The sequence below is a fragment of the Streptomyces sp. NPDC090127 genome (assembly GCF_044746945.1).
Taxonomy (GTDB): Bacteria; Actinomycetota; Actinomycetes; order Streptomycetales; family Streptomycetaceae; genus Streptomyces.
The window spans coordinates 73443-186509 of record NZ_JBIVDE010000004.1 but is presented as its reverse complement, the minus strand read 5'-3'; the positions used below and the strand labels follow the sequence as shown (position 1 = coordinate 186509).

103 protein-coding genes and 2 pseudogenes are annotated in these 113067 nt (G+C 72.4%); 63 read left to right on the top strand and 42 right to left on the bottom strand.

The genetic code is table 11. The features are described from left to right. The first annotated feature begins 210 nt into the window (after positions 1–210). The gene (locus ACIPPS_RS16440; protein WP_401431880.1) at positions 211–1149 is read left to right on the top strand and encodes a PAC2 family protein; all 939 of its coding nucleotides are present in this window, start codon (positions 211–213) and stop codon (positions 1147–1149) included. Between the two features lie 31 nt (positions 1150–1180). After that, a complete protein-coding gene (coaE, locus tag ACIPPS_RS16435; protein ID WP_401431878.1) occupies positions 1181–1789 on the top strand; it encodes a dephospho-CoA kinase in 609 nt (202 codons plus the stop codon). Between the two features lie 88 nt (positions 1790–1877). Here the strand turns inward: coaE and ACIPPS_RS16430 are convergent, their stop codons facing one another. Beyond that, positions 1878–2093: a hypothetical protein gene (locus tag ACIPPS_RS16430; RefSeq protein WP_401431876.1), complete on the bottom strand. Its 216-nt coding sequence runs from the start codon at positions 2091–2093 to the stop codon at positions 1878–1880. A 15-nt stretch (positions 2094–2108) separates the two neighbouring features. Here ACIPPS_RS16430 and ACIPPS_RS16425 point away from each other — a divergent pair, with 15 nt between their 5' ends. Beyond that, entirely contained in the window at positions 2109–2477 is a 369-nt protein-coding gene (locus tag ACIPPS_RS16425) for a tetratricopeptide repeat protein (RefSeq protein WP_391797958.1), read from the top strand. 46 nt (positions 2478–2523) lie between these two features. Here ACIPPS_RS16425 and ACIPPS_RS16420 read toward each other — a convergent pair whose 3' ends face one another. Beyond that, the gene (locus ACIPPS_RS16420; RefSeq protein WP_401431873.1) at positions 2524–2826 is read right to left on the bottom strand and encodes a DUF6343 family protein; all 303 of its coding nucleotides are present in this window, start codon (positions 2824–2826) and stop codon (positions 2524–2526) included. Positions 2827–2966: 140 nt separating this feature from the next. On the opposite strand from ACIPPS_RS16420, the gene ACIPPS_RS16415 reads away from it, so the two are divergent. Then, on the top strand, positions 2967–3662 hold the full coding sequence (locus ACIPPS_RS16415) for a class I SAM-dependent methyltransferase (RefSeq protein WP_401431870.1): 696 nt from the start codon (positions 2967–2969) through the stop codon (positions 3660–3662). Positions 3663–3732: 70 nt separating this feature from the next. Here the strand turns inward: ACIPPS_RS16415 and ACIPPS_RS16410 are convergent, their stop codons facing one another. Then, entirely contained in the window at positions 3733–4068 is a 336-nt protein-coding gene (locus ACIPPS_RS16410; protein WP_401431867.1) for a hypothetical protein, read from the bottom strand. Positions 4069–4256: 188 nt separating this feature from the next. Between ACIPPS_RS16410 and ACIPPS_RS16405 the strand changes: the two genes are divergently transcribed. The 3 genes from ACIPPS_RS16405 to ACIPPS_RS16395 all read left to right on the top strand — a co-directional run bounded on the left by ACIPPS_RS16405 (position 4257) and on the right by ACIPPS_RS16395 (position 9601). Further along, complete coding sequence (locus tag ACIPPS_RS16405) at positions 4257–7106, top strand: DEAD/DEAH box helicase (protein ID WP_401431865.1); 2850 nt, start codon at positions 4257–4259, stop codon at positions 7104–7106. Further along, the gene (locus ACIPPS_RS16400; RefSeq protein ID WP_401431862.1) at positions 7103–8485 is read left to right on the top strand and encodes an SWIM zinc finger family protein; all 1383 of its coding nucleotides are present in this window, start codon (positions 7103–7105) and stop codon (positions 8483–8485) included. The genes ACIPPS_RS16405 and ACIPPS_RS16400 overlap by 4 nt, the downstream gene beginning before the upstream one ends. A gap of 333 nt (positions 8486–8818) precedes the next feature. Continuing rightward, the gene (locus ACIPPS_RS16395; protein WP_401431859.1) at positions 8819–9601 is read left to right on the top strand and encodes a chaplin; all 783 of its coding nucleotides are present in this window, start codon (positions 8819–8821) and stop codon (positions 9599–9601) included. A gap of 45 nt (positions 9602–9646) precedes the next feature. On the opposite strand, the gene ACIPPS_RS16390 is transcribed toward ACIPPS_RS16395, so the two are convergent. Continuing rightward, positions 9647–10306: a DUF2293 domain-containing protein gene (locus ACIPPS_RS16390; RefSeq protein ID WP_401431857.1), complete on the bottom strand. Its 660-nt coding sequence runs from the start codon at positions 10304–10306 to the stop codon at positions 9647–9649. 158 nt (positions 10307–10464) lie between these two features. Between ACIPPS_RS16390 and ACIPPS_RS16385 the strand changes: the two genes are divergently transcribed. Then, entirely contained in the window at positions 10465–11199 is a 735-nt protein-coding gene (locus ACIPPS_RS16385; protein ID WP_401431855.1) for a hypothetical protein, read from the top strand. A gap of 385 nt (positions 11200–11584) precedes the next feature. Here ACIPPS_RS16385 and ACIPPS_RS16380 read toward each other — a convergent pair whose 3' ends face one another. Next, the gene (locus ACIPPS_RS16380) at positions 11585–12796 is read right to left on the bottom strand and encodes a pyridoxal phosphate-dependent aminotransferase (protein ID WP_401431853.1); all 1212 of its coding nucleotides are present in this window, start codon (positions 12794–12796) and stop codon (positions 11585–11587) included. 84 nt (positions 12797–12880) lie between these two features. On the opposite strand from ACIPPS_RS16380, the pseudogene ACIPPS_RS16375 reads away from it, so the two are divergent. Continuing rightward, positions 12881–13495: pseudogene (locus tag ACIPPS_RS16375) on the top strand (winged helix-turn-helix transcriptional regulator); the annotation flags it as partial. A 238-nt stretch (positions 13496–13733) separates the two neighbouring features. After that, positions 13734–14369 (top strand): uridine kinase, encoded by a 636-nt coding sequence (locus ACIPPS_RS16370; protein ID WP_401431851.1) that lies wholly within the window; start codon positions 13734–13736, stop codon positions 14367–14369. A 196-nt stretch (positions 14370–14565) separates the two neighbouring features. On the opposite strand, the gene ACIPPS_RS16365 is transcribed toward ACIPPS_RS16370, so the two are convergent. From ACIPPS_RS16365 to ACIPPS_RS16350, 4 genes are read right to left on the bottom strand one after another with little or no spacing between them, the layout of a single operon-like run. Further along, on the bottom strand, positions 14566–15480 hold the full coding sequence (locus tag ACIPPS_RS16365) for a carbohydrate kinase family protein (RefSeq protein ID WP_401431848.1): 915 nt from the start codon (positions 15478–15480) through the stop codon (positions 14566–14568). Then, the gene (locus ACIPPS_RS16360; RefSeq protein ID WP_401431845.1) at positions 15477–16442 is read right to left on the bottom strand and encodes a pseudouridine-5'-phosphate glycosidase; all 966 of its coding nucleotides are present in this window, start codon (positions 16440–16442) and stop codon (positions 15477–15479) included. Before ACIPPS_RS16360 ends, ACIPPS_RS16365 begins: the two co-directional genes overlap by 4 nt. Positions 16443–16491: 49 nt before the next feature. Continuing rightward, a complete protein-coding gene (locus ACIPPS_RS16355) occupies positions 16492–17673 on the bottom strand; it encodes a hypothetical protein (RefSeq protein ID WP_401431842.1) in 1182 nt (393 codons plus the stop codon). Beyond that, positions 17657–18562 (bottom strand): hypothetical protein, encoded by a 906-nt coding sequence (locus tag ACIPPS_RS16350; RefSeq protein ID WP_401431839.1) that lies wholly within the window; start codon positions 18560–18562, stop codon positions 17657–17659. The genes ACIPPS_RS16355 and ACIPPS_RS16350 overlap by 17 nt, the downstream gene beginning before the upstream one ends. A gap of 569 nt (positions 18563–19131) precedes the next feature. Between ACIPPS_RS16350 and ACIPPS_RS16345 the strand changes: the two genes are divergently transcribed. Then, positions 19132–19488 (top strand): cupin domain-containing protein, encoded by a 357-nt coding sequence (locus ACIPPS_RS16345; protein ID WP_401431836.1) that lies wholly within the window; start codon positions 19132–19134, stop codon positions 19486–19488. Positions 19489–19618: 130 nt separating this feature from the next. On the opposite strand, the gene ACIPPS_RS16340 is transcribed toward ACIPPS_RS16345, so the two are convergent. After that, positions 19619–20857, bottom strand: a complete 1239-nt coding sequence (locus ACIPPS_RS16340) for an MFS transporter (RefSeq protein WP_401433084.1) — start codon at positions 20855–20857, stop codon at positions 19619–19621. Between the two features lie 298 nt (positions 20858–21155). After that, positions 21156–21689, bottom strand: coding sequence for a methylated-DNA--[protein]-cysteine S-methyltransferase (locus tag ACIPPS_RS16335; RefSeq protein ID WP_401431833.1), 534 nt, complete (start codon positions 21687–21689; stop codon positions 21156–21158). 368 nt (positions 21690–22057) lie between these two features. Between ACIPPS_RS16335 and ACIPPS_RS16330 the strand changes: the two genes are divergently transcribed. The 5 genes from ACIPPS_RS16330 (at position 22058) to ACIPPS_RS16310 (ending at position 29305) form a co-directional block, all read left to right on the top strand. Next, on the top strand, positions 22058–22969 hold the full coding sequence (locus ACIPPS_RS16330; RefSeq protein WP_401431831.1) for an MHYT domain-containing protein: 912 nt from the start codon (positions 22058–22060) through the stop codon (positions 22967–22969). A gap of 72 nt (positions 22970–23041) precedes the next feature. Then, positions 23042–25180 carry an excinuclease ABC subunit UvrB gene (gene uvrB, locus ACIPPS_RS16325; RefSeq protein WP_401431828.1) on the top strand — a complete coding sequence of 713 codons (2139 nt, stop codon included), beginning with the start codon at positions 23042–23044 and terminating at the stop codon, positions 25178–25180. Between the two features lie 150 nt (positions 25181–25330). Continuing rightward, the gene (locus ACIPPS_RS16320; RefSeq protein WP_401431825.1) at positions 25331–25909 is read left to right on the top strand and encodes a TerD family protein; all 579 of its coding nucleotides are present in this window, start codon (positions 25331–25333) and stop codon (positions 25907–25909) included. 100 nt (positions 25910–26009) lie between these two features. Beyond that, positions 26010–28046, top strand: a complete 2037-nt coding sequence (locus tag ACIPPS_RS16315) for a TerD family protein (RefSeq protein ID WP_401431822.1) — start codon at positions 26010–26012, stop codon at positions 28044–28046. 233 nt (positions 28047–28279) lie between these two features. Beyond that, a complete protein-coding gene (locus ACIPPS_RS16310) occupies positions 28280–29305 on the top strand; it encodes a TerC family protein (RefSeq protein WP_401431819.1) in 1026 nt (341 codons plus the stop codon). 129 nt (positions 29306–29434) lie between these two features. On the opposite strand, the gene ACIPPS_RS16305 is transcribed toward ACIPPS_RS16310, so the two are convergent. The 3 genes from ACIPPS_RS16305 to ACIPPS_RS16295 form a co-directional block, all read right to left on the bottom strand. Further along, entirely contained in the window at positions 29435–30712 is a 1278-nt protein-coding gene (locus tag ACIPPS_RS16305) for an MFS transporter (RefSeq protein ID WP_401433081.1), read from the bottom strand. Between the two features lie 425 nt (positions 30713–31137). Continuing rightward, the gene (locus tag ACIPPS_RS16300; protein ID WP_401431816.1) at positions 31138–31794 is read right to left on the bottom strand and encodes an MBL fold metallo-hydrolase; all 657 of its coding nucleotides are present in this window, start codon (positions 31792–31794) and stop codon (positions 31138–31140) included. A gap of 9 nt (positions 31795–31803) precedes the next feature. Beyond that, positions 31804–32505 carry a maleylpyruvate isomerase family mycothiol-dependent enzyme gene (locus ACIPPS_RS16295; protein WP_401431813.1) on the bottom strand — a complete coding sequence of 234 codons (702 nt, stop codon included), beginning with the start codon at positions 32503–32505 and terminating at the stop codon, positions 31804–31806. 208 nt (positions 32506–32713) lie between these two features. Here ACIPPS_RS16295 and uvrA point away from each other — a divergent pair, with 208 nt between their 5' ends. Continuing rightward, a complete protein-coding gene (uvrA, locus tag ACIPPS_RS16290) occupies positions 32714–35722 on the top strand; it encodes an excinuclease ABC subunit UvrA (protein WP_401431810.1) in 3009 nt (1002 codons plus the stop codon). A gap of 125 nt (positions 35723–35847) precedes the next feature. Here the strand turns inward: uvrA and ACIPPS_RS16285 are convergent, their stop codons facing one another. Continuing rightward, a complete protein-coding gene (locus tag ACIPPS_RS16285) occupies positions 35848–36750 on the bottom strand; it encodes a carbohydrate kinase (protein ID WP_401431807.1) in 903 nt (300 codons plus the stop codon). A gap of 115 nt (positions 36751–36865) precedes the next feature. Here ACIPPS_RS16285 and ACIPPS_RS16280 point away from each other — a divergent pair, with 115 nt between their 5' ends. Further along, a complete protein-coding gene (locus ACIPPS_RS16280) occupies positions 36866–37291 on the top strand; it encodes a Rieske (2Fe-2S) protein (protein WP_401431804.1) in 426 nt (141 codons plus the stop codon). A 163-nt stretch (positions 37292–37454) separates the two neighbouring features. On the opposite strand, the gene ACIPPS_RS16275 is transcribed toward ACIPPS_RS16280, so the two are convergent. Beyond that, positions 37455–38384 (bottom strand): hypothetical protein, encoded by a 930-nt coding sequence (locus tag ACIPPS_RS16275; protein ID WP_401431801.1) that lies wholly within the window; start codon positions 38382–38384, stop codon positions 37455–37457. A 276-nt stretch (positions 38385–38660) separates the two neighbouring features. On the opposite strand from ACIPPS_RS16275, the gene ACIPPS_RS16270 reads away from it, so the two are divergent. The 12 genes from ACIPPS_RS16270 (at position 38661) to ACIPPS_RS16215 (ending at position 53147) form a co-directional block, all read left to right on the top strand. Then, positions 38661–39248 (top strand): papain-like cysteine protease family protein, encoded by a 588-nt coding sequence (locus tag ACIPPS_RS16270; RefSeq protein ID WP_401431798.1) that lies wholly within the window; start codon positions 38661–38663, stop codon positions 39246–39248. Positions 39249–39253: 5 nt separating this feature from the next. Beyond that, positions 39254–40054: a hypothetical protein gene (locus ACIPPS_RS16265; protein ID WP_401431795.1), complete on the top strand. Its 801-nt coding sequence runs from the start codon at positions 39254–39256 to the stop codon at positions 40052–40054. Between the two features lie 789 nt (positions 40055–40843). Next, the gene (gene uvrC, locus ACIPPS_RS16260; RefSeq protein WP_401431792.1) at positions 40844–42949 is read left to right on the top strand and encodes an excinuclease ABC subunit UvrC; all 2106 of its coding nucleotides are present in this window, start codon (positions 40844–40846) and stop codon (positions 42947–42949) included. Further along, entirely contained in the window at positions 42946–43929 is a 984-nt protein-coding gene (gene rapZ, locus ACIPPS_RS16255; RefSeq protein WP_401431789.1) for an RNase adapter RapZ, read from the top strand. The genes uvrC and rapZ overlap by 4 nt, the downstream gene beginning before the upstream one ends. Beyond that, on the top strand, positions 43926–44948 hold the full coding sequence (gene yvcK / locus ACIPPS_RS16250) for a uridine diphosphate-N-acetylglucosamine-binding protein YvcK (protein WP_401431786.1): 1023 nt from the start codon (positions 43926–43928) through the stop codon (positions 44946–44948). Before rapZ ends, yvcK begins: the two co-directional genes overlap by 4 nt. Beyond that, positions 44939–45928 carry a DNA-binding protein WhiA gene (gene whiA / locus ACIPPS_RS16245; protein WP_401431783.1) on the top strand — a complete coding sequence of 330 codons (990 nt, stop codon included), beginning with the start codon at positions 44939–44941 and terminating at the stop codon, positions 45926–45928. The genes yvcK and whiA overlap by 10 nt, the downstream gene beginning before the upstream one ends. Positions 45929–46081: 153 nt before the next feature. Next, the gene (locus ACIPPS_RS16240; RefSeq protein WP_401431780.1) at positions 46082–49036 is read left to right on the top strand and encodes a M14 family zinc carboxypeptidase; all 2955 of its coding nucleotides are present in this window, start codon (positions 46082–46084) and stop codon (positions 49034–49036) included. A gap of 224 nt (positions 49037–49260) precedes the next feature. Further along, entirely contained in the window at positions 49261–50271 is a 1011-nt protein-coding gene (gap, locus tag ACIPPS_RS16235; protein WP_401431777.1) for a type I glyceraldehyde-3-phosphate dehydrogenase, read from the top strand. A 111-nt stretch (positions 50272–50382) separates the two neighbouring features. After that, on the top strand, positions 50383–51594 hold the full coding sequence (locus ACIPPS_RS16230; RefSeq protein WP_401431774.1) for a phosphoglycerate kinase: 1212 nt from the start codon (positions 50383–50385) through the stop codon (positions 51592–51594). 41 nt (positions 51595–51635) lie between these two features. Further along, complete coding sequence (gene tpiA / locus ACIPPS_RS16225) at positions 51636–52391, top strand: triose-phosphate isomerase (protein ID WP_401433079.1); 756 nt, start codon at positions 51636–51638, stop codon at positions 52389–52391. Positions 52392–52503: 112 nt separating this feature from the next. After that, positions 52504–52734 (top strand): preprotein translocase subunit SecG, encoded by a 231-nt coding sequence (gene secG, locus ACIPPS_RS16220; protein ID WP_361958470.1) that lies wholly within the window; start codon positions 52504–52506, stop codon positions 52732–52734. 77 nt (positions 52735–52811) lie between these two features. Next, complete coding sequence (locus tag ACIPPS_RS16215) at positions 52812–53147, top strand: RNA polymerase-binding protein RbpA (protein ID WP_003976875.1); 336 nt, start codon at positions 52812–52814, stop codon at positions 53145–53147. Between the two features lie 158 nt (positions 53148–53305). Here ACIPPS_RS16215 and ACIPPS_RS16210 read toward each other — a convergent pair whose 3' ends face one another. After that, positions 53306–54154 (bottom strand): MurR/RpiR family transcriptional regulator, encoded by an 849-nt coding sequence (locus tag ACIPPS_RS16210; protein WP_401431772.1) that lies wholly within the window; start codon positions 54152–54154, stop codon positions 53306–53308. A gap of 103 nt (positions 54155–54257) precedes the next feature. On the opposite strand from ACIPPS_RS16210, the gene ACIPPS_RS16205 reads away from it, so the two are divergent. From ACIPPS_RS16205 to ACIPPS_RS16185, 5 genes are all read left to right on the top strand, one after another. Continuing rightward, positions 54258–55163, top strand: coding sequence for an N-acetylglucosamine kinase (locus ACIPPS_RS16205; RefSeq protein WP_401431770.1), 906 nt, complete (start codon positions 54258–54260; stop codon positions 55161–55163). A gap of 76 nt (positions 55164–55239) precedes the next feature. Then, the gene (locus tag ACIPPS_RS16200) at positions 55240–56004 is read left to right on the top strand and encodes a sugar isomerase domain-containing protein (protein ID WP_401431767.1); all 765 of its coding nucleotides are present in this window, start codon (positions 55240–55242) and stop codon (positions 56002–56004) included. Positions 56005–56122: 118 nt separating this feature from the next. Next, positions 56123–57775: a glucose-6-phosphate isomerase gene (gene pgi / locus ACIPPS_RS16195; RefSeq protein ID WP_401433077.1), complete on the top strand. Its 1653-nt coding sequence runs from the start codon at positions 56123–56125 to the stop codon at positions 57773–57775. A gap of 5 nt (positions 57776–57780) precedes the next feature. Next, positions 57781–58293, top strand: a complete 513-nt coding sequence (locus ACIPPS_RS16190) for a PH domain-containing protein (protein WP_401431765.1) — start codon at positions 57781–57783, stop codon at positions 58291–58293. Then, positions 58290–59888: a PH domain-containing protein gene (locus ACIPPS_RS16185; RefSeq protein ID WP_401431763.1), complete on the top strand. Its 1599-nt coding sequence runs from the start codon at positions 58290–58292 to the stop codon at positions 59886–59888. Before ACIPPS_RS16190 ends, ACIPPS_RS16185 begins: the two co-directional genes overlap by 4 nt. 58 nt (positions 59889–59946) lie before the next feature. Here ACIPPS_RS16185 and pgl read toward each other — a convergent pair whose 3' ends face one another. From pgl to tkt, 5 genes are read right to left on the bottom strand one after another with little or no spacing between them, the layout of a single operon-like run. Then, entirely contained in the window at positions 59947–60729 is a 783-nt protein-coding gene (gene pgl / locus ACIPPS_RS16180; protein WP_401431761.1) for a 6-phosphogluconolactonase, read from the bottom strand. After that, positions 60726–61769, bottom strand: a complete 1044-nt coding sequence (opcA, locus tag ACIPPS_RS16175; protein ID WP_401431759.1) for a glucose-6-phosphate dehydrogenase assembly protein OpcA — start codon at positions 61767–61769, stop codon at positions 60726–60728. The genes pgl and opcA overlap by 4 nt, the downstream gene beginning before the upstream one ends. After that, positions 61766–63298: a glucose-6-phosphate dehydrogenase gene (gene zwf / locus ACIPPS_RS16170; protein ID WP_401431757.1), complete on the bottom strand. Its 1533-nt coding sequence runs from the start codon at positions 63296–63298 to the stop codon at positions 61766–61768. Before zwf ends, opcA begins: the two co-directional genes overlap by 4 nt. A 5-nt stretch (positions 63299–63303) precedes the next feature. Continuing rightward, entirely contained in the window at positions 63304–64422 is a 1119-nt protein-coding gene (gene tal / locus ACIPPS_RS16165; protein WP_401431755.1) for a transaldolase, read from the bottom strand. Between the two features lie 32 nt (positions 64423–64454). Then, complete coding sequence (gene tkt / locus ACIPPS_RS16160) at positions 64455–66542, bottom strand: transketolase (RefSeq protein WP_401431752.1); 2088 nt, start codon at positions 66540–66542, stop codon at positions 64455–64457. 328 nt (positions 66543–66870) lie between these two features. Between tkt and ACIPPS_RS16155 the strand changes: the two genes are divergently transcribed. The 3 genes from ACIPPS_RS16155 (at position 66871) to ACIPPS_RS16145 (ending at position 69416) form a co-directional block, all read left to right on the top strand. Beyond that, a complete protein-coding gene (locus ACIPPS_RS16155) occupies positions 66871–67818 on the top strand; it encodes a heme o synthase (RefSeq protein WP_401431750.1) in 948 nt (315 codons plus the stop codon). A 95-nt stretch (positions 67819–67913) separates the two neighbouring features. Next, on the top strand, positions 67914–68234 hold the full coding sequence (locus ACIPPS_RS16150) for a hypothetical protein (protein WP_401431748.1): 321 nt from the start codon (positions 67914–67916) through the stop codon (positions 68232–68234). Between the two features lie 102 nt (positions 68235–68336). Then, on the top strand, positions 68337–69416 hold the full coding sequence (locus ACIPPS_RS16145) for an amidohydrolase family protein (protein ID WP_401431746.1): 1080 nt from the start codon (positions 68337–68339) through the stop codon (positions 69414–69416). Between the two features lie 16 nt (positions 69417–69432). Here the strand turns inward: ACIPPS_RS16145 and ACIPPS_RS16140 are convergent, their stop codons facing one another. The 3 genes from ACIPPS_RS16140 to ACIPPS_RS16130 are packed head-to-tail and all read right to left on the bottom strand — an operon-like array spanning position 69433 to position 72194. After that, positions 69433–70425, bottom strand: a complete 993-nt coding sequence (locus ACIPPS_RS16140) for a heme A synthase (protein WP_401431743.1) — start codon at positions 70423–70425, stop codon at positions 69433–69435. Between the two features lie 54 nt (positions 70426–70479). After that, positions 70480–71259 (bottom strand): ABC transporter permease, encoded by a 780-nt coding sequence (locus tag ACIPPS_RS16135; RefSeq protein WP_401431740.1) that lies wholly within the window; start codon positions 71257–71259, stop codon positions 70480–70482. Continuing rightward, positions 71256–72194 (bottom strand): ABC transporter ATP-binding protein, encoded by a 939-nt coding sequence (locus tag ACIPPS_RS16130; protein ID WP_401431738.1) that lies wholly within the window; start codon positions 72192–72194, stop codon positions 71256–71258. The genes ACIPPS_RS16135 and ACIPPS_RS16130 overlap by 4 nt, the downstream gene beginning before the upstream one ends. A gap of 181 nt (positions 72195–72375) precedes the next feature. On the opposite strand from ACIPPS_RS16130, the gene ACIPPS_RS16125 reads away from it, so the two are divergent. The 9 genes from ACIPPS_RS16125 (at position 72376) to ACIPPS_RS16085 (ending at position 79344) form a co-directional block, all read left to right on the top strand. Further along, complete coding sequence (locus tag ACIPPS_RS16125; protein ID WP_401431735.1) at positions 72376–73104, top strand: helix-turn-helix transcriptional regulator; 729 nt, start codon at positions 72376–72378, stop codon at positions 73102–73104. Then, positions 73101–74516 (top strand): Fe-S cluster assembly protein SufB, encoded by a 1416-nt coding sequence (sufB, locus tag ACIPPS_RS16120; protein ID WP_401431733.1) that lies wholly within the window; start codon positions 73101–73103, stop codon positions 74514–74516. The genes ACIPPS_RS16125 and sufB overlap by 4 nt, the downstream gene beginning before the upstream one ends. A 63-nt stretch (positions 74517–74579) precedes the next feature. Then, positions 74580–75761 carry a Fe-S cluster assembly protein SufD gene (gene sufD / locus ACIPPS_RS16115; protein ID WP_401431730.1) on the top strand — a complete coding sequence of 394 codons (1182 nt, stop codon included), beginning with the start codon at positions 74580–74582 and terminating at the stop codon, positions 75759–75761. Beyond that, the gene (locus tag ACIPPS_RS16110) at positions 75761–76081 is read left to right on the top strand and encodes a bifunctional 3-phenylpropionate/cinnamic acid dioxygenase ferredoxin subunit (protein ID WP_401431727.1); all 321 of its coding nucleotides are present in this window, start codon (positions 75761–75763) and stop codon (positions 76079–76081) included. Before sufD ends, ACIPPS_RS16110 begins: the two co-directional genes overlap by 1 nt. A gap of 7 nt (positions 76082–76088) precedes the next feature. Then, positions 76089–76853: a Fe-S cluster assembly ATPase SufC gene (gene sufC / locus ACIPPS_RS16105; RefSeq protein WP_260228614.1), complete on the top strand. Its 765-nt coding sequence runs from the start codon at positions 76089–76091 to the stop codon at positions 76851–76853. Next, the gene (locus ACIPPS_RS16100) at positions 76850–78118 is read left to right on the top strand and encodes a cysteine desulfurase (protein ID WP_401431724.1); all 1269 of its coding nucleotides are present in this window, start codon (positions 76850–76852) and stop codon (positions 78116–78118) included. The genes sufC and ACIPPS_RS16100 overlap by 4 nt, the downstream gene beginning before the upstream one ends. 9 nt (positions 78119–78127) lie before the next feature. After that, entirely contained in the window at positions 78128–78589 is a 462-nt protein-coding gene (sufU, locus tag ACIPPS_RS16095) for a Fe-S cluster assembly sulfur transfer protein SufU (protein WP_401431722.1), read from the top strand. After that, positions 78586–78924 (top strand): metal-sulfur cluster assembly factor, encoded by a 339-nt coding sequence (locus tag ACIPPS_RS16090; protein ID WP_401431720.1) that lies wholly within the window; start codon positions 78586–78588, stop codon positions 78922–78924. Before sufU ends, ACIPPS_RS16090 begins: the two co-directional genes overlap by 4 nt. Before the next feature lie 54 nt (positions 78925–78978). Continuing rightward, positions 78979–79344, top strand: coding sequence for a VOC family protein (locus ACIPPS_RS16085; RefSeq protein WP_401431718.1), 366 nt, complete (start codon positions 78979–78981; stop codon positions 79342–79344). Here the strand turns inward: ACIPPS_RS16085 and ACIPPS_RS16080 are convergent. Then, positions 79334–80416 carry an oxidoreductase gene (locus ACIPPS_RS16080; RefSeq protein WP_401431715.1) on the bottom strand — a complete coding sequence of 361 codons (1083 nt, stop codon included), beginning with the start codon at positions 80414–80416 and terminating at the stop codon, positions 79334–79336. The two genes, ACIPPS_RS16085 and ACIPPS_RS16080, sit on opposite strands and share 11 nt — an antisense overlap. Before the next feature lie 63 nt (positions 80417–80479). On the opposite strand from ACIPPS_RS16080, the gene ACIPPS_RS16075 reads away from it, so the two are divergent. From ACIPPS_RS16075 to ACIPPS_RS16060, 4 genes are all read left to right on the top strand, one after another. Then, positions 80480–80800, top strand: coding sequence for a DMT family transporter (locus ACIPPS_RS16075; protein WP_401431712.1), 321 nt, complete (start codon positions 80480–80482; stop codon positions 80798–80800). After that, the gene (locus ACIPPS_RS16070) at positions 80800–81438 is read left to right on the top strand and encodes a TetR/AcrR family transcriptional regulator (protein WP_401431709.1); all 639 of its coding nucleotides are present in this window, start codon (positions 80800–80802) and stop codon (positions 81436–81438) included. Before ACIPPS_RS16075 ends, ACIPPS_RS16070 begins: the two co-directional genes overlap by 1 nt. Positions 81439–81481: 43 nt before the next feature. Further along, positions 81482–82465, top strand: a complete 984-nt coding sequence (gene dapD, locus ACIPPS_RS16065; protein WP_401431706.1) for a 2,3,4,5-tetrahydropyridine-2,6-dicarboxylate N-succinyltransferase — start codon at positions 81482–81484, stop codon at positions 82463–82465. 86 nt (positions 82466–82551) lie between these two features. Continuing rightward, a complete protein-coding gene (locus tag ACIPPS_RS16060) occupies positions 82552–82773 on the top strand; it encodes a hypothetical protein (RefSeq protein WP_401431704.1) in 222 nt (73 codons plus the stop codon). Here ACIPPS_RS16060 and dapA read toward each other — a convergent pair. Next, positions 82758–83636 carry a 4-hydroxy-tetrahydrodipicolinate synthase gene (gene dapA, locus ACIPPS_RS16055; RefSeq protein WP_401431702.1) on the bottom strand — a complete coding sequence of 293 codons (879 nt, stop codon included), beginning with the start codon at positions 83634–83636 and terminating at the stop codon, positions 82758–82760. The two genes, ACIPPS_RS16060 and dapA, sit on opposite strands and share 16 nt — an antisense overlap. 142 nt (positions 83637–83778) lie before the next feature. On the opposite strand from dapA, the gene ACIPPS_RS16050 reads away from it, so the two are divergent. Then, positions 83779–84525 carry an SDR family NAD(P)-dependent oxidoreductase gene (locus tag ACIPPS_RS16050; RefSeq protein ID WP_401431700.1) on the top strand — a complete coding sequence of 249 codons (747 nt, stop codon included), beginning with the start codon at positions 83779–83781 and terminating at the stop codon, positions 84523–84525. A gap of 143 nt (positions 84526–84668) precedes the next feature. Then, entirely contained in the window at positions 84669–85379 is a 711-nt protein-coding gene (locus tag ACIPPS_RS16045; protein WP_401431698.1) for an antibiotic biosynthesis monooxygenase, read from the top strand. 123 nt (positions 85380–85502) lie between these two features. Here the strand turns inward: ACIPPS_RS16045 and ACIPPS_RS16040 are convergent, their stop codons facing one another. After that, complete coding sequence (locus ACIPPS_RS16040; RefSeq protein ID WP_401431695.1) at positions 85503–87350, bottom strand: endonuclease/exonuclease/phosphatase family protein; 1848 nt, start codon at positions 87348–87350, stop codon at positions 85503–85505. Positions 87351–87699: 349 nt separating this feature from the next. Between ACIPPS_RS16040 and ACIPPS_RS16035 the strand changes: the two genes are divergently transcribed. After that, the gene (locus ACIPPS_RS16035) at positions 87700–89163 is read left to right on the top strand and encodes a hypothetical protein (RefSeq protein WP_401431693.1); all 1464 of its coding nucleotides are present in this window, start codon (positions 87700–87702) and stop codon (positions 89161–89163) included. Positions 89164–89338: 175 nt separating this feature from the next. On the opposite strand, the gene ACIPPS_RS16030 is transcribed toward ACIPPS_RS16035, so the two are convergent. After that, positions 89339–90106, bottom strand: coding sequence for an SDR family NAD(P)-dependent oxidoreductase (locus ACIPPS_RS16030; protein ID WP_401431691.1), 768 nt, complete (start codon positions 90104–90106; stop codon positions 89339–89341). 89 nt (positions 90107–90195) lie between these two features. Here ACIPPS_RS16030 and ACIPPS_RS16025 point away from each other — a divergent pair, with 89 nt between their 5' ends. Next, the gene (locus tag ACIPPS_RS16025; protein ID WP_401431689.1) at positions 90196–91623 is read left to right on the top strand and encodes an alkaline phosphatase PhoX; all 1428 of its coding nucleotides are present in this window, start codon (positions 90196–90198) and stop codon (positions 91621–91623) included. 93 nt (positions 91624–91716) lie between these two features. On the opposite strand, the gene ACIPPS_RS16020 is transcribed toward ACIPPS_RS16025, so the two are convergent. Together ACIPPS_RS16020 and ACIPPS_RS16015 are read right to left on the bottom strand one after the other, a co-directional pair. Further along, positions 91717–92964, bottom strand: coding sequence for a TerD family protein (locus tag ACIPPS_RS16020; RefSeq protein WP_401431686.1), 1248 nt, complete (start codon positions 92962–92964; stop codon positions 91717–91719). A gap of 36 nt (positions 92965–93000) precedes the next feature. Continuing rightward, positions 93001–93240, bottom strand: coding sequence for a hypothetical protein (locus ACIPPS_RS16015; protein WP_401431684.1), 240 nt, complete (start codon positions 93238–93240; stop codon positions 93001–93003). A 70-nt stretch (positions 93241–93310) separates the two neighbouring features. On the opposite strand from ACIPPS_RS16015, the gene ACIPPS_RS16010 reads away from it, so the two are divergent. Then, on the top strand, positions 93311–94279 hold the full coding sequence (locus tag ACIPPS_RS16010) for an AraC family transcriptional regulator (protein WP_401431681.1): 969 nt from the start codon (positions 93311–93313) through the stop codon (positions 94277–94279). Positions 94280–94492: 213 nt separating this feature from the next. On the opposite strand, the gene ACIPPS_RS16005 is transcribed toward ACIPPS_RS16010, so the two are convergent. Beyond that, positions 94493–95302: an NAD-dependent epimerase/dehydratase family protein gene (locus tag ACIPPS_RS16005; RefSeq protein WP_401431679.1), complete on the bottom strand. Its 810-nt coding sequence runs from the start codon at positions 95300–95302 to the stop codon at positions 94493–94495. A 222-nt stretch (positions 95303–95524) separates the two neighbouring features. On the opposite strand from ACIPPS_RS16005, the gene ACIPPS_RS16000 reads away from it, so the two are divergent. Next, positions 95525–96463: a 5-dehydro-4-deoxyglucarate dehydratase gene (locus tag ACIPPS_RS16000; protein WP_401431676.1), complete on the top strand. Its 939-nt coding sequence runs from the start codon at positions 95525–95527 to the stop codon at positions 96461–96463. Next, a complete protein-coding gene (locus ACIPPS_RS15995) occupies positions 96460–97641 on the top strand; it encodes a hypothetical protein (RefSeq protein WP_401431674.1) in 1182 nt (393 codons plus the stop codon). The genes ACIPPS_RS16000 and ACIPPS_RS15995 overlap by 4 nt, the downstream gene beginning before the upstream one ends. A 32-nt stretch (positions 97642–97673) precedes the next feature. Here the strand turns inward: ACIPPS_RS15995 and ACIPPS_RS15990 are convergent, their stop codons facing one another. The 6 genes from ACIPPS_RS15990 to ACIPPS_RS15965 all read right to left on the bottom strand — a co-directional run bounded on the left by ACIPPS_RS15990 (position 97674) and on the right by ACIPPS_RS15965 (position 104020). Further along, complete coding sequence (locus tag ACIPPS_RS15990; RefSeq protein WP_401431671.1) at positions 97674–98873, bottom strand: MFS transporter; 1200 nt, start codon at positions 98871–98873, stop codon at positions 97674–97676. 188 nt (positions 98874–99061) lie between these two features. Next, a complete protein-coding gene (locus tag ACIPPS_RS15985) occupies positions 99062–99460 on the bottom strand; it encodes a hypothetical protein (RefSeq protein WP_401433074.1) in 399 nt (132 codons plus the stop codon). Between the two features lie 135 nt (positions 99461–99595). After that, positions 99596–101044: a peptidoglycan D,D-transpeptidase FtsI family protein gene (locus ACIPPS_RS15980; protein ID WP_401431668.1), complete on the bottom strand. Its 1449-nt coding sequence runs from the start codon at positions 101042–101044 to the stop codon at positions 99596–99598. A 109-nt stretch (positions 101045–101153) separates the two neighbouring features. Beyond that, positions 101154–101801, bottom strand: coding sequence for a response regulator (locus ACIPPS_RS15975; protein WP_401433072.1), 648 nt, complete (start codon positions 101799–101801; stop codon positions 101154–101156). Next, positions 101801–103054, bottom strand: a complete 1254-nt coding sequence (locus tag ACIPPS_RS15970; RefSeq protein ID WP_401431666.1) for a sensor histidine kinase — start codon at positions 103052–103054, stop codon at positions 101801–101803. The genes ACIPPS_RS15975 and ACIPPS_RS15970 overlap by 1 nt, the downstream gene beginning before the upstream one ends. A gap of 195 nt (positions 103055–103249) precedes the next feature. Further along, positions 103250–104020 carry an IclR family transcriptional regulator gene (locus tag ACIPPS_RS15965; protein WP_401431664.1) on the bottom strand — a complete coding sequence of 257 codons (771 nt, stop codon included), beginning with the start codon at positions 104018–104020 and terminating at the stop codon, positions 103250–103252. A 121-nt stretch (positions 104021–104141) separates the two neighbouring features. Between ACIPPS_RS15965 and ACIPPS_RS15960 the strand changes: the two genes are divergently transcribed. The 5 genes and pseudogenes from ACIPPS_RS15960 (at position 104142) to ACIPPS_RS15940 (ending at position 109384) form a co-directional block, all read left to right on the top strand. Next, positions 104142–105641 (top strand): aldehyde dehydrogenase family protein, encoded by a 1500-nt coding sequence (locus tag ACIPPS_RS15960; protein ID WP_401431662.1) that lies wholly within the window; start codon positions 104142–104144, stop codon positions 105639–105641. A 61-nt stretch (positions 105642–105702) separates the two neighbouring features. After that, the gene (locus ACIPPS_RS15955) at positions 105703–106854 is read left to right on the top strand and encodes a cupin domain-containing protein (protein ID WP_401431659.1); all 1152 of its coding nucleotides are present in this window, start codon (positions 105703–105705) and stop codon (positions 106852–106854) included. A gap of 79 nt (positions 106855–106933) precedes the next feature. Continuing rightward, a pseudogene (locus ACIPPS_RS15950) lies at positions 106934–107434 on the top strand (GNAT family N-acetyltransferase); the annotation flags it as partial. 58 nt (positions 107435–107492) lie between these two features. Then, the gene (locus tag ACIPPS_RS15945; RefSeq protein WP_401431657.1) at positions 107493–108203 is read left to right on the top strand and encodes a DsbA family oxidoreductase; all 711 of its coding nucleotides are present in this window, start codon (positions 107493–107495) and stop codon (positions 108201–108203) included. 116 nt (positions 108204–108319) lie between these two features. Beyond that, the gene (locus ACIPPS_RS15940; protein WP_401431655.1) at positions 108320–109384 is read left to right on the top strand and encodes an aminotransferase class V-fold PLP-dependent enzyme; all 1065 of its coding nucleotides are present in this window, start codon (positions 108320–108322) and stop codon (positions 109382–109384) included. A gap of 150 nt (positions 109385–109534) precedes the next feature. Here ACIPPS_RS15940 and thpD read toward each other — a convergent pair whose 3' ends face one another. From thpD to ectA, 4 genes are read right to left on the bottom strand one after another with little or no spacing between them, the layout of a single operon-like run. Then, on the bottom strand, positions 109535–110404 hold the full coding sequence (thpD, locus tag ACIPPS_RS15935) for an ectoine hydroxylase (RefSeq protein ID WP_401431653.1): 870 nt from the start codon (positions 110402–110404) through the stop codon (positions 109535–109537). 3 nt (positions 110405–110407) lie between these two features. After that, the gene (locus ACIPPS_RS15930; protein WP_401431651.1) at positions 110408–110806 is read right to left on the bottom strand and encodes an ectoine synthase; all 399 of its coding nucleotides are present in this window, start codon (positions 110804–110806) and stop codon (positions 110408–110410) included. A 32-nt stretch (positions 110807–110838) separates the two neighbouring features. Further along, entirely contained in the window at positions 110839–112107 is a 1269-nt protein-coding gene (ectB, locus tag ACIPPS_RS15925; RefSeq protein ID WP_401431649.1) for a diaminobutyrate--2-oxoglutarate transaminase, read from the bottom strand. After that, positions 112104–112628, bottom strand: coding sequence for a diaminobutyrate acetyltransferase (gene ectA / locus ACIPPS_RS15920; protein WP_401431646.1), 525 nt, complete (start codon positions 112626–112628; stop codon positions 112104–112106). The genes ectB and ectA overlap by 4 nt, the downstream gene beginning before the upstream one ends. Between the last annotated feature and the right edge of the window lie 439 nt (positions 112629–113067).

Sequence of the window (113067 nt, the reverse complement as noted above, 5' to 3'; positions counted from 1 at the left end):
CTCCGCTAGGCAGTAGCTAGCCAACGATCGAGGCCCGCTCCCCTTCGGGGGAGCGGGCCTCAGTCGTTCCCGAACCGTCCGAGCGGGCCCCTCCGTTCCCTTGTCGGTGTGCTCGCGCGCTGACACTCCGCTCATGAAAACCGGGAGCGAGGGGAATGCTCCTGCCCTGGGGAGCGTTCTTTCCTAGGAACGCGAGGAGGAGCGGTAATCGTGCTTGATCCCCAGGATTTGTACGAATGGGACCAGAAGGGCCTGGCCGTGGTGGACGTGGCCCTGGCGCAGGAGTCGGCCGGGTTGGTCATGCTCTACCACTTCGAGGGCTACATCGACGCCGGTGAGACCGGCGAGCAGATCGTGGACGGCCTGCTGGAGACGCTGCCTCACCAGGTGGTGGCCCGCTTCGACCACGACCGGCTCGTGGACTACCGCGCCCGTCGGCCGCTGCTCACGTTCCGGCGCGACCGCTGGACCGCGTACGAAACACCGACCATCGAGGTCCGCCTCGTCCAGGACGCCACCGGCGCACCCTTCCTGCTGCTCTCGGGCCCGGAGCCGGACGTGGAGTGGGAGCGTTTCGCCGCCGCCGTCGGCCAGGTCGTCGAGCGTCTCGGTGTCCGCCTCTCGGTGAACTTCCACGGCATCCCGATGGGCGTTCCGCACACCAGGCCCGTCGGCCTCACCCCGCACGGCAGTCGCACGGACCTCATGCCCGGCCACAAGAGCCCCTTCGACGAGGCCCAGGTCCCCGGCAGCGCCGAGTCGCTCGTCGAGTTCCGGCTCACGGAGTCGGGACACGACACCCTCGGCGTCGCCGCGCACGTCCCGCACTACGTCGCCCGGTCCTCGTACCCCGACGCGGCGCTGACCGCCCTGGAGGCCATCACGGCCGCCACCGGTCTCGTCCTGCCCGGTGTCGCGCACACGCTGCGCAGCGAGGCACGGCGGACCCAGACCGAGATCGAGCGCCAGATCGGCGAGGGCGACGACGAGCTGACCGCCCTGGTCCAGGGCCTTGAGCACCAGTACGACGCAGTGGCCGGCGCCGAGAGCCGGGGCAGCCTCGTCGCGGAGCCCGTCGACCTGCCGTCGGCGGACGAACTGGGCCGCGAGTTCGAGCGCTTCCTCGCCGAGCGGGAGGGCGACGCGTAGCGGCCGGACCCGGGGTCCTAAGCTGCCGCTCATGCTGAAGGTGGGCCTGACCGGCGGTATCGGCGCCGGCAAGAGTGAAGTGTCGCGGCTCCTCGTCTCGTACGGAGCTGTGCTGATCGACGCCGACAAGATCGCACGCGAGGTCGTCGAGCCCGGGACGCCCGGGCTCGCGGCCGTCGTGGAGGCGTTCGGGCCGGAGATCCTGACCGAGCAGGGCACCTTGGACCGGCCGAAGCTCGGCTCCATCGTGTTCGCCGACGCCGACCGCCTGGCCACCCTGAACGGGATCGTCCACCCTCTCGTCGGCAGCCGCTCCGCCGAGCTGGAGAGCGCGGCGGGAGACGGCGACGTCGTCGTCCACGACGTGCCGCTCCTCACCGAGAACGCCCTCGCTCCCCTCTACGACCTGGTCGTCGTCGTGGACGCGTCCCCGGAGACCCAGCTCGACCGGCTGGTACGGCTGCGGGGCATGGCGGAGCCCGAGGCGCGGGCCCGGATGGCGGCCCAGGCCACGCGGGAGCAGCGCCGCGCGATCGCGGACGTCGTCATCGACAACGACGGGCCGCTGGAGGCGCTGGAGCCCCAGGTACGCGCGGTCTGGGACGAGCTGACCCGGCGGGCCGCCGAACCGAACCGGTAGAAAACCGGGGCATCCGCGCCGATCCGCCATGCCTCCGGCTGGGTAGGGATCGCGCAGGGGCGGCGGTCGGACCCGCCGGGCCACGCGTTCACCGGGGCTCGCCCGCCGTGCCGAGGGCAGCGACCGCGCCGAGCGCGCCGACCGCGCCGAGCGCGCCGACCGCGCCGACCGCGCCGATCGCGCCGACCGCGCCGATCGCGCCGATCGCGCCGATCGCGCCGATCGCGCCGATCGCGCCGAGCGCGGCGGTCGTCCGCCGGCGCGGAATAGCGCTGCCGCGCCCGATGTTGAACCGCCGGAGCAAGGGAAGGATGCCACCGTGGCTGAGAGGAACCCCGAGACCCACGTCATCGACTTCCGCGCCGCCGAGCAGTTGCTCGCCGCGCGGGACCCCCGCGGTGCCGTGAAGCTGCTCGACTCGGTGATCGCCGCACACCCCGAGAACACCGCGGCTCGGCTGCTGCGCGCGCGTGCCTTCTTCGCCGCCGCCCAACTGCGCCCTGCCGAGTTGGAGTTCGAGCTGGTCCTGGAGCGCGAGCCGGACAACGCGTTCGCCCACTTCGCCCTCGCCCGCACGTTCCAGCGCTCCGGACGGCCCGATCAGGCCACCCGGCACTTCCGCCTCGCGGCCGCGCTCGACCCCAAGCCCGAGTACCTCCAGGCGGCCCGTTTCGGCGCGGAGGACTGAGCGCGCGGTCGGAGCAGCCTGGGCCTGGTCGCCCGGCGGGAGGGGCTTAGCCGCGGCGCGGGTGCCCGTGGCGCGTGCGGCCCCGGCCCGTACCGCCGTGGTCGGGTTCGTACGGAGGGATGTCCCGTCCCGGCTGCCAGTGCGGCCCCTGCCGGAGGTGGCGCAGCACCATCGTCAGGTCGACGGCCGCCACGACGAACAGCACCCCGCAGGCGACCGCCCACCCCGGCCTGCCGACCAGGGCGAACACCGTCATGCCGAAGGCGGCCCAGAGCAGCCCCCACAGGCTCAGCCAGAACCGCATCCGCAGGGGACTGCGCGCGGTCGCCGGCTCACTGCCCGTACGCATGACGCTCACCTCTCCTACTGAGGGTCTACCCCCGGCGGGCGTGATCGAACGTCACTCGAACGAGGGGCCCACGGCTCTCCGAGGGCGTCGGAGGGAACGGCCGTCCGGGCCTCTTCGTTCTCCCGGGCATGAGCGTACGGATGCGTGAGGGACACCAAGGGACAGGGCCCGGAGCCATCACCCCGGACGGCTGCGCCGTCGACGTGTATCGGCGCCTGGGGGTCGGGAACGAGCCCGATGTGATCGAGGCCGCCGTGCCCCAGGGGGCCTCGCTGCTCGAACTGGGCTGCGGGGCAGGGCGGGTGACGGGACCTCTGGTCGAGCGGGGCTTCGCCGTGACGGCGGTGGACGAGTCGGCGGACATGCTCGAAGCGGTACGGGAGCGGGTGCCGGGCGCGCGGAGGGTGCGCGGCCCGATCGAATCGCTGGATCTGGCACGGCGGTTCGACGTGGTGATGCTTGCCTCGTACCTGGTGCACACGGCCGAACACAGTGCCCGGCAGGCGCTTCTGGAGACCTGTCGACGGCATGTGCGGGAGGACGGCTGCGTCCTCATCCAGCGCGAGGGCGAAGACTGGCACCGGGAGGTGCCGCGCGAACGTCAGGACCCGAGTGGCTGCACGGTACGGATCGTGTCGGCGGACCCGCTCGGTGACGGCGTCAACTCGGTCCTCGCCGAGTACGTCTTCCCGGACCTGCGCTGGACCCAGACGTTCCGCTCGCGGCCGCTGAGCAGGGAGGACTTCGAACGGTACCTCGGTGAGGCGGGGCTCGCGGTGGACACCTACCTGACCGACGACGGCACGTGGGTGAGGGCCCGCCCCCTCCCTGCCTGAGGCAGCCGAAGACCGGAACGGGCGCCGGAGTGGGCGACGGGCTCCGGCGCCCGGGTCTTCTCGCACACGATCAGTGCACGATGCTGTAGCTGCGCCAGGGGAGGCTGTCCGGCGCGATCGTGTCGCCCGACTGGGTGGCGACGTAGGTGTACTCCTTGCCCCGGCAGTCCCGGGTCCTGAACAGCCGCAGGTCGACCAGGCTCCGGTTCTCGATCTTCGTCACACCGGAGGGCGCCAGCCGGTGGCAGCCCCTGACCAGGGGGCTCGTCACGGTGATCACGACCTCGCGCTCGGTCTCGTACGAGATCGTGCCCACCGCGGTGCGGCCGAGGCCGGAGCAGCCCGCGACGGCGACGGTCAGGAGCGCGGCCCCGGCGGCGGTGCCGAGACGCCGGTGAACGGACATGGCGGATCCTCGTCTGTCGGGCGAAGGCGGCAGAAGCCCTGTTCCCGTCACCCTGCCGCCTGCCGGCCGGGCTGTCATCCGCTGCTGGGCCGCCCGGGCGAAGCGGTGCGAGGGCCCGTTGTCAGACCCCACCCGTAAGGTCGGAGATCCAGTCGGAATCCGTCGCGGAACGGGAGGTGAGCAGGACCGTGACCCCACACAGCCCGCAGACCTGCGCCGCCGTCTTCCTCCCGGCCGCGCTGCCCCGCGAGGGGCGGGTCGCCTTCTGGGCCCCGGACGGCGGCGCTCTGCCCGCCGGCCCGGGCACGGAGCCGGCCGAGATCACGGTCGTACGACGACACGGCGCCGGCGTCCGCAGCCGCACGGTCCCCGCCGTGACCCTCGGCGTCGCCGACGCGCTGCCGCATCTGGTCGCCGCCCGCCATCAGCCGGGCGCCCACCCGGCGGCCGCCTGCTGGGGCGCCGCAGCCCTGCACGCCCTGCACCTCGCGGCAAGGGGCAGGCTGCTGCCCGGCCTCACCGCCGACGACCTCGACGCCTGGCGGGCGGGCCCGCTGGACGCCGACGACATCGCGCATCTGCGGGCGGTGGCCGCCGCCATGCCCCCCGAGGCCCACGCGGTGCCCGTGCCCGGCCGCAGTCCGCTTCAGCTGCCCGAGCCGGAGGCGCTGGTGCGGGCCTTCCTGGACGCGGTCGCCGACACCCTGCCCCGTACGCCTGCCGCCGCCCACGCGGCCGGTGCGCCGTTCGCCGCGCGCGACGCCCAGCACCTGCCCCGCGCGCGTGCCTGGGCGGCCGAGGCGGCGGCCGGCATGGATGCCGGGGTCCGGGTCTCGCTCCGCCTCGACCTCGCCGGGTACGAACTCTTCGACATCGCCGAGGAGGGCGGCGACGAGCGCCAGGCCGCCGCGGCCCTCCTCCAGATCCACAGCCTCGCCGACCCCACCCTCGTCATCGACGCCGCCGCCCTCTGGGCCGGCGACGGCGAAGAGCTCTTCGGGCCGCGGGCCCGCATCGACGCCGTCCTCGCGCTGCGCCGCGCGGCCCGCGTCTGGTCACCGCTCGGCAGGCTCCTGGAGCGCGACGTCCCCGACGTCCTCGCCCTCACCGAGGACGAGCTGTACGAACTCCTCGGCCCCGCCGCCGCCCGCCTCGCCGACGCCGGGGTGGCCGTCCACTGGCCCCGCGAGCTGGCCCGCTCGCTCAGTGCCTCCGCCGTCGTCCGGCCGTCCCTCGCCGCCCCGGGCTCCGCCACCGACGGCACGTCGTTCTTCGACAGCGAGGAACTGCTCCGGTTCAACTGGCAGTTGGCCCTCGACGGCGACCCGCTCACCGAGCGGGAGATGGACGCGCTCGCCGAGTCCCACCGGCCCATCGTGCGACTGCGCGACCAGTGGGTGGTCGTCGACCCGGACCTGGTCCGAAAGGCCCGCAAGCGCGAACTCGGCCTGCTGGAGCCCGTCGACGCCCTCGCGGTCGCCCTCAGCGGCACCGCCGAGGTCGACGGCGAGACCGTCTCCGCCGTGCCCGTCGGCGCTCTCGCGGCGCTCCGCGACCGGCTCGTCGCCGGTCCCGAGGAGGCCGAGCCGCCCGCCGGTCTCGACGCCACCCTGCGCGACTATCAGCTGCGTGGACTGGCCTGGCTCGACCTGATGACCTCACTCGGACTGGGCGGCTGCCTCGCCGACGACATGGGGCTCGGCAAGACCGTCACCCTCATCGCCCTCCATCTGCGCCGCGCCCGCCGCGCCCCCACCCTCGTCGTCTGTCCCGCCTCCCTGCTGGGCAACTGGCAGCGGGAGATCCAGCGCTTCGCCCCCGGCGTTCCCGTGCGCCGCTTCCACGGCGCCGACCGCTCCCTCGACGGACTCGCCCCGGACTCCGGCACCGCCGGCTTCGTCCTCACCACCTACGGCACGCTCCGCACCAGCGCCCCGCAACTGGCCGAGCAGGAGTGGGGGATGGTCGTCGCCGACGAGGCCCAGCACGTCAAGAACCCCTTCTCCGCGACCGCCAAGGCGCTGCGCACGATCCCCACGGCGGCGCGCGTCGCCCTCACCGGCACGCCCGTGGAGAACAACCTCTCCGAGCTGTGGGCCCTGCTCGACTGGACCACCCCCGGCCTCCTCGGCCCCCTCAAGGCCTTCCGCTCCCGCCACGCGCGCGCCGTCGAGAACAGCGAGGAGATCGAGAACGAGGAAGCCGTCGAGCGCCTCGCCCGACTGGTCAGGCCCTTCCTGCTGCGCCGCCGCAAGTCCGACCCCGGCATCGTTCCCGAGCTGCCACCGAAGACCGAGTCCGACCACCCGGTGGCCCTCACCCGTGAGCAGGCCTCGCTCTACGAGGCGGTGGTCCGGGAGACCATGGCGCAGATCGAGGGTGCCCAGGGAATCGCCCGTCGCGGACTCGTGATGAAGCTCCTCACCTCGCTCAAGCAGATCTGCAACCACCCCGCGCAGTACCTCAAGGAACAGACGGCCAAAGGCGGGGGCACGGCCAGGCTCGCTGGCCGCTCCGGCAAACTCGCCCTGCTCGACGAACTCCTGGACACGATCCTGGCCGAGGGCGGCTCCGTCCTCGTCTTCACCCAGTACGTCTCCATGGCACGGCTGCTCGCCGATCATCTGGCCGCTCGCGCGATCCCGGCCCAACTGCTCCACGGCGGAACGCCCGTGGCCGAGCGCGAGCGCATGGTCGACCGCTTCCAGTCCGGTGACGTGCCCGTCTTCCTGCTGTCGCTGAAAGCGGCGGGCACCGGCCTCAACCTCACCCGCGCCGGTCACGTCGTCCACTTCGACCGCTGGTGGAACCCGGCCGTCGAGGAGCAGGCCACCGACCGGGCCTACCGCATCGGCCAGACCCAGCCCGTCCAGGTCCACCGGCTGATCGCGGAAGGCACCGTGGAGGACTCCATCGCCGAGATGCTGCGGGCCAAGCGCGCCCTGGCCGACGCCGTCCTCGGCTCCGGGGAGGCCGCCCTGACCGAACTGACCGACCGCGAGCTGGCCGACCTGGTGTCCCTGAGGAGGCCGTCATGATCCGCGACCCCGGCTCCTCGCCCCGCCCCGGCTCCTCGCCCGGCTCCGACTCCTCCCCGAGCAGGGGCTCCTCGCCCCGACCCGGCCCCGCGCCCCGCCCGGGCGCCGCCCGGCGTCCCGGGAGCGGCAGGTTCGCGGGCCCGCGCCACGACGACCTGCGCCGTACGTTCCCCGCCCTCGCCCCACGCGAGGCGCCGGACGGCCGATTCGCCGCCACCTGGTGGGGCAACGCCTGGGTGGAGGCCCTGGAGGACACCGCCCTCGACCCGGCCCGGCTGGCCCGGGGGAAGGCGTACGCGGGGCGCGGCCACGTCGACGCGATCACGGTCACCCCCGGCCGCGTGACCGCTTACGTCCACGGCACCCGCCCCCGCCCGTACCGCACCGAGATCCGCCTGCGCACGCTCGACGACGACGGCTGGGAGCGGTTCCTGGACGAGGTGGCGGCCCGCCCCGACCACATCGCCGCGCTCCTCGACAAGGACGTCCCGCACGCTCTGGAGGCCGTCACCGGGCTGCTGCCCGCGCCCGGTGACCTCGTCCCCGACTGCTCCTGCCCGGACGACGGTTTCCCCTGCAAGCACGCCGCGGCCCTCTGCTACCAGGCGGCCCGGCTCCTCGACGAGGACCCGTTCGTCCTGTTCCTGATGCGCGGACGTGGCGAGCAGGAGATCCTGGCCGCCCTCACCCACCGCAACGCGGCCCGCTCCGCGGCCGAGACGAGCGCGACCGCACCGCCCATGGCGACCCTCCCAGCCCGCGCCGCCCTCGCCCCGCGGACGGGCCACGCCCTGCCCTCGTTGCCGCCGCCGCTCCCCGTGTCCGCTCAGCCCGGCCGCCCACCCGCCTACCCGCCGGACCCGTACGCCCCCGACCCCCTCGCCCTTGACCTGCTCGCGACGGAGGCCGCCGCCCGCGCCCACGCCTTCCTGACCACCGGTCACGACCCCGTCGCCGCGCTCACCCCCTGGCAGGACGCCGTCCGGCTGGCCGCCGCCCATCCCGGCTCGGGACTCACCGCCTCCACCCGGGCGCTCTACCGCGACCTGGCGCAGGCCCTCGACCGCACCCCCACCGACCTCGCGCGCGCCGTCGCCGCCTGGCGACAGGGCGGCATCGCCGGACTCACCGTCCTCGAAGAGCCCTGGGACCCACCCGCGGGCCCCTTCGACCGGGCCCGCCCCGCGCTGCTCGCGTCCGACTTCCCCGCCTTCCGCCCCTGGCGCAACCGCCTGTCGACCCGCTCCCTCCAACTCCGCTTCGGGCGCGACGGCCTCTGGTACGGCTACGAGTCGGACGCCGACCGCGAGGACTGGTGGCCCCGAGGCACCCCCGACGCCGACCCCGTCGGAGCGCTCACGGACCTCCTGGGCCACTGAACCTGGCCGTTGACCACCGAGCCCCGGCCGTTGACCACCGAGCACCGGCCGTTGACCACCGAGCCCCGGCCGTTGGCCACCGAGCACCGGCCACCACCGACCACTGGCGGCTGGGCACGGGCCACAGCCGACTGGCCACGGGCCGCAGACGACTGCCCACGGGCCGTCGGAGCCGACCGCTCCTCGTTCGAACGACAGCGTCTGCCCGGTCCGTTCGAGCTCAATCCCACTCGATGGAGTGAAACCCGCCAACGGCCTGATCCGGCCTCGCCAGGATCGCGTTAATTGCGTTGCGGGCGAATGCCCGTGAACACCTCCGGAAGGCAGGAAGCCATGAGGCAGATTCGCCGAAGTGGTCTGGCCACACTGATGGTCACGGGTGGCGCGCTCGCGCTCTCGGCGGGCGCCGCGCACGCCGACTCCGGTGCACAGGGCGCCGCCGTCGGTTCGCCGGGCGTCGGCTCCGGCAACACGGTTCAGCTGCCGGTGCACGTCCCGGTCAACGTCTGCGGGAACACCGTCAACGTCGTCGGGTTGCTCAACCCCGCGGCCGGCAACCGCTGCGCGAACACGAGCTCGTCCGACGGGTACGGCTCGGAAGCCGACGGCGGCGGCCGAGCCCACAAGGACCAGCCCGGCACCCCGCGCAGCGGTGGGCACACCGGCGGGGGCTCCCACGGAGGCTCCCAGCACAGCGGCTCCACCAACGGCGGCGGCGCCACCGCCGAAGGACAGGCGCAGGGCTCGCCCGGTGTGCTCTCCGGCAACGGCCTCCAGCTGCCGATCGACCTCCCCGTCAACGTGAGCGGCAACTCGGTCAACGTCGTCGGCATCGGCAACCCCGCCTTCGGCAACACCTCCGTCAACGGCCCCGGCCAGCCCGAGGCGCCCGGCGAGGAGCCGAAGCCGCCCGTGCCGCCGCAGCCGCTGCCCACCCCCGTCGACGAGGAGGCGGAGATTCCGGTCGCCCCGGCGCCCGCACCGCAGGGCGAGTCGGTCGAACTCGCCAGCACCGGCTCGGACGTGGTCGGCTACGCCACCCCGGCCGCCGCGGCGCTGCTGCTCGGCGGCGCGCTGGTCTACCGCCGGGCGCGTCGCTCGGGCGCGCAGGTCTGAGGCCCCGACGCGGGTGAGGCTCTCGGCGCGGGCCCTCCCCGTCCCTCACACGGGGCGCCAGGCCCGGAGCACGGCGTCGATCGCGTGTGCGACGTTCGTTCGGGCCTGGTGCCGGGGAACCCCGCGCATGAGCAGCGTGTCGTACTCGGTGTCGACATGCCGTACGGCGGCCCGTACCGCGGCGGTGACCGCACCTCGGTCGAGCGCTCGCCCCGCCGCCGTACGCCCGACTCGGCCGCTCCCCTTCCGGGAGGCGTGGGCGGCGATCTCCGCGGCCCGGTCGACCGGACATCGGGGGAACAGCCGCAGGATCTCCGCCTCCAGCGCCGCGGTGACCTCCGCGTCCCGCTCCGCACGCCGCGCCGCGTCCCGGGCCCGCCGCCGCGCCCGCGCCTCCGCGTCCGCGAGGCAGGCCGCCTCCGCCCGGGCGAGCGAGGCCTCCTCGACGAGCAGGCCCTGACGTTCGTACCGGGTACGGCGCCGGTTGTGGCGTACGACCACCGCCCACAGCGTGCTTCCCTCCCGCGCCCGGCGGGTGAGGGCGGTGTTCCCGCGGCGTAGGAACACCAGGTGACCGAGGTCCGCGCAGTCCAGGCAGACCGGCGCGTTGAACTCGACGATCATCCGCTCCAGAGGCCCCTGGAGACACTCCGCACAGCGGCGGCGCTTGAGCGGTTCGACGACGACCGGCGCGACCAGGTCCACGGACCGCCTCCTCAGCGCACGCCGGACGCGGCAGCGACCAGGGTCGTGTCCACGACCGGTCCCTCCTCGGTGCTCCACGGGGGACCGGCGGGTGGAACGGCCTGCTGGGGGCCGATATTCGTTCGATTCATCGCCAGATCCCCTCTAGGGTCCGTCGTGTGGCAACGAAACTCAATCAGATCATCGCAGTGGAGAAGGGCGTCAAGTCCCGAGCGCAACAGGACCTGACGGCGGCACACCACGGGCTGCAGAAGCCCGCGTTGCTCGCCGGGATCTCCCGTACCTACCAGCCGAAGGACGAGGAGGGCGAGCAGCTTCCGCCCGAGTCCACGCTGGTGCAGGTGAAGGCCGAGGACGTACTGCGCGACACCGCGCGGGCGTTGACGCGGCTCTTCGATGTGACCGCCACCAAGGACTGGGCCAACTGCGAGGCGCGCGCCGACGTCACCGTCGACGGGCGCGTGCTGGTGAGCCAGGTGCCCGTCGCGTATCTCCTCTTCCTGGAGAAGCAGCTGACGGACATCCACACCTTCGTCCGCAAGCTGCCCGTCCTCGACGCGGCCGAGTCGTGGACCCAGGACCCGTCGACCGACGCGTGGAAGACCGAGATCGTCCGTACGGTCCGCACGAAGAAGGTGCCGCGCAACCACGTCAAGGCGGAGGCGACGGACAAGCACCCGGCGCAGGTCGAGGTGTACTACGAGGACGTGCCGGTCGGTTACTGGACCACCGTGAAGTTCTCCGGCGCCCTGCCGGCCCGGCGGGTGAACGAGCTGCTGGAGCGGGTGGAGAGGCTCCAGCAGGCGGTGAAGTTCGCCCGTGAGGAGGCGAACAGCGCCGAGGTCACCGACCAGCGCGTCGGCGACGCGGTCTTCGGTTACCTCTTCGGGTAGCGGGAGGACCCATGAACTCCCCGGCCACAGCACACGGTCGGGGTGCGCGAGGAGCGCAAAGCTGAAGCTGAGCCTTGTCGTGAATGCGCGGCCCTTCTGCGAAGGGTCGCGTTCAAACTCAGACTATTGCTCCAGATTCAGTATGCGCCGCTCATCGCCGGATCGACCGGGCCCGGGCCCTGGTGCGTCGAAATGCCAGTTCGAATCTGGTCCGCCGAGCTCGATCGGCGGTGGTCCAACGGCAGGACGCGACGCAATGACGACTGACCCGGGCTCTCAAGTGCGCCGGCGTGTGATGTGAGCGGCATCGACAGGGTCCGGGGGCAGGCTACGCCCTCGGACCCGCTCCCCTTTCCGGTCCCAGGGAGCGACGCCGCGCGCCCGTCTACTGCCGGTAGCCGCTCAGGAAGCGGCCGATCCGGCTGATCGCGGCGTCGAGGTCGTCGGCGTACGGCAGGGTCAGGATCCGGAAGTGGTCCGGGCGGGGCCAGTTGAAGCCGGTGCCCTGCACCACCTGGATCTTCTCGCGCAGCAGCAGGTCGAGGACGAACTTCTCGTCGTCGTGGATCCTGTGCACCTTCGGGTCGAGGCGCGGGAAGGCGTAGAGCGCGCCCTTCGGCTTCACGCAGGAGACGCCGGGGATCTCGTTGAGCTTCTCCCACGCCTTGTCGCGCTGTTCGTGGAGCCTGCCTCCCGGGGCGGTGAGCTCGTGGATCGACTGCCGGCCGCCGAGGGCGGCCTGAATGGCGTACTGGGCGGGCGCGTTCGGGCACAGCCGCATGGAGGCCAGCATGGTCAGGCCCTCCAGATAGTTCCTCGCGTGCTGCTGCGGGCCGCTGACGACGAGCCAGCCGGAGCGGAAGCCCGCCACCCGGTACGTCTTGGAGAGCCCGCCGAAGGTGAGGACGACGAGATCCGGGGCGAGGGAGGCGGCCGGGTAGTGCACGGCCTCGTCGTAGACGATCTGGTCGTAGATCTCGTCGGCGAAGACCATCAGTCCGTGGCGGCGGGCGAGGTCGAGGATGCCCGCGACGATCTCGCGCGGATACACCGCGCCCGTGGGGTTGTTGGGGTTGATGATCACGACGGCTCGGGTGCGGTCGGTGATCTTCGCGGCCATGTCGTCCAGGTCGGGGTACCAGTCCGCGGACTCGTCGCAGAGGTAGTGCACGGCCTTGCCGCCCGCGAGGGTGGTCACCGCCGTCCACAGAGGGAAGTCGGGGGCGGGGATCAGGACCTCGTCGCCGTCCTCCAGGAGCGCCTGGACGGCCATGGAGACCAGCTCGGAGACGCCGTTGCCGAGAAAGACGTCGTCGACGTCGACCTCCGGCAGGCCCATCGCCTGGTAGCGCTGGGCGACCGCGCGGCGGGCGGAGAGGATGCCGCGGGAGTCCGTGTAGCCATGGGCCTTCGGGAGCATCCGGATCATGTCCTGGACGATCTCCTCGGGCGCCTCGAACCCGAAGAGCGCGGGGTTGCCGGTGTTCAGGCGCAGCACGCTGTGGCCCGCCTCCTCCAGGGCGTTGGCGTGCTCGATGACCGGGCCCCGGATCTCGTAGCAGACCTCGCTCAGCTTGCTCGACTGCCGGAACTCCATGCGACGACCTCCCCAGAAGTACTGATGCTTGGTTTTACCAAGTAGGAGCTTGGAAAGTCCAACAACTTGTCTAGACTGAGTCGTATGCCTCGCCGCCGGAGCTATGACCAGTACTGCGCCGCCGCCCGCGCCCTCGATGCCGTGGGTGACCGCTGGACCCTGCTGATCGTCCGCGAACTCCTCGCCGGACCCCGCCGTTACACGGATCTGCACGCCGATCTCCCCGGCGTCAGCACGGACATGCTGGCCGGCCGCCTCAAGGACATGGAGGGCGCCGCGCTCGTCACGCGCCGCCGCCTGCCCCCGCCCGTCTCGGCGTACGTGTACGAGCTCACCCCCCGCGGCTCGGAACTGCTTCCCGTGCTGCGGGCCTTGGCCGCCTGGGGCGCGCCCGCGCTGGAGGAGCCCCGACCGACCGACGCGGTGCGCGCCCACTGGTTCGCGATCCCGCTGATCGGCGCCCTGGAGGGCGTGGTGGAGGGCGTGGTGCAAGTGACGCTGGACGAGGGCGCGTTCCATGTACGGGTCGGGGGCGAGGGGGCCGCCTCGTACGCGGACGGACCGGCCGACGCCCCCGACGCGCACCTGAGGTCGGACTCCGCGACCTGCCGCGCCCTCGCGAGCGGGGAGCTCACGCTCGCGGGGGCGCTGGCGGCGGGCCGGGCGCGCCTCGACACGACGGGGGGCGCGCCACTCTCCCCGGACGCGCCGGCTGCCGTGGACGCGGAGCTTTCCGGGGAGGCGCTGCCTGCCGTGAACGCGACGCTCTCGGTGGACGGGCCGCCTGCCGTGAACGCTCAGCTCTCCGCGGACGCGCCGCCTGCCGTGAACGCGACGCTCTCCGTGGACGCGCCGCTCGCGGGCGCGCCCGGAGCCGAGGGGCGCGACTTCGTAGACTCGCTGCTCGAACCCCGACGCCCATGACAAGGTCGAGCCCGTGCGATTCGAAGCGATCACCTGGGGGCGCCTCTCCGAGGCCCTGGCCGTGCACATCGACGGTGCGACCCCCGGCGACGGGAGTGCCTGGCTGAAGGTCGGCATCGACGGGGCGCCCGCGGCGCCGGCCGGGGAGACCGCGGAGCGGATCGCCGAGGCGCTGCGGCTGCGCGGCCGGTCCGTGCTCGTGGTCGGCACCGGAGGGTTCCTGAGGCCCGCCTCCCTCCGCTACGAGTACGGGAAGCAGGACCCCGACTCGTACTACAGCGGCTGGTTCGACACCGGAGCGCTCTGGCGCGAGGTGTTCGGTCCGCTGGAGCCCGACGGCAGCGGACGCGTACTGCCCGACCTCTGGGACCCCGTCACCGACCGCGCCACGCGCAGCCCCTACGCTGATCTACCGCCGGGTGGAGTCCTGGTGGTGCACGGGCCGTTCCTCCTCGGGCACTGGTTCCCCTTCGACACGACCGTGCATCTGCGGCTCTCGCCCGGCGCCCTCGCGCGCCGCACGGAGGAGCCCTGGACGCTGCCCGCCTTCGCGCGGTACGAGAACGAGGTCGGCCCCTCCGACGCCGCCGACGTGATCGTCCGCGCCGACGACCCGCGCCACCCGGCCTGGACGGGCCTCCCACGCTAGGGCGTGTTTCGAAAGTCCCGTCTGGCCGGGGGCGTCTGGCACGCACGCTCGCCGCGTTGTCAGTCGTCGGCGCAGCCCGCTGCGCTCTCCTCCCTCCGCCGTGCGATCGCACGCACCAGACGCCCCCGGCCCCGCCCTCCGGGCGGACGACGCTACTTTCGAAACACGCCCCAGCCCGCCCCGTGCACCTCCCCAGTCAGCCCCGTTCGCGCGCGCCTCCCCGCGCCGAGGGTGGTCGCCCGCCCACCACCGTCACCGCCTCCGCGCCGGCCCGGCAGCCCGCCTCGGCCGCCTCCAGGGCGTCCGCGCCCGCGAGCCGGGCGGCGAGGAACGCCCCGGTGAAGGCGTCGCCCGCGCCCGTCGAGTCCACCGGCCGCACGTCCGGGGCTGGAACGCGGCCGGTGAGCGCGCCCGCCTCGGCGACCAGCGCGCCCTCGGCGCCCAGGGTGACCGCGACGAGCGGGAACGTACGGCTCAGGGTCTCCGCCGCCTCGGCCGGATCGGCCCGGCCCGTCAGCGCACGGGCCTCGTCGGCGTTCGGGAACAGCATGGCGACATGCCGCGCGGCCGCCAGGAACCGGTCCACCCCGAGCCGGACCAGGAATCCCACGGACGCCGGGTCGACACTCACCGGAACCCCCGCCTCCTGCGCGCCGCGCACTGCCCGCAGGGCGGCGGCGCGGCTGGCATCCGCGAAGAAGAGGTACCCGGACAGGTGGAGATGGGCCGTCCCCGCGAGGAACGTGTCGGCCCAGTCGTCGGGGGTCAGGCGCAGCGCCGCACCGCTGTCGGTCAGGAACGTGCGCTCGGCGCTCGCGTCGACCAGGGATATCACCGTCGCCGTGCCGACCTCCGCGTCCGGGACAAGCGTCGGCCGCACGCCCGCCCGACGCAGCGCGTCGTCGTGCCAGTCGGCCTCGTCCGTGCCGACGCGACCCAGCAACCGCACCGGTCGACCTCCGGAACGCGCCGCCCAGCACGCGACGTTGGCTCCCGCTCCGCCCGGCAGGCGCCGGATCTCGGCGGGCGTGTCGGTCGCGGGCGTCAGCGGGGTCCGGTACCGGGCGACGATGTCGGTGACCACGTCACCGACGACCAGGAGACCGCTCATGCGCCGTCGCCGATGTCGTACGTGCCCGGGGCGGGGTGGGGGACGTCGTGCGTGTCCGGGGCGGCGTGGGCGGACGCGATCCGTGCCGCGAGCCGCACATTGCCGCGTACCGCCGCCAGGTTCGCCTCCAGGGACGCCCCGTCGGTGTGCACCATCAGGTACTCCAGCAGGAACGGCGTGACCGCCTGCCCGCCGATCCCCTTCTCCTTCGCCGCCGCGAGGCCCTGCGCGAGCACCCGGTCGTGCAGGACCGGATCCAGCTGCTCGGCCACCGGCACGGGGTTGGCGACGATCAGCGCCGCCTGCGGCTCGCCGAGCCCGTCCTTCGCCCGCATCACCCGCGCCACCTCCTCGGGCGTCCGCAGGGTCCAGTCGACCGGCTCCCCGGAGGAGGACAGATAGAAGCCGGGGAAGTGCTCCGTCCCGTACCCGACCACCGTCACGCCCAGGGTTTCGAGGCGTTGCAGCGTCGCCGGCACGTCGAGGATCGACTTCACGCCCGCGCAGACCACCAGGATCCCGACGCGGGAGAGCAGCCGGAGATCGGCCGACTCGTCCTGCGTCTCGGTCCACTCCCGGTGCACTCCGCCGAGGCCGCCGGTCGCGAAGACCCGGATGCCGGCCGCGTCCGCCAGCCACGCCGTCGCGGAGACCGTCGTCGCTCCGGTGGCCCCGGTCGCGAGCGCGGGGGCGAGATCCCGGTGGCCCAGCTTCCGGACCGCCGGGTCCTCGGCGATCCGTATCAACCCGCCCTCGTCGAGCCCGACATGCGGCACCCCGTCGATCACCGCGATCGTGGCGGGCACGGCGCCCCCGCTCCGTACCAGCGCCTCCAGCTCCCGGGCCACGGCGAGATTGCGCGGGCGCGGCAGTCCATGGGCGATGATCGTGGACTCCAGCGCGACGACGGGCCGGCCCTCGTGGAGCGCCTGCCGTACCTCTTCGGACACCTGTGTGGACATGTCCCATTTCTGGCGCGCCCGCACACCACCCAAACCTCGGTGGCGAGCTTCAGCCACAGCGCGGCAGCCCGGGCAGCCGCCCCGCGTCGACCACCTGGATCACCGGACGGGAGTCGGACGTCTTGGCGTTGCCCAGGCTGTACGCGACCGCCAACGCGCCGTCCCTGGCCTGCGCGTAGCCGTACGCCGGGGTGATCCGCGCGTACGAGCCCGACCCCAGGTCCAGGGCGTAGGAGGTCTCCGGGGTGCGCCAGGTGACCAGACGACCGCTGATCCGCAACTGGTCCATGCCGTCGACTGCCGGGGAGCCCGTCACGACCGCCGTCGGCCGCGTGTCCCCCGTCCGCCACACCATCAGCCGAGGCGCGGACTCGCCCTCCACCCAGGCCCAGGTCCCGGCGGCGCCGCGACCGGACCCGCCGTCGGAGACGACGGAACGGATGTCCCGGAGCGCGGCCAGGGGGCCGGGCAGCGTGGCGGGCCGGCCGTCGGCGAGAGAGGCGGCGACGAGCCGGGTGCCGGAGCCCACGGACTCGCGCCACACGAGCAGCCCGCCCGACGCGAACGGCGTGTCCATCACGCCCGTACGCAGGGCACGTGGGGAGCCGCCCGCCGCCGGGGCCGCGTACACCGTCGCCCTGCCGTCGCCTACGCCCTGTGCCCAGTGGACCGTGCCGTCGCGGACGACCGGCTGGGGGAGTGGGCCCGGCTGCTCGGCCCTGGCGAGCCGTCGTGAGGAGCCCGTCTCGGCGTCCCAGACGTACAGGCTCCAGGGGCTGTCCAGGGTCCGTCCTTCCAGGACGGCGAAGGCGGCCCAGCGGCGGCCGTCGAAGTCGGCCGCGAGGAGTTGGTGTTCGACGGGGTCGGCGAGGTCGAGCAGCGTGCGGGGCGCGCCCTCGCCTCGGACGAGGGCGGCCCGGCGGTGGTCGCCGCCGGTGAGCTGGACGACCGTCCAGCCGGGGCCGGTGTCGGTCAGCACCGCCCGCTGCCCGGTGGGGGTCCGTAGCTCGCCCGCGTCGAGCGCGGAGCGCCAGGCGGTCGGGAGATCGACCTCGCACGCGGCCGACAGCGCGGTCGGCCGGGGTGCCGGGCCGGTGGACCGGTCCGGGTGCGGCTCGGGGGCGGGCCGCGCCGACGAGCATCCCGCGAACAGGAGGCCCGTCAGCAGCAGGGCGAGGGCCTGGGCCCAGGCTCGCCGGGACGGCCGAGGTGGCCTACCAGACGTAGCCACGGCCGCCCATGATGGTGGTGAGGGTGTCGGACGAGATGTGCGCCGACTTGGGGACGGAGCCCGCCCAGGAGATGACGCTGGTGCTCACCCCGCCCACCGGGTCGATGTAGTTGACCTGGGCGGCGGCGGTGTCCGTGTTGTAGCCGTCGATCGAGACCCAGTGGAATATCTCGATGTTCGGGTGGCCGACGAGGTGGGGGCCGCCCGGCACCTCCCAGGCGTTGCCCGCGATCGCGTAGTCGTTGTCGGTGTTGTGGGTGATGTGCTGCTTGAAGTTCGCCTTGTCGGTGGCGGTCGGGGTGTACGGGAGCGCCCGGGGGACGTAACCGGCGCCGGGCAGGCGGTTGTTCAGAGCGTCGGCCATCGGATACCCGGTCGGGTTGGCCACGTTGATGTTGACGCCGTACCAGGCGGTGCCGCTGGTGTTGGTCCTGAGGAGGTTCGCGGCGTCCTGCTGGGAACGGCCCGCGACCCCGTCGCGCGCGGACTGGGTGATCACGAGGGTGGCGGGGCCGCACCAGTACGAGGTCTTCTGCGGCTGGTGGAGTGCGCCGGAGACCTTGTAGCCGGCGAGCGCGGCCCGGGTGCGTACACCGTCGAAGCCTCTGTTCGCCTCGGCTTCCTTGGCGGCGCTCAGTCTCTGCTGGGCCGGGGTGAGGCGCTGCGGGCCCAGGGTGTCGTGCGCGGCCTTGTAGGAGGCGCCGGGGGCCGACGGCTCGGGGGCGTCCGGGCCGGCGGCGGCCAGGGCGGAGGGGGCGGTGGTGACGGCCGCGAGGAGTACGGCGGCGGTCAGGACGGCGGTGCGGCGTGCGGTGTGGCGTGCGGTACGGGAAGCGGGTCGGGAAGGGGCGCCGAGGGTGGTGCGGGGGGCGGGGGATATCGCGGGCATCGCACTCTCCTGCGGGAGGTGAGGGGAGGGGGTCATGGGGGAGTTTGACGCGCTCACGCCAAGCAGGACAGAGGGTCCGGCGGATTCCGACCGACCAACATTGGGCGCACCAAAGGCGCCGCGTGTGACCAGCGGGGACATCGGTCCGTAACCTGCCCCGCCGCCCTCGGTTTTCGGCCGTGCGGCGCCGTGACGCCGCCCTCGGCGGTGTGCGCGTATGAGCGTTTCCGCCCCCGAGGGGGCCGAGGTGTTCATCTGTCACCTATACGACGGCGCACCGGCCGCCAACGACCGGAAGTACGCCAAGTGGAGGTGTGCGGCACCCTGTACGAAATCGGTGGCCGCGCCCCCGGCCGGGGCCGGCCCGGGAGGGGGCAGGCGTCCCCGGCCGCGCGAGGGGCGCAGCTCCGGCCCCTGGCGGGCTCCGCCGGGGCCCCCTCGGGCGCCCTTCGGATTCCGTCGCCGACCGGCTGTCCGGTGAAGTCGCCTGGTCAGAAGGGAAGGGGAGTCGACTCCTCCAGGCCGTCCCGGCCGTGTGGGGGCCCGCAGCCCCCGCTACAGTCCCGCCCATGACGACACATGACCAGGCCTCCTTCGCCGTCCACATCCCCGACGCGGAGCTGGAGCCCGATCCGCTCGACCCCGCCCAGATCGTCTCCGGCACGCCCGAGGTGAGCGGCAAGGTCCTCTGGCAGTCCGCCGACGGCACGCAGGTGCGCGGCATCTGGCAGATCACCCCCGGCGTGGTGACCGACACGGAGGCCAACGAGCTCTTCGTCGTCGTCAGCGGCCGCGCCACCGTCGCCGTCGAGGGCGGCGAGACGCTGGAGGTCGGCCCGGGTGACGCGTGCGTGCTGCGCGAGGGTGACAGGACCACGTGGACGGTCCACGAGACGCTGCGCAAGGCGTACCACATCAGCCTCTGAGCGCCCGGCGGATATCGGATCCAAGATCCAAGATCCAAGATCCAAGATCCAAGATCCAAGATCCAAGATCCTGGATCCTGGATCCGGTATCCAAGATCCGGTATCCAATATCCGTTGTGTGCCGCCGGGGTCAGGCGCGACACAGGACCCCGCGTACCGCCAGCACCGCCATCGGAAGCAGCAGGCACGCGCCCACCAGGTTCAGCCAGCCGTAGCCGGCCTGGGCCACGATCAGCCCGGCCGTCAGGCCGCCGACCCCGGCGGCCGTGTTCATGGTGAAGTCAGACAGGCCCTGCACCGCGGCCCGGGCGGCCTGCGGCACCGAGTCCGTGAGCAGGGCCGAGCCCGACACCAGTCCCGCCGACCAGCCCAGGCCGAGGACGAAGAGGCCCGCGGCGGTCTGCCCGTGGCTCGCGCCGGCCGTGCCGGCGAGCAACGCGGCCAGGGAGAGGAGCCCGACCGCGAGCCCGATGACGGAGAGCCGGCCGAGGCGGTCCGACAGCCAGCCCATGACGGGCGAAAAGGCGTACATACCGGCGATGTGGCCGCTGATCACGAGCCCGATCAGCTGGATCCCGGCGCCGTGGTGGCTCAGCGCGACCGGGGTCATCGACATGATCGAGACCATCGCGGTGTGCGAGGCGGCCACGGTGACCAGAGCGAGGCGGGCGCCGGAGGACTCCCGTACGGCCCTCAGCCCCGCCCGCAGCGAACGGGCGTCGCCCTCCTGGCCCGCCGCGGGGGCCGCCAGGTCGCGGGCGGTCAGGAGCGGATCGGGGCGCAGCAGCAGCGCCACCACGAGCGCGGCGACGAGGAAGACGCCGGCCGCCCAGACGAAGGGCCCGGCAGTCGCCGGGATGCCGAGACCTGCCACGCTCTCGCCTGCGGGAGCGGCGATGTTGGGTCCGAGGACCGCGCCGATGGTCGTGGCCCAGACGACGGTGGAGATGGCCCGGCCCCGGTGGTCCGGCTCGGCGAGGTCGGCGGCGGCGAACCGGGCCGCGAGGTTCGCCGAGGACGCGGCTCCGAACCCGACCAGTCCTGCGAGGAGCAGGGGGAAGCTGTCGACGACCGCCCCGAGGACGACGACCCCGGCGCCCACGGCCCCGATCAGATAGGCCAGGACGAGTCCGGGCCGGCGCCCCCGCGCGCCCATCAGGGCGGCCAGCGGCATGGCGAGCAGTGCGGGACCGGCCACCGAGGCCGTCGAGGCGAGGCCTGACAGGGCCTCCGACCCGCTGACGTCCTTGGCCAGGACGGCCGCGAGGGCGATACCGGTGGTTATGCCGAGTCCGCCGAGTATCTGCGCGGCGATCAGCACGGCCTGGACCCGCCGCTGGATCGTCGGCAGACGCACGGTGGTGGCCATGGCGGCGGCCGGGTCCGTCAGATCCGCCGGAAGGCGGGCGGGGGCCATGGCCGTGGTCGGGTCGGTCACATCCGACGGAAGGGCGGCAGGGGCCCCGGGAGCGGCAGGGGCCCCGGGAACGGCAGGGGCTCCGGGGGTGTCAGGGGCGTCGGGGCTCTTGGTCACCGACGTGAGTGTGCCAGCCGCCCCCGCGCCTGAGAACGCCACTCCCGAACCTCCCGAACCGCCGCCGCCCGAACCCGCCGCCTCCCCGGCACCGCCCTCCGCGCCGACCGCCCCGCCGGTCCGCACCGGCGCCTCAGAAGAGAGGCTGCGGCAGGACGCCCTCCAGGGCCAGCAGCGTCCGCTTGGTCTCCAGGCCCCCTCCGAACCCGCCGATCCCGCCGTCACTCTCCACCACCCGGTGGCACGGCACGACGACCGGCAGCGGATTGGATCCCATCGCCGCACCGACGGCCTGGGCGGCGCCCGGCTGACCCACCCGCTTCGCCAGATCGCCGTACCCCACGACCGCGCCGAAGGGCACCCCCTCCGCCAGCTCGCGCAGCACCTGCCGGTTGAAGCCGGCCGTCAGCGTCCAGTCGAGGGGCAGGTCGAACGCGCGCCGCTCGCCCGAGAAGTACTCCGTGAACTGCCGTATCGGCTCGGCCAGCCGACCCGCGGCGCTCTGCACCGGCTCCGCGCCGAGCTGCCCCGCCAGCCGGTCGACCGCCGTCTTCCGCACCGCCTCGTCGGCGTGGAAGACCACGCTCACCAGCCCGCGATCGGTCGCCGCGAGCAGCAGCGGGCCGATGTCACTCGGCACGACCGCCCATTCCACCGTGGTGTCCATGAAGCTCACGGTACGACCGACCACTGACATCGCCCGGTACACCCGGTACGACCGACCACTGACATCGCCCGGCACACCCGGTACGACCGACCACTGACATCGCCCGGTACACCCGCTGGACCCGGTAGGCCACGTGCACCCGACAACTGGCATCGCGGCCGATATCGCCCCCCGTAGAAGGCCCGCTCCACCGCCCTCGCACCCCGCTCGCGTCACGGGCTGGTCTCGTATCGGTCTCGCCGTCGCCAATTCCCGGACCTCGTGGTCGCGCGGCCGCCGGCGCGCCATAATCTCGCCCCGGTAGGACTACTCAGCGGTACCGACTGATTTCGGACGACGTGACACCACGGGCTGGAGGACAGACGCTCATGCAGGGCACGGTCGACGGATTCAGCTACGGCCTCGTCACACCGGTCGCCGCCTTTCTCATGGCCTGCCTCGGCAGCGCCCTGGGCCTGCGCTGCACCACGAGATCCGTGCGTCACCGCAACACCTTCAAGACCGGCTGGCTCGCGCTCGGCGCCACGTCGATAGGCACCGGCATCTGGACGATGCACTTCATCGCGATGATCGGGTTCTCCGTAGACGAGGCGCCCATCAGCTACGACCGCCCCCTCACCTTCGCCAGCCTGGGCGTCGCCATCCTGATGGTGGGCATCGGCATCTTCATCGTCGGCTACCGCGGCGCCACCGCGCTCACCCTGGTCACCGGCGGCACCATCACCGGCCTGGGCGTCGCCACCATGCACTACCTCGGCATGGCCGGCATGCGGCTTCAGGGGACGATCGACTACGACAGCCTCACCGTGGCCCTCTCCGTCCTGATCGCCGTCGTCGCGGCCACCACCGCCCTCTGGGCGGCCGTCTCGGTCCACGGGTTCCTGGCCAGCCTCGGCGCGAGCCTGGTCATGGCCCTCGCCGTCAGCGGTATGCACTACACAGGTATGGCGGCCGTCAACGTCCACGTGCACGGGAGCGGCGCCGCCACCGGCGGCGGCGACTCCGCCGGCACGCTCCTCCTGCCGATGCTGATCGGCCCGGCGGTCTTCCTGCTCCTCGCCGCCGTGGTCGTCATGTTCGACCCGCTGCTGGTGATGGGCGACCCGGACTGGCAGCGCCCGCCCGCCCGCGGCCCCCACCGCCCCGGCGTGCCCACCCCGCGCCGCGCACCCGCCTACGGCGAGCCCGCGAACTGGTCCTCCCGGCAGCCCCCCGGCCGTGCGGCGCGCGGCGCCCGCAAGAGCGTCGGCCGGGGCGCCCACCGCTCCCAGGAGTGGTGAGGAAGCCGGTCCCGAGCCGCCCCGTGAGCCAGGTACGGCCCGAGTGTCAGTGGGGGGTCGTACGGTGGTTGCATGCGGCCCGTTTCCCAGATCGAACGTACGGTGGCGCCCTTCGAGGTCGTCAGCCCCTACCAGCCCAGCGGCGACCAGCCCGCGGCGATCGCCGAGCTCGACCGGCGTGTCCGCGCGGGCGAGAAGGACGTCGTCCTCCTCGGCGCGACCGGCACCGGAAAGTCCGCGACCACCGCGTGGATGATCGAGAAGTTGCAGCGCCCCACGCTCGTGATGGCGCCGAACAAGACGCTGGCCGCCCAGCTGGCCAACGAGTTCCGTGAGCTGCTGCCGAACAACGCGGTGGAGTACTTCGTCTCGTACTACGACTACTACCAGCCCGAGGCGTACGTCCCGCAGTCGGACACCTACATCGAGAAGGACTCCTCGATCAACGAGGAGGTGGAGCGGCTCCGCCACTCCGCGACGAACTCGCTGCTGACCAGGCGTGACGTGGTCGTGGTCGCCTCCGTGTCCTGTATCTACGGCCTCGGCACGCCCCAGGAGTACGTGGACCGGATGGTCTCGCTCAAGGTCGGCGAGGAGATCGACCGGGACCAGCTGCTGCGCCGCTTCGTGGACATCCAGTACACGCGCAACGACCTGGCGTTCACCCGGGGCACCTTCCGGGTCCGCGGCGACACCATCGAGATCTTCCCGGTCTACGAGGAGCTCGCCGTCCGCATCGAGATGTTCGGCGACGAGATCGAGGCGCTCTCCACCCTCCACCCGCTCACCGGCGAGGTCATCAGCGACGACAACGAGCTGTACGTCTTCCCCGCCAGCCACTACGTCGCGGGCCCCGAGCGCATGGAGAAGGCGGTCAACGGCATCGAGCGCGAGCTGGAGAGCCGGCTCGCCGAGCTGGAGAAGCAGGGCAAGATGCTGGAGGCCCAGCGGCTGCGCATGCGCACGACGTACGACATCGAGATGATGCGCCAGATCGGCTCCTGCTCCGGCATCGAGAACTACTCGATGCACTTCGACGACCGCGAGCCCGGCTCCGCCCCCAACACGCTCCTCGACTACTTCCCCGAGGACTTCCTGCTCGTCATCGACGAGTCGCACGTCACGGTCCCGCAGATCGGCGCGATGTACGAGGGCGACGCCTCCCGCAAGCGGACCCTCGTCGACCACGGCTTCCGGCTGCCCTCCGCGCTCGACAACCGCCCGCTGAAGTGGGAGGAGTTCCAGGGGCGGATCGGCCAGACCGTCTACCTCTCGGCCACCCCCGGCACGTACGAGCTCTCGCGCTCCGACGGTTTCGTGGAGCAGATCATCCGGCCCACCGGCCTCATCGACCCCGAGGTCGTCGTCAAGCCCACCGAGGGCCAGATCGACGACCTGGTGCACGAGATCCGGCTGCGCACCGAGAAGGACGAGCGGGTCCTCGTCACCACGCTCACCAAGAAGATGGCCGAGGACCTCACCGACTACTTCCTGGAGCTCGGCATCCAGGTCCGCTATCTGCACAGCGACGTCGACACCCTGCGCCGCATCGAGCTGCTGCGCGAGCTGCGGGCCGGCGAGTACGACGTCCTGGTCGGGATCAACCTGCTCCGTGAGGGCCTCGACCTGCCCGAGGTCTCCCTCGTCGCCATCCTCGACGCCGACAAGCAGGGCTTCCTGCGCTCCGGCACCTCGCTGATCCAGACCATCGGTCGCGCGGCGCGCAACGTCTCGGGACAGGTCCACATGTACGCGGACACCGTCACGCCCGCGATGGAGAAGGCCATCGACGAGACCAACCGCCGCCGCGAGAAGCAGGTCGCGTACAACACCGCCAACGGCATCGACCCGCAGCCGCTGCGCAAGAAGATCAACGACATCGTCGCCACCATCGCCCGTGAGGAGGTCGACACCGAGCAGCTCCTCGGCACCGGCTACCGCCAGGGGAAGGACGGCAAGGGAGCCAAGGCCCCGGTCCCCTCCCTCGCCACGCACACGCCCCAGAGCAAGGCCAAGGGCGGCAAGGCGGGCTCGACGGTCGAGCTCGGCGACCGCCCGGCGACCGAACTCGCCGCGATCATCGAGGAGATGACCGACCGGATGCGCGCCGCCGCGGCGGAGCTCCAGTTCGAGGTCGCCGCCCGGCTGCGGGACGAAGTGGGCGAGCTGAAAAAGGAGCTGCGCCAGATGAAGGAGGCGGGTCTCGCGTGACGCCCGGGGCGCCTCCGGGCGCCCGATGTGTTGCAAGACCGACACAAAACCGCTCCCCATCTGCTGCGCTGTCAGTGCCTCTGCGTAGGGTGCTCGCAACCGCACGCACAGCGGAGGCGGCGGCGGGGATCGCTAGAGAGGGGACAGCGCGTGACGGTCAACATGACCAAGGGTCAGGCCATCAGCCTGGAGAAGCAGGGCGGCGGCAGCCTGACGTCCGTACGGATGGGGCTCGGCTGGCAGGCGGCGCCCCGCCGCGGCCTGTTCGGTTCGCGTACGCGCGAGATCGACCTGGACGCCTCCGCGGTGCTCTTCGCCGACAAGCAGCCGGTGGACGTGGTCTTCTTCCGGCACCTGGTCAGCGACGACGGCTCGGTCCGGCACACCGGTGACAACCTGGTCGGCGGCGCGGGCTCGGGCGGTGACGACGAGTCGATCCTGGTCGACCTGCAGCGCGTCCCGGTCCACATCGACCAGATCGTCTTCACGGTGAACTCCTTCACCGGACAGACGTTCCAGGAGGTGCAGAACGCCTTCTGCCGGATCGTCGACGAGACCAACGGCCAGGAGCTCGCGCGCTACACCCTGGACGGCGGCGGCCAGTACACCGCGCAGATCATGGCGAAGGTGCACCGGGCGGGCTCGGGCTGGCAGATGACGGCCCTGGGCAACCCGGCCAACGGCCGGACCTTCCAGGACCTCATGCCCGCGATCCTGCCGCACCTCTAGGCCCGGCACCGCACACCCACCACCCACAGCTCCCGGAGGCAGCAGGCCGCCGGGAGCTGTCCCGCATCACATCACCAGTGGATCCGAGGGGACAGAGTCGATGACGGCCGAGCTGGTCCGGGGACAGAACCACCCCCTGCCCGACACCCGACTGGAGATCCGGGTCTCGGCCGGTCACCCGGTCGTCGCCGGCGCCACCCTCGCCGACGAAGGAGGCCGGGTCGCCGGCGTGGAGTGGATCGCCCACCCCGGGTCGCCCGCGCTGCCCGGTGTGGAGGTCTCCCAGCAGGCCGCCGCCGACCACCGCCTCGCCGTCGACCTGGACGCGGTCCCCGCCGCCGCACACCGCCTGTCGGTCCTCCTCGCGCTGCCCGTCGGGGTCGGCGGGCCGACCCGTTTCGGTGCCCTCGCGGCCCCCTTCGTCGCCGTCACCGGCCTCGACGGCAGCGAGATCGCCACGTACACGATCACCGGCCTGGACCGTGAATCCGCCGTCGTCGCGCTGGAGCTGTACCGGCGCCAGGGCGCGTGGAAGGTGCGCGCCATGGGGCAGGGGTACGAGGGCGGTCTCGCCGCCATGCTCGGCGACCAGGGGCTCCAGCGTCCCGCCGACCTCGCCGCCTCGATCCTGGAGGCCGTGTCCAGAGGCCTGGCCCGCTCGGTCTCCGCCCCGCCGCCCCGCGTCCCCGAGGCCGAACGCGTACGCCACTCGACGTCGGCGGCGACACAGGCGCCGACGCAGACTTCAATGCCGACGACGGCGTCGCAGGCATCAACGCCGACACCGGCTACGGCCGCCGAACCGACGACCGCCGACCCGATGACCGTCGCGCCGATGGCCGTCGGTGAGCCGAGGTCCGCGACCGACCCCGCGCCGACGCTCCCGGTGACCACACCGGCAGGGCCCTCGGAGCCGCCGCCCGCGAGCACGGGCGGCGGGCCCATCAACTACGCCCACCCCCGCCGCCGCGCGGCCGCTCCCGAGCCGCCCCGGCAGGCCCCGCCCGTGCCCGTGGCGGGGGACGCGGGCGGCTGGTCGATGGACGAGCGGCTCTACAACCAGGTGTGGGGCATGTTCGAGGACCTCGCCCGCACCACCGCCGCGTACCGCAGCGCCTGCGACTTCGCCGAGTCCCGCCTGGACAAGGAGCTCGACGGCGTCCTCTCCGATCCGCGCAGCCGCATCGGCGGCGCCGGGGACGCCGCCCGCCAGGCGGCCCGTGCCCGGCACGACGAACTCACCGCACGCGCCCAGGAGGTCCTCGACCGGGACCTCGACCAGCTCGCCGCCGAGTCCGACGTCGTCGAACCGGCGCTGCCCGCCGCCTACGCCCGCTGGGACAACCCGGTCTGGCAGGCCTACCGGGTCCCCATGGAGGCCCCGATGGCCGTCCGCCTGGGCGACCTCCACCTCCCCGAGCGCACCGACCTGCGCGTCCCGATGCTGGTCCGCCTCCCGCTGGAGCGCGGGCTGTGGGTCGACGCGGGACGCGGCCACTCCGAGGAGGCCGGGCTGCTCGACGAGACCGAGCTGCGCCGACTCGCGATGGACACCGCGGTCGCGCACGCGGCGCGGCTGCTCGCGGTGTACCCGCCCGGCGAGTTCACGGTCCATGTCATCGACCCGGCGGGCTCGGGGGCGGCGGCGCTCGCCCCGCTCGTCGAGGCGGGCGTGCTGGCCGGACCGCCGGCGGCCGGAGCGGCCGGGGTCTCGGCCGTCCTCGCCCGGCTCACCGAGCGGGTGGACCTGGTGCAGATGGCCCTCCGCGCGGGTGCGCCCGACGCGCTGCCGCCCTCCCTGGACACCGCCGAGCAGTTGTTGATCGTCCATGACTTCCCGCACGGCTTCGACGACCGGGCGGTCACCCGCCTGCGGTACCTGGCGGACGAGGGCCCGGCCGTGGGCGTCCACCTCCTGATGGTCGCGGACCGCGAGGACGCCTCCGCGTACGGCCCGGTGCTCGACCCGCTGTGGCGTTCGCTGCTGCGGCTCACCCCGGTGTCGGAGGACCACCTCGCCGATCCCTGGGTCGGCCACGCCTGGACGTACGAGCCACCGCGCCTGCCCCCGGGCAGCCGCGTGCTGCCCCAGGTGCTCGCGCAGGTCGCCGAAGCCCGTCACCAATGGGGCCGCTGACCAGGCCCTTTGGCTCCTCTTTATCCATACCTTTACCTTCTCTTGGTTTTTCGGGTAGGCTGCTTTGCGCGGAGGGGAGTACTCCCCATGCGCGGCGTTCCCGTCAATACGGACGTACCCCGAGCGGGGGCGATCCCGGGGCGTCGGCCCGGCCCGTCACGTACGGCCCCGGGTGGAAGAGACCTCCGGCAGCGACGACGCTGATCAAGTAGCCGTACGACGCCGGAGGCGCAGTGGACGTTTCAATGACCCTGTGGGTGCTGACCATTCTCGGTCTGGTCGCCCTGATCGGAGCCGACTTCTTCATCGGGCGCAAGCCTCATGACGTGTCGGTCAAGGAAGCCGGAATCTGGACGATCGTCTGGATCGTCCTGGCCGCCCTCTTCGGCGTCGGCCTGCTGATCTGGGGCAGCAGCCAGGCGGCCGGTGAGTTCTTCGCGGGCTACATCACCGAGAAGTCACTCAGTGTCGACAACCTCTTCGTCTTCGTCCTGATCATGGCGAAGTTCTCGGTGCCTTCGCACCTCCAGCAGCGCGTGCTGCTCGTCGGCGTGCTGATCGCCCTGGTGCTCCGAGCGATCTTCATCGCCGCGGGCGCCGCGGTCATCGCGAACTTCTCCTGGATCTTCTACATCTTCGGCGCGTTCCTGATCTACACCGCCTGGAAGCTCATCCAGGAGGCGCGTGCCGACGAGGACGAGGACGACTGGGAGGAGAACCGTCTCCTCAAGAGCGCCGAGAAGAGGTTCGGCGTCGCCGACCGGTACCACGGCACCAAGCTGTTCATCCGGAACAACGGCAAGCGGATCATGACCCCGCTGATGGTCGTCATGCTCGCCATCGGCACCACCGACATCCTCTTCGCCCTCGACTCCATCCCGGCGATCTTCGGCCTGACCCAGGACCCGTACATCGTCTTCACGGCCAACGCCTTCGCCCTGATGGGTCTGCGTCAGCTGTACTTCCTGATCGGCGGCCTGCTCAAGAAGCTGGTCCACCTCAGCTACGGCCTGTCGGTGATCCTCGGCTTCATCGGCGTCAAGCTCGTGCTGCACGCCCTGCACGAGTCCGGGGTGCACGTCCCGGAGATCTCCATCCCGTTCTCGCTGGCGGTCATCGGCGGCGTCCTGGTCATCACCACGATCACCAGCCTGATCGCCTCCAAGAGGCAGGCGGCGCGCGAGGAGGCCGAGGCAGCCAAGGGCGAGCGTCCGGCCGCGGAGTCGGGCGACGCCGAGAAGGACAGCGTCGACGCCTGACGGCGGGCGGCGCCGTAGGAACCACGGCACGCTACGGCACCACAGGAACCACGGCACCGTAGGAACGCACCGCGGCCGGTGCGGGCGGCCCACCACCGCCCGCACCGGCCGCATCGCGTTCCAGCCGCCCTACGCGAGCACCCGCACCGGTTCCTCCGCGCGGGCCGGCAGGGTCTCCGGCAGCAGCGCGAAGCAGCCCAGACTGACCAGCGCCATCACCGTCAGATAGGCCGCCACGCCCCAGGGCGGGCCCGCCCCCTCGGACAGCGTCGTCGCCACGATCGGCGTGAGCGCCCCGCCCAGGACGCCCGCGAGGTTGTAGCCGACCGCCGCGCCCGTGCAGCGCACCCTCGGCTCGTAGAGCTCCGGGAGGTACGCGGCGATGACCGCGAACATGGTGATGAAGGAGAGCAGGGCGCCCGCGAACCCGAGGAACATCAGCAGCGGCTGTCCGGTGTGCAACAGCGCGACCATGGGGAACATCCACAGGGCCGAGGCCGTGCAGCCGACCAGGCAGAGCGGGCGGCGGCCGTAGCGGTCGCCCAGCATCGCGGCCGGAGGAGTGGCGACCCCCGAGATCGCCACCGCCGCCATGATGCAGACCAGCATCGTCGTACGGCCGACCCCCAGGCGCTCGGTGCCGTAGGCGAGAGCCCAGGTGGAGACCGTGTAGAACACCGCGTACCCGACGGCGAGCGCCCCGGCGGTGAGCAGGACGAGGCGCCAGTGGCCGCGCGCCACCTCGGCGAGCGGAGCCTTCGCCCGCTGCCCGGCCGCGCTCAGCTCCTCGAACTGCGGGGTCTCCGCCAGTGAGGAGCGGAGCAGCAGCCCGCCCGCGGCGAGCAGCCCTGCCGCCCAGAACGGCACGCGCCAGCCCCAGTCCCGGAACTGGGCGTCCGTGAGCGTGGCCGACAGCGTCAGCATCACGCCGTTCGCCAGGAGGAAGCCGACCGGGGGGCCGATCTGCGGGAAGCTCGCCCACAGCCCCCGCCGCCGCTCCGGCGCGTGCTCCGCGGTGAGCAGGACGGCCCCGCCCCACTCGCCGCCCAGGCCGAGCCCTTGCAGGAAGCGCAGCGCGAGCAGCAGGAGGGGCGCGGTGATGCCGAGGGTCGCGTACGTCGGGACGAGGCCGATCGCCACCGTGGCACAGCCGGTGAGCACCAGCGAGGCGAACATGACCGGGCGCCGGCCGTAGCGGTCGCCGATGTGGCCGAAGAGCAGGGAGCCGAGGGGGCGGGCCAGGAAGCCGACGGCGAAGGTGCCGAACGCGGCCAGGGTCCCCGCCAGGGGGGAGAAGGTCGGGAAGAACAGGGGGCCGAGGACGAGCGCGGCGGCGGTCCCGTAGACGAAGAAGTCGAAGAACTCGATGGCCGTCCCGACGAGCGAGGCGGCGGCGAGCCGCACCATGGAGGGGGCGGAGCCCTTGCCGCCCGGAGTGCCGGGATGTGGGGGCGTGCCCGGGTCGAGCGGAGTGCCGGGATGGTGCGGCGTGCCCGGATCGAGCGGCGTGCCCGGATCCGGCACCGTGCCCGGATCCGGCACCGTGCCCGGATCCGGCACCGTGCCCTGACCGGCCGACAGGGCCGGATCGAACCCCAGGGCCGGATCGAACCCCAGGGCCGGATCGGTCGGCGGTGGCGAGTCCGGGGCGGCCAGGGTGGCCTGGGGTGCGGCCGGTGGAGTGGGGGAGGCCGGGTCCGGCGACGGACGCGGAGAGTGACTGGGGCGCATGTCGCGCCAACTACCCTGCGTGCGCCCCGGTTACGGGGGCGCGCGGAAGCACACGGTCACCGACCCGTGCGCCTCCGCCGGTCAGGCCCGCCGGGAGGGGGTCACCAGCCGCGCGCGTGCCACGTGGGAAGGTTCGGCCGCTCGTCACCGAGCGTGGTGTCCCTGCCGTGGCCCGGATACACCCAGCTCTCGTCCGGAAGGACGGCGAAAAGCTTGGTCTCCACGTCCTGGATCAGGCTCGCGAAGGCCTTCGGGTCCTTCCGGGTGTTGCCCACCCCGCCGGGGAACAGGCAGTCGCCGGTGAAGACGTGCGGGTGGCCGTGCGGGTCGTCGTAGATCAGCGCGATCGAGCCGGGCGTGTGCCCGACCAGCCGGCGGGCGGTCAGCGTGACCCGGCCGACCGTGACCGTGTCGCCGTCCTCGACCAGGACGTCGGTCGGGACGGGGATGCCCTCGGCGTCGTACGCCCCCGCGTGGGTCCGCGCCCCCGTCGCCGCGACGACCTCGGCGAGCGCCTGCCAGTGGTCGCCGTGCTGGTGGGTGGTGACGACGGCCGCGATGCCGTCGTCACCGATCAGCGTCAGGAGCGTGTCGGCGTCGTTGGCCGCGTCGATCAGGAGCTGCTCGCCGGTCGCCCGGCAGCGCAGCAGATACGCGTTGTTGTCCATCGGGCCGACGGCGACCTTGGAGATCATCAGGTCCGTCAACTCGTGCACATCGGCGGGCCCGCCGACCTTCACAACTCCGCTGTACGTCATGGGATCAGCCTATAGCGGGGGGAGGGCCGGGAGGCCGTCTCCGGCGAGTACCCGGAGGTGGGCGCCCTGGTCGCCGCGACCGGCGAGCCAGCCGAGCAGCTCGGCGCCGGTGCCCGCCAGGACGACGGGGGTGCCCTCGTCGCCGCCCGTCTTCCAGGTCGGGGCGTTCTCCTCGTGTCCGAGGTACAGGGTCACCGGAGGGACCTCGGTCCGTCCCGACCAGCGGTCGGCCAGGAAGTCGATCTCCCGCAGGACGAACTCCTCCGGCAGATCCTCCAGCTCGTAGCCGATCCCCAGGTCCACGTGGTGCAGGGCCACCTCCACCCAGCGGCGGAAGGGGACGCGGGCGGCCCGGTCCGTGACGCCGTTGCGGAGTTCGACGGTCCGCTCCCAGTCGGCGGGCTCGGTGCCCACGACCTGGAAGCGCTCGTCGGTCGCGCGGATGTCGGCGAGCTGCTCGGCGAGGGGGCGGGGGGCGTCCCGCTCGATGTCGGAGTCGCGGGTGGTGGCGTCGGGGTACATGGGGCGGCCCTGGAGAACGTTCACCAGAGCGTCGGCGTTGCGGGCGATGTGGGCCAGGACGTGGCCACGGGTCCAGCCCGGAAGCCGTGACGGCTCGGCGACCGCCGCGTTGTCCAGGGAAGCGGCCGCGGCGAGGAGTCGTTCGGTCGCTTCACGTACAGAGGCCAGGTCACGCACAGGGTCGATCATGGGGCCGACCCTAGCGCCGCCACTCGTTCGGGTGAAGCGGTCGACGCGAGGCCGGAAATCGAATGTGCGTGCTATAGGCTCGATGGAAGCATCCGGCATCCTTGGTTGTTGGGTACTCAGGCACCTCCCTGCATCACCAGGTACCTCCAGGCATATCTGCGACCCGCACTTCTGTGCCTCCGCTCTCTCAAGAAAGGTGCGGACCGGCGTGGCCGACCGTCTCATCGTTCGTGGCGCTCGCGAGCACAACCTCAAGAACGTCTCGCTCGACCTCCCCCGCGACTCCCTCATCGTCTTCACCGGGCTGTCGGGGTCGGGCAAGTCCTCCCTCGCGTTCGACACGATCTTCGCCGAGGGACAGCGTCGGTACGTCGAGTCGCTCTCGTCGTACGCCCGGCAGTTCCTCGGCCAGATGGACAAGCCGGACGTCGACTTCATCGAGGGCCTCTCGCCCGCCGTCTCCATCGACCAGAAGTCGACCTCGCGCAACCCGCGCTCGACGGTCGGCACCATCACCGAGGTCTACGACTACCTCCGCCTGCTCTTCGCGCGCATCGGCAAGCCGCACTGTCCCGAGTGCCACCGTCCGATCTCCCGCCAGTCGCCGCAGGCCATCGTCGACAAGGTCCTGGAGCTGCCCGAGGGCAGCCGCTTCCAGGTCCTCTCGCCGCTGGTGCGCGAGCGCAAGGGCGAGTTCGTCGACCTCTTCGCCGACCTCCAGACCAAGGGCTACAGCCGGGCCCGGGTGGACGGGCAGACCATCCAGCTCAGCGAACCGCCGACGCTGAAGAAGCAGGAGAAGCACACGATCGAGGTGGTCGTCGACCGCCTCACCGTGAAGGACAGCGCCAAGCGCCGGCTCACCGACTCCGTCGAGACGGCCCTCGGGCTCTCCGGCGGCATGGTCGTCCTTGACTTCGTCGACCTCGCCGAGGACGACCCCGAGCGCGAGCGGATGTACTCGGAGCACCTGTACTGCCCGTACGACGACCTCTCCTTCGAGGAGCTGGAGCCGCGCTCCTTCTCCTTCAACTCGCCCTTCGGCGCCTGCCCGGACTGCACCGGCATCGGCACCCGCATGGAGGTCGACCCCGAGCTGATCGTCCCGGACGAGGACCGCTCGCTCGACGACGGCGCCATCCACCCCTGGTCCCACGGCCACACCAGGGAGTACTTCGGCCGGCTCATCGGCGGCCTCTCCCAGGCCCTCGGCTTCCGCACGGACCTGCCGTACGCCGCCCTCCCGGCCCGGGCCAAGAAGGCCCTGATGTACGGGCACAAGACCCAGGTCGAGGTCCGCTACCGCAACCGGTACGGACGCGAGCGGGCGTACACCACCCCCGCCTTCGAGGGCGCGGTCTCCTTCGTCAAGCGGCGGCACAGCGAGGCCGAGAGCGACTCCAGCCGCGAGCGCTTCGAGGGGTACATGCGCGAGGTGCCGTGCCCCACGTGCGAGGGCACCCGCCTGAAGCCGATCGTCCTCGCCGTCACGGTCATGGAGAAGTCCATCGCCGAGGTCGCCGCGATGTCGATCAGCGAGTGCGCCGACTTCCTCGGCCGCCTGAAGCTCAACGCCCGCGACAAGAAGATCGCCGAGCGGGTCCTGAAGGAGGTCAACGAGCGGCTGCGGTTCCTCGTCGACGTCGGTCTGGACTACCTCTCCCTCAACCGCGCGGCCGGCACCCTCTCCGGCGGCGAGGCCCAGCGCATCCGGCTCGCCACCCAGATCGGTTCCGGTCTGGTCGGCGTGCTCTACGTCCTGGACGAGCCGTCCATCGGCCTCCACCAGCGCGACAACCACCGGCTCATCGAGACCCTGGTCCGGCTGCGGGACATGGGCAACACGCTCATCGTGGTCGAGCACGACGAGGACACCATCAAGGTCGCCGACTGGGTCGTGGACATCGGCCCCGGCGCCGGTGAGCACGGCGGCAAGGTCGTCCACAGCGGACCCTTGAAGGAGCTCCTCGCCAACAAGGAGTCGATGACCGGGCAGTACCTCTCCGGTCGCAGGGCCATCGGGACGCCGGACATCCGCCGCCCCGTGGACCCCTCGCGCCGGCTCACCGTGCACGGCGCCCGGGAGAACAACCTCCAGGACATCGACGTCTCGTTCCCGCTCGGCGTCCTCACGGCCGTCACCGGCGTCTCCGGTTCCGGAAAGTCGACGCTGGTCAACGACATCCTCTACACCCACCTGGCGCGCGAGCTGAACGGCGCGAAGTCGGTGCCCGGGCGCCACACGCGCGTGGACGGCGACGACCTCGTGGACAAGGTCGTGCACGTCGACCAGTCGCCGATCGGCCGCACCCCGCGGTCGAACCCGGCGACGTACACCGGCGTCTTCGACCACGTCCGCAGGCTCTTCGCCGAGACGATGGAGGCGAAGGTCCGCGGCTATCTGCCGGGCCGGTTCTCCTTCAACGTCAAGGGCGGACGCTGCGAGAACTGCTCCGGCGACGGCACGATCAAGATCGAGATGAACTTCCTGCCGGACGTCTACGTCCCGTGCGAGGTCTGCCACGGCGCCCGGTACAACCGGGAGACCCTGGAGGTCCACTACAAGGGCAAGTCCATCGCCGAGGTCCTGGACATGCCGATCGAGGAGGCACTGGACTTCTTCGAGGCGGTCCCGACGATCGCGCGCCACCTGCGCACGCTCAACGAGGTCGGCCTCGGGTACGTCCGGCTCGGCCAGTCCGCGCCGACGCTCTCCGGCGGCGAGGCGCAGCGCGTGAAGCTCGCCTCCGAGCTTCAGAAGCGGTCGACCGGCCGCACGGTCTACGTCCTGGACGAGCCGACGACGGGCCTGCACTTCGAGGACATCTCGAAGCTGATCAAGGTCCTGTCGGGCCTGGTCGACAAGGGGAACTCGGTGATCGTCATCGAGCACAACCTCGATGTCATCAAGACCGCGGACTGGGTCGTCGACATGGGCCCGGAGGGCGGCAGCGGCGGCGGTCTGGTGATCGCCGAGGGCACGCCGGAGGAGGTCGCGTCGGTCCCGACGAGCCACACCGGCAAGTTCCTCCGCGAGATCCTCGGCGCCGACCGCATCAGCGACGCCGGCGTGCCGGCGGCGCGGAGCGCGAAGAGGGCCCCCGCGAAGCAGACAGCGGTCAAGAAGACGGCCGCGAAGAAGGTGGTCGCGAAGAAGGTGGCCGCGAAGACGGCCGCGCCCGCCAAGAAGACGACGGCGCGGGCGCGCAAGGCCTGAGGGAGGGGGGCCGGGGCCGCTGAGGCGGCCTCGGCCCCCGAGCACGCGAACCGTGGCTGCCCCCGGCCGTCCCGGTGCCGTTTCGCCCTGCCATCCGGGTGTGCTGTTCCGCCCGGCCGTCCGGGTCAGCCCGGCGGGTCCGGGAGTTCGTTCGCGTACGGGGGCTCCGCGCCCGGGCGGGTGCAGGTGAGGGCGGCCGCGCCGGCCGCGTACGTCAGGAGGGCGGACCAGGCCTCGGCGTCCAGGGCGGGCACCGGGCGGTCGCCCAGGCCGTGCAGCAGCGCCGCGTTCACGGTGTCGCCCGCGCCGATCGTGTCCGCGACCTCGACACGTACCGCCGGTACCGACACCTCGGACGTCGGCGTGTGCACCGTCAGGCCCGCCCCGCCGCGCGTCACCACCACCGCCGACGGGCCCCGCTCCAGCCACTGCGCCGGGGTCCCGCCCAGCCAGGCCGCGTCCTCCTCCGAGAGTTTCAGGAGCGAGACGTACGGCAGCCAGGACGCGAAGCGCGCGCGGTAGGCGGCCGCGTCCGGGATCAGGCCCCGCCGGATGTTCGGGTCGAGCAGGGTCAGCACACCCCGCCCGGACTCCCGCCTCAGCAGCGCCTCGTACGCGCTCGCCCCCGGCTCCAGCGCCAGCGAGCACGTACCGAACGCCACCGCCCGTACCCCCTCCGGCAGCCGCTCCGGCAGGGCGAAGAGCCGGTCGGCCGTGCCCTCGACGTAGAAGCCGTACTCGGCCGAGCCGTCCGCGCCCACCGAGGCGACGGCGAGGGTCGTCGGCTCCGGGCCGCGCTGGACGAGGCCGGTCCCGACCCCCGCCTCCCGCAGCCCGTCCATGAGGGCCTCGCCGAACCCGTCCGTCGAGACCCGGGAACAGAAGCCGACCTCGGCGCCGAGCCGGCCGAGGGCCACGGCCGTGTTGTACGGCCCCCCGCCCCTGCGCGGCACCAGCGCGGGCAGCGGCCCGGGGGCGGCCCCGTCCGCGACGAGATCGATCAGGGACTCACCGGCGACGACGATCACGCCCGTGAACGTAACCCATGCCCCGCAGGCCGCGACAGCCCCCGCGCAGCCCCGCGGGGGCCCGCCGGTATCGTCGGTTCGGTCACCCTTGCCCCGATCCCACCGTGGAGCGCTCATGTCCGGCCAGTCCACCCGCCGCACCGTACTGAAGGGCGCCGCGCTCGCCGGTGCCGCCGGGCTGGGTGTCGCCGCCTGCTCCACGGAGTCCAAGCTCGGGCACGCCGAGGTCCCCACCCCGACCGCCCCGGTGACCCTCGGCGCCCCCGAGGACGTGCCCGTCGGCGGCGCCCGGCTCTACCGCGAGCAGCGGGTCCTGGTGAGCTGCCCGGCCAAGGGCCAGTACAAGGCGTTCAGCGCCCAGTGCACGCACGCCGGCTGCGTCCTCGACAAGATCGAGAACAACGAGGGCAACTGCCCCTGCCACGGCAGCCGCTTCGACGTCACCACCGGCAAGGCCCTCCAGGGCCCGGCGACCGTCCCGCTCCCGGAGGTGCCGGTCCGGGTCGAGGGCGGAAAGCTGGTGGCGGGCCCGGAGGCCTGACCCGGCGCCATTCCCCTCAGCCCCAGGACGCCTGCTCTCAGCCCTACGTCCGGGCGTGAGTCGGGGCGTGCCTGCTCTCAGCCCTACGTCCGGGCGTGAGTCGGGGCGTGCCTGCTCTCAGCCCTACGTCCGGGCGTGAGTCAGGGCACACCGGCCCTCAGCCCTACGTCCAGGCCCAGTCGATCCCCAGGATCCCCGGCCGTACCCCCTGCTCCACCAGGTGCACCGTGCGGTGCCGACCGGTCAGCGTCAGCTCCGCGCGCCCGCCGCGCGGCGCGCCCGCCGACGCCTGTGCGAAGCGCCGGCACCGCACCGGCAGCGCCGCCTCGTCGAACCGCACCTGAAGCACGTACTGCCCACCCGCGAAGCTGAACCCCCGGACGTACTCGCCGCTCGGCCCGCCGGTCCCGTCCTCGAAGCCGTAGCCGAAGAGGTACGTCTCCCCGGCCCGTAGTCGCGCGTCGAACAGCAGCTCCGCGACGAGGACACCCGTCTCCGCGTGCCACCGCACCCGGCCCGTACGGCAGTTCTCCGTCGCCCGCACCTCCACCCGCGACGGGTCGCAGCCCGGGTCGCCGTGGTGGATGGCCAGATAGCGGTCGATCCCGTCCCGGTGCGCCCGCACCACGTGCTGCGACTCGCGCCCGACCATCTCCCGCGCCGCCCCTATCCGTACCCGCTCGTGGTGGCCGACCGTGTGCAGCCCGCCGTCCACCGGCGACTCCAGCTCGGCGAGCAGCGCCTCCACCGCGCCCGAGGCCTCCACCAGCGAGCGGTACGAACGGGCCGCCGGACGCTCCACGTCCCCGCGCACCGACGCGTCATCGGTCAGCAGCCGGATCAACGAGTTGTCCGGCAGCTGGAGGACCTCCTCCAGAGCGCGGACCGCCTTCAGCGACTCCGGTCGCTGCGGGCGGCGGGCGCCCTGCTGCCAGTAACTGAGACTGGTCACCCCGACCTTGACGCCCCGGTGGGCGAGATGGTGCTGCACCCGCTGGAGCGGAAGGCCGCGCACCGCGAGGGCCGTGCGCAGCGCCAGATGGAACGGTCCGGTGTGCAGCAACTGCACCAGATCGGCCTCGGTGTGCCCCACGGGACTCCTCAGTGAACGTTCACGACGGCGCCGGCGGACCGTTGCGCCTCCGGGGGCGGGCCCGCAGATGGCGTGGGGGTACGCGTTCACACCCGGGTCACACCGTTCACAGCCCGCCGTCCTTGCGCATTGAAGCGTGTTGACCGGATCAGGACAACGTTCGATGCTCCACACCAGCGTCCGGACGCGCTCCCCCCATAAAAACCCCACCCCCCACATCCCCACCCCCCACCCCCACATCCCCACTCCCACACCCCCCGCCTCGGGAGGAACGCGATGCGCAGTAGAAAGCTGTCCCTGGCGGCACTCGCCGCTGCCGCCCTCTTCCTGCTCCCCATGTCGTCGGCGACCGCCGCGCCGACCGCCGACGACGCCTCCGCGCTCGGGTACAAGCGGCTGGACATCACCATGCAGGCGCAGCAGAAGACCAACTGGTGCTGGGCCGCCGGCGGCAACACGATCGCCACCTGGTTCGGCCGGAACTACAGCCAGAACCAGTTCTGCAACGCCGCCTTCAACCGCCAGCAGGGCTATGACTGCCCGAACAACCAGGCCACGCTGGGCAATGTGCAGACCGGCCTGCGCTGGGCGGGCGTCAACCCCGGCTCGTACGTGACGGGCTGGCTGCGCTACCCGACGGTGCAGACGGAGATCAACGCCGACCGCCCGATCGAGACACGGATCCAGTGGTCCAGCGGCGGCGGCCACATGCACGTGATCTACGGGTACGACGACACCAACAGCTGGGTCTACTGGGGCGACCCCTGGCCCTCCAGCGACCGCTACAACTGGGCCTCGCACGCCTGGTACGTCGACAACGGCTCCTTCTCCTGGACGCACTCGCTCTACCGGATAGGGGCGTGACGACGATGAACGTACGTGCCATCAGCGCCGGGTTCCTGTCGGCCGCGGCCCTCGTGGCCCTGGGTGCGGTGCCGGCGGTCGCGGCCGACGCGGCCGGCGCGGCCGGCGCGCCGCCGACGGCGGCCACCCCCGAGGCGGCGGCGTCGGCCCCCGCGACCCTGGACACGCTCTCCCGGTTCTTCGCCCGCGACGGAGCCGTCGCCCGTGCGGCGGCCAGTCCCCAGGTCCAGGGCGCGTCCGTGCCCGTGCGGATCCTGTCCCCGGACTTCGTGGCGGGGAAGGCGGGCGCGCCCGTCGCCCGTGTCGAGTTCCACGCCAGCAAGGCGGTCTCCTCGGACGGCCGGACGGCCTCCCTGTGGACGGCGCGGCGGGCGGGCGGGGGCTGGCAGGTGGTGAACATCGCCACCGGCGACGACGAGGTCCGGTACGCGGACCTGGGTGCGCGGACGCTCCCGGGCGGGATCGTGTTCCGCGAGCCGCAGATCGACGCGTGGTACGTCCACAAGGGCGTGAAGGTGCTCCCGCTGGACGAGGACGCGGTGCGGGCGGTCGGGAAGAACGGGACGAGCCTGGCCGCGTACCGGGACCGGGTCGCCCGGGCCTACGGGGACAAGCTGCCCGGCTCCGCATACGCCCGTAAGGGCACGGCCGGCGGCTACGACACTCCGGCTGCCGCTGCAGCCCACGACGAGCCCCTGGTCACGGCAGCGGCGGCGACGGCGGGGGCGGGCGCGGCGGTGGCCCTGGGCCTCCTCGCCACGCGCGCGTGGCGCCGCCGCGCGACGGACTCGCGTCCGGCGGCCTGAGGGGCGGCTTTCCCCCACCCCGCCCCTTCCCGAAACTCTGACGAGACGGGGGCTCCGCCCCGTGGTGGGGCCGGGGCGGCGCCCAGCCCCCGGCCCCGCACCGGGGCTGGGCGCCGCGCCGGGGCTGGGCGCCGGGGCTGGGCGCCGCGCCGGGGGCGGTGCTGCGCCCCTGCCCCGAGGCCTGGCGGCTTCGCACCGGGGCGGGGCCGCCCCGGGGGCGGACGGCTCCGCGCCGGGCCTCCGGCCCGCAGCGCCGCAGGGCGGAGCTGCGCCCCGGCCAGCAGCGGGGCGGCTTCGCACCGAGGTGGGGCCGACCCGAGGGCCGGCGGCTCCGCGCCGGGGGCTCCTGCCCGCAGCGAGTCCCCTACCGGCCCGCCGGGCGCCCGCAGGTAGCCCTCCGGGCCGGCCCGCCTGCCGCCCTGCCGGTGGCTCTGCCGGCCGTCGTGCCGGTCGCTCGGGCGGTCGTCCCCTGGGCCGCCCTGCCGGTCGCCCCACCAGCCCCCCGCCGGTCGCCCCACCAGCCCCCGCCGGTCGCCCCACCAGCCCCCCGCCGGTCGCCCCACCAGCCCCCGCCGGTCGCCCTCCGGGCGGCCCGCCGCCCGCCCTCGCACCCGTCCCGCCGACCGTCCTCCCACCCGTCCCGTGGGCCGTCCCGCCAGCCGCCCTGCCGGTCGCTCAGGCGGTCGTCGTGTGGGCCGCCCTCCCGGCCGTCCCCGCGCAGCCGTCGTCACGTCCCGCCAACGCGCGCACGCGGTCGGAGTGTCGGCGCCCGCCAGTAGGGTGGGGAGCATGGCCGACCCCTCCAGCTACCGCCCCACGCAGGGGCAGATCCCCGACTCGCCGGGGGTCTACAAGTTCCGCGACGAGCACCGCCGGGTGATCTACGTCGGCAAGGCGAAGTCCCTGCGCCAGCGACTGGCGAACTACTTCCAGCCGCTCGCGAGCCTGCACCCGCGTACGGCCACGATGGTCACGACGGCCGCGTCCGTCGAGTGGACCGTGGTCTCGACCGAGGTCGAGGCGCTCCAGCTGGAGTACTCCTGGATCAAGGAGTACGACCCCCGGTTCAACGTGAAGTACCGGGACGACAAGAGCTACCCCTACCTCGCGGTCACGCTGAACGAGGAGTTCCCGCGCGTCCAGGTCATGCGCGGCCACAAGAAGAAGGGCGTGCGCTATTTCGGCCCGTACGCCCACGCGTGGGCCATCCGCGAGACCGTCGACCTGATGCTCCGCGTCTTTCCCGTACGGACCTGTTCCGCCGGGGTGTTCCGTAACGCCGCCTCCGCCGGCCGCCCCTGCCTCCTCGGCTACATCGGCAAGTGCTCCGCCCCCTGCGTCGGCCGGGTCACCCCCGAGGAGCACCGTGAACTGGCCGAGGAGTTCTGCGACTTCATGGCCGGCCGCACCGGCACGTACATCCGCCGCCTGGAGCAGCAGATGACGGACGCGGCCGAGGAGATGGAGTACGAGAAGGCGGCCCGGCTCCGCGACGACATAGGGGCGCTGCGGCGCGCCATGGAGAAGAACGCCGTCGTCCTCGCCGACGCCACCGACGCCGACCTCATCGCGCTCGCCGAGGACGAGCTGGAGGCCGCTGTCCAGATCTTCCACGTCCGGGGCGGCCGGGTGCGCGGCCAGCGCGGCTGGGTCACCGACAAGGTCGAGGCGGTCTCCACGGCCGGTCTGGTCGAGCACGCGCTCCAGCAGCTGTACGGCGAGGAGAGCGGCGACGCGGTCCCCAAGGAGGTCCTCGTCCCGGCCGTGCCCGAGGACGCCGAGGCCGTCACGCAGTGGCTGAGCGGTCGCCGCGGCTCCCAGGTCTCCCTCCGCGTCCCGCAGCGCGGTGACAAGAAGGACCTGATGGTGACGGTGGCGCGCAACGCCCAGCAGGCGCTCGTGCTGCACAAGACCAAGCGGGCCAGCGACCTGACCACCCGCTCCCGGGCCCTGGAGGAGATCGCCGAGGCCCTGGACCTGGACTCGGCGCCGCTGCGGATCGAGTGCTTCGACATCTCCCACCTCCAGGGGCAGGACGTCGTGGCGTCCATGGTCGTCTTCGAGGACGGGCTGCCGCGCAAGAGCGAGTACCGACGGTTCCAGATCAAGGGCTTCGAGGGCCAGGACGACGTCCGCTCGATGCACGAGGTGATCAGTCGCCGCTTCCGGCGCTACCTCGCGGAGAAGGAGAAGACGGGGGAGTGGGGTCCGGAGGCCGTCGCCGTCGACGCCGACGGTGACGCGGTGGACACCCATGGCGACGGCCTGGTCGTCACCGAAGCCGTCACCGGCGTCACCGGCGTGGACGGCGTCACAGGCGTCACAGGCGTCGACGGCGTCAACGGCTCCGGAGAGGTGCCGCTCGACGACGGGCGACCGAAGCGGTTCGCGTATCCGCCCCAGCTCGTCGTCGTCGACGGCGGGCAGCCCCAGGTCGCCGCGGCCCGGCGGGCCCTGGACGAGCTGGGCATCGACGACATCGCCGTCTGTGGCCTCGCCAAGCGGCTGGAAGAGGTCTGGCTGCCCGGCGACGACGACCCGGTCGTGCTGCCCCGCTCCAGCGAGGGTCTCTACCTCCTTCAGCGGGTACGTGACACGGCTCACGACTTCGCCATCCGCTACCAGCGCTCGAAGCGGAACAAGCGCATCAGGACCAGCCCCCTGGACGCGATCCCCGGCCTCGGCGATACCCGCAAACAGGCGTTGATCAAGCATTTCGGCTCGGTGAAGCGGCTCCGGCAGGCGACAATCGAGCAGATCTGCGAGGTGCCCGGCATGGGCAGGAAGACGGCCGAGGCCGTCGCCGTGGCTCTCGCCCAGGCGGCCCCGGCCGCACCCGCCGTGAATACGGCAACAGGAGAGATCATGGAAGACGACGGGGGCACCACGGCATGACCGAGCACGACCGTCAGTCAGAGCAAGAAGCGCAAGAAGTGCAAGAAGTGCAGCGAGAAGACGGAGCAGGACACGTGAGTACGGGCACGAAGGAGGCCGGTGAGGCCGCCGACGCGGCGGCCATCCCCGAGCTGGTGATCATCTCCGGCATGTCCGGCGCCGGCCGGTCCACCGCGGCGAAGTGCCTGGAGGACCTCGGCTGGTTCGTCGTCGACAACCTGCCGCCCGCGCTGATCCCCACCATGGTGGAGCTCGGCGCCCGTTCCCAGGGCAACGTGGCCCGGATCGCCGTCGTCGTCGACGTCCGCGGCCGGCAGTTCTTCGACGCCCTGCGGGAGTCCCTCGCCGCCCTCGACGCCCAGCAGGTCACCCGCCGGATCGTCTTCCTGGAGTCCTCCGACGAGGCCCTGGTCAGGCGGTTCGAGTCGGTCCGCAGGCCGCACCCGCTCCAGGGCGACGGCCGCATCACCGACGGCATCGCCGCCGAGCGGGACCTGCTGCGCGAGCTGCGCGGCGACGCCGACCTGGTGATCGACACCTCCAGCCTCAACGTCCACGAGCTGCGCGCCAAGATGGACGCCCAGTTCGCCGGGGACGAGGAGCCGGAGCTGCGGGCCACGGTCATGTCCTTCGGATTCAAGTACGGGCTGCCCGTCGACGCCGACCTCGTCGTCGACATGCGCTTCCTGCCCAACCCGCACTGGGTCCCCGAGCTGCGCCCCTTCACCGGGCTCAACGAGGAGGTCTCGGCGTACGTCTTCAACCAGCCCGGGGCCAAGGAGTTCCTCGACCGCTACACCGAGCTGCTCCAGCTGATCGCCGCGGGCTACCGCCGCGAGGGCAAGCGGTACGTGACCATCGCCGTCGGCTGCACGGGCGGCAAGCACCGCTCCGTCGCCACGTCCGAGAAGCTCGCCGCCCGCCTCGCCGCGGAAGGGGTCGAGACCGTCGTCGTCCACCGGGACATGGGGCGCGAGTGAAGCCTTACCGCCGGCGTACGTCCACCCTTCCGGTGCGTACGCTCCGCAGACGCGGCGCCCAGCCCAAGGTCGTCGCGCTGGGCGGGGGCATGGGCCTGTCGGCCTCACTCGCCGCCCTGCGCCGGATCACCGGCGACCTGACCGCCGTGGTCACCGTCGCCGACGACGGCGGCTCCAGCGGCCGGCTCCGGGAGGAGCTGGGCGTGCTGCCCCCCGGTGACCTGCGCAAGGCGCTCGCCGCGCTCTGCGGGGACGACGACTGGGGCCAGACCTGGTCCCGGGTGATCCAGCACCGCTTCCAGTCCAAGGGCGACCTGCACGAGCACGCGGTCGGCAATCTGCTGATCGTCGCGCTCTGGGAGCAGCTCGGCGACCATGTGCTCGCTCTGGACCTGGTCGGCAAGCTGCTCGGGGCGCAGGGCCGGGTGCTGCCGATGTCCGCCGTGCCGCTGGAGCTCCAGGCCCTGGTCAGGGGGCACGACCCGGAGCGCCCGGACGACGTGGACACCGTGCGCGGCCAGGCCACGGTGGCGCTGACGCCCGGGGACGTGCAGTCCGTGCACCTCGTCCCGAACGACCCGCCCGCCGTGCCGGAGGCGGTCGCCGCCGTCCGGGACGCGGACTGGGTGGTGCTCGGCCCGGGCTCCTGGTTCTCGTCGGTGATCCCGCACCTGCTCGTCCCCGAGCTGCTCGACGCGCTCACCGAGACCAAGGCCCGCAAGGTCCTCTCCCTGAACCTCGCGCCGCAGCCGGGAGAAACCGAGGGGTTCTCTCCGCAGCGTCATTTGGAGGTTTTGGGACGACACGCCCCTAAACTCGCCCTGGACGTGGTGCTGGCCGACGAGGCCGCCGTGCCCGATCGCGAGTCCCTCGCCGATGCCGCCAAGCGGCTCGGTGCCGCGGTCGAGCTGGCGCCGGTGGCCCGTGCCGACGGGCTCCCGAAGCATGATCCGGAGCTGTTGGCCGCCGCGTACGACCGTATTTTTCGGATGCATGGAAGGATCGGCCCATGGCGATGACGGCAGCGGTGAAGGACGAGATCTCCCGGCTTCCCGTCACCCGGACCTGCTGCAGGAAGGCAGAGGTCTCGTCGATCCTGCGGTTCGCCGGCGGTCTGCACCTGGTGAGCGGGCGGATCGTGATCGAGGCGGAGCTGGACACCGCGATGGCGGCGCGACGGCTCAAGCGGGACATCCTGGAGATCTTCGGGCACAGCTCGGAGCTGATCGTGATGGCCCCCGGTGGCCTGCGACGCGGCTCGCGCTTCGTGGTCCGAGTGGTGGCGGGCGGCGACCAGCTGGCCCGGCAGACCGGGCTGGTCGACGGCCGGGGCCGACCGATCCGCGGGCTGCCCCCGCAGGTCGTCTCGGGCGCCACCTGCGACGCCGAGGCGGCCTGGCGCGGCGCCTTCCTCGCGCACGGTTCGCTCACCGAGCCCGGCCGGTCCTCCTCCCTGGAGGTGACCTGCCCCGGCCCGGAGGCCGCGCTCGCCCTGGTGGGCGCGGCGCGCCGGCTGAGCATCGCCGCGAAGGCCCGTGAGGTACGGGGCGTGGACCGGGTGGTCGTCCGTGACGGCGACGCGATCGGGGCCCTGCTGACCCGGCTCGGTGCCCACGAGTCGGTGCTCGCCTGGGAGGAGCGGCGGATGCGCCGCGAGGTCCGGGCCACGGCGAACCGGCTGGCCAACTTCGACGACGCCAACCTGCGCCGCTCGGCGCGCGCGGCCGTCGCCGCCGGCGCCCGGGTGCAGCGCGCCCTGGAGATCCTCGGCGAGGAGGTGCCCGAGCACCTCGCGGCCGCCGGCCGGCTGCGCATGGAGCACAAGCAGGCCTCACTGGAGGAGCTCGGCGCGCTCGCCGAGCCGCCGCTGACCAAGGACGCGGTGGCGGGCCGGATCCGCCGTCTGCTGGCCATGGCGGACAAGCGGGCGCAGGACCTCGGCATCCCCGGCACGGAGTCGACCCTGTCGGAGGAGCTGGACGACAGCCTCGTCGGCTGATCCTCCGCCCCGTCGTTCAACTCACCGCTGCCGGTGCCTTTCTGAGGCACCGGCAGCACCCGTTCGGCCTGCATGGCACCCTTGACATGATCATGAATGGTGATCAGCCTGGCGTCTGTTCACTTTCGTGACAGACAACAGCAAGGGGGGCTGATGAGACGCAGAGCGAGAACGATCCTCGCGGTGGGTTCACTCCTGGTCGCGGGGCTCGTGGCGGCGCCCGTGGCCGGAGCGGAGTCTCAGGACGCGGGCGCCGGTGACGCCCTCTCCGTGTGGCGCGCGACGGTCGCCGAGGAGCAGGTGCCGCTTCTCCTCGAAGCGGGCGCCGACGGCCACGAGCTGACCGAGCAGGTGCCGGAGAAGGGCTCCGCCACCCTGGAGCTGTACCTCACCGACGCGCAGGCGGGGCAGCTTCGCGGCAAGGGCGTCCGGCTCACCGAGCACACCCTCTCCGCGCGGGCCGAACAGCGGGTCGCCGGCGCCGGGGACGGAGTCTTCCGTCCGTACGGCGGTCAGGGCGGGCTCAAGCAGGAGATCCTCGCCACCGCCCAGGCCCACCCGGACCTCACCAAGGTCGTCTCCCTCGGCAGGACGGTCGAGGGGCAGGACATCCTCGCCCTCAAGCTCACCAAGGGCGCCAAGAAGGCCAAGGACGGCACCAGGCCCGCGACGCTGTACATGTCCAACCAGCACGCCCGTGAGTGGATCACCCCCGAGATGACCCGGCGGCTGATGCACCACTACCTCGACGGCTACGGAACAGACGCCCGGATCACGAAGATCGTCGACTCCACCGAGCTGTGGTTCGTGCTCTCCGCCAACCCGGACGGCTACGACTTCACGCACGCCGACCCCGAGAACCGCCAGTGGCGCAAGAACCTCCGCGACAACGACGGCGACGGCCGCATCCGCTCCGGCGACGGCGTCGACCTCAACCGTAACTTCGCCTACAAGTGGGGCTACGACAACGAGGGCTCGTCCCCCGACCCGGCCGACGAGACCTACCGCGGCCCGCGCGCGATGTCCGAGCCCGAGACCAGGGCGCTGGACGCCTTCCAGAAGCGCATCGGCTTCCAGTACGGCATCAACTACCACTCCGCCGCCCAGCTGCTGCTCTACGGGGTCGGCTGGCAGGTCGCCACCGACACGCCCGACGACGTGGCGCTCAAGGCGCTCGCCGGCACCCCGGAGAAGTCCGCCGTGCCCGGCTACCGGCCGCAGGTCTCCTCCGAGCTGTACACGACCAACGGCGAGGCCGACGGACACGCGGCCAACGTCAACGGGATGCAGATGTTCACCCCGGAGATGTCGACCTGCGCCACCGCCTCCCGCGTCGACCCGAACGACGCCTGGGAGCCCGCCGACTGCGCCTCCGTCTTCACCTTCCCCGACGACGAGAAGCTGATCCAGGCGGAGTTCGCCAAGAACGTGCCCTTCGCGCTCGCCGTCGCCGAGACCGCCGCCCACCCGGACCGGCCCGTCTCCGTCACCGGCGTCGACGCCCCCGACTTCACCCCGGCCGCCTTCACCACCTCCTACGCACGCGGCGGCGACCAGGAAATCGCCGTGACCGCCCGGAAGTCGCTGCGCGGCAAGGAGCTCGCGTACCGGATCAACGGTGGCCGTACGCACACCGAACGACTGGAGGCCTGGCGCGGCGGCGAGACCTACGGCGGCGAGGACAACCTCTACTTCGACCAGTACCGCGCCGAGGTCGAGGACGCCGAACCGGGCGACACCGTCCAGGTCTGGTTCACCGCCCGCACCCGCGAGGGCCGGGCGACCACCTCCACCCCGTTCACGTACACGGTGGCCGACCGGCCCCGCGCCGACGTGCTCGTCCTCGCCGAGGAGGGCGGCACGACCGCGGCCCGGCACACCGCCGCCTATGTGAAGGCCCTCGCCGACACCGGCCGCAGGGCCGCCGTCTGGGACGTCGCCACCCAGGGCGTCCCGGACCCGCTCGGCGTGCTCGGCCACTTCCGTACGGTCGTCTGGTACACCGGCGCCGAAGAGCCCTCCGGTCCTGTCACGCTGGCCGTGCGGGAGTACCTCAACGAGGGCGGCAAGCTGGTCAACGCCGGTGAGAAGTCCGGCGGGCTCGTCGACATCGGGCGGGCCACGTCCAACGACTTCGCCCAGTACTACCTCGGCGCCTACCACCGGGCCGGGCTGAACGGCCCGCCCTCCTTCGCCGGATCCGGCGGCTTCGCCGGCACCACCGGCGCCCTCGGCGGGGCGGCCGGCAACCCGCTGGACGACGCCGGCGCCTACACCGTCACCTCGGACACCCTGGCGCCCCGCCAGTTCCCGCAGTTCGGCAGCAGCCGCTCCGCCGGCGACTACCCGGGCGTGCGCACCCCCTTCGAGCCGTACGAGGGCGCGTCGTTCGCCGCCGTCCGGCACACCGACGACACCTGGGCCCGGCTCAGCCGGACCGTCGACCTCACCGGGGTCTCCGCCGCGGACAGGCCCAGCCTCCGCTTCCAGGTCAGTTACGACACCGAGCCCGGCTACGACAACCTCGTCGTCGAGGCCCACACCGTCGGCCAGGAGGACTGGACGACGCTGCCCGACGCCAACGGCGGCACCTCCACCGCGGCCCCGGCCGACTGCGGCGAGGGCTACTACGTCCAGGGCCATCCCTTCCTCGCCCACTACCTGACCGTCGGCGACGACGGCTGCGCCACCACCGGCACCACCGGCTCCTGGAACGCCTTCACCGGCCCCTCCAACGGCTGGCGGCAGGCCTCCATCGACCTGAGCGCCTACGCGGGCAAGCGGGTCGAGCTCTCGCTCGCGTACATCGCCGACCCCGGCACCGGCGAGATGGGCGCCTTCGTCGACGACACCGGGCTCGTGGTCGGCGGGACACCGGGCCAGGGCGAGGGCTTCGAGACCTCGCTCGGCGCGTGGTCCGTACCGGGACCGCCGGCCGGCAGCCCCGGGAACGGCAGCGACTGGACCCGCTCCGCCGGGCTCTTCCACTCCCAGGCCGCCGTCACCACCCGTGACACCGTGCTCCTTGGCTTCGGGCTGGAACACATGCCGAGCGCGGTCGAACGCGGCAGGCTGATCCGCAAGGCGCTCGGCGCGCTGCACGGCTGAGCGGCCACCCGCACTATTGATCACAGTCCGTGATCGGGACGAAATGCGTACCGTGGCCCGAACCCGTCGGTAATAACGGGCCACGGTGCAATCCCGGGGTCTTCCGACCGCGCACGATGTCACTCTCAGCCGATGGGAGAGGTAGGGTCGTAAGCGGTCGGGGACATCCCTAAAAGAATCTCGCCGGCGTCGAAACCCGGCGTACCTAACGAGGAGATCGGTTCGTGACGATCCGCGTAGGCATCAACGGCTTTGGCCGCATCGGTCGCAACTACTTCCGCGCGCTCCTTGAGCAGGGTGCCGACATCGAGATCGTGGCTGTCAACGACCTGGGTGACACCGCGACCACTGCTCACCTGTTGAAGTACGACACGATCCTGGGGCGCCTCAAGGCCGAGGTCACCCACACGGCAGACACCATCACCGTCGATGGCCACACCATCAAGGTGCTCTCCGAGCGCAACCCGGCCGACATCCCCTGGGGCGACCTGGGCGTCGACATCGTCATCGAGTCGACCGGCATCTTCACCAAGAAGGCGGACGCCGAGAAGCACATCGCCGGTGGCGCGAAGAAGGTCCTCATCTCGGCTCCGGCCAAGGACGAGGACATCACCATCGTGATGGGCGTCAACCAGGAGAAGTACGACCCGGCGCAGCACCACGTCATCTCCAACGCCTCCTGCACCACCAACTGTGTGGCGCCGATGGCGAAGGTCCTCGACGAGAACTTCGGCATCGTCAAGGGTCTGATGACGACGGTCCACGCCTACACCAACGACCAGCGCATCCTGGACTTCCCGCACTCCGACCTGCGTCGCGCCCGCGCCGCCGCGGAGAACATCATCCCGACCACGACCGGTGCCGCCAAGGCCACCGCTCTGGTCCTGCCGCAGCTCAAGGGCAAGCTGGACGGCATCGCCATGCGCGTCCCGGTCCCCACCGGCTCGGCCACCGACCTGGTCGTGGAGCTGCAGCGCGAGGTCACCAAGGACGAGGTCAACGCCGCGTTCAAGAAGGCCGCCGACGACGGCGCCCTGAAGGGCTTCCTCACCTACACCGAGGACCCGATCGTCTCCTCCGACATCGTCGGCGACCCGTCGTCGTGCACCTTCGACTCCTCCCTGACCATGGTCCAGGAGGGCAAGTCGGTCAAGATCCTCGGCTGGTACGACAACGAGTGGGGTTACTCCAACCGTCTCGTCGACCTCACCGTCTTCGTCGGAAACCAGCTCTGATATTCCAGACGTAGGCACCTCGATGTGAGCACAGGGCTCGGACAGCGCAAGGATGCGCTGTCCGAGCCCTGTGCCGTGTGCTTCACCGCGTTCCAAGGAGTCCAGTAGAAGATGAAGACGATCGACGAGCTTCTCGCCGAAGGCGTCGCCGGCAAGCGGGTATTCGTCCGCGCCGACCTCAACGTGCCGCTGTCGGGCACGGCCATCACCGACGACGGGCGGATCCGCGCCGTCCTCCCCACCGTCAAGGCGCTCGCCGAGGCCGGCGCCCGGGTCGTGGTCGCCTCGCACCTGGGCCGCCCCAAGGGAGCCCCGGACCCGGCGTTCTCCCTGGCCCCGGCCGCCGCGCGCCTCGGTGAACTCCTCGGCGCCGAGGTGGCCTTCGCGACCGACACCGTCGGCGAGTCCGCCAAGGCGACCGTCGTGGGCCTCGCCGACGGCCAGGTGGCCGTGATCGAGAACCTGCGCTTCAACGCGGGCGAGACGTCCAAGGACGACGGCGAGCGCACCGCGTTCGCCCGGCAGCTCGCCGAGCTCGCCGACCTCTACGTCGGCGACGGCTTCGGCGCCGTGCACCGCAAGCACGCCTCGGTCTTCGACCTTCCGGCCCTGCTGCCGCACGCCGCCGGCTACCTCATCGCCACCGAGGTCGGCGTCCTGAAGAAGCTGACCGCGGACGTCAAGCGCCCCTACGTGGTCGTGCTCGGCGGCGCCAAGGTCTCCGACAAGCTCGCCGTCATCGACGAGCTGCTCGGCAAGGCCGACCGCATCCTCATCGGCGGCGGCATGGCCTACACCTTCCTCAAGGCCCAGGGCCACGAGGTCGGCATCTCCCTCCTCCAGGAGGACCAGATCCCGCAGGTGACCGAGTACATGGAGCGTGCCGAGAAGAACGGCGTCGAGCTGGTGCTCCCCGTCGACGTGCTCGTCTCCACGGACTTCCCGGACCTGAAGACGAAGGCCCCCGCCGACTTCGACACCGTCGACGCCGACGCGATCCCCTCGAACAAGGAGGGCCTCGACATCGGGCCGAAGACCCGTGAGCTCTACGCCTCGAAGATCGCCGACGCCGAGACCGTCTTCTGGAACGGTCCGGTCGGTGTCTTCGAGCACCCCGACTACGCCGAGGGCACCCGCGCCATCGCGCAGGCTCTCGTCGACAGCAGCGCCTTCACCGTCGTCGGTGGTGGAGACTCGGCCGCGGCCGTGCGCACGCTGGGCTTCGACGAGAATGCCTTCGGCCACATCTCGACCGGTGGTGGCGCCTCCCTCGAATACCTCGAGGGCAAGACGCTCCCCGGCCTCGCCGCACTGGAGGGCTGAACACCTTGTCTGCACCTGTTTCCTCGGGCCGTATCCCGCTCATGGCGGGCAACTGGAAGATGAACCTCAACCACCTGGAGGCCATCGCCCACGTCCAGAAGCTCGCCTTCGCGCTGGCCGACAAGGACTACGACGCCGTCGAGGTGGCGGTCCTGCCGCCCTTCACCGACCTGCGGTCCGTCCAGACCCTGGTCGACGGCGACAAGCTGAAGATCAAGTACGGCGCCCAGGACGTCTCGGCGCACGACTCCGGTGCGTACACCGGTGAGATCTCCGGCGCGATGCTGTCCAAGCTGAAGTGCACCTACGTCGCCGTGGGTCACTCCGAGCGCCGGCAGTACCACGCCGAGACCGACGAGATCTGCAACGCCAAGGTGAAGGCCGCGTACAAGCACGGTCTGACCCCGATCCTCTGCGTCGGCGAGGGCCTGGACGTCCGCAAGGCCGGCCGGCAGGTCCCGTACACCCTGGAGCAGCTCGACGGCGGCCTCAAGGACCTGCCGGCCGAGCAGGCCGAGTCCATCGTGATCGCGTACGAGCCGGTGTGGGCCATCGGCACCGGCGAGGTCGCCACCCCCGAGGACGCGCAGGAGGTCTGCGGGGCGATCCGCGGGCGTCTCGCGGAGCTGTACTCGCAGGAGCTGGCCGACAAGGTCCGCATCCAGTACGGCGGCTCGGTCAAGGCCGGCAACGTGGCCGCGATCATGGCCCAGCCGGATGTCGACGGTGCCCTGGTGGGCGGCGCGGCGCTGGACGCCGAGGAGTTCGTCAAGATCGTCCGCTTCCGCGATCAGTGACGCGATCGGTGAGTAGGCGGTAGCGACGATCCGTCGTACCCTTGCGGGGGTCGGGCAGGACCTGCCCGACCCCCGTCCGTATAAGTCCGAGGAAGTTGGTCCAGCCGTGGTTATGGGGTTCTCGATCGCCCTGATCGTCTTCAGCGCGCTGCTGATGCTGCTCGTGCTGATGCACAAGGGGAAGGGCGGCGGCCTCTCCGACATGTTCGGCGGTGGCATGCAGTCGTCCGTCGGTGGCTCCTCGGTTGCCGAGCGCAACCTGGACCGCATCACCGTCGTGGTCGGTCTGATGTGGTTCGCCTGCATTGTCGTGCTTGCGCTTCTGATGAAGTTGGACGTGTAACTCCAACCACTGGACGCGCGTTGGGCCTTACGTAGACTGGGGCATCTTCGAGCACCATCACGCAGGGAGTTACGACCGTGGCAAGTGGCAACGCGATCCGGGGAAGCCGGGTCGGAGCGGGGCCGATGGGGGAGGCCGAGCGGGGCGAGTCGGCGCCGCGCCTCCGCATCTCCTTCTGGTGCTCGAACGGGCACGAGACGCAGCCGAGCTTCGCCAGTGACGCACAGGTTCCGGAGACGTGGGACTGCCCGCGTTGCGGCTTCCCGGCCGGTCAGGACCGGGACAACCCCCCGGACCCGCCGCGCACCGAGCCGTACAAGACGCATCTCGCGTACGTACGCGAGCGGCGCAGCGACGCGGACGGCGAGGCGATCCTCGCGGAGGCGCTCGCCAAACTGCGCGGCGAGATCTGAGCGTGGTTTGACAGTGTGACGAACGGGCCCTGCCCGCGAACTCGATTCGCGAGCAGGGCCCGTTCGCGTGGAACCGGCGGGTCCGTTCGGCCGGTCCGGCGGTCCCGCTCGCGTGGGTCGGCGGGGCGCGGCGGGCCCGTTCGCGTGGAACCGGACGCCTAGCGGTGGTTGCCGGGGATGTGGGCGGTGAGCGCCATCGCGGCCGTCGCCCGCGCGTACGTCAGCTGCGCCACGCGCGCGTAGAGGCAGTCCAGGATCAGCAGCACCGAATGGCGCGTGCCGAACCCGCCGCGCCGGAAGCTGGTCTCGGCCGAGGTCGACGTCAGGTGGAGGGACGCGGCCCGGGCGACGGGGGAGCGCGGGTCCCCGGTCACCGCGACCGTCCGCGCGCCGCGTTCGGCGGCCAGCCGCAGCGGCGAGAGGACCTCACGGGTGGCCCCGGAGTGGGAGAGGGCCACCACCGCGTCCGCGGGGGTGAGCAGCGCCGCCGAGGTCTCCGCCGCGTGCACCTCCGTCCAGCCGCGGGCGTCGCAGCCGATGCTGAAGAGCCGCGCCTGGGTCTCCAGGGCCACCATGCCGGAGGCGCCGACGCCGTAGACGTCGATCCGGCGGGCCTTGGCGAGCGTCCGCGCGGCCCGCTCCAGGGCGTCGAGGTCCAGATGCTCGGCGGTGCGGCGCAGGGCGAGCAGATCGGCCTGGGCCACAGCGGCGACGACCTGGTCGAGCGGATCGTCGGGGCCGATGTCGGGACCGAGCGGGCGGTCCTCCCCGGTGCGTTCGGTCTCGCCCCGCTCCTGGGCGAGGGCGAGCAGCAGTTCCTGGTACGAGCCGAGGCCGAGGGCCCGGCAGAAGCGGGTCACGGTGGCCTGGGACGTACCGGTGCGGCGGCCCAGCTCGGCGGCCGAGACGCCGGGCACGCGGCCCGGGTCGTCGAGCACCCAGGAGCCGACCTTCCGCAAGGAACCGGACATGCGCGGCAGTTCGGTGCGGATCAGAGCGGTGATCACGGCGGCTTCCTCCTGACCGGCCTCCCGGTGCGGGGGTCTTGTCGAGGCGTGAATCTATCAACCACCATGCGGGCTGATGAACGATTCAGGGATTCATAAGTGCGTGCTCGGGATCGATGCCGGGGGCACGCGGACCAGGGCGCGGCTCGCCGACGCGGCCACGGGCGAGGTGCTGGCGGAGGGGGCGGGTGGACCGGGCAACGCGCTCAGCGTGGCCCGCGACGCCCTCGTGCGGAATCTGGCGCGGGCGCTGCGGGACGCCGTCCCGGACGGCCGGGTGGGCGCGGTCGGCTCCGTGGTGGCCGGCTTCGCCGGGGGCGGGCCGGGCGGCGGCGTGACCAACGCCCGCGGCGCCCTGCTGGAGGCGCTCGCCCGGGTGGGCGCGGCCCCGGCCCTGGTCGAGGTCCTCGGAGACGCGGACATCGCCTTCGCCGCCGGGCCGGGCGCCCCGGCGGACGGGCTCGTGCTGATCGCGGGCACCGGCGCCACCGCCGCACGCGTGGAGCGGCGCCGCGCGGTGCGGGCCGTGGACGGCGACGGCTGGCTCCTCGGCGACGCGGGCAGCGGCTTCTGGCTCGGGCGCGAGGCGCTGCGGGCGGTGCTGCGCGCCCTGGACGGCCGCGGCCCGGCGACGGCCCTCGCGGGACCGGTGGGGGAGTGGTGCGGAGGGCTGACCAAGGAGGCCGTCGTCGGGTACGGCTTCGGCGGCCACCCGGTCCGGCTCGCGGCGCTGAGCCCGCTGGTCGTCGACGCGGAACGGGCCGGGGACGAGGTGGCGCACACCCTCCTCGACCGGGCGGCGGACGAACTGGCGGCGACCGTACGGGCGTTGGCACCGCGCCCCGGTGAGCCGCTGGTCGTCACGGGCGGCCTGACCGGCCCCGAAGGCCCCTTGCTGGCCCGGCTCGCGGACCGGGTGGCGGAGTGGGGGCTCACGCCGGCGCCCGTGCCGGACGGGGTCGGCGGCGCGGTGGCGCTGGCGCGGCTGGCCGTCGGTCCGCACCCTTGACGGGGGTCGGCCGGGCTGGTTCATTGAATCGGATCGCGCATCAGAATCCGGTTCAACGAACCAATGGAGAGCTGTCATGCCCCAACCCGCCCTCGGCGCCACCCTGTTCGCCGACCACGCCCGGCAGAGCGTCGAGCGGGTGATCGCGGCCAACAAGGAGTCGGTCGGCGCGAGCGCCCGGCTCTTCGCCGACTGCGTCGCCGCCGACGGGGTGATCCACGCCTTCGGCACCGGACACTCCCAGGCCGCCGCCCTGGAGATCGCCGGGCGGGCCGGCGGGCTCGTGCCCACCAGCCGGATCGCGCTCGCCGACCTCGTCCTGCGCGGCGGCGAGGACCCCTCGGTCCTCGCCGACCCCCTCCTGGAGCGTTCGCCCGGCCTCGCCGACCGGCTCTACGCCCTCGCGACGCCCCGCCCGCAGGACCTCTTCGTCATCATCTCCAACTCGGGCGTCAACAACGCGATCGTCGACCTGGCGCTGAAGGTCACCGGCGCCGGGCACCCGCTCGTCGCGCTCACCTCGCTGGAACACACCCATGCCGTACCGGCGCTCCACAAGAGCGGCAGGCGGCTCGCCGACCTCGCGGACGCCGTCCTCGACAACGGCGCCCCCACCGGCGACGCCGTGCTCCCCCTCCCGCACGGCGGGGCGCTCTGCGGGGTCTCGACGCTCACCTCCTCCCTCCTCGTGCAGATGGTCGTCGCCGACGCCGTGGCCCTGCTCCTCGCCGAGGGCCACGAACCACCGGTCTACGTCTCCGCCAACATCCCCGGCGGCCACGAGCGCAACGCGGTCCTGGAGGCCCGCTACACGGGGCGGCTGCACCGGGGCGGCCACTGACCGCCCGTGGCCGCCGCGTTGTTCGCGCTCGCCGTTGCGGCCTCGGCCCCCTGATCAATTAGGTTGGAGTGGCAGCGGGGCAAGCAGGCAGGAAGAGAAGAAGTAGGCGATGTCCGAGATGAACGCAGAAGGACGCACGAGGCTCAACCGCACGCCGGAGTGGGCCGCCCTCGGCAAGCACCGCGAGCAGCTGGGAGACACCCATCTGCGCGAGCTGTTCGCCGCCGACCCGGACCGCGGTGCCCGGTACGCGCTGCGCGTCGGCGATCTGTACCTGGACTACTCCAAGAACCTCGTCACCGACGAGACGCTGGCGCTGCTGCGCGAGCTGGCCGTCGCGACCGGAGTGGCCGAGCTGCGCGACGCCATGTTCCGCGGCGAGAAGATCAACACCACCGAGGACCGCGCGGTCCTGCACACCGCGCTGCGCGCGCCGCGCGACGCCGTGATCGAGGTCGACGGCGAGAACGTGGTTCCGGCGGTGCACGCCGTCCTCGACAAGATGGCGGCCTTCGCGGACAAGGTCCGCTCGGGCGAGTGGACCGGCCACACCGGCAAGCCGATCAAGAACATCGTGAACATCGGCATCGGCGGCTCCGACCTCGGACCCGCCATGGCCTACGAGGCCCTGCGCTCCTACACCCAGCGGGACCTGACGTTCCGATTCGTCTCCAACGTGGACGGCGCCGACCTCCACGAGGCCGTCCGCGACCTCGACCCGGCCGAGACGCTCTTCGTCGTCGCCTCCAAGACCTTCACCACCATCGAGACGGTCACCAACGCCACCTCCGCCCGCGACTGGCTGCTCACCGGCCTCAGGGCCGACCAGGCGGCGGTGGCCAAGCACTTCGTGGCCCTGTCGACCAACGCCGAGAAGGTCAAGGACTTCGGCATCGACACGGCCAACATGTTCGAGTTCTGGGACTGGGTCGGCGGACGCTACTCCTTCGACTCCGCCATCGGCCTCTCCCTGATGATCGCCATCGGGCCCGACCGGTTCCGCGAGATGCTCGACGGCTTCCACCTCGTCGACGAGCACTTCCGTACCGCCCCGCCCGAGGAGAACGCACCGCTGCTCCTCGGCCTCCTCGGGGTCTGGTACGGCGGCTTCTTCGACGCCCAGTCGCACGCCGTCCTGCCCTACTCCCACTACCTGTCGAAGTTCACGGCCTACCTCCAGCAGCTCGACATGGAGTCCAACGGCAAGTCCGTCGACCGCGACGGCAACCCCGTCGACTGGCAGACCGGACCGGTCCTCTGGGGGACCCCCGGCACCAACGGGCAGCACGCGTACTACCAGTTGATCCACCAGGGCACGAAGCTCATCCCGGCCGACTTCATCGGCTTCGCCGAGCCCGTCGCCGACCTGCTCCCCGGCCTCGTCGCCCAGCACGACCTGCTGATGGCCAACTTCTTCGCCCAGACCCAGGCACTCGCCTTCGGCAAGACCGCCGACGAGGTACGGGCCGAGGGCGTCCCCGAGGAACTCGTCCCGCACAAGACGTTCCAGGGCAACCACCCCACGACGACGATCCTCTCCCAGGAACTCACCCCCTTCGTCCTCGGCCAGCTCATCGCGCTGTACGAGCACAAGGTCTTCGTCCAGGGCGCGATCTGGAACATCGACTCCTTCGACCAGTGGGGCGTCGAGCTGGGCAAGGTCCTCGCCAAGAAGATCGAGCCCGTGCTCACCACCGGCCAGGGCGGGGAGGAGCTCGACGGCTCGACCGCCGCGCTCGTCGCCGCCTACCGGTCACTGCGCGGGAGGTAGAACCGATGCGGGGGGAGAACGTGGCGCCGACCGGGGTGCGGCTGCGGCCGCCGGGCAACACGCTGAACGAACGGGCCGTCGGCTGGTGGCGCGCCCAGTGGCTGGTGACCGCCGCCGTGCCGGCGGTGGTCCTCGCCGTCCTCGGGACGGTCATCGAGCCGGCCCGGTTCTGGCTGTGGCTGCCCGCCGCGGTCCTGGCGGTCGCCGGGCTCGGCTGCGCCGCGTTCTTCCCCTCCTGGTGGTTCCGGGTCCACCGCTGGGAGGTCACCGAGAACGCCGTCTACGTCCGCACCGGTCTCTTCTGGCAGGAGTGGCGGATCGCGCCGATGTCCCGGATCCAGACCGTCGACACCGTCAGGGGGCCGCTGGAGCAGTTCTTCCGGCTCTCCACGGTCACCGTCACCACGGCCTCGTCCAAGGGCGCGATCCGCATCGCGGGCCTCGACCACGAACTCGCCGCGGACCTCGCCGAGAAGCTCACCCGCATCACCCAGGCCACGCCGGGAGACGCCACATGAGCGAGGGCGAGGGCGGGGCGGGGCGGCAGGGCCCCGAGGAGTGGCGACGCCTGGACCGCCGTACGGTCCTGGTCACGGCGCTCGTCCTCGCGGGGGTCGCCTGCGGCGCCGCCCTGCCCACGTTCTTCGCCCTGACCGACACCCTGTCCGCCGGGCAGGCCATCGGCTGGATCCTCGCCGGGGCGGCCCTCCTCGTCGGCGCCGGGTCGGCGGCCGACCACGTCCGCTGGCGGCGCACCCGCTACCGCGTCGGCGCCGAACGGAGCGAGAGGGGGGCGCCCCCGGCCGAAGGCTCGGGGAGGGTCGAACTCCACACCGGGCTGCTGCTGGTCAAGCGCCGCTCGCTGGCCCGCGAACGGATCCGCAGCGTCGACCTGACCGCCAACCCGCTCCAGCGCCTCCTCGGCCTGGTCAAGGTCCGCATCGGCACCGGCGAGCACCACGGCGCAGGCGAGTCCACCCTCGAACTCGACCCCGTCGCCCGGGCCGAGGGCGAGCGGCTCCGCCGCGCGCTGCTCGACCGCGCCCCGGCCGCCACCGAGGACACCCACCACGACGGCACCCTCGCGGAACTCGACCCACGCTGGATCCGCTACGCCCCGGTCTCCTTCGTCGCCGTGGTCTTCGGCGGCGCGGCGGCCGGCGCCGTGATGCAGGTCAGCGAGTGGTTCGGCGCCCAGAGGGAGGTCATCGACTGGATAGGGGACCGCTTCCAGGACTCCTCCGTCCTCTCGATGATCCTCGTCCTGACCGCCCTCGCGCTCGTCGTCGGCACCGTCGGCGCCCTCGGCCTCTGGGTCGAGATGTGGTGGAACTACCGCCTGGAGCGCGAGCCCGGCGGCACCCTCAGGGTCCGCCGCGGACTGTTCACGGCCCGCTCGATCTCCATCGAGGAACGCCGTCTGCGCGGTGTCGAACTGGTCGAGCCGCTGGGCGTACGGATGTGCCGCGCAGCCCGTGTCGACGCCGTCGCCACCGGAATCGCCGAGGGCGAGGAGGACGAGCACGCCGACCACAAGACCCTGCTGCCCGCCGCGCCCCGCGCGGTCGCCGACCGGGTCGCCGCGCAGGTGCTGCGCCAGGCCGAACCCCCGACGGGCGCCCCGCTCACCGCCCACCCCCGGGCCGCCCGCGCCCGTCGGCTGCGCTGGGCGCTGGGGAGCGTCCTCGCCCCGGTCGCGGTCCTCGTCCTGCTCGGGCTGCTCCTGACGCCCGTCCTGCTGTACGTCGCCGCGGGGTGCGCCGCGATCCTCGGTCCGCTCGCCGTGGTGGCCGCGCGCGACGCGTACCGCAATCTCGGACACGGTGTCAGCGGCGGCTACCTGGTGGCCCGTTCGGGCACGGTCCGGCGGACCACGGTCGCCCTGGAGCGCGGCGGCGTCATCGGCTGGACGGTCAAGCAGTCGTACTTCCAGCGCCGCGCCGGCCTGCTGACCCTGACCGCGACGACGGCGGCGGGAGCGGGCGCGTACGACGTCCACGACGCCGGGCAGAGCGAGGGCCTGACCTTCGCCGCCGACGCCGTGCCGGACCTGCTGGCGCCTTTCCTGGAGCCCGTACGGGAAGCGCGGGAGGCCCGGTCCACCGTGCGGTGAACCGGGCCTCCGTGAGCGTTCGTCAGGCCGAGTCCGGCGGTCGGGCCGAAGCCGGGCGTCAGGCCGAGGCCGGCGGGTACAGCGCGCGCGGCAGCTCCGATGCGGCCGCCGCGTCGAGCAGCCAGAGCGTCCGCGAGCGGCCGTAGGCGCCCGCCGCGGGGGCCTGGATCTCGCCCGCTCCGGACAGCGCGATCGCCGCCGCCTTCGCCTTGTCCTCGCCGGCCGCGAGCAGCCAGACCTCCTGCGCGGCCCGGATCGCCGGCAGCGTCAGGGAGATCCTCACCGGCGGCGGCTTCGGTGCGCCGTGCACGCCCACCACCGTGCGCTCCGTCTCGTGGACCGCCGGAGACTCCGGGAAGAGCGACGCCACGTGCGTGTCGGGCCCGACGCCCAGCATCAGCACGTCGAAGCTCGGCACCGACGCGTGGTCCTCGGGACCGGAGGCCGCGGCCAGTTCGGCCGCGTACGCTGCGGCGGCCGCCTCGACGTCGTCGCCGTACGGCCCGTCCGAGGCGGGCATCGCGTGCACACGCGCCGGATCCAGCGGGACGCTGTCGAGCAGCGCCTCGCGGGCCTGGGTGACATTGCGCTCCGGGTCGCCCTCGGGCAGGAACCGCTCGTCGCCCCACCACAGATCGAGCCGCGACCAGTCGATCGCGTCCCGCGCGGGGGCCGAACCGAGCGCCGCCAGGAGCCCGTTGCCGTTACGGCCGCCCGTGAGGACCACGGACGCCGAGCCGCGGGCGGCCTGGGCGTCCACGATCCGGGTGATCAGTCGGGCCGCCGCGGCCTGCGCCATCAGCTCCTTGTCGCGGTGGACGACGAGCTGCGGGGTGTTCACCTGGCCGCCGCCTTCTTGGCCGGGGCCTTCTTCGCGGGCGCCTTGGCTGCCTCCGGAGCCGGAGCCGGATCCGCGGCGGCCGGGACCGGAGTCTCGGGCGCGGTCGTCTTCGCTTCCTCGTCCAGGCGGTGGAGCCCGTACCGCAGCGCCGAGGCGTAGGTGTCGTCCGGGTCGAGCCGGCGCAGCTCCTCGGCGATCAGCTCCGCCGTCTCGCGGCGCTTGAGCGCCACGGCACGGTCCGGCTGCCCCTCGATGGAGAGGGTCGCCAGCGAGCCGTCCGGCCGGTCGAGGACGATCGGCCCGCAGGAGGACTCCATCCGTACGGAGGTGAGCCCGGGGCCCTGCGACGTGGACCGGCGCACCGGCACCTTCAGCCGGTCCGCCAGCCACATGGCGAGCAGTTCGACGCTCGGGTTGAACTCCTCGCCCTCCACCTCGGCCGAGGTGACCTCGCACACGACCTGGTCGAGCGCGGCGGCCAGCATCGAGCGCCACGGGGTGATCCGGGTCCAGGCCAGGTCCGTGTCGCCGGGGGTGTAGGCGTCCGCGCGGCCGCTCAGCTCGTGGATCGGCTGCTCGGCGGCGTAGGTGTCGGTCACCCGGCGCTGGGCGAGCGCGCCCAGCGGGTCGTTCGCCGGGTCGGCCGGGGCGTTGACCGGCCACCAGACGACGGTGGGTGCGTCGGGCAGGAGCAGCGGCAGGACCACCGACTGGGCGTGGTCGACGACCTCGCCGTACAGCCGGAGGACAACCGTTTCGCCCGTGCTGGCGTCGGCGCCGAGGCGGACCTCGGCGTCGAGCCGTGCCTTCGCGCGGTCGCGCGGCGAACGCGAGACCCGCTTGATGACGACCAGCGTCCGCGAGGGGTGCTCGCGGGACGCGTCGTTGGCCGCCTTCAGCGCGTCGTAGGCGTTCTCCTCGTCGGTGACGATGACGAGGGTGAGCACCATGCCGACGGCGGGCGTGCCGATGGCACGCCGCCCGAGCACCAGCGCCTTGTTGATCTTGCTGGACGTGGTGTCCGTGAGGTCGGTCTTCATGGCCTGCGCCAGCTCCGTCCGTCTCGTGCGAGCATGTCGTCCGCCTCGACGGGACCCCAGGTCCCGGCCTGGTACTGCGCGGGCTTGCCGTGCTTGTCCCAGTACTGCTCGATCGGGTCGAGGATCTTCCAGGAGAGCTCGACCTCCTCGACACGCGGGAAGAGGTTCGAGTCGCCGAGCAGCACATCGAGGATGAGCCGCTCGTACGCCTCGGGGCTGGACTCCGTGAAGGACTCGCCGTAGGCGAAGTCCATCGACACGTCCCGGACCTCCATCGAGGTGCCCGGCACCTTGGAGCCGAACCGCATGGTCACGCCCTCGTCCGGCTGGACGCGGATGACCAGGGCGTTCTGGCCCAGCTCCTCCGTCGCCGTCTGGTCGAACGGGGAGTGCGGAGCGCGCTGGAAGACCACCGCGATCTCGGTGACACGGCGGCCGAGCCGCTTGCCGGTACGGAGGTAGAACGGGACGCCCGCCCAGCGGCGGTTGTCGATCTCCAGCTTGATGGCCGCGTAGGTGTCGGTCTTCGACTTGGGGTCGATCCCGTCCTCCTGGAGATAGCCGACGGCCTTCGCGCCGCCCTGCCATCCCGGCGCGTACTGGCCGCGCACGGTCGAGGCGCCCAGGTCCTTCGGCAGCTTCACCGCGCCGAGCACCTTGGTCTTCTCGGCCGCGAGCGCGTCCGCGTCGAAGGAGGCGGGCTCCTCCATCGCGGTGAGCGCGAGCAGCTGGAGGAGGTGGTTCTGGATGACGTCACGGGCGGCGCCGATGCCGTCGTAGTAGCCGGCGCGGCCGCCGATCCCGATGTCCTCGGCCATGGTGATCTGCACGTGGTCGACGTACGACCGGTTCCAGATCGGCTCGAAGAGGGTGTTGGCGAAGCGGAGCGCCAGGATGTTCTGGACGGTCTCCTTGCCCAGGTAGTGGTCGATCCGGAAGACCTCGTTGGGCGGGAAGACCTCGTGGACGACCTCGTTGAGCTCCTCGGCGGAGACCAGGTCGTGCCCGAAGGGCTTCTCGATGACCGCCCGGCGCCAGGAGCCCTCCTTCTGGTCGGCCAGGCCGTGCTTCTTCAGCTGCTGGACGACCTTGGGGAAGAACTTCGGCGGCACGGACAGGTAGAAGGCGAAGTTGCCGCCGGTGCCCTGCGCCTTGTCCAGCTCCTCGATGGTGGACTTCAGCTGCTCGAAGGCCTCGTCGTCGTCGAAGTCGCCCTGGACGAACCGCATCCCCTGGATCAGCTGCTGCCACACCTCCTCGCGGAACGGCGTGCGCGCGTGCTGCTCCACGGCGTCGTGGACCTCCTGCGCGAAGTCCTCGTCCTGCCACTCGCGACGGGCGAAGCCGATGAGCGAGAAGCCCGGCGGCAACAGGCCGCGGTTGGCCAGGTCGTAGACGGCAGGCATCAGCTTCTTACGGGACAAATCGCCCGTGACGCCGAAGATCACCAGACCCGACGGCCCCGCGATACGCGGGAGCCGTCGGTCTGCGGCGTCACGGAGCGGGTTGGCTCCGTGGACTGCGCTCAAAGTGCTTACGCCTCCGAAGGTGCGAGGCGCTGAAGCTCCGCCTCGGTGGACTTGAGCAGGTCGTTCCAGGACGTGGCGAACTTCTCGACGCCCTCGTCCTCCAGCAGCTGTACCACGTCGTCGTAGCTGATGCCGAGCTTCTCGACGGCCTCCAGCTCCGCGCGGGACTCGTCGTAGGTGCCGCGCACGGTGTCGCCGGTGACCTCGCCGTGGTCGGCGGTGGCCTCCATGGTCGCCTCGGGCATGGTGTTGACCGTGCCGGGGGCGACCAGGTCGACGACGTACAGGGTGTCCTTGTACGACGGGTCCTTGACGCCGGTCGAGGCCCACAGCGGACGCTGCTTGTTGGCCTGCGCCTTGTCCAGGGCGGCCCAGCGCTCGGAGGAGAACACCTCTTCGTACGCCTCGTAGGCCAGACGGGCGTTGGCGAGCGCCGCCTTGCCCTTGAGGGCCTTGGCCTCGTCCGTGCCGAGGGCGTCCAGGCGCTTGTCGATCTCCGTGTCCACCCGGGAGACGAAGAAGGAGGCCACCGAGTGGATCTTGGAGAGGTCCAGGCCGCGCTCCTTGGCCTTCTCCAGCCCGGCGAGGTAGGCGTCCATGACCGCGCGGTAGCGCTCCAGCGAGAAGATCAGCGTGACGTTGACGCTGATGCCGAGGCCGATGACCTCGGTGATCGCCGGCAGACCCGCCTCGGTGGCCGGGATCTTGATGAGCGTGTTGGGGCGGTCGACCAGCCAGGCCAGCTGCTTGGCCTCGGCGACGGTGGCCCGGGTGTGGTGCGCGAGGCGGGGGTCGACCTCGATCGAGACCCGGCCGTCCTGGCCGTCCGTGGCGTCGAAGACCGGGCGCAGGATGTCGGCGGCGTCCCTCACGTCAGCCGTCGTGATCATGCGGATGGCTTCTTCCACGGTCACCTTGCGCGCGGCGAGGTCGGCGACCTGCTGGTCGTAACCGTGGCCCTCCGAGATCGCCTTCTGGAAGATGGACGGGTTGGTGGTCACACCCACCACGTGCTGCTGGTCGATGAGCTCGGCCAGGTTTCCGGACGTGATCCGCTGACGCGAGAGGTCGTCCAGCCAGATCGCGACGCCTTCGTCGGAGAGGCGCTTGAGAGCGTCTGTCATGAGAGGTTCTCCAAAATTCGTGTCTAGGGACGTCAGCGCGCGGCGGCGGTCAGGGATTCCCGCGCGGCGGCCGCGACGGCCTCCGGCGTGAAGCCGAACTCGCGGAAGAGGACCTTCGCGTCGGCCGAGGCACCGAAGTGCTCCAGCGAGACGATCCGGCCGGCGTCTCCGACGTACTTGTGCCAGGTCAGACCGATGCCGGCCTCGACGGCCACGCGCGCCTTCACCGACGGCGGCAGGACGGAGTCCTTGTACGCCTGGTTCTGCTCCTCGAACCACTCGACGGACGGCATCGAGACCACGCGGGTCGGGACGCCGGCGGCCTGGAGCTGCTCACGGGCCTCGACGGCCACGTGCACCTCGGAGCCGGTGCCGATCAGCACGACCTGGGCGTCTCCGCCGTCGGCCTCGAACAGGACGTAACCGCCCTTGGCCGCGTCGTCGTTCCAGTCGTAGGTCGGGACACCCTGGCGGGTCAGCGCGAGGCCGTGCGGGGCGCCCTTGCCGAACACGCGGGTGTGCCGCCGGACGATCTCGCGCCAGGCGACGGCGGTCTCGTTGGCGTCCGCCGGGCGGACGACGTTCAGACCGGGGATCGCGCGGAGCGAGGCCAGGTGCTCCACCGGCTGGTGGGTCGGGCCGTCCTCGCCCAGACCGATCGAGTCGTGGGTCCAGACGTACGTCACCGGCAGGTGCATCAGCGCGGAGAGTCGCACGGCGTTGCGCATGTAGTCGGAGAACACCAGGAAGGTGCCGCCGTAGACGCGGGTGTTGCCGTGCAGCGCGATGCCGTTCATCTCCGCGGCCATGGAGTGCTCGCGGATGCCGAAGTGGATCGTGCGGCCGTACGGGTCCGCCTCGGGCAGCGGGTTGCCCTCGGGCAGAAACGACGAGGTCTTGTCGATCGTCGTGTTGTTCGAGCCGGCCAGGTCGGCCGAGCCGCCCCACAGCTCCGGGATGACCGCGCCGAGCGACTGCAGCACCTTGCCGGACGCGGCACGGGTGGCGACACCCTTGCCGGCCTCGAACACGGGGAGCTGCTTCTCCCAGCCCTCGGGCAGCTCGTTCGCCTGCATGCGGTCGAACGTGGCCGCCCGCTCCGGGTTGGCCGTACGCCACTCCGCGAGGGACTTCTCCCACGCGGCGCGCGCCTCACGGCCGCGGTCGCCGAGCGAGCGGGTGTGCGCGATGACCTCGTCGGAGACCTCGAAGGTCTGCTCCGGGTCGAAGCCGAGGATCCGCTTGGTGGCCGCGATCTCCTCGTCACCGAGCGCCGAGCCGTGCGCGGCCTCGGTGTTCTGGGCGTTCGGGGCGGGCCAGGCGATGATCGAGCGCATCGCGATGAACGACGGACGCCCGGTCTCGGCCTCGGCGGCCTTGATCGCCGCGAAGAGACCCGCCGGGTCCAGGTCGCCGTTGGCCTGCGGCTCGACGCGCTGGACGTGCCAGCCGTACGCCTCGTACCGCTTCATCGTGTCCTCGGACACGGCCGTCTCGGTGTCGCCCTCGATCGAGATGTGGTTGTCGTCCCACAGCAGGATCAGGTTGCCGAGCTTCTGGTGGCCGGCCATCGAGGACGCCTCGGCGGAGATGCCCTCCTGGAGGCAGCCGTCGCCGGCGATCGCGTAGATCCGGTGGTCGAACGGCGAGGTGCCGGGGGCCGCCTCGGGGTCGAACAGACCGCGCTCGTAGCGGGCGGCCATCGCCATGCCCACGGCGTTGGCGACGCCCTGGCCCAGCGGGCCCGTCGTCGTCTCGACGCCCGCGGTGTGGCCGTACTCCGGGTGACCCGGGGTCTTCGAGCCCCAGGTGCGGAACGCCTTCAGGTCGTCCAGCTCGAGCCCGAAGCCCCCCAGGTACAACTGGGTGTAGAGGGTCAGGGACGAGTGACCGGCCGAGAGCACGAACCGGTCGCGCCCGACCCACTGCGGGTCGGCGGGATCGTGCCGCATCACCTTCTGGAAGAGGGTGTACGCGGCGGGCGCCAGGCTCATGGCCGTACCGGGATGGCCGTTGCCGACCTTCTGTACGGCGTCCGCGGCCAGGACGCGGGCGGTGTCAACGGCCCGCTGGTCCAATTCGGTCCACTCGAGGTCTGTGGTGGTCGGCTTAGTGCTCACCCTGAGTCAGGGCTCCTCTCCACATGTACTGGATGCCGGTGACTGAGGGTGTACCGGCGGTGTCGAGCCTACCCCCGTCGTCACGTCCATCTTTTCGAGTGCGCGCGCCGGAAAACAGAAGACATGGCAAGAGTGCCGGTCACTCTGTCACTTCGCCTCCCGAGCGCCGTGCGGAGCGCTGTCCATCCCTTGGGACGAGCCCCCTCAACACGACCCCACCCCCGCGAAGATCGGCGTATGGGCAACGTCTACAGTGGCGTGGTACGCGCAAGTCTTCACCCCGTCTTCATCCGGGGAGCTTGCTGGGAATTCTCTGTCAGGGGTGTGCGTGACGGCCGTCGAGTCCCGACCCGCAGGGGTCGTCTTGACTCCCAGCCCGGGGGGCCATCGGCCGTTCGGGGCCCGCGTCAAGGCATTCGTGGCGCTGACCAAGCCGCGGATCATCGAGCTGCTGCTCATCACGACTGTTCCGGTGATGTTCCTCGCCGAGCAGGGTGTGCCGAACCTGTGGCTGGTGCTCGCCACCTGCTTCGGCGGCTACCTGTCGGCGGGCGGCGCCAACGCGCTCAACATGTACATCGACCGCGACATCGACGCGCTGATGGACCGCACCTCCCAGCGGCCGCTGGTCACCGGTGTCCTCACCCCGCGTGAGGGCCTGGTCTTCGGTCTGACCCTCGCCGTCGTCTCCACGGTCTGGTTCGGCCTGCTGGTCAACTGGCTCTCCGCCGCCCTCTCGCTGGGCGCGCTCCTCTTCTACGTCGTGATCTACACGATGATCCTCAAGAGGCGCACCTCCCAGAACATCGTCTGGGGCGGCATCGCCGGCTGCCTGCCGGTGCTGATCGGCTGGTCGGCCGTCACCAACTCGATGTCGTGGGCCGCGATCATCCTCTTCCTCGTCATCTTCTTCTGGACGCCGCCGCACTACTGGCCGCTGTCGATGAAGGTGAAGGACGACTACGCCCGCGCGGGCGTGCCGATGCTCCCGGTCCTCGCCTCCAACAAGGTCGTGGCCCGGCAGATCGTCGCGTACAGCTGGGTCATGGTGTTCGTCTCGCTGCTGCTGACCCCGCTGGGCTACACCGGCTGGTTCTACATGACGGTGGCGCTGCTGACCGGCGGCTGGTGGCTCTGGGAGGCGCACGCGCTGCTGAGCCGCGCGAAGAACGGCGCGACCGGCGCGAAGCTCAAGGAGATGCGCCTCTTCCACTGGTCGATCACCTATGTGTCGCTGCTCTTCGTGGCGGTCGCGGTCGACCCCTTCCTGAGGTAGACGCCCCGGGTCCTGGACGAACGGCCGGCGCACGTGGGCAAGACCACGTGCACCGGCCGTCGCCAATTGATCTACCCGTCGGTAGCATCCTGTCCATGGCAGACACGAAGCAGGCGGAGCGCAGGGCGGCCAGGCTCGCCAAGCGGATCCAGGCCTTCTCCAAGGAGCACGGCGGCGCCGAGGGGCAGCTCGCCCACATCGGCCAGTCCGGTACCCGGATCGTCCTCGTCGGCGAGGACGGCGGCTGGGGCGACCTGGTGGCCCCCACCTACGCGATCGCGGAGCAGGCGGCCGAGAAGGCCGGACTGACCCTCCACGAGGAGTTCGACGGCGAGTTCGCCGCCAAGGTCGTCACCGGCCCGTACGAGTGGTCCCGGATGGCCGGGATCCAGCTGGGCGGCCCGTCGAACGGGTAGGCCGCCTCTCCCGCGTGTCCGTTCGACGCGGGAGGCAACAACCTCGGGTGGGGCTCACCCGTTAGGACGGGTGGAAGAACGTCCACGCAGGGAGCCCCCCGAATGATCGCGACCCCGAGCCTGGTGGACCAGTACTGCCACGGGGTGCTCCGCACGGAGCTCGGCCTCGGCACCTTCGAGGCCCACCTCGGCAGGACCGGCGGTCATGCCGCGCCCGGCACCACCTTCTTCGACACCCAGACCGGCTTCGCGGTACGCCGGTGGTGCCCGCCGCTGCTCGGCCTGGAGCCGCACTGCCCGCCGGCCCGCTACCTCGCCCGCCGACGCGAACTGGGCGTCCTGGAGTCCGGGCGCAGGCTGCTGCGCGCCTCCGGGATCTCCACCTACCTCGTCGACACCGGCGTCCCCGGCGATCTGACCGGCCCCGCCGAGATCGCCTCCGCCGGCGCCGCCGCCGCGCACGAGATCGTCCGGCTCGAACTCCTCGCCGAACAGGTCGCCGACACCTCCGGCTCCGTCGAGGCGCTGCTCGCCAACCTCGCCGAGGCCGTCCACGGCGCCGCCGCGACCGCCGTCGCCTTCACCTCCGTGGCGGGCGTGAGCCGCGGGCTCGCCCAGGCCGCCGAGCCGCCGGGGCCTGGGGAGGTGCGCGGGGCGGCCGGGCGCTGGCTGGCCGGGCGGACGGTCGGGGGCCGGCTGACCGACCCGGTGCTGCTGCGCCACCTGCTGTGGGTCGCGGTCGCCTCGGGGCGGCCGCTCCAGCTGCACGTGGGAGCCGATGAACCGGCCGGGCTCGCCGACTTCGCCGCGGCCACGGGCGGCCTGGGCACGGACGTGGTCCTGCTGCACGGATACCCGTACCACCGGCAGACGGCCCAGCTGACCGGCCTCTTCCCGCACGTCTACGCGGACCTGGGCTCCGTCCTCGCGCGGACCGGGGCCCGGGCGGCGGCCGTCCTCGCCGAACTCCTGGAGCTGGCGCCCTTCGGCAAGCTGCTCTTCTCCAGCGGCGCGCAGGCCCTGCCGGAGCTGCACGTCGTCGCGGCGAGCGTCTTCCGGGGCGCGCTGAACCGGGTGCTCGGCGAATGGGTCGTCGACGGCTCCTGGTCCCTGGGCGACGCCCAACGGGTGGCCACGATGATCGCCGCGGGCAACGCCCGCAGGGTCTACCGGCTGGACTGACGGCCCCGAGCGGGGGTCAGGCCTTCGCCGCCAGGGCCACGTCGGCCTGGGTCGGGATCTCCGGGGCGGCCGACGGGCGCTCGCGCAGGCTCAGGGCCAGACGCAGGACCGCGACCCACATCAGCGCGGAGCCGAGCATGTGGGCGCCGACGAGGAGCTCGGGGACACCCGTGAAGTACTGGACGTAGCCGATCCCGCCCTGGGCGAGGAGCACGATCAGCAGGTCACGGGCGCGCGCCCGGGTGTCGTCCGGGGCGTCGACGACCCGCAGCACCAGCCACATCGCGAGCGCGAGGGCGCAGACCACCCAGGCGGCGATGGCGTGCAGGTGGGCGGCGGCGGTCCAGTCCCACGGCATGCGCGGGACGTCGCTGGAGTCGCCGGCGTGCTTGCCCGAGCCGGTGACGCCGGTGCCGAGGACGATCAGCCCCGCGGCGGTGGCGATGATCGCCCAGGAGAGCTTGCGGACCGGGCCGGGGACCCGGCGCCGGGGGGCCGTGTCGCCCTCGCCGGCGCGGTGCCAGGTGATCACGGCGACGGTCAGGAGGGAGTTGGCCGCGAGGAAGTGGCCGGCCACCGTCCACGGGTTGAGGCCCATCCACACGGTGATGCCGCCCAGGACCGCGTTGCTCATGACGATCCAGAACTGCGCCCAGCCGAGCCGGGTCAGACCGCGCCGCCACGGCTTGGTGGAGCGTGCGGCGATGATCGCCCAGCCGACGGCGGCCGACAGGACGTACGTCAGCATCCGGTTGCCGAACTCGATCACGCCGCGATAGCCCTGCTCGGGAGTGACGATGAGGCTGTCGTCCGTGCACTTGGGCCAGGTGTCGCAGCCGAGACCGGAGCCGGTGAGCCGGACCGCGCCTCCCGTGACGATGATGAGGACGCTCATCACGACGGCGGAGAGCGCGGCGCGCCGGAGCGTCTCGGGGGACGGGGTCCAGCGCTTGGCGATGTAGGCGAGGGGGGTCAGCACGCGCCCTATCGTAGGACGGGGCTTGTGCATGCGTTCACGAGGGGTGCGTTACGGGTGGAGTCGCCCCGGAACGTCACCCCTCCGCTACTCCCAGCGGAAGAACTTCGCCGCCGCGCCGAGCCCGAGGACCGCCCAGGCGGCCAGGATCAGCGCCTGCTCCCAGGGCAGCGCGGCGCCGCCCTGGAGCACGTCCCGCAGCCCCTCGGAGAGCGCCGAGATCGGCAGCAGCTCCAGGACGGAGCGGGCCGCATCGGGGAACCTGTCCAGCGGCACGATCACCCCGCCACCGACCAGGAGCAGCAGGAAGACCAGGTTGGCGGCGGCCAGCGTCGCCTCGGCGCGCAGGGTGCCGGCCATCAGCAGGCCGAGGCCCGAGAAGGCGGCCGTGCCGAGGACGAGCAGCACCAGGACCGAGAGCGGGTCCCCCTGCGGCGACCAGCCGAGCCCGAGCGCGATCGCGGTGAGCAGGGCGACCTGGAGCACCTCGGTGACCAGGACGGCGAGCGTCTTGGCGGCCATCAGCGCCCAGCGGGGGAGCGGCGAGGCGCCGAGCCGCTTGAGGACGCCGTACCGGCGCTCGAAGCCGGTGGCGATGGCCTGGCCGGTGAAGGCGGTGGACATCACGGCGAGCGCGAGGACGCCCGGCGCGAGGAAGTCGACGGCCTTCTCGGACCCCGTGTCCACGATGTCGACGGTCGAGAACAGCACCAGCAGCAGGGACGGGATGATCACCGTGAGCAGCAGCTGCTCGCCGTTGCGCAGCAGCATCCTGGTCTCCAGGGCCGTCTGCGCCGCGATCATGCGTCCGACGGGCGCGGCGCCCGGCTTCGGCGCGTACGTACCCGTGTGCGTACCGCTGCTCATGAGCGCAGCTCCTTGCCGGTCAGTTCCAGGAAGACGTCTTCGAGGGTGTGGCGTTCGACCGAGATGCGGTCCGGCATCACGCCGTGCTGCGCGCACCAGGTGGTGACGGTGGCGAGCAGCTGGGGGCCCACGTCGCCGCTGATGCGGTACGTCCCCGGTGTCGGCTCCGCGGCCTGGGTGCCGTCGGGCAGCGCCTTGAGCAGCGAGCCGAGGTCGAGCCCGGGGCGGCCCGAGAAGCGGAGGGTGTTCTCGGCGCCGCCGCGGCAGAGCTCCTCGGGGCTGCCCTGGGCGGCGACACGCCCGGCGTCGACGATGGCGACGTCGTCCGCGAGCTCCTCGGCCTCGTGCATGAAGTGCGTGGTGAGGACGACGGTGGCGCCGTCGGTCCGCAGCTCGCGGACGAGGTCCCAGGTGGCGTGGCGGGCCTGCGGGTCGAGTCCGGCGGTGGGCTCGTCGAGGAAGACCAGCTCGGGGCGGCCGACGACGGCCATGGCGAGCGCGAGGCGCTGCTGCTGGCCGCCGGAGAGCCGGCGGTAGGTGGTCCGGCCGCAGGAGCCGAGGCCGAGTCGCTCGATGAGGGCGTCCACGTCCAGCGGGTGGGCGTGCAGCTTGGCCATGTGGCGGAGCATCTCGTCGGCGCGGGCGCCCGAGTAGACGCCGCCGGACTGGAGCATCACGCCGATCCGGGGGCGCAGCCGGGCCGCGTCGGCGACCGGGTCGAGGCCGAGGACACGGACGGTGCCGGCGTCGGCCCTGCGGTAGCCCTCGCAGGTCTCGATGGTGGTGGTCTTCCCGGCCCCGTTCGGGCCGAGCACGGCGGTCACGGTGCCGGCCCGGACGTCGAGGTCGAGACCGTCGACGGCGGTCTTGCTCCCGTACCGCTTGACCAGGCCGCGTACCCGAACGGCGGCACCGTCGACGGACTCTTTTCGCATGCCCGGAAGTCTAGAGAGCGTTCCGGGCCGCATCCGGCGCGGGGGGCCGAACCCGCAGGTATTCGTCCTACGAATGATCATTTCCGCAGGTCAGGTAAGCCTTACCTGAGTGATGCACGGCACCGTGGCCCCGTCCCGGTGTCGCTTGTCACTGCCGGAGGAATTACGCAACAATGGCGTTGTGAAAAACGTCGACGAGGCTCCCGTGGAGGAACTCGCGACCGGTGAGCGCTCCACGCGCAACCGTGTCGCGCGGTCCGTCCTGGATCACGGCCCGTCGACGGTCGCCGATCTGGCGAAGCGGCTGGGCCTGACCCAGGCGGCCGTCCGTCGGCACCTGGACTCGCTCGTCGCCGACAATGTCGTCGAAGCCCGCGAGAAGCGCGTGTACGGCGCCCGTACGCGGGGCCGCCCCGCCAAGGTCTTCGCGCTGACCGACTGCGGTCGGGACGCCTTCGACCAGTCGTACGACTCGCTCGCCGTGGACGCCCTGCGCTGGATCGAGCAGAACGCGGGAGGGGAGGCCGCTGTCGCGGCGTTCGCCCGCGACCGTCTCGAGCACCAGGCCGAGGCCTACCGCGAGGCCGTCGAGGCCGCGGAGCCCGAGCGCCGTACGGAGGCGCTCGCCAAGGCGCTCAGCAAGGACGGGTACGCTGCCACTGCGCGGAACGCGCCGGTCGGCGAGCAGCTCTGCCAGCACCACTGCCCGGTCGCCCATGTCGCCGAGCAGTACCCCCAGCTGTGCGAGGCGGAGACGGAGATCTTCTCCCGCCTCTTGGGAACGCATGTCCAGCGTCTCGCCACCATCGCGCATGGTGACGGCGTCTGCACGACGTTCATCCCGCACAGCGCCCCACAGACCACCGAATCAGAAGCATCCGCAAGCACGGCCGGGAGGAACCCCGCATGACCACCGAGATCAGCCACCCCGAGCTCGAGGGCCTGGGTCGGTACGAGTACGGCTGGGCCGACTCCGACGCCGCCGGTGCCACTGCCAAGCGCGGTCTCAACGAGGCTGTCGTCCGCGACATCTCCGACAAGAAGAACGAGCCCGAGTGGATGCTGAAGCTGCGGCTGAAGGGTCTGCGCCTCTTCGACAAGAAGCCCATGCCGAGCTGGGGCTCGGACCTGTCGGGCATCGACTTCGACAACATCAAGTACTTCGTGCGCTCCACCGAGAAGCAGGCCGCTTCCTGGGAGGAACTGCCCGAGGACATCAAGAACACGTACGACAAGCTCGGCATCCCGGAGGCGGAGAAGCAGCGCCTCGTCGCCGGTGTCGCGGCCCAGTACGAGTCCGAGGTCGTCTACCACCAGATCCGTGAGGACCTGGAGGAGCAGGGCGTCATCTTCGTCGACACCGACACCGCGCTGAAGGAGCACGAGGAGCTCTTCCGCGAGTACTTCGGCACGGTCATCCCGGTCGGCGACAACAAGTTCGCCTCGCTGAACACGGCCGTGTGGTCCGGCGGATCGTTCATCTACGTGCCGAAGGGCGTGCACGTCGAGATCCCGCTGCAGGCCTACTTCCGTATCAACACGGAGAACATGGGCCAGTTCGAGCGGACGCTGATCATCGTCGACGAGGACGCCTACGTCCACTACGTCGAGGGCTGCACCGCCCCGATCTACTCCTCCGACTCGCTGCACTCCGCGGTCGTCGAGATCATCGTGAAGAAGGGCGGCCGCTGCCGCTACACGACGATCCAGAACTGGTCGAACAACGTCTACAACCTGGTCACCAAGCGCGCCGTGGCCTACGAGGGCGCGACCATGGAGTGGGTCGACGGCAACATCGGCTCCAAGGTCACCATGAAGTACCCGGCCGTCTACCTGATGGGCGAGCACGCCAAGGGCGAGACCCTGTCCATCGCCTTCGCGGGCGAGGGCCAGCACCAGGACGCCGGCGCCAAGATGGTCCACATGGCCCCGAACACCTCCTCCAACATCGTCTCCAAGTCGGTGGCGCGAGGCGGCGGCCGCACCTCCTACCGCGGTCTCATCGAGATCGGCGAGGGTGCCCCGGGTGCCAAGTCGAACGTGCTCTGCGACGCGCTGCTCGTCGACACGATCTCCCGCTCGGACACCTACCCGTACGTCGACGTCCGCGAGGACGACGTCTCGATGGGTCACGAGGCCACGGTCTCCAAGGTCTCCGAGGACCAGCTCTTCTACCTGATGAGCCGCGGCATGACCGAGTTCGAGGCGATGGCGATGATCGTGCGCGGCTTCGTCGAGCCGATCGCCAAGGAGCTCCCGATGGAGTACGCGCTCGAACTGAACCGGCTGATCGAGCTGCAGATGGAGGGGTCGGTCGGCTGACGCCCCCGTACCCGTAGCAGCGACCGACCTTTACGTACGCAGGAAGAGAGCAACACGACAGCCATGGCTGAGGCTCAGAACATCCCGGCGGGCTCCACCACCGCCGGCTCGATCGCGGTGGCCGCAGAGTCCACCGTCGCCACGCGCATGAGCGCGCCCCCGTCCTTCGACGTCGCGGACTTCCCCGTGCCGCACGGCCGCGAGGAGGAGTGGCGGTTCACCCCGCTGGAGCGCCTGCGCGGGCTGCACGACGGCACCGCCGTCGCGGCCGGCGAGGGCGTCAAGGTCGTGATCGAGGCCCCCGAGGGCGTCACCGTGGAGACCGTCGGCCGGGACGACGAGCGGGTCGGCAAGGCGGGCACGCCCGTCGACCGCGTCGCCGCCCAGGCGTACTCCTCCTTCGAGAAGGCCTCGGTCGTCACCGTCGCCAAGGAGACCGTCCTCGGCGAGCCGATCCGCATCGCCGTGCACGGCGAGGGCGGCGTCGCCTTCGCCCACCAGGTCATCGAGCTCGGCGCCTTCGCCGAGGCCGTCGTGGTCATCGACCACACCGGTGACGCGGTGCTCGCCTCCAACGTCGACTACCTGCTCGGCGACGGCGCCAAGCTGACCGTCGTCTCCGTCCAGGACTGGGACGAGAAGGCCGTCCACGTCGCCCAGCACAACGCGCTGGTCGGCCGCGACGCCTCCTTCAAGTCGGTCGTGGTCACCTTCGGCGGCGACGTCGTCCGTCTCCACCCCCGGGTCAGCTACGCGGCCACCGGCGGCGAGGCCGAGCTCTTCGGCCTCTACTTCACCGACGGCGGCCAGCACCAGGAGCACCGCCTCCTGGTCGACCACAACATGCCGCACTGCAAGTCCAACGTGGCCTACAAGGGCGCGCTGCAGGGGCAGAACGCGCACGCCGTCTGGATCGGCGACGTCCTCATCCAGGCCGCCGCCGAGGGCACCGACACGTACGAGCTCAACCGGAACCTGGTCCTCACGGACGGCGCCCGGGTCGACTCCGTGCCGAACCTGGAGATCGAGACCGGCGAGATCGCCGGCGCCGGTCACGCCTCGGCCACCGGCCGCTTCGACGACGAGCAGCTCTTCTACCTGATGTCCCGCGGCATCAGCGAGGGCGATGCCCGGCGACTCGTCGTCCGCGGCTTCTTCGCCGAGCTGGTCCAGCAGATCGGGCTGCCGGACGTCGAGGAACGCCTCATCACCAAGATCGAGGCGGAGCTGGAGGCGTCCGTCTGATGGCCGACTTCGTCCGCGTCTGCGCGCTGAGCGAGTTGGAGGCCGACACCCCGAAGCGGGTCGAGGTCGCCGGCACCCCGGTGTCGGTCGTGCACACCGAGGGCGAGGTGTTCGCGATCAACGACATCTGCTCGCACGCCAACGTCTCCCTCTCGGAGGGCGAGGTCGAGGACTGCTCCATCGAGTGCTGGCTGCACGGCTCCAGCTTCGACCTCCGCACCGGCAAGCCGTCCGGCCTTCCCGCGACGCGCCCCGTCCCCGTATACCCCGTAAAGATCGAAGGGGACGATGTGCTCGTCTCCGTCACCCAGGAGTCCTGAGTCACCCATGGCAACGCTTGAAATCCGCGACCTGCACGTCTCCGTCGAGGCCGAGAACGGCCCCCGGGAGATCCTCAAGGGCGTCGACCTGATCGTGAAGCAGGGCGAGACCCACGCCATCATGGGCCCCAACGGCTCCGGCAAGTCGACCCTGGCGTACTCCCTCGCGGGCCACCCGAAGTACACGATCACCGGCGGCACCGTCACCCTGGACGGCGAGGACGTCCTGGAGATGTCGGTCGACGAGCGCGCCCGCGCCGGCGTCTTCCTGGCCATGCAGTACCCGGTCGAGGTCCCCGGCGTCTCGGTCTCCAACTTCCTGCGCACCTCCGCCACCGCCGTCCGCGGCGAGGCGCCCAAGCTGCGTACCTGGGTGAAGGAGGTCAAGGAGGCCATGGAGAAGCTCCACATGGACCCGGCCTTCGCCGAGCGCAACGTCAACGAGGGCTTCTCCGGCGGCGAGAAGAAGCGCCACGAGATCCTCCAGCTCGAACTGATGAAGCCGAAGATCGCGATCCTCGACGAGACCGACTCCGGCCTCGACGTCGACGCCCTGCGCATCGTCTCCGAGGGCGTCAACCGCGTCCGTGAGACCGGTGAGGTCGGCACGCTGCTGATCACGCACTACACGCGGATCCTCCGCTACATCAAGCCCGACTTCGTGCACGTCTTCGCGAACGGCCGCATCGCCGAGTCCGGCGGCGCCGAGCTCGCCGACCAGCTGGAGAACGAGGGCTACGACAAGTACGTGAAGGGTGGCGCATCCGCGTGACATCTGCCCATCAGGGGCTCTCCGGCCTCCTCGACACCGAGGCGATCCGCAAGGACTTCCCGCTCCTGGATCGCGTGGTCCACGACGGCAAGAAGATCGTGTACCTGGACTCCGCGGCGACCTCGCAGAAGCCGCGCCAGGTGCTCGACGCGCTCAACACGTACTACGAGCGTCACAACGCCAACGTCCACCGCGGCGTCTACACGGTCGCCGAGGAGGCGACGGCGCTGTACGAAGGCGCCCGTGACAAGGTCGCGGCCTTCATCAACGCGCCGAGCCGCGACGAGGTGATCTTCACCAAGAACGCCTCCGAGTCGCTCAACCTCGTGGCCAACATGCTGGGCTGGGCCGACGAGCCCTACCGGGTGGACCACGAGACCGAGATCGCCATCACCGAGATGGAGCACCACTCCAACATCGTGCCGTGGCAGCTGCTCTCGCAGCGCACGGGCGCGAAGCTGAAGTGGTTCAACCTCACCGACGACGGCCGTCTCGACCTCTCGAACATCGAAGAGGTCATCACCGAGAAGACCAAGATCGTCTCCTTCACGCTGGTCTCGAACCTGCTGGGCACGATCAACCCGGTCGAGACGATCATCCGGCGCGCCCAGGAGGTCGGTGCGCTGGTCTGCATCGACGCCTCGCAGGCCGCGCCGCACATGGTGCTCGACGTGCAGGCGCTGCAGGCCGACTTCGTGGCCTTCACCGGTCACAAGATGGTCGGTCCGACGGGCATCGGCGTGCTCTGGGGACGGCAGGAGCTCCTGGAGGACCTGCCTCCGTTCCTCGGCGGCGGCGAGATGATCGAGACGGTGTCGATGCACTCCTCGACGTACGCGCCGGCTCCGCACAAGTTCGAGGCGGGTACGCCCCCGATCGCCCAGGCCGTCGGCCTCGGCGCGGCCGTGGACTACCTGTCGGCGATCGGCATGGAGAACATCGCGCGCCACGAGCACGCGATCACCGAGTACGCCGTCCGTCGCCTCCAGGAGGTGCCGGACCTGCGGATCATCGGCCCGACCACGGCCGAGGACCGCGGCGCGGCGATCTCCTTCACGCTCGGCGACATCCACCCGCACGACGTGGGCCAGGTCCTCGACGAGCAGGGCATCGCGGTCCGGGTCGGCCACCACTGCGCGCGGCCGGTCTGCCTGCGGTACGGAATTCCTGCGACCACGCGGGCGTCGTTCTATCTGTACTCCACCCCGGCCGAGGTCGACGCCCTGGTCGAGGGTCTGGAGCACGTACGGAACTTCTTCGGCTAGGGGAACCTCGTGAAGCTGGATTCGATGTACCAGGACGTCATCCTGGACCACTACAAGCACCCGCACGGGCGCGGTCTTCGGGACGGCGACGCCGAGGTGCACCACGTCAACCCGACGTGCGGCGACGAGATCACGCTCCGGGTGAAGTACGCCGGCTCGCGGATCGAGGACGTCAGTTACGAGGGTCAGGGCTGCTCGATCAGCCAGGCCTCGGCCTCGATCCTGAACGAGTTGCTCGTCGGCAAGGAGCTGGCCGAGGCGCAGAAGATCCAGGGCACGTTCCTGGAGCTGATGCAGTCCAAGGGCAAGCTCGAGCCGGACGACGCGATGGAGGAGATCCTGGAGGACGCCGTCGCGTTCGCCGGTGTCTCCAAGTACCCGGCCCGGGTGAAGTGCGCGCTGCTCAGCTGGATGGCGTGGAAGGACGCGACGGCCCAGGCGCTGGGCGACGCGGAGAGGAAGTCGGCATGACCGAGAACGTCGAGGCCACCATGAAGCCGGCCTCCGAGGAAGAGATCCGCGAGGCGCTGTACGACGTCGTCGACCCCGAGCTGGGCATCGACGTCGTCAACCTCGGGCTGATCTACGGCATCCACATCGACGACTCCAACGTCGTCACGCTGGACATGACCCTGACGTCGGCGGCGTGCCCGCTGACCGACGTGATCGAGGACCAGGCGAAGGCCGCGACCGACGGCATCGCCAACGAGCTGAAGATCAACTGGGTCTGGATGCCGCCGTGGGGCCCGGACAAGATCACGGACGACGGCCGCGAGCAGCTGCGCGCGCTCGGGTTCAACGTCTGAGGTTTCCGCGCGAAGACCATGCGAACGGCCGTGCCCTTCAGAAAGACTGAGGGCATGGCCGTTCGCATGTACCACCTCGCCGTCGACTGTCACGACCTCCCGGGCCAGGCCCGCTTCTGGGCCGAGGTCCTCGACTGGAAGGTCCTCTTCGAGGACGAGGACGAGATCGTCATCGGTGCCGACGAGCACGCCTGGCCCGGGATGTGCTTCCTGCCGGTGCCGGAGTCCAAGACCGTCAAGAACCGGCTCCACATCGACCTCGTGCCCGACGACCGGGACGCGGAGGTCGAGCGGATCATCGGGCTCGGCGCCCGCCGGCTCGACGTCGGTCAGGGTGAGGACGCGACCTGGGTGGTCCTCGCCGACCCCGAGGGGAACGAGTTCTGCGTGTTGCGGCCGAAGCGGTCCCTCACGGACTGAACGGGGGCGTCCCGGCCGCCTGTGCGAGGGTCGGTCCCAGGTTCTCCTTGCGGATCCGCTGGTCGACGTAGACCAGGCCGGTGACCAGGGGCGGGAAGACCGAGCAGAGGGCCTGGGCCAGGAGCGCGCCGACCAGGACGACCAGCACCATCGGTACGAGGGCGATCAGGACCTCGCTCGCGGAGTCGAAGCCGTTCGTGTCGGTGACCGAGAGAGGGGCCGAGAGCAGCAGGCTCAGCACCTGCTGGATCATTCCGTTCGCCACCCCGGCCATGACGCCCGCGACCATCAGCGCGCCGAAGACCCGCCACCACGCGCCGCGCACGAGCTCGTTGGAGCGGCGCAGGGAGGCCGTCGCGCCCTGGCCCTCGAAGACCGCCGCCGACGGGGCCAGGCTGAGCTTCACCCAGATCCAGGTGGCCAGCGGCAGGGTGGCGAGGGCGACGAGGAAGGCCACGACGACCAGGACGGGCGAGAACGCCGCCGAATCCGCTCCGCCGCTCGCGTTCGCCGCGGCGGTCACGAGCACCACGATGAAGCCGATCATGGCGACGGCGAAGAGGACGAGCGGCACCGCCATCACCAGCGTCGTCAGGAAGACCGTGCCGACCACCGCCGGCATCCGCGACCAGGAGCGGCGCCAGATCGCGCCGAAGGTCGTCGGCCGGCCGAGGACCGCCTCCTGGAGGACGGCGGGGCACGCCGCGTAGACCACGGCGCTCGCGACCAGCATCCCGACGAGCGCGACCAGCCACACGGCGCCGAACGCGAAGAGCAGCGGGCGCCCGTCGTCCCAGCTGGGCTCCTGCCCGCTCGGCAGATCGAAGACGCCGGGCATGTGGTCGGCGACCGCCAGGTACGCGATCCCGCCGACCGCGGCGAGCGCCAGCAGGGCCACACCGTAGGCGGCCGAGGCCACGCCGAGCAGGGGCTTCCAGTAGCGGCCGATGGTGGCGAAGGCGCCCGTCAGGATCTGGCTCAGACCCAGAGGCGCCAGGGGTATCACGCCCGGCTTCGGCGGTGGGGGCGGGGGCGGATAGCCGTAGCTGTGGGGCCCCGTGGGATACGTCATGCGGGACACCGTAGCGGCAGCCGTTGCGTACGCTCGTACATATCGTTGTGTACGCTTGTACGCATGGGATACGGACTGCTGGCCGGGGCCATCACGGCGGAGATCATCGCCACGGTCTCGATGAAGTACAGCGAGGGCTTCTCCAAGCTCTGGCCCTCCGTCGTCACGGGCGCCGGATACGTCGTCGCCTTCGCGCTGCTCGCCCAGGCGCTGAAGACGCTCCAGGTCGGCACCGCCTACGCGATCTGGTCCGGCATCGGCACCGCCGCCGTCGCCGTGATCGGCGTCCTCTTCATGAACGAGACCCTCAGCGTCGCCAAGGTCGCCGGGGTCGTCCTCATCATCGCGGGCGTCCTCGTCCTGAACATGGGGGGAGCGCACTGATGGCCGCCGCGCGCCCCCGCCGCCACGACCCCGAGCGGCGGCAGCGGATCGTCGACGCCGCGCTGCGGGTGGTGGGCGCCCGGGGCATCGCCGGACTGAGCCACCGTACGGTCGCGGCCGAGGCGGACGTCCCGCTCGGCTCCACCACCTACCACTTCGCCTCGCTCGACGAACTCCTCGTCGCCGCGCTGCGCCAGGCCAACGAGGGGTTCGGCAGGCAGCTGCGCGAGCGCGCGGAGCTCGCGGACCTCGGCGGCCCGTCCACCGACCTCGCCCCGGTCCTCGCGCGGCTGATGGGGGAGTGGATCGGCGGCGAGCGGACCGGGGTGGAGCTGGAGTACGAGCTCTATCTGGCCGCCCTGCGCCGGCCCGCCCTGCGGCCGGTCGCGGCGGAGTGGACGGAGGCCGTCACCGCGGCGCTCGCCCGCCACACCGACCTCGTCACCGCCCGCGCGCTGGTCGCGCTCATGGACGGCATCTGCCTGCAGGTCCTGCTGACGGACACGGAGTACGACGAGGAGTACGCCCGCGCCATGCTGACCCGGCTCCTGGCGGCCCGCCCGGACGCCCCGGGTGATCCGACGAGCGGGGTGCGGCGGGTGTCGTCGGATTCGCCGGGACCGTCGACCGACACCTGAGACCGGTTGGCCCGGGCGCCGCCCGGACCGTTAGGTTTTCCGCATGACCACTGCTCCTCGCACCACCGGCGCCGTCGCCGCCGGCCTCGCCACCATCGCCGGTGACGGCACCGTTCTCGACACCTGGTTCCCCGCCCCCGGGCTGACCGACGCCCCCGGCCCCGCCGGAACCGAGCGGCTCACGCCCGACGCCGCCGTCAACGCCCTCGGCGAGGGCGCCGCCAAGGCCCTCGGCGTGGACGCCCGCCGGGGCGTCGAGGTGGTCGCCGTCCGTACCGTCATCTCCTCGCTCGACGACAAGCCGCTCGACGCGCACGACGCGTACCTGCGCCTGCACCTGCTCAGCCACCGGCTGGTCAGGCCGCACGGCCAGAACCTGGACGGCCTCTTCGGACTGCTCGCCAACGTCGCCTGGACCTCGCTCGGCCCGGTCGCCGTCGACGACGTCGAGAAGGTCCGCCTCAACGCCCGCGCCGACGGCCTGCACCTCGCCGTGACGAGCATCGACAAGTTCCCGCGGATGACCGACTACGTCGCCCCCGCCGGCGTCCGGATCGCCGACGCCGACCGGGTCCGCCTCGGCGCGCACCTCGCCGCCGGCACCACCGTCATGCACGAGGGCTTCGTCAACTTCAACGCCGGCACGCTCGGCACCTCCATGGTCGAGGGCCGGATCTCCGCCGGCGTCGTCGTCGGCGACGGCTCCGACATCGGCGGCGGCGCCTCCACCATGGGCACCCTCTCCGGCGGCGGCAACGTCGTGATCTCCATCGGCGAGCGCTGCCTCGTCGGCGCCGAGGCGGGCGTCGGCATCGCCCTCGGCGACGAGTGCGTCGTCGAGGCCGGTCTGTACGTCACCGCCGGTACGCGCGTCACCATGCCCGACGGCGAGATCGTCAAGGCCCGTGACCTCTCCGGCGCCTCGAACATCCTCTTCCGCCGCAACTCGGTGACCGGAGCCGTCGAGGCCCGCCCGAACAACGCGGTCTGGGGCGGCCTCAACGAGATCCTCCACAGCCACAACTGACCGCTCCTCGCGCGTGACCCGCTCGTGTGACTCTGCGTTAACGGAACGACGTGGAGTCACACGAAAAGACAAGGCGAGGAGTCGACATGAGGACGAGGCCCACCGTTGTCGGGGCGCTGGCGGTGGCAGCCGCCGTAATGCTGCCCGTGGGGGCGGCGTCGGCGGACGAGACGCACACGCGTACGCACAACGGGCCGACCATCCAGAACGGTCCCAGCCTCTCCCTCCACACCGGTCAGATCGACGATCCGCTGGAGGACGTCCTCGAACACGCGGCGCTCTTCGGCACCACCTACGTGTTCGACTGAACCAGATCCTCGTACGCCGCCCGCAGCCCGTCGACCGCCTCCAGGTCGGCGGGCTGCAGCGGTTCCCGGACGTAGTCGCCGAGGAGCGCCTTCGCCGTCACCGTGCCCGGCAGCCCGGCGGCCATCATCAGCTCGGCCAGCGGCAGCGTCAGCGCGTTCAGCCGGGCCGCCCCGGCCGTGTCGCCCCGGTCGAAGGCGTCGAGCACGGCCCGCAGCTGTCGCGGCGCCACATTGGCCACCGTGCTGACATACCCGGCGCCGCCCACCGCGTACAGCGGCAGGTTCAGCTCCTCGCACCCGGAGTAGTACGCGAGCGAGGTGCGGGCGATCACCTTCGCCGAGCCGAGCAGGTCGTAGGCGCAGTCCTTGACCGCCACGATGTTCGGGTGGGCGGCGAGCCGCAGCATCGTCGCCGGCTCGATCCGGGTGCCGGTGCGGGCGGGGATGTCGTACAGCATCACCGGCAGGTCCGTGGCGTCCGCGACCTTGCGGAAGTGCGCCTCGACGGCGGCCTGCGGCGGACGGCTGTAGTACGGGGTGACGACCAGGAGCCCGTCCGCGCCGGCCTTCCCGGCCTGGCGCGCCAGCTCGGCGGTGTGGCGGGTGTCGGAGGTGCCGACGCCCGCGACGACCGACGGGCCGGGGCCGACGGCCGCGCGGACCGCCTCGATCAGGGCGGCCTTCTCGGCGTCCGTGGTGGTCGGGGACTCGCCGGTGGTGCCGTTGAGGACCAGGCCGTCACAGCCCTCGGAGACCAGGTGGGCCGCGTGCACGCGAGCGGCGTCGAGATCCAGCCCGCCCGAGGCGGTGAAGGGCGTGATCATCGCGCAGAGGGCTCGGCCGAAGGGGCGTTCAGTGCTCATTCGGGCATTCTGCGGGGATCGATGATGAAGGTCCACTTAGTTCTTCTTGGGGTGAGGGGTAAGCAGCCCTGAAGTATGGGGTGAGGGGGGTCTGGCATGATCGGGGCGGGACGCGACAGGGGACAAGGGAGAACACCACACCATGACCACGAGCGAACAGCGCGTCGCACTCGTCACCGGCTCCTCCTCGGGCATCGGGGCCGCCGTCGCCCGCAGGCTGGCCGCCGCCGGGATCCGGGTCGTCGTCAACTCCGGGCGTTCGGTGGAGGCGGGTCAGGCCCTCGCCGCCGAACTGCCCGACGCCGTCTACGTCCAGGCCGACGTCTCCGACGAGACCCAGTCCGCGGCCCTCGTCGCCGCGGCGGTGGAGGCGTACGGCCGCCTCGACATCCTCGTCAACTGCGCGGGCACCACCCGGTTCATCCCGCACGACGACCTGGAGGCCGCCTCGCCCGAGGTCTGGCGCCACCTGTACGACGTCAACGTCATCGGGGTCTGGCAGACCATCACCGCGGCCGTCCCGCACCTGCGGGCGCACGGCGCCGGCTGTGTCGTGAACATCTCCTCGCAGGCCGGCGTCCGCCCCGGCGGCAGCTCCATCCCGTACGCCGTCTCCAAGGCGGCCGTCAACCACATGACGAAGCTGCTCGCGAAGTCCCTCGGCCCGGACGTCCGGGTCAACGCGGTCGCGCCGGGCTTCGTCGACACCCCCTGGTTCGACGGCGTGGAGGGCGCCGACGAGGCCAAGGCCCATGTGGCCGGGGCGGTTCCGATGAAGCGGGTGGGCCGGCCAGAGGACATCGCCGGCGCGGTCTTCGACCTGACCAACGCCTCGTACATCACCGGCGAGGTGCTGCTCGTCGACGGCGGCGGTCACCTGCTGGGCTGACCATGCGTCGAGCCTCGCGGGGGTGCCGGTCTTGACCTCAAGCGCGCTCGAGGTCGGAGGGTGGGCGTCATCGACGCCAGGATCGTGTCGGCGCGCGGATCCCCGACGGGTTCGGCGCCGGATCCTCGACAGGAGGTCACCCCATGAACGCGGTAGCCCACCCCGACGCCCGCCCCGACCTGTACCGCCCCGGCGTGGGACTCGTCCTCGTCAGCACCTGGCAGGTCGGGACGCCCGAGCGGCAGCGGGCCACCGTCGACGCCATCGCCGGCGCCTGGAAGAGCCGTGACTGGCCGGACGCCGGGCTGCTCTCGTACTCGGTCTACCTCGGCACCGACGGCGACACCCTGCTCCACTACTCGCAGTGGACGGGCGAGGAGGCGTACCAGGGGTTCCTCCGCACCCTCCGCGACGACCGGAACGCCGAGATCGACGCCGCCGTGCCCGGGATCGTACGCGCCGGGATCCACCGGTACGCCCCGCCGTACCGCTCCGCCGTGCTGAGCGAGGAGAGCGCGGCGGCCGTCCCCGCCTCGGTCGCGTTCGCCGAGGTGGAGTTCGACGGGCCCGACTCCGCGCGCCAGCGGGCCTGGGTCGACGACGTCTGCGCCGCGCTGGACGAGAGCGCGGGGACACGGCCCGCGCACGGGGGGATCGCGGCGCACTTCCACCTCTCCACCGACGGCGCGCGGGTGCTCGACTACGTCGAGTGGGAGAGCCTGCGGGCCCAGGAGGAGTGGCAGGGCGCGGACGCCTCGGCCGACGCCTGGGCCCGGGTGCGCCGCTTCCCCGGCCTCTCCGGGAGCCTGGCCCGGCGCTGCACGCCCGCGCTGAGCCTCCACGCGGGCGTGTGACGCCGTACCGCCGCGTCTGGGTCGTGTTCGGAGAGTCTGGCCTGGCTCGCGGCGCCCGGCAGGCCGCACCGGACGCCGCGAGCCCCGCCCCGCGGGCGGACAGCCGTACTTTCCGGACACTCCCTACGGGCGGAAGCGCAGGACCTGCGGGTCGTGGTCGCTGTTCTGGTCCGCGAACTCCGCGTTGATGTGGACGCTGTCGTAGGTGAAGCGGCCGACGCCCGGGCTGGTCAGGATCTGGTCGAGGACCTGGCTGTTGCCCTGGAAGACGTACGAGTAGCGCTCGGAGCGCGGCAGCGACTTCACCGCCGGGTAGAGCGCCCCGCCGTCCGTCAGCGCCTGCGTCGTCCCGGAGAACTCGAAGTCGTTGATGTCACCGACGACGAGGACGTCGGTGTCCTTGCGGATCGCGAGCACGTCCTTGACGAAGGCGTTCACGGACTGGGCCTGGAGCAGGCGCTTCGCCTCGGAGGAGCGGACCGGCGGCTGGTGGTGCGAGACCAGGGACTCGTCGCCGCCCTTGGAGCCGAAGTGGTTGGCGACCACGAAGACCGTACGGCCGCGGAAGGTGAACTCGCCCGCCAGCGGCTTGCGGCTGTTCTCCCAGGCGGTGTTCGCCGGGTCGATCCGACCGGGGGAGAGGGACAGCGCGGGACGGCCGTGCCGGCCGCGCACCACGTCCGTCGCCGCCGCGGCGTCGCCGCCCGCGCGGTCGGTGAAGGAGACCCGCTCCGGGTTGAAGAGGAAGACCTGGCGGATGTTGCCGCCGGGCTCGCCGCCGTCCTTGTTGTTCTCCGGGTCGACCGAGCGCCACTCGTACGCCGGGCCGCCCGCCGCCACGACCGCGTCGACGAACTTCCGCACCGTCTGGTCGGCGGCGACCGTGCCGTCGTTCTTGGCGCCGTTGTCGTCCTGGATCTCCTCCAGGGCGAGGATGTCGGGCGAGGCCAGGTTCTCGACCACGGCCTTCGCCAGCGCGTCGAACTTCTCCTGCGGGTCGGACGGGTCGAGGTTCTCGACGTTGTACGTCGCGACCGCCAGCTCGTCGCGGCGCTGCTTCTCCGTGACCTCGGGTTCCAGGCCGCGGTCCACGACCGTGCCGAGGGTGCGGGCCGTCAGCGTGTAGCCGCCGAACTGGTTGAAGTCCAGCGGGCCCTCGGTCGTGCCGGCGAGCACGTCACCGACGTCGGCCTTGGGGAAGGGCTGCTGGGCGATCGGGGTCAGCGACTGGATCTGGAGCCGGCCGGTGTTCTGCGCGGTGTACGAGCCGTAGACCGTGCCGCCCCGCCAGGTGGGGTTCTCCCAGGGCTTCACCGTCACCCAGAGCTCGGAGTACGGGTCGGTGGCGCCCACCACGCGGGAGGTGCCGACGCGGACGTTGGTGCCCTCCAGGGACTCGTAGTAGTCCAGGGCGTACGTCCGCGGGCGCAGCGTCAGCCCGTTGATCGAGCCGTCGGCGGCCGGGTCGCCCGCGGGGGCGTAGGCGCTCGGGACGGACCAGGCGGAGATCGTCACGGGGGCCGGGACCGGGTTCCCCGAGGAGACCACGGTGACGGTGGGCTTGGAGATCTGCGTCATCGACTGGTTGCCGGAGGTCAGACCGCCGGGGACGTACTCGCCCACCAGGCCGCTCACGCTGACGGCGTCGCCGACGGCGACGGTCGGCACGGAGCTGGTGAAGACGAAGAGGCCCTCGCTGGTGGCCGGGTTCTCGTCGGCCTGCGGGTCCTGGATCCAGAAGCCGCGCGAGCCGTACGTCCGCACGCCGGTCACGATCCCGGTGACGCCCGTGACCTGGGTGCCGACGAGGGGCGAGACGCGGGTGGTGCCCTGGATGTCGTGGACGCGGACGCCGACGGTGGCCGCGGCCGAGGTGTCCGCCGAGGCGGTGGAGCCCGCGAGGAGGCCGGCGGCGAGCGCGGCGGACACGACGGCGGCGACGGCCGCGGATCTCGGTATGGAGGAAGGCATCAGGGTGCTCCGGAGGCGCTTGGATGATCGGTCGGTTAATCTACGCGCGTCAATCTCTTGGCTGGGTGGGGGACTTGTCAAGGCTCGACGGGTGTACGAAGGCTGACGGATCCGTGAACCGCCGGGCCGGGGCGGAAATGCGTCTACGCTGAAGCGCGTTCAGCCCGTACGTTCAGCCCGTGGGCCAGCACGTATGCCGGTCCGTGGGTCAGCGCGTACGCCAGAGCGTAGGTTCAGCCCGTACCACCCCCGGACGACAGCCCGTACACCCAGCCTTCGGCCTGGCCGGCCCTCGCGCCGATCCGCACGGCCGCCGAGGCTCACACGCCCTTCGAGGAGAAGACCGCAGATGGCACCGGACCGCCCCACCCTGCCCCCCGTTCAGCTGCACTCGGACGCGGAGCTGGCGCGGGAAGCCCTGGCCACCCCCCTGCTGTCCCGCGCGGCGCGGCTCGCCCGCTGGGCCGGCCCCGAGACCCGCGTCGGCGCGGGCGGCGAGCTCGTCGACGAGCAACTGCCCGCCGCCGCCGAGGTGCTGGGCCTCTCGGCGGACGAGGACGGCGAGGCGTACGCGAGCGAGGCGTGGCGCCTCGCGGTCGACACCGGGCTCGTGGACGTCGAGGACGGCGACGACGACGCCCCGGGCGCGGTGAGCGTGGGCGACAACCTGGCGGTTCTCACGGGCGGGGCGCCGCTCGACGTCCTCGGGATCTGGCTGGACGGCCTGGACGTGGTGTTCGCCGACGCCACCGCGCCCGTCCTCGACGACATCACGGACGTCATCGGCGAGGACGGCGAGATCGACTTCGAGCTGCTCGACTGGAACCCGGAGGAGGAGGCCGAGTTCCTGGAGGGCGTGCTCGGCAACCTGTACCTGCTCACGGTGGGCGAGGGCGGGCCGGGTGACGGTCCGGTGCCGCTGCCGGCGCTCGCCGCGTCGATGATCGTCCCCGACGACATGGGCGAGCCGACGGACGACGTCCTGGAGCAGGTCTCGGAGGCGATGATGCGCCTCGACGACCAGTTCCGGCTGCTGGAGCCCATCGGGCTCGTCGCGTACCAGCCCGTCGACGAGGCGCTGATGGCGGAGGAGGACGAGGCGGAGCCGGCCCCGCGCCACGACGAGGGCGACGACCTCGACGACGAGGACGTCAGCCGGTACGGCATGGTCCGGCTGACGCCGCTCGGGCTGTACGGCGTCCGGGCCCGGATGCTGGAGGCGGGCGTGGACGCGCCGGCCGTCGGCGAACTGGCGGACAAGGGCGCGGACGTGCTCCTCGACGGGCTGGCTTCCTACCCCGAGACGGCGGCGCGCGCCGAGACCGTGGGCTGGCTGGAGGGCCGGGGCGCGGTGGGCGCGGCACGCGAGCTGCTCGGTGCGGCGCGGGGCGCCGACGTCGGCTCGCCGCTGCGCCGGCTCCACTGCCAGCAGGCGCTCTCGCTCGTGGGCGCGGAGGCCGAGCCGGCGGTACGGGAGGTGCTCGACGACCCGGAGCTGGGCGGGCTCGCCCGGGTCTGGCTGGCGGAGCGCGGGGCGGCGGACGTGCCGGCGCCGTCGGAGGCGATGATCTTCTGGCTGGCGATCGACACGATCGCCGCGCAGCTGGACGCGCGGGGCGAGCTGGACGAACTCCGCGAGCTGGTCGAGGGGCTGACCGGCCGTCACAGCGGCTTCTTCGAGGCGGCCTGGCGCGTCGAGCACCCGGCGACGGCGGACGTCCTGGAGGCGATGGGCCGCCTGCACCCGGACAAGGCGGCGGCGAAGGAGGCCCGCAAGGCGGCCTTCAAGGCGAGGTCGCGCGGGGGCGCGTGACCCTGCGGGGCGCGGCGGGGGCTGCGGGGGCTCCGCGGGGACGCCTGCCCCGCGGGGCGAGGGTCCGGGGACTGCTCCGCGGGGGCGCCCGCCCTGCGGGGCGCGGCCGGGGGCACCCCGGGCCCCCGGCTGTTCCGCGGGCCGCGACGACCGGCTCCGCGCCCCCGGGCCCCGGCTAGGTCCTCAGGTGGGAGGCTCCGTTGAGGTCCAGGATGGTGCCTGAGGACCATTCGGCCTGGGGTGAGGCCAGCCAGAGGACCGCGTGGGCGATCTCCTCCGGGGTGCCCACGCGGCCGAAGGGGCTCTGGGCGCGGAGGGCGTCTCCCTCCGGGCCGGTGAGGCGCGGTGCGACGCGTTCGGTGGTGAAGAAGCCGGGGGCCACCGAGGCCACGGCGATGCCGTGCGGGGCCAGGGAGACCGCCAGGGACTGGCCCAGGGCGTGGACGGCGGCCTTGGTCGCCCCGTAGGCCGGGTGGTCGGGCTCGCCCCGGAACGCTCCGCGCGAGCCGATGTTGACGATCCTGCCGCCCCGGCGCCCGTCGATCATGCGGCGGGCCGCGAGGTGGCTGAGATTGGCCGTGGCCAACAGGTTCACCGCCACGTGGCGCTGCCAGACCGCGACCCACTCGTCGTACGGCGTCTCCGGCAGCGGGTGCCGTTCGTTGACCGCCGCGTTGTTCACCAGGACGTCGATGCCGCCGAGCGCCTCCGCCGCCTCGTCCGCCACGCGCGCCGCGATCGTCGCGTCCGCCAGGTCGCCCTGGACCAGGGCGTGGCCCTCGCCCGGCAGGGAGGCCAGTGTGGCCCGGGCCTCGTCCGCTCGGGAGCCGTAGTGGACCGCCACCCTGTCGCCGTTCTCGGCGAAGGCGCGGGCCACCGCGCGGCCGAGGCCCCGGGAGGCCCCGGTGACAAGGACACGACGACCGGTGGGGGGCAGGTTCATGGAAGGCCGCCTCTCTGTTCAACTGTCGTTTATACGCGGGCGGGACCGTGTGCCCCGACACCGGGTGACGACAGGGAGACGACAACGCCATGCCTCTCAACCGCCGAGAATTCGCCAAGCAGTCCACCGCCGCCGGAGCGGGGCTCGTCCTGACGGGTACCGTCGCGGCCCTCGCGACCGCGCCCGAAGCGCTCGCCACCCCCGACGACCGGGGTGAGGAGCAGGCGTCGCACGGGGACCGGCACCGCCTCGGCTACGGGCCGCTCGTCGCCGACCCGGACGGAGTCCTCGCGCTCCCCGCCGGGTTCTCGTACCGCGTCATCACCCACAGCGGCGTCACCAAGCTGGAGTCCGGCGAGTTCACCCCGTCCAACCACGACGGCACCGCCACCTTCGACGGGCCCCGCGGCACGACGCTCCTCGTCAACAACCACGAGCTCAAGGGCCCCCGCTCCAAGTGGAAGCACCCGGTCCCGCTGACCGAGGGGCTCGTCTACGACCCCGCCGCGTCCGGCGGCTGCACGGTCGTCGAGGTGCACCGTGACGGCACCGTCGCCGAGTGGGTCGGCATCGCCGGCACCTCCACCAACTGCGCCGGCGGCCGTACCTCCTGGGGCACCTGGCTCACCTGCGAGGAGAACTCCGACCGCGCAGGCGAGAACGGCATGACCAAGGACCACGGCTACGTCTTCGAGGTCGACCCGCGCGACCGCCGCGCCAACCGTGCCCCCCAGCCCATCAAGGCCTTCGGCCGGTACGACCACGAGGCGGTCGTCATCGACCCCAAGCGCGGTCACGCCTACCTCACCGAGGACGCCTCCGAGCCCAACGGCCTCTTCTTCCGCTGGGTCCCGCCGCAGGGCTTCGAGCACGGCCGGGGCAGGCTCCGTACCCTCGCCGACGACGCCGGCGTCCTCCAGGCGCCCCGGTGCATCGACTCGGGCGGCCGCTTCGTCGACGACCTCTCCCGCGCCACCCGGATCGGCACGGTCTACGGCGTGGACTGGCTGGACGTCCCCGACCGGGACGGCCGCGAGGTCGAGGTCCGCGAGCAGTTCGGCCCCGACGAGGTCACCCGCGCCCGCAAGCTGGAGGGCATGTGGTGGGCCGACGGCGGCGCCTACATCGTCTCCTCGTACGCCCGTGACGAGAGCCCCGGCGCCGCGCACGACGGCCAGGTCTGGTTCTACGACCCCAAGCGCCGCACCCTGACCCTCCAGGTCCTCCTGGGCGTCAACCCCGCCCCGGACCAGGACGGCGCCTACGACGGCCCGGACAACATCACCGTCTCCCCCTACGGCGGTCTCGTCATCGCCGAGGACGGCGAGGGCGTCCAGCACCTCTTCGGCGCCACCGAGCGCGGCCGTACGTATCCCATCGCCCGCAACGACCTGAACGACAGCGAGTTCACCGGCGTCGTCTTCTCGCCCGACGGCGACACCCTCTTCGCCAACATCCAGGACCCGGGCATCATGGTCGCCATCACCGGCCCCTGGCGCCGCCAGCCCCGCCGCTGACCCGGAAGCCGGTCGCGACGCCGACCGGCCGTGGACGGAGTGACGAAGGGGCCCGCCGGTCGATGACCGGCGGGCCCCTTTCCGTACGACCGGTCAGAGCGCCTGGGCGGCGGGCTTCACCATGCCCCGGACCGTGCGCGACTTCACGAACTCGCCGATCGCCGTCATCTCCCACTCGCCGGAGAACTGCTTGATGAGCTTGGCCATCATCACGCCCGTCTGCGGCTCGGCCGTCGTCAGGTCGAAGCGGACCAGCTCCTCGCCGGTCGCCCCGTCGATCAGCCGGCAGTAGGCCTTGGCGACCTCCGTGAACTTCTGGCCGGTGAACGAGTTCACCGTGAAGACCAGGCCCGTGGCGTCGGCGGGGAGACGGCCGAGGTCGACGACGATGACCTCGTCGTCGCCCGCGCCCTCGCCCGTCAGATTGTCGCCGGAGTGCTTGACCGAGCCGCCCAGGATGGAGAGCTTGCCGAAGTAGCAGCTGTCCAGGTGGTTGCGCTGGGGGCCGTACGCGATGACGGAGGCGTCGAGGTCGATGTCCTTGCCCCGGTACGCGGGCTCCCAGCCGAGGCCCATCTTGACCTGGGACAGCAGCGGACGGCCGCCCTTGACCAGGGAGACCGTCTGGTTCTTCTGGAGACTGACCCGGCCCTTGTCCAGGTTGATCTTGCCCGTGGAGACCGGGGCGGCGGGCGGGGCGACCGGGGGAGCGGACGGCGGAGACGGCGGCGTCGGAGCGACGGTCCTCGGGTCCAGCGGGGCCGCCACGGGCGGCGCGGACGGAGCCGAGGGGGGCGCCTGCGGGGCGACCGGCGCGGCGGCGGGGGCCGCGGCCGGCTCCTCGTCCACCGAGACGCCGAAGTCGGTGGCGATGCCCGCGAGGCCGTTGGCGTACCCCTGGCCCACCGCGCGGGCCTTCCAGGCGCCGTTGCGGAGATAGATCTCCACGATCACCAGCGCCGTCTCCGTGCCGAGCTGCGGCGGGGTGAAGGTGGCGAGGACGCTGCCGTCGTCCGCGTTGCGGAGGGTCGCCGTGGGCTCGACGCCCTGGAAGGTCTGGCCCGCGGCGTCGGGGCTCGCGGTGACGACGATCTTCTCGATGCCCGACGGCACCGCGCCGGTGTCCACGACGATCGCGTCCGGGGCCGAGCCGCCGCCGGAGCGGTAGCTCACGCCGGGGCCGGTCGGCTGGTTGTAGAAGATGAAGTCGTCGTCGGAGCGCACTTTGCCGTTGGCGCCGAGGAGCAGGCCCGAGACGTCGAGCCGAACCGGAGCGGCGACGTCCACCGCCACGCGCGCGGCGGAGAGCGGGATGTTCGAGCCGGGGGTCATAGCGGTCATGCCAGGGCTAACGAGCGAGACCGCTTTGCCGTTCCCTTACCTTGGGTCCCTTCGGCCACTTCGGTTACGGGGGTGGTTCCGGGCCGCGCGCTCGTTGCCGAACTTGTACGCGCCGGTCCAGCGCGCCATGACCAGCTGGGCGTCGCCCGATCCGACCTCCGCGAGGAACTTCGTCGCACGGTCACCCCGCAGGGTGCCCGCATCGCGCCCGCGGTGGGTGATCACCACGGTGCCGTCTCCGCGCTGGGCGTAGCTGAATCCAAAGGGCTGGGGCATGACGGGCATCGTGCCCTTCGCCGGGCACGTCCGTCATGCGAATTTCCCGATGATCGTATTCTTTCGGCTCGTGGGTGGGAGCAATTTCAGAACACGGGACGTCGACGAGGCGCGCCAGGAGATCGACGCGCGCTACTACGCCAACTCCTTGGACGTCATCGAACGGCGGGAACGGCCCTTCGCGGCCACGTTCGACACCGTCGAACTGGGACCGCTGGTCATCGGTGACCTGGCCTGCGGGGCCGACGTCCGGATGCGCTTCGGCGAGCTCGGGGCGTTCCACGTCAACGCCCCGCTCGGCGGGACGATGGAGATGCGCCAGGGCGGGGCGGCGCCGGTGGTCGCGACGGCGACCGAGGCCGTCATGCTCGACCCGCACGGCGACACGGTCCTGGAGCGCTGGAGCGGGGACTGCCGCACGCTCTCCGTCAAGATCGACGCGGCCGCGCTGCGCGAGCGGCTCGAACGCCTCATCGGCCGCCCGCCGCGCGGCCGGCTCGCCTTCGCGCCGTACCTGGACATCGCCCGCGGCCCCGGTCTCGGCTGGGCGCGCCTCGCGCTGCAGGTGGCGCGCGAGGCGCTCGCGGGGGACGGTCTCGCCCAGCACGCGCTGGTCGCCGGGCCCCTCCAGGAGGCCCTGCTGAACGGGCTGTTGCTGGCCGCCGACCACCCGTGGCGGGACGAGCTGGCCCACCCGGGCGGGCGGCTGCGGCCCGCGCCGGTCAAGCGCGCGATGGACGCCGTACGGGCCCGCCCCGAGCATCCCTTCACCACGACCGAACTCGCCGAACTCGCCGGGGTGGGTGTGCGCCGACTCCAGGAGTCGTTCCGCGAGTGCGTGGGCATGTCACCGATGGCGTACGTCCGTGACGTCCGGCTCGAACGGGTCCACGCGGAGCTGCGGGGCGCGGGCCCCGGGGAGCTGAGCGTGAGCGAGGTGGCCTGGCGCTGGGGCTTCACCCACCACGGGAGGTTCGCGGCGCAGTACCGCACCCGGTTCGGGGAGCCGCCGTCCCGGACGCTGCGTGCGGCGGGGTGACCCGCCGACTCCCCGCGTTTCGCGGACACGTGCCGCGCTGAGCGGATCGCGGGCGGCCGGGCCGCCGCCGTAACGTCTTCTCCGTCGCGTGTGCCACCGCACGGCGTGACCCGGGCCCGGCCGGCGCCCCCGCATAAGTCCGGCCGGGCCTTGTTCAGTTCCCCCTGGAGCCCCCGGGCCCCCGGCCCCCCGGCCCCCGGAGCCGCCCCCGCGTCAGTGCGGCCAGCGCGGCGGCTCCGTGCAGAAGTGGCCGCCCAGGTGCGTGTGGGCCGGGTCGTCGTCCTTCGGCATTCCCTGCTCGGCGATGATCCGTGCCGCGAACCGCTCCGAGTCGTCCTGCGGCTCGTAGCCGAGCGCCCGCGCCGTCGAAAGGTCCCACCACAGCCGGGTGTTGGCGGAGGAGCCGTAGACCACGGTGTGGCCGACGCCCTCGGCGGTCAGCGCCGCGTGGAGCAGCCGGGCGCCGTCGGCCGGGCTCAGCCACATCGACAGCATGCGCACCGACGTCGGCTCGGGGAAGCAGGAGCCGATCCGGACCGAGACGGTCTCCAGGCCGTGCTTGTCCCAGTAGAACTGGGCCAGGTCCTCGCCGAAGCACTTGGACAGGCCGTAGAAGGTGTCCGGGCGGTGCGGGGCGTCGACGGGGATCACCGGGTCGCCCTCGCGCGGGCGTGGGGTGAAGCCGACGGCGTGGTTGCTGGAGGCGAAGACGATCCGGCCCACCCCTTCCGCGCGGGCGGCCTCGTAGAGGTGGTGCAGGCCGGTGATGTTGGCGGCCACGATCGCGTCGAACTCGGCCTCCAGGGAGATCCCGGCGAGATGGACGATCGCGTCGACGCCACGGACGGCCTCGCGCAGCGCCTCGCGGTCGGCGAGGTCGGCGACGATCGCGTCCGGCGCGCCCTCGACGGGTGCCAGGTCGAGGAGGCGGAGCTCGTATCCGTACGCGGGCAGCAGCGCGCGCATCAGCGTGCCGACGCCACCGGCGGCGCCGGTGAGCAGGACGGTACGGGGTGTGGGCATCGGGAGTCTCCGTCCGTGGATCGCATTCACAACCGTGGACACGGTAGGGAGGCCGGTCGTTGAGCGTCAAGAGCGCGCACGGACCGTCAAGACCGCGCAGGCGAGACGGTCTTGCGCCTTGACCGTCGCTCCGCGGCTGCTCTAGCGTGAAGGTGTTCAAGAATATGGACAGCAATCATAATTGTGCACGACGGTGCACGACGGACTTCGCTGGGAGCGCCCGTGACCACAGCCCCGCTCGCCGAACGGCTCGACGGCCTGCTGTTCTTCCCCGTCACCGCCTTCGCCCCGGACGGCACCGTCGACCTCGACCTCTTCCGCGCCCATGTACGCGGAGGCGTCGAGGCGGGCGCCGCCGCGGTCTTCGCCTGTTGCGGCACGGGCGAGTTCCACGCCCTGACCCCCGAGGAGTTCCGCGACTGCGTCGCCGCGGCCGTCGAGGAGTCCGCCGGCCGCGTCCCCGTCGTCGCGGGCGCCGGCTACGGCACGGCGCTCGCGATCCGCTACGCGCGGCTCGCCGAGGAGGCCGGCGCGGACGGGCTCCTCGCCATGCCCCCGTACCTGGTCGTCGCCGACCAGGCCGGGCTCCTGCGGCACTACACCGAACTCGCCGCCGCCACCTCGCTCGACGTCGTCGTCTACCAGCGCGACAACGCCGTCCTCACCCCCGAGACCGCCGTCGCCCTCGCCCGCGTCGACGGCGTCATCGGCCTCAAGGACGGCCTCGGCGACCTCGACCTGATGCAGCGGATCGTCAGCGCCGTCCGCGCCGAGGGCCTGGACCTGCTCTACTTCAACGGCCTGCCGACCGCCGAGCTCACCGGCCTCGCCTACCGGGGCATCGGCGTCACCCTCTACTCCTCCGCCGTCTTCTGCTTCGCCCCCGACATCGCCCTCGCCTTCCACCGTGCCCTGACGACCGGCGACGACGCGACCGTGGAACGGCTCATCGACGGCTTCTACCGGCCGCTCGTCGAACTGCGCGCCCAGGGCCGCGGCTACGCCGTCTCGCTCGTCAAGGCGGCGGTACGGATGGGTGGCCTGGACGTCGGCGAGGTCCGCCCGCCGCTCAGCGAGCCCGCGCCCGAGCACCTGAAGGAGCTCGCCACGATCATCGAGCGCGGCCGCGCGCTGCTCGGGACCGAGGAGGGCGACGCGTGAGGGCCGGCGCCTTCGTCTACCCGTGGGACGTCGTCGGCGACCCGGCCGCGCCCGGCCTGCTCGCGGACCTCGGCCTCGCGAGCGTCACCCTCGCCTCCGCGTACCACTCCACGCGGGCCCTGACGCCCCGGCACCCCGCGCACCGGATCGTCACCGCCGCGCACGCGGCCGTGCTCTACCCGCCGGACGGGGCCCGCTGGTCGGGCCGCGCGCTCCGGCCGTACGAGGCGGGCGCCTGGGCGCCGGGCGACGCGTACGGCCAGGCGGCCGGGGCGCTCGCGGACGCGGGCCTCGAGGTCCACAGCTGGGTCGTCCTCGCCCACAACTCCCGCCTCGGGGCGGAGCGTCCGGATACCTCGGTCGTCAACGCCTACGGCGACCGCTACCCCTGGGCGCCGTGCATCGCCCGGCCGGACGTCCACGCGTACCTCGTGGAGCTCGCGGTCGAGGCGGCGGTACGGCCCGGGGCGGCCGGCACCGAGCTGGAGTCCTGCGGCTGGTACGGCCTCGCCCATCTGCACGCCCACGACAAGACCGCGGGCGTCCCGCTCGGGGACCGCGAGCAGTATCTGATGTCCCTCTGCTTCTGCTCCTCCTGCCGGGAGGGGTACGAGGCCGGGGGTGTCGCCCCCGACGCCCTGGCGGCGGCGGTGCGCGCGGCGCTGGAGGGGGTGTGGGCGGGGCCCGGGGCCGGGACCGGCGCGGGTCTCGGGGGCGCGGGGGCGTCCGGCGCGGGGCCCGGTCCGGGGCTCGGGGAGTTCGAGGAGCCGGTGCTCGCCTGGCGCGCGCGGGTGGCCCGCGCGCTCCAGGAGGACGCGGTGGCCGCCGTCCGCGCGGCCGCCCCGCCCGGCTTCCGGGTCCTGCTCCACGCCGACCCCGTGCCGTACCGCTGCGGCGCCAACGTCGGGACCGACCCGGCGCACGTGCTCGCGGTCGCGGACGGTGTCGTCACCCCGGCGGCCTCCGTGGGCCCCTTCGGCCGTGCGGCCCGTCCGGAGACCGTCCTCGTGGCCAACGTGGGGGTGGTGGCGGGAATGGGCGGTTCCCCCGGCACGCTCGCCGCGGACACCCGGCGGGCGTCCGCCGAGGGTGCCACCGAACTCCGGCTGTACCACGCGGGGTTGGCCTCCGACGCCGACCTGGCCGCCGTCGCGGACGCCCTGCGGGCCATGGCCTGAGGAGGCGGGGAAAGAAGGGTACGGGTGTCGTCTCAGGCGTCCGCCCGCGCCGGGGCTTCGGCGCGGGCGGCCCCCCACGCCGCGAGGACCGCCGCCCCCGCCAGGCCCGCCCCCGCGAGGAGCGGGAGCAGCACCCGGACGTCGACCAGCGCGACCAGGGCCGCGCCGGCCGCCAGGGCGATCGCGTTCGGGACGAAGAGCAGGGTGTGCGCCGTCGCGGCGGCACGGCCCACGGCGTCCGCCGGGGCCTCCCGCTGGACCGCCGTCATCGCGGCGACCAGGACGAGCGGCAGGCCCACCCCGATCAGGCCGCTCGCCCCCAGCGCCACGCCGTCGTGCGGGACGGCGCGGGCGCCCGCCGCCAGGGCGAAGAGGGCCAGCCCGGCGGCGGCCACCCACCGGCCGGGCACCCGGCGCAGCAAGGGCCCCGCCGCCAGGCCCGCGACGACCGAGCCCGCGCCCTGGGCCGCGTACAGCACGCCCGTGTACGTGGGGGAGTGGCCGAGGCTCGTGTCCACCACGGCGTGGATCGCCGCGCCGTTGACCCCGGCGAGCAGCATCGTGAAGGCGCCCGTCAGGACGAGCGGGCGCAGCACGGGCGACGCGCGAAGGGTGCGCAGACCCTCGCCGGTGTCGCGCAGCCAGTGCGCCGAGGCCGGGCGGACCGGCCTCTCCTCCCGTACCCGCATCAGCGCGAACAGCCCGGCGGCGAGCGCGAACGTGGCCGCGTCGAGCAGCGCCACCGGCCCGGCGCCGTACCGGGCGAAGAGGCCGGCCGCGAGCAGCGGGGCGAGCAGCTTCACGCCCTCGTTGACGGTCGTCCGCAGCCCGTTGAAGTCGCCGAGCAGCCGCTTGTCGAGCGCGCTCGCGGCGAGTGCGACCTCCGCGGCGTCGTGGACGGTGCCCTGGATCCCGTACAGCACGAGCACGGCGAAGAGCAGCCACACCCGGTCCGCGCTGTCGACCCACAGCAGCGTCGGCAGCAGCGCGGCCATCGCCGCGTTCGCCCCGACCATCAGGGGCCGCCGGCGCACCCGGTCGGCGACCGTGCCGAGCACCGGCCCGACCAGCGCGGGCGCCCACAGGGCGAAGACGGCCAGCGCGGCCAGACTGTCCGAGCCGGTCAGGGACTTGACCCAGATCCCCGACGCCAGCCACATCGCCGTCGAACCGAACCCCGACACCAGGACCCCGGTCAGATACAGACCGGCTGTCCACCGCATGCCTTTCATGGCGGCAGCCTGACGTCTGAGGGGGCCCGACGGGATCGGGCAGATGCCCTAGAAACCCCCCCGGGCCTACGCCACGAGCAGGGCAGCCAGGCGGTCCGTCCGTCCGGACGGCGACGGTGACCTGCTGCCGCGCGGCACCGCGCCGGACGGCGACGGTGACCTGCTGCCGCGCGGCACCGCCCGGCTCGTCACCGCGCGCCGTCCGAGGCGACCGGGGACGCTCGGTTCTCGTACCAGAGGGCCGCGGCCGTCGCCAGGGCGCCCAGGCCCTCCCAGAGGCCGACCCCGAGGAAGCCGGCCGGCGCCCGGCCCGAGACGACCGCGAGGGTGAAGACCGCGCACGTCAGCAGCCGGAACGGGACCGTCCAGCGGAAGAAGGCCTTCCAGTCGGCGAACGCGGCCAGGATGTAGTACACGCCCATATTGAGCGCGGCCATCGACGAAGCGGTGAGGAAGACGAGGGTGTGGTCCCCCTCCGCGCGCCCGCCGTCCGGTATGGGGTCGAAGCCCATGGCGCTGAGCAGGGTGTCGGGAGACACCAGACCCACCACCCCCATCGCCGCGGCGAGCAGTCCGAAGACCGCCATGGTCCAGCCGGACAGGGAACGGGGCAGGCGCACGGGGGTCCTCCGGGTCTCGCAAGTATGTTCCCCGCGAGGCTACTTGAGGGCCGGCGAGGCCTCGCGAGGGCCCTCGGGCCCGCCTCGCGAGGCCTCGCGAGACTACTTCAGCGCCGCCTTCATCATCTTCTGGGCCACCGGCGCCGCCAGGCCGTTGCCGCTGACCGACTCGCGCGCCGCGCCCGAGTCCTCGATCAGCACGGCCACCGCGACCTCCTTGCCGCTGTCCGCGTCCTTGGCGTACGAGGTGAACCAGGCGTACGGCGTCTTGCTGTTGTTCTCGCCGTGCTGGGCCGTGCCGGTCTTGCCGCCCACCTCGGCGCCGGAGATCGCCGCGTTCGTGCCCGTGCCCTTGTCGACCACGGTCACCATCGCGCTGCGCAGCTGCTCCGCCGTCGAGGAGGAGACGATCCGCGTGCCGTCCCCGTCCTCGAAGGACTCCAGGGCGTCGCCGTCGGAGTCCACGACCTGGGAGACCATGTGCGGAGCCGCCATGAGTCCATCGTTGGCGATCGCCGCGGACACCATGGCGATCTGGAGCGGGGTGGCCGTCACCTCGAACTGGCCGATCCCGGTCAGCGCCGTCTGCGCCTTGTCCATGTCGGACGGATACACACTCGGGTAGGCGCGTACGGGGACGTCCTGTTCCGTGTCGTTGAAGCCGAACTTCTCCGCCATCGCCTTCACCTTGTCCTGGCCGAGGTCGACGGCGATCTTGGCGAAGACGTTGTTGCAGGAGTACTGGAGCGCGGTGCGGATCGTGGCGTCCTCGCACGGCGCGGAGGGGTTCTCGTTCTCCAGGTCGCGGGTGGAGCCGGGCAGCCTGTACGGGTTGGGGCTCTTCGTAGCCGAGTCCACCGAGTCGTAGAGCCCGTTCTCCAGCGCCGCGGCCGCGACGACCAGCTTGAACGTCGAACCGGGCGGCAGCGGCTGCCGCATCGCGCGGTTGACCAGCGGCTTGTCCTCGTCCTCGGTCAGCTGCCGCCAGGTGGACCCGTCGGTCAGGCCGGCGATCTCGGACGGGTCGTACGAGGGCGTGGAGACCATCCCGAGGATCCGGCCGGTCTTCGGGTCGATGGCGACGGCCGCGCCCTTCTTCGAGCCGAGCGCCTGGTAGGCCGCCTTCTGCACGGCCGGGTCGATCGTCGTGACCACGGCACCGGGCTCCTGCTGCTTGCCGGTGAGCGCGTCGAGCGGGTTCTTCAGCCGGGTGTCGGTGCCGTCCAGGACGTCGGAGTAGATGCCCTCCAGCTGGTTGGCGCCGTAGGCCTGGGAGCTGTAACCGGTGACGGCGGCGTAGAGCTCGCCGTCGGTGTAGTCGCGCTTGTACGCGAGATCGCCACCCTCCGTCCTCTTCGAGCCCGTGACCGGCGAACCGGCCACGATGATGTTCCCGAGCGGATGCGCGTACTGCGCGATCACGTTCCGCCGGTTCTTCTTGTCGTCCGCGAGGGCCTTGCCTTCGTACGCCTGCACCCAGGTGGCCCGGCCCAGCAGGGCGAGCACCAGGAGCAGCGAGAAGATCGAGGCGCGCCTGATCGTCTTGTTCATCCCACTAGCCGGGACGAACGGAGGGTGGCATTCCGTTCCGGATGTGTCCTGTTTCTCAGGAAACGTTCATGCGGCGCCGGACCGGAGTGACCCGCGCCACGGCGGCGGCTCAGCTCGTCCCGACGAACCCCGACTCGTACGCCAGGATCACCGCCTGTGTGCGGTCCCGGGCGCCCGTCTTCGCCAGCACCGCCGCCACATGGGACTTCACCGTCGCCGGGCCGACGCCCATCCGCCCGGCGATCTCCGTGTTCGTCAGCCCCGTCGCGACCAGGCCCAGCACCTCCGCCTCCCGTTCGGTCAGCCGGGCGACCCAGGGCGGCGCCGCCGGGGGCCTGCGGCGGGCGTGCTCGGCGGCCAGGCCCCGTACCGCCGCCGGGTAGAGCAGCGAGTCGCTGCGGGCGACCAGCCGGACCGCGTCGACCAGCTCCTGCGCGCCGGCCCGCTTGAGCAGGAAGCCGGCCGCGCCCACCCGCAGCGCCTCGTAGACGTACGCGTCGTTCTCGAAGGTCGTCACCACCACGATCCGCGGCGGCTCCGCCGTCCCGGCGAGGATCTGCTCGGTCGCCCGGATCCCGTCGGTCTCCGGCATCCGCACGTCCATGAGGACCACGTCCGGCCGGACCGCGCGGACCACCGACACCGCCTCGGCCCCCGTCGACGCCTCGCCCACCACCTCCAGGTCCGGCTCGGCGTCCAGGATGACCCGCAGGGCCGTCCGCACCATCCGCTCGTCGTCCGCGAGCACCACCCGGATCACCGGACGTCCTCCGTCCCGCCGGCCAGCGGCAGCCGCGCCGTGAGCCGCCAGACCTCGCCGACCGGGCCCGCCGTGGACGTACCGCCGAGCAGGCGCGCGCGTTCGCTGATCCCGCGCAGGCCGCGCCCGCCACCGGGGCGGGCCGCCGGCGCGCGAGCGGGCAGGGGGTTCTCCACCGTGATCTCCAACTCCTCGTCGTCCAGGGCGATCCGCGCGGTCACGCGCTCCCCGCCCGCGTACCGCGCCGCGTTCGTCAGACCCTCCTGCACGATCCGGTACGCCTCCCTCGACACCGCGTCCGGCACCCGGTCGAGCCGCCCGCCCACGGCGAGCTCCACCTGCCGCCCGGCGCCCCGCACCAGCGCCTCCAGCGCGTCGAGCCGGGGCGCGGCCACCTCGCCGTGGTCCTCGCCGGCGCGCAACAGGCCGAGCACCGCGTCGAGTTCGCCGACCGTGCGCCGGGTCGTCTCCTCGATCGCGGCCAGGGCCTCCCGTACGAACTCCACGTCGGTGTCCAGGACCCGGCGGGCCGCGCTCGCCTGGAGCGTGACCGCGCTCAGCGCGTGGCCCACGGAGTCGTGCAGCTCGCGGGCGAGGCGGTTGCGCACGGCCAGCTCGGCCGCGCGCCGCTCGGCCGCCGCGAGGCGGTCGGCCGGGCTCGGCCCGAGCAGCCGGGGCGCCTGCCGGGCGAGGAACGCGCCCGCGCCCGCCGCGACGGCGGCGAGGGCGAGCAGCATCAGCAGTCCGACCGGGAGCCCGGCCCACTGGGCCCAGGTCCGGTGCAGGCCCCAGTGCGCCGTCAGCTCCGACGTCTGGAGCGACGCCGAGAACGGCAGGGCCATCACCGTGACCGCGAACGGCGGCAGGGCCAGCGACGCCCCGCTGACCAGCGCGCCGATCCCCAGATGGAGCGTGAACCAGGCCGCCGCCCGCGCCCGCCCGCCCGGGCCCCGGGCGGGCCCGTCCGCGAGCCGGTCGCCCGCGATCCCGCACAGGGACCTCGCCGCCGCGACCGACATCGGGCGGGTCAGCGGGAAGAGCGCGGTGAGCGCGGCGAGCGGCAGGCCGATCGCGTACGCCCCGAACTGTTGGGCGAGACCGGCCCCGAACATCGACCCGTCACCGGTGAGCGTTCCCATGACCACGGTGCCGACCAGCCAGTACGGCATGAACAGGGCACCGCCCAGGATCAGATGCACCCAGCGGAGCCGGGCCGGCCGGCCCAGGACCGGTGCGAACGGCCTTCTCACGCGCCCGCGCCACGACGGCGCGGGAGGGTGGCCGGGCAGCCGGGCGGCAGGGACCTGGTGATCATTTCCCCAGCGTAGGCCGAGCGCCTCGGACCCGGGGCGGCCTTGGCCGGATCGCTCCGCGGCAGGAAGGGCACCTCGCGCGGACAGCGGCCCCGGCGGCCGACCCCGCCCGCCCGGATCTCAGGCGGCGGGTCAGAGGCGGCGGGTCGCCAGCGTCAGGCGGTCGCGGGCGTCGAAGAGGGCGTCCTTGATCAGCTGCTCGTGGCCCGGGGTGAGCCGGGCCACCGGCACCGAGCAGCTGATCGCGTCGCGCGCCGGGGTCCGGTAGGGGATCGCGATGCCGAAGCAGCGCAGCCCGAGGGTGTTCTCCTCGCGGTCCACCGCGTAGCCCTGCTCGCGGACGAGGCGCAGCTCCTCGATGAGCTTCTCGCGGTCGGTGATCGTGTGCTCGGTCAGCGCCGGCAGCGTCTCCGGGAGCAGCGCGCGGACCTGCTCGTCGCTGTGGGTGGCGAGCAGCGCCTTGCCCAGCGAGGTGGAGTGCGCGGGCAGCCGGCGGCCCACGCGGGTGAACGGCCGCAGGTAGTGCTGCGACTGACGGGTCGCCAGGTAGACCACGTTGGTGCCGTCGAGACGCGCCATGTGAATGGTCTCGGTGGTGTCGTCGGAGAGCCGGTCGAGGGTGGGCCGGGCGGCGGCCACCACCTCGTCACCGTCGATGTACGAGGTGCCGACCAGCAGGGCCCGGACGCCGATGCCGTACCGCGTGCCCGTCGCGTCCGTCTCCACCCAGCCCAGCTCGACCAGGGTGCGCAGCAGCATGTACAGGCTGGACTTGGGGTAGCCCACCGCCTCCTGGACGGCGGCCAGCGCATGCATGCCGGGGCGCCCCGCGAAATATTCGAGCAACTCCACGGTCCGTACCGCGGACTTGACCTGGGCCCCACCCGTGTCGGCTGTCGACATCGCCCTCACCCCTCTTCCTGGTGCCTCTTGTGGAGCCGGCACACCCGTCAATAGAGTCCAGATGCATGGATTCATCTACTGGAACTCCGTTCAGAATACCGAACGGGGCGTGAAGAGGGGCATGGCCGTGGCAGCTGAACCAGTGTGGAGTGTGGACCCTCGGACGGGGAAGGCGCGGGAGCAGGTTGCGGTGGAGGCCACAGCCGAGGACGTCGACCGGGCCGTCACCGCCGCAGCCGCCACGCGCGACGCCCTCGCCGACCGTACGGTACGGGCCGCCCTGCTCCGCACCGCGGCCGGCCTCCTCGACGAGGCCCGGCCCGAGGTCGTCGAGACCGCCGACGCCGAGACGGCGCTCGGACCCGTCCGCCTGACCGGTGAACTCGCGCGCACCTCCGCCCAGTTGCGGGCCTTCGCGGACGTCGTCGACGAGGGCGCCTTCCTCGACGTACGGATCGACCTGCCCGACCCCACGACCACCCCGCCCCGGCCCGACCTGCGCCGCTGGAAGATCCCGCTCGGCGTCGTCGCCGTCTACTCCGCCAGCAACTTCCCGCTCGCCTTCTCCGTCCCGGGCGGCGACACCGCGAGCGCCCTCGCGGCCGGCTGCCCCGTCGTGGTCAAGGCCCACCCCGACCACCCGGCCACCTCCGAGCTCTGCGCGGCCCTGCTGCGGCGGGCCGCCGCCGAGGTCGGCCTGGACGAGGACGTCGTCGCCCTCGTCCACGGCTTCGACGCCGGGGTGGAGCTCGTCCGCCACCCGCTGGTCGCGGCGGCCGGCTTCACCGGGTCCGTCCGGGGCGGGCGGGCGCTCTTCGACGCGGCGGCCGCCCGCCCCGTGCCCATCCCGTTCCACGGCGAGCTCGGCTCCCTCAACCCGGTGGTGATCACCCGCGCGGCCGCCGAGACCCGGGCCGCCGAGATCGGGGCCGGGCTCGCGGGCTCCATGACCCTGGGCCGGGGCCAGTTCTGCACCAAGCCCGGCTTCGTCCTGGCCCCGGCGGGCGACGCGGGCGACCGCTTCGTGGCCGCGCTGGCGGACGGGGTGAAGGGCACGGAGCCCGGCGTCCTGCTCGACGCGCGGATGCGCGACGCGTTCGTCGCCGGCGCCGCCGAGCGCAGCGGACTCCCCGGCGTCGGCGCGCCCGTCCTGCCCGGCGCGGCCGACGAGCACACCGTCACCGCGGGCTTCCTCACCGTCGACGCCGCGACCCTGCTCCGGGGCGGGCACGAGCCGCTCCTGGAGGAGTGCTTCGGCCCGCTGACGGTGGTCGCCCGCTACGCCACACCGGACGAGATCCCGCAGGTCCTCGCCCTGCTCCCCGGCAACCTCACCGCCACCCTCCAGATGACCGGCGAGGACCCCGAGGCGGCGGCCCTGCTCGCCGCACTCACCCCGCTGGCGGGCCGCGTGCTCGTCAACGACTGGCCCACCGGCGTGGCGGTCGCGGGCGCCCAGCACCACGGCGGCCCGTACCCGGCGACCACCTCCACCTCCACCTCGGTCGGCGCGACCGCGATCGAGCGCTGGCTGCGCCCGGTCACGTACCAGTCGACCCCCCAGCACCTGCTCCCGCCGGAGCTCCGCGACGGCAACCCGCTGGGGCTGCCGCGCCGCTGAGACGAAGCGTGTTTCTGGGGCTCCCCGCCATGTCCGCGCGTCTGGCGGTACGGTGCGCGCCATGGACGTACTCAGCGATGCCGTCACGGCGATGCGCACCGGGCGCCCGCACTCCGCCCGTACGGTCAACTCCGGTTCCTGGGGCGTCCGTTACCCGCCGGGGCCGGGCGCGGGGTTCCATGTCGTGGTGCAGGGCACGGCCTGGCTCATCCCGCCGGCCGGCGACGGGTCGGCCCCGGCCGTGGCCGAGGCGATGGGGGCGTCTGAGGTGGCGGGGGCAGGCGAGCCGGTGGGGCCCGAGGCGGTGGGGGCAGGCGAGCGGGTGGCGCCCCAGCCGGTGGCGCCCCAGCCGGTGGCGCCCCAGCTGGTGGCACCCGAGGCGGCGGGGGCAGCCGAGCTGGTGGCGCACGAGCCGGTGGGGCCCGAGCCGGTGGCTCCCCGGCCGGTGGGGCCCGGTGAGCCCGTCCGGCTTCGGCCCGGCGACGTCGTCCTGCTCGCGCACGGCACCGGCCACGGGCTCGCCGGCCACCCCGGCGACCCGCTCGTCGACGCCGTCCGCGCCCCCGACGGCTCCTGGCCCGGGCCCGGGCCCGCGACCCGCGAGGCCGTCCGTGGCGACGAGACCCTGCTGCTCTGCGGCGCGTACCAGGTGAGCAGGGCGCGGGCGCATCCCCTCTTCACCGAACTGCCGCCCGTCGTGCACATCCCGGCGCGGGTCGGGGCCCACCCCCGGCTGCGCGCCGCGATCGACCTGCTCGGTGCCGAACTCGCCGACCCGCAGCCGGGATCCGACGCGCTCGTGCCCGCCCTGCTCGACACGCTGCTCCTGCTGGTGCTGCGCACCTGGTGGCTGGCCGAGCGCCCGGACCGGGCCACCGGCTGGTCGGCGGCCCTGAGCGATCCGGCCGTGACCGCCGCCCTCCGGGCGATCCACGCGGACCCGGCCCGGCCGTGGACGGTGGAGGAGCTGGGCGCCGAGGGCGGCCTGTCGCGGGCCGCGTTCGCCCGCCGCTTCACCCAGCTGGTGGGCCGGCCGCCGCTCGCGTACCTGACCTGGTGGCGCATGACCACGGCGGGGCGGCTGCTCCGCGCGGACGACACCCCGCTCCGCAAGGTCGCCCAACGAGCCGGGTACACCTCGGAGTTCGCCTTCGCCAAGGCGTTCAAGCGGGAGTACGGGATGGCGCCGGGGCGCTATCGCAAAGGGGCCTAGGGGGTGACACGAGGCCGGGGGCCGGGAGTGCGGGCGCGACCGGGCCCCGCGCGGGGACGCGCGAGGCCGCAACCGGCCCGGCGCCCCGCGCGTCCCCGTTGTCATGATCAGAACCGCGACGCCCGACGACCTCGACGCCATCGCCGCCCTGCACCTGGAGGCCCGCTCCACCTACTACAGCGGGCACATCCCCGACGCGGAGTTCTCCGGCGCCGAGGAGCTCGCCCGCTCCCGCGACGGGTGGGCGAGGGCCGTCGAGCGGGGCGACGTGCTCTGCGCCGAGCGGGACGGCGAGCTGGCCGGGATCGCCGCGTACAGCCGGGGCGACGGCACGGTCACGCTCACACAGCTCCACGTCCGCCCCGACCACTGGCGCCGGGGCGTCGGCACCGAGCTGCACACCGCCTGTCTGGACGCCTGGCGCGCCGAGGGCCTCACCGACGCCCGGCTGCTGGTCTTCGAGAAGAACGAGCGGGCCCGCGCCTTCTACACCGCCCACGCCTGGGCCCAGGACCCCGACACCCCCCGCTCCGGCACCCACCTCGTGCTCCGCCTCACACTGACGCCCGGAGCGGAATGAATCCGGCGGGCGCGGGCGTTCCGGCCCCGGAACACCGCCGACCCCGGAGAGAAACAACATGCGCGTCGAGATCTGGAGCGACATCGCCTGCCCGTGGTGCTACATCGGCAAGGCCCGCTTCGAGAAGGGGCTCGCGGCCTTCGCCCACCGCGAGGAGATCGAGGTCGTGCACCGCTCCTTCGAGCTCGACCCGGGCCGGGCCAAGGGCGACATCGCTCCGGTGCTCGACCTGCTGGCGAAGAAGTACGGCAGGACCCTGGAGGAGGCGCGCGCCATGGAGGCGCACGTCGCCTCCAACGCCCACTCCGAGGGCCTCGACTACCGCACCGAGGGCCGGGACGGCGGCAACACCTTCGACATCCACCGCCTGCTCCACCTCGCCAAGGAGCGCGGCCGGCAGAACGAGCTGCTCGACCTCGCCTACCGCGCCAACTTCGCCGAGGAGCGCTCCGTCTTCGACGCCGAGACGCTCGTCCGGCTCGCGGTCGAGGCCGGCCTGGACGAGGCCGAGGCGCGGGCCGTGCTCGCCGACGGGACCGCGTACGCGGACGCCGTACGGGCCGACGAGCGCGAGGCCGCCGAACTCGGCGCGAACGGCGTCCCGTTCTTCGTCCTGGACCGCCGCTACGGCATCTCCGGCGGCCAGCCCGCCGAGGTCTTCACCCAGGCCCTGGAGCAGGCCTGGCAGGGCCGTACGGTCCTCCAGCCGGTCGGCGGCGGCGACGCGGCGGCACCGGCCTGCGACGCCGACGGCACCTGCGAGGTCTGAGGCGGACGCCCCCGCGGACCGGACCGGCCCCGGACCTGGGTCCATAAGCGGCCCTTGGGGTTTCCCCATGATCATTCGTCATTGACGTGGGGTCGGGGGGAGCCCAGGCTGTGGGCATGGATGCCACGGATGTCATGACACCCCTCGGCGGGGCCGAGTTCGCGCCCACGCGGACGTATCTGAACACTTCCGCGTGCGCGCTGCTGCCGCGCCGCACGATCGAGGCCGTCACCCTGCTCTGCGAGGAGACGGCCGCGGGCCGTACGGAGGGCGCGGGCAGCTTCGACGTCGTCGACGAGGCCCGCGCCGCCTACGCGCGGCTCATGAGCGTCGCCCCGGAGCGGGTCGCCGTCGGCAGCTCCGTCTCCGTCCACGTCGGGATGGTCGCGCAGTCGATGCCGGCCGGCGCCGAGATCCTCTTCCCCGAGGGGGACTTCTCCTCCCTCATCACGCCGTTCACGATCCGCGGCGACCTCAAGGCGCGCTTCGTGCCGCTGGAGCGGCTCGCGGAATCCGTCCGCCCCGACACCGCGCTCGTCGCCTTCTCCGCCGTCCAGTCGGCGGACGGCCGGACGGTCGACTTCGCGGCGGTACGGGCCGCGGCCGCCGCGCACGGCGCCCGTACGCTCCTCGACGCCACCCAGTCGGCGGGCTGGCTGCCGCTGCGCGCGGGGGAGTGGGACTACACGGTGGCCGGCGGGTACAAGTTCCTGCTCTGCCCGCGCGGCTCGTCCTTCCTCACCGTCACCGAAGAGGCGAAGGACGCGCTCGTCCCGATCCACGCGGGCTGGGTCACCGGCGAGGACCTGTGGGTCAACAGCTACGGACCGGTGCGTGAACTGGCCCGCTCCGCGCGGCGGTTCGACGAGCCGCCGGCGTTCCTCTCGTACCACGGGGCGGCCCGCTCGCTCGCGCTGCTCGAAGAGATCGGCGTCGAGCGGATCGAGGCGCACAACAAGGCCCTCGCCGCCCGCTTCCGTGCCGGCCTGGTGGAGCTGGGCCACGCCCCGGTGCCGGACGTCTCCGGCGTGGTCGGCGTCCCCGGTCTCGGCGACCGGCAGCCCGACCTGGTGGACGCCGGCGTCCTGATGTCCGCCCGCGCGGGCAACCTGCGGGCGTCCTTCCACCTCTACAACGGCACGGCGGACGTCGACCGGGCCCTGGAGGTCCTGGCGGGCTGAGGGCGCGGACGCGAGCGGGGCCGGTGGAGCGGGGGGCCCTTCCGGACCCCGCCCTCCACCGGCCCCGCTCCTTCACCGGCTCACTTCACGGACGCACCGCACCCGGCGCATCGCACTCGGCTCGGCGTGCCTGAGTCGCCGCGCCCGGGCTCACCTCACCGGCGTGAAGTCCCGCGCCCCGATGAACTCCGGCCGCCGCACCGGCGCCGCGAACGGCTCCACCGCGGTGTTCTCCACGCTGTTGAAGACGATGAAGACGTTGCTGCGCGGGTAGGGCGTGATGTTGTCGCCCGAGCCGTGCATCGCGTTGCAGTCGAACCAGGTCGCCGAGCCGGCCCGGCCCGTGAAGAGCCGGATGCCGTGCGCGTCCGCCAGCGAGGTCAGCGCCTCGTCCGACGGGGTGCCCGCGTCCTGCATCTGGAGCGACCGCTTGTAGTTGTCCTTCGGCGTCTCGCCCGCGCAACCCAGGAACGTCCGGTGCGAGCCCGGCATGATCATCAGGCCGCCGTTGGTGTCGTGGTTCTCGGTCAGCGCGATCGACACCGACACCGTCCGCATCCGCGGCAGGCCGTCCTCCGCGTGCCAGGTCTCGAAGTCCGAGTGCCAGTAGAACCCGGAGGCGCCGAAGCCCGGCTTCACGTTGATCCGCGACTGGTGGACGTACACGTCCGAGCCGAGGATCTCGCGGGCCCGGCCCACCACGCGCTCGTCGCGGACCAGTCGGGCGAAGACCTCGCTGAGCCGGTGGACCTCGAAGACGGACCGTACGGTCGACGTCTTCGACTCGACGATCGCACGCGGGTCGGCCCGTACGGCCGGATCGGCGACCAGCCGGTCCAGCTCGCTCCGGTAGCCGGCGACCTCGTCGTCGGTGAGCAGCTCCGGCTCCACGAGGAAGCCGTCCCGCTCGAACGACTCCAGGCCCGGGGCGTCGCCCCACACCACCGGGTCACGGCGGGGGGTGAGCACCTCGGAGGCGCCGCGGGTGGGGTACAGGTCGGTCAGAACATCGGTGGTCATGGTTCAGCCCTCCTCCGTGAGCAGCGGGTACACCCCGTTCTCGTCGTGGTCCTCCCGCCCGGTGACGGGCGGGTTGAAGACGCAGACGCAGCGGAAGTCGGTCTTGGGGCGCATGGTGTGCCGCTCGTGACCGTCGAGCAGGTACATGGTGCCCGGCTCGATCCAGTGCGTCTCGCCGGTCTCGTCGTTCGTCAGCTCGGCCTCGCCCTCGACACACAGGACGGCCTCGATGTGGTTGGCGTACCACATGGACGTCTCGGTGCCCGCGTAGAGCACGGTCTCGTGGAGCGAGAAGCCGACCCGCTCCTTGGCGAGGACGATCCGCTTGCTCTCCCAGGTGCCGGAGGCGGCGCGGACATGGCGGTCGGTGTTCTCGATGTCCTTGAACGATCGGACGATCACGGTGGTGCAACTCCTCTTCTTCTGCGGGTGTTTCAGGCGGTCTCGCGGACCGCGCGGGACAAGGTGCGCAGCCCCTCGTCCAGTTCCTCGGGCGTGATGGTCAGCGGCGGCAGCAGCTTGACGACCTGGCTCTCCGGGCCCGAGGTCTCCAGCAGGAGCCCCAGCTCGAATGCCCGGGCGCAGACCTTCGATGCGCGCGTGCGGTCGGCGAACTCCAGGCCCCAGACGAGACCACGGCCGCGGAAGTGGGCGCCGTCGGCGGGGTTCTCCTCGCAGATGGCGAGCAGCGTCTGCTCCACCTGCTCCCCGCGCGCCAGGGTCTGCTTCTCCATCTGGCCGTCGGCCCAGTACGTGTCGAGCGCGGCGGCGGCGGTGACGAAGGCCGGGTTGTTCCCCCGGAAGGTGCCGTTGTGCTCGCCGGGCTCCCAGACGTCCAGCTCCGGCCGGAACAGGCAGAGCGACATCGGCAGGCCGTAGCCGCTGATCGACTTCGACAGCGTGACGATGTCCGGGGTGATGCCGGCCTCCTCGAAGGAGAAGAAGGCGCCGGTACGGCCGCAGCCCATCTGGATGTCGTCGACGATGAGCAGCATGTCCTGGCGTCGGCACAGGTCGGCGAGGGCCCGCAGCCACTCGGCGCGGGCCACGTTGATGCCGCCCTCGCCCTGGACCGTCTCCACGATCACCGCGGCCGGCTTGTTGAGGCCCGAACCCTGGTCGTCGAGCAGCCGCTCGAACCAGAGGAAGTCCGGCACCTGGCCGTCGAGGTAGTGGTCGAACGGCATCGGGGTGCCGTGGACCAGCGGGATCCCGGCCCCGGCCCGCTTGAAGGCGTTGCCGGTCACGGCGAGCGACCCGAGCGACATGCCGTGGAAGGCGTTGGTGAAGGAGACCACCGACTCGCGGCCCTTCACCTTCCGCGCCAGCTTCAGCGCGGCCTCCACGGCGTTGGTGCCGGTCGGGCCCGGGAACATCACCTTGTACGGCAGCGAGCGCGGCCGCAGCACGACCTCCTGGAACGTCTCCAGGAAGGTCCGCTTGGCGGTGGTCGCCATGTCGAGACCGTGGGTGATGCCGTCGCGTTCCAGATAGTCGATCAACGCCCGTTTCAAGACCGGGTTGTTGTGGCCGTAGTTGAGCGAGCCCGCGCCCGCGAAGAAGTCGAGGTACTCGTGGCCGTCCTCGTCGGTCAGGCGCGCGCCCTGCGCGCGGTCGAAGACGGTGGGCCAGCCACGGCAGTAGCTGCGCACCTCCGACTCCAGGGTCTCGAAGACGCTCAGTTCAGGCTGGGTGATGGTCACAGCGAAGCTCCGGGGGTGTGGAAGGGGCCGATGCGGTACAGGACTTCGGGCTGATGGGCGGCGCCGTCGGCGGAGTCGGGGAACAGGCCTCCGTCGAAGAGGACCTCCCGCTCCAGGGGGAGCCGGTGCCGGGCGGCGTAGGCGGTGAAGAGCCGGTCCGACGGCGTGTTGTCGGGGGTGATCGTCGTCTCGACGGCCTCCGGGGCGACCCGGGCGGTCAGCGCGTCGAGCAGCACCCCGGCCAGGCCGCGCCCGCGCTGGCTCTCGTCGACGGCGATCTGCCACACGACGAGGGTGCCGGGCCGGTCGGGGCGCAGGTACCCGGTGACGAAGGCGACCGGCTCGCCGCCGTCGGCGGCGCGCGCGACCAGCGAGGTGGCTGCGAAGTCGCGGCACCACAGCAGGTAGCTGTACGAGGAGTTCAGGTCCAGCACCCGGGAATCGCGGGCAATGCGCCAGATCGCGGCTCCGTCCTCCACGCGTGGGCTTTCCAAGGTCATGGCTGCTTGTGCTGCGGTCATGCCGAGGGAATTTACCGATCGAATTCTTGGATTGCATGGGGCGGAGGGGTGGGCGGGAGAGGATCGATGTGTTATTCGCGCGAGCGCCGGTCTGTACTGGTTTGACCGGATAAATACGGGCGAAACGGCGGCGATGTGGGGTCCGTCACAGGCGGCGAAATGGCCGGTAAGCGCTGACGAAACCTTAGCGTTTAGGGTCCCGGATGCGGGGCAGAAGAAACGCGGAAGGTGCACGGGGAATTCGCGCGACTAATGCGCGCGCGGAATTCGCTCGGGGAATGCCGACCAGGGAATGCGGCGCGGCGGATGCGGGGATGCTGGAGGAATGCGGACGGAGAATGCGTCTGGCGTGCGGGCGCGCGTGCGTGCCTCCCGGGAAACGAAGGGGGCCGGGGTGGTGGGCGGGACATCGCGATGTCCCGCCCACCACCCCGGCCCC

Bases quoted from the DNA above. Each gene is read 5' to 3' on its own strand.
- coaE (WP_401431878.1), top strand. From the start codon at position 1,181: ATGCTGAAGGTGGGCCTGACCGGCGGTATCGGCGCCGGCAAGAGTGAA.
- ACIPPS_RS16420 (WP_401431873.1), bottom strand. From the start codon at position 2,826: ATGCGTACGGGCAGTGAGCCGGCGACCGCGCGCAGTCCCCTGCGGATG.
- ACIPPS_RS16415 (WP_401431870.1), top strand. From the start codon at position 2,967: ATGCGTGAGGGACACCAAGGGACAGGGCCCGGAGCCATCACCCCGGAC.
- ACIPPS_RS16410 (WP_401431867.1), bottom strand. From the start codon at position 4,068: ATGTCCGTTCACCGGCGTCTCGGCACCGCCGCCGGGGCCGCGCTCCTG.
- ACIPPS_RS16400 (WP_401431862.1), top strand. From the start codon at position 7,103: ATGATCCGCGACCCCGGCTCCTCGCCCCGCCCCGGCTCCTCGCCCGGC.
- ACIPPS_RS16395 (WP_401431859.1), top strand. From the start codon at position 8,819: ATGAGGCAGATTCGCCGAAGTGGTCTGGCCACACTGATGGTCACGGGT.
- ACIPPS_RS16380 (WP_401431853.1), bottom strand. From the start codon at position 12,796: ATGGAGTTCCGGCAGTCGAGCAAGCTGAGCGAGGTCTGCTACGAGATC.
- ACIPPS_RS16365 (WP_401431848.1), bottom strand. From the start codon at position 15,480: ATGAGCGGTCTCCTGGTCGTCGGTGACGTGGTCACCGACATCGTCGCC.
- ACIPPS_RS16360 (WP_401431845.1), bottom strand. From the start codon at position 16,442: ATGTCCACACAGGTGTCCGAAGAGGTACGGCAGGCGCTCCACGAGGGC.
- ACIPPS_RS16350 (WP_401431839.1), bottom strand. From the start codon at position 18,562: ATGCCCGCGATATCCCCCGCCCCCCGCACCACCCTCGGCGCCCCTTCC.
- ACIPPS_RS16345 (WP_401431836.1), top strand. From the start codon at position 19,132: ATGACGACACATGACCAGGCCTCCTTCGCCGTCCACATCCCCGACGCG.
- ACIPPS_RS16340 (WP_401433084.1), bottom strand. From the start codon at position 20,857: ATGGCCACCACCGTGCGTCTGCCGACGATCCAGCGGCGGGTCCAGGCC.
- ACIPPS_RS16335 (WP_401431833.1), bottom strand. From the start codon at position 21,689: ATGGACACCACGGTGGAATGGGCGGTCGTGCCGAGTGACATCGGCCCG.
- ACIPPS_RS16330 (WP_401431831.1), top strand. From the start codon at position 22,058: ATGCAGGGCACGGTCGACGGATTCAGCTACGGCCTCGTCACACCGGTC.
- uvrB (WP_401431828.1), top strand. From the start codon at position 23,042: ATGCGGCCCGTTTCCCAGATCGAACGTACGGTGGCGCCCTTCGAGGTC.
- ACIPPS_RS16315 (WP_401431822.1), top strand. From the start codon at position 26,010: ATGACGGCCGAGCTGGTCCGGGGACAGAACCACCCCCTGCCCGACACC.
- ACIPPS_RS16305 (WP_401433081.1), bottom strand. From the start codon at position 30,712: ATGGTGCGGCTCGCCGCCGCCTCGCTCGTCGGGACGGCCATCGAGTTC.
- ACIPPS_RS16300 (WP_401431816.1), bottom strand. From the start codon at position 31,794: ATGACGTACAGCGGAGTTGTGAAGGTCGGCGGGCCCGCCGATGTGCAC.
- ACIPPS_RS16295 (WP_401431813.1), bottom strand. From the start codon at position 32,505: ATGATCGACCCTGTGCGTGACCTGGCCTCTGTACGTGAAGCGACCGAA.
- ACIPPS_RS16280 (WP_401431804.1), top strand. From the start codon at position 36,866: ATGTCCGGCCAGTCCACCCGCCGCACCGTACTGAAGGGCGCCGCGCTC.
- ACIPPS_RS16270 (WP_401431798.1), top strand. From the start codon at position 38,661: ATGCGCAGTAGAAAGCTGTCCCTGGCGGCACTCGCCGCTGCCGCCCTC.
- ACIPPS_RS16265 (WP_401431795.1), top strand. From the start codon at position 39,254: ATGAACGTACGTGCCATCAGCGCCGGGTTCCTGTCGGCCGCGGCCCTC.
- uvrC (WP_401431792.1), top strand. From the start codon at position 40,844: ATGGCCGACCCCTCCAGCTACCGCCCCACGCAGGGGCAGATCCCCGAC.
- rapZ (WP_401431789.1), top strand. From the start codon at position 42,946: ATGACCGAGCACGACCGTCAGTCAGAGCAAGAAGCGCAAGAAGTGCAA.
- whiA (WP_401431783.1), top strand. From the start codon at position 44,939: ATGGCGATGACGGCAGCGGTGAAGGACGAGATCTCCCGGCTTCCCGTC.
- ACIPPS_RS16240 (WP_401431780.1), top strand. From the start codon at position 46,082: ATGAGACGCAGAGCGAGAACGATCCTCGCGGTGGGTTCACTCCTGGTC.
- ACIPPS_RS16230 (WP_401431774.1), top strand. From the start codon at position 50,383: ATGAAGACGATCGACGAGCTTCTCGCCGAAGGCGTCGCCGGCAAGCGG.
- tpiA (WP_401433079.1), top strand. From the start codon at position 51,636: ATGGCGGGCAACTGGAAGATGAACCTCAACCACCTGGAGGCCATCGCC.
- secG (WP_361958470.1), top strand. From the start codon at position 52,504: ATGGGGTTCTCGATCGCCCTGATCGTCTTCAGCGCGCTGCTGATGCTG.
- ACIPPS_RS16200 (WP_401431767.1), top strand. From the start codon at position 55,240: ATGCCCCAACCCGCCCTCGGCGCCACCCTGTTCGCCGACCACGCCCGG.
- pgi (WP_401433077.1), top strand. From the start codon at position 56,123: ATGAACGCAGAAGGACGCACGAGGCTCAACCGCACGCCGGAGTGGGCC.
- ACIPPS_RS16190 (WP_401431765.1), top strand. From the start codon at position 57,781: ATGCGGGGGGAGAACGTGGCGCCGACCGGGGTGCGGCTGCGGCCGCCG.
- ACIPPS_RS16185 (WP_401431763.1), top strand. From the start codon at position 58,290: ATGAGCGAGGGCGAGGGCGGGGCGGGGCGGCAGGGCCCCGAGGAGTGG.
- opcA (WP_401431759.1), bottom strand. From the start codon at position 61,769: ATGAAGACCGACCTCACGGACACCACGTCCAGCAAGATCAACAAGGCG.
- tal (WP_401431755.1), bottom strand. From the start codon at position 64,422: ATGACAGACGCTCTCAAGCGCCTCTCCGACGAAGGCGTCGCGATCTGG.
- ACIPPS_RS16150 (WP_401431748.1), top strand. From the start codon at position 67,914: ATGGCAGACACGAAGCAGGCGGAGCGCAGGGCGGCCAGGCTCGCCAAG.
- ACIPPS_RS16145 (WP_401431746.1), top strand. From the start codon at position 68,337: ATGATCGCGACCCCGAGCCTGGTGGACCAGTACTGCCACGGGGTGCTC.
- ACIPPS_RS16140 (WP_401431743.1), bottom strand. From the start codon at position 70,425: ATGCACAAGCCCCGTCCTACGATAGGGCGCGTGCTGACCCCCCTCGCC.
- ACIPPS_RS16135 (WP_401431740.1), bottom strand. From the start codon at position 71,259: ATGAGCAGCGGTACGCACACGGGTACGTACGCGCCGAAGCCGGGCGCC.
- ACIPPS_RS16130 (WP_401431738.1), bottom strand. From the start codon at position 72,194: ATGCGAAAAGAGTCCGTCGACGGTGCCGCCGTTCGGGTACGCGGCCTG.
- sufB (WP_401431733.1), top strand. From the start codon at position 73,101: ATGACCACCGAGATCAGCCACCCCGAGCTCGAGGGCCTGGGTCGGTAC.
- sufD (WP_401431730.1), top strand. From the start codon at position 74,580: ATGGCTGAGGCTCAGAACATCCCGGCGGGCTCCACCACCGCCGGCTCG.
- ACIPPS_RS16110 (WP_401431727.1), top strand. From the start codon at position 75,761: ATGGCCGACTTCGTCCGCGTCTGCGCGCTGAGCGAGTTGGAGGCCGAC.
- sufC (WP_260228614.1), top strand. From the start codon at position 76,089: ATGGCAACGCTTGAAATCCGCGACCTGCACGTCTCCGTCGAGGCCGAG.
- ACIPPS_RS16090 (WP_401431720.1), top strand. From the start codon at position 78,586: ATGACCGAGAACGTCGAGGCCACCATGAAGCCGGCCTCCGAGGAAGAG.
- ACIPPS_RS16085 (WP_401431718.1), top strand. From the start codon at position 78,979: ATGGCCGTTCGCATGTACCACCTCGCCGTCGACTGTCACGACCTCCCG.
- ACIPPS_RS16080 (WP_401431715.1), bottom strand. From the start codon at position 80,416: ATGACGTATCCCACGGGGCCCCACAGCTACGGCTATCCGCCCCCGCCC.
- ACIPPS_RS16075 (WP_401431712.1), top strand. From the start codon at position 80,480: ATGGGATACGGACTGCTGGCCGGGGCCATCACGGCGGAGATCATCGCC.
- ACIPPS_RS16070 (WP_401431709.1), top strand. From the start codon at position 80,800: ATGGCCGCCGCGCGCCCCCGCCGCCACGACCCCGAGCGGCGGCAGCGG.
- dapD (WP_401431706.1), top strand. From the start codon at position 81,482: ATGACCACTGCTCCTCGCACCACCGGCGCCGTCGCCGCCGGCCTCGCC.
- ACIPPS_RS16060 (WP_401431704.1), top strand. From the start codon at position 82,552: ATGAGGACGAGGCCCACCGTTGTCGGGGCGCTGGCGGTGGCAGCCGCC.
- dapA (WP_401431702.1), bottom strand. From the start codon at position 83,636: ATGAGCACTGAACGCCCCTTCGGCCGAGCCCTCTGCGCGATGATCACG.
- ACIPPS_RS16050 (WP_401431700.1), top strand. From the start codon at position 83,779: ATGACCACGAGCGAACAGCGCGTCGCACTCGTCACCGGCTCCTCCTCG.
- ACIPPS_RS16045 (WP_401431698.1), top strand. From the start codon at position 84,669: ATGAACGCGGTAGCCCACCCCGACGCCCGCCCCGACCTGTACCGCCCC.
- ACIPPS_RS16040 (WP_401431695.1), bottom strand. From the start codon at position 87,350: ATGCCTTCCTCCATACCGAGATCCGCGGCCGTCGCCGCCGTCGTGTCC.
- ACIPPS_RS16035 (WP_401431693.1), top strand. From the start codon at position 87,700: ATGGCACCGGACCGCCCCACCCTGCCCCCCGTTCAGCTGCACTCGGAC.
- ACIPPS_RS16030 (WP_401431691.1), bottom strand. From the start codon at position 90,106: ATGAACCTGCCCCCCACCGGTCGTCGTGTCCTTGTCACCGGGGCCTCC.
- ACIPPS_RS16025 (WP_401431689.1), top strand. From the start codon at position 90,196: ATGCCTCTCAACCGCCGAGAATTCGCCAAGCAGTCCACCGCCGCCGGA.
- ACIPPS_RS16020 (WP_401431686.1), bottom strand. From the start codon at position 92,964: ATGACCGCTATGACCCCCGGCTCGAACATCCCGCTCTCCGCCGCGCGC.
- ACIPPS_RS16015 (WP_401431684.1), bottom strand. From the start codon at position 93,240: ATGCCCCAGCCCTTTGGATTCAGCTACGCCCAGCGCGGAGACGGCACC.
- ACIPPS_RS16005 (WP_401431679.1), bottom strand. From the start codon at position 95,302: ATGCCCACACCCCGTACCGTCCTGCTCACCGGCGCCGCCGGTGGCGTC.
- ACIPPS_RS15990 (WP_401431671.1), bottom strand. From the start codon at position 98,873: ATGAAAGGCATGCGGTGGACAGCCGGTCTGTATCTGACCGGGGTCCTG.
- ACIPPS_RS15985 (WP_401433074.1), bottom strand. From the start codon at position 99,460: ATGGCGGTCTTCGGACTGCTCGCCGCGGCGATGGGGGTGGTGGGTCTG.
- ACIPPS_RS15980 (WP_401431668.1), bottom strand. From the start codon at position 101,044: ATGAACAAGACGATCAGGCGCGCCTCGATCTTCTCGCTGCTCCTGGTG.
- ACIPPS_RS15965 (WP_401431664.1), bottom strand. From the start codon at position 104,020: ATGTCGACAGCCGACACGGGTGGGGCCCAGGTCAAGTCCGCGGTACGG.
- ACIPPS_RS15960 (WP_401431662.1), top strand. From the start codon at position 104,142: ATGGCCGTGGCAGCTGAACCAGTGTGGAGTGTGGACCCTCGGACGGGG.
- ACIPPS_RS15955 (WP_401431659.1), top strand. From the start codon at position 105,703: ATGGACGTACTCAGCGATGCCGTCACGGCGATGCGCACCGGGCGCCCG.
- ACIPPS_RS15945 (WP_401431657.1), top strand. From the start codon at position 107,493: ATGCGCGTCGAGATCTGGAGCGACATCGCCTGCCCGTGGTGCTACATC.
- ACIPPS_RS15940 (WP_401431655.1), top strand. From the start codon at position 108,320: ATGGATGCCACGGATGTCATGACACCCCTCGGCGGGGCCGAGTTCGCG.
- thpD (WP_401431653.1), bottom strand. From the start codon at position 110,404: ATGACCACCGATGTTCTGACCGACCTGTACCCCACCCGCGGCGCCTCC.
- ectA (WP_401431646.1), bottom strand. From the start codon at position 112,628: ATGACCGCAGCACAAGCAGCCATGACCTTGGAAAGCCCACGCGTGGAG.